This window comes from Brevundimonas sp. (assembly GCF_041919755.1).
Classification (GTDB): Bacteria; Pseudomonadota; Alphaproteobacteria; order Caulobacterales; family Caulobacteraceae; genus Brevundimonas.
On sequence record NZ_JAYRTD010000012.1, the window covers coordinates 1 to 83,882 of the forward strand.

At 65.5% G+C, this 83,882-nt stretch carries 94 protein-coding genes and 2 tRNA genes; 48 read left to right on the plus strand and 48 right to left on the minus strand.

The window, feature by feature from the left end; genetic code table 11:
• Positions 1-466: 466 nt before the first annotated feature.
• The 3 genes from ACE3TH_RS12855 to ACE3TH_RS12865 all read right to left on the minus strand — a co-directional run bounded on the left by ACE3TH_RS12855 (position 467) and on the right by ACE3TH_RS12865 (position 2,222).
• Positions 467-967 carry a DUF488 family protein gene (locus ACE3TH_RS12855; protein ID WP_374600228.1) on the minus strand — a complete coding sequence of 167 codons (501 nt, stop codon included), beginning with the start codon at positions 965-967 and terminating at the stop codon, positions 467-469.
• Between the two features lie 110 nt (positions 968-1,077).
• Positions 1,078-1,866 carry a hypothetical protein gene (locus tag ACE3TH_RS12860; RefSeq protein ID WP_374600230.1) on the minus strand — a complete coding sequence of 263 codons (789 nt, stop codon included), beginning with the start codon at positions 1,864-1,866 and terminating at the stop codon, positions 1,078-1,080.
• Complete coding sequence (locus ACE3TH_RS12865; protein ID WP_374600232.1) at positions 1,863-2,222, minus strand: hypothetical protein; 360 nt, start codon at positions 2,220-2,222, stop codon at positions 1,863-1,865. Before ACE3TH_RS12865 ends, ACE3TH_RS12860 begins: the two co-directional genes overlap by 4 nt.
• A gap of 74 nt (positions 2,223-2,296) precedes the next feature.
• On the opposite strand from ACE3TH_RS12865, the gene ACE3TH_RS12870 reads away from it, so the two are divergent.
• Complete coding sequence (locus ACE3TH_RS12870; protein ID WP_374600234.1) at positions 2,297-2,905, plus strand: hypothetical protein; 609 nt, start codon at positions 2,297-2,299, stop codon at positions 2,903-2,905.
• A gap of 11 nt (positions 2,906-2,916) precedes the next feature.
• On the plus strand, positions 2,917-3,582 hold the full coding sequence (locus ACE3TH_RS12875; protein WP_374600236.1) for an SOS response-associated peptidase family protein: 666 nt from the start codon (positions 2,917-2,919) through the stop codon (positions 3,580-3,582).
• Between the two features lie 307 nt (positions 3,583-3,889).
• Here the strand turns inward: ACE3TH_RS12875 and prfA are convergent, their stop codons facing one another.
• Positions 3,890-4,957, minus strand: coding sequence for a peptide chain release factor 1 (gene prfA / locus ACE3TH_RS12880; protein ID WP_374600238.1), 1,068 nt, complete (start codon positions 4,955-4,957; stop codon positions 3,890-3,892).
• Between the two features lie 171 nt (positions 4,958-5,128).
• On the opposite strand from prfA, the gene ACE3TH_RS12885 reads away from it, so the two are divergent.
• Complete coding sequence (locus tag ACE3TH_RS12885) at positions 5,129-5,908, plus strand: sulfite exporter TauE/SafE family protein (protein WP_374600240.1); 780 nt, start codon at positions 5,129-5,131, stop codon at positions 5,906-5,908.
• Between the two features lie 58 nt (positions 5,909-5,966).
• Here ACE3TH_RS12885 and ACE3TH_RS12890 read toward each other — a convergent pair whose 3' ends face one another.
• From ACE3TH_RS12890 to ACE3TH_RS12910, 5 genes are all read right to left on the minus strand, one after another.
• The gene (locus ACE3TH_RS12890; RefSeq protein WP_374600242.1) at positions 5,967-6,449 is read right to left on the minus strand and encodes a PEGA domain-containing protein; all 483 of its coding nucleotides are present in this window, start codon (positions 6,447-6,449) and stop codon (positions 5,967-5,969) included.
• Positions 6,450-6,546: 97 nt separating this feature from the next.
• Positions 6,547-7,704: a flavodoxin-dependent (E)-4-hydroxy-3-methylbut-2-enyl-diphosphate synthase gene (ispG, locus tag ACE3TH_RS12895; RefSeq protein WP_374600244.1), complete on the minus strand. Its 1,158-nt coding sequence runs from the start codon at positions 7,702-7,704 to the stop codon at positions 6,547-6,549.
• Positions 7,705-7,761: 57 nt separating this feature from the next.
• Entirely contained in the window at positions 7,762-8,859 is a 1,098-nt protein-coding gene (locus ACE3TH_RS12900; protein WP_374600246.1) for a helix-turn-helix domain-containing protein, read from the minus strand.
• Positions 8,860-8,952: 93 nt separating this feature from the next.
• On the minus strand, positions 8,953-11,220 hold the full coding sequence (ptsP, locus tag ACE3TH_RS12905; RefSeq protein ID WP_374600248.1) for a phosphoenolpyruvate--protein phosphotransferase: 2,268 nt from the start codon (positions 11,218-11,220) through the stop codon (positions 8,953-8,955).
• Positions 11,221-11,272: 52 nt separating this feature from the next.
• A complete protein-coding gene (locus tag ACE3TH_RS12910; protein WP_374600250.1) occupies positions 11,273-12,532 on the minus strand; it encodes an aspartate kinase in 1,260 nt (419 codons plus the stop codon).
• A gap of 127 nt (positions 12,533-12,659) precedes the next feature.
• On the opposite strand from ACE3TH_RS12910, the gene ubiG reads away from it, so the two are divergent.
• The gene (ubiG, locus tag ACE3TH_RS12915; RefSeq protein ID WP_374600252.1) at positions 12,660-13,415 is read left to right on the plus strand and encodes a bifunctional 2-polyprenyl-6-hydroxyphenol methylase/3-demethylubiquinol 3-O-methyltransferase UbiG; all 756 of its coding nucleotides are present in this window, start codon (positions 12,660-12,662) and stop codon (positions 13,413-13,415) included.
• A 3-nt stretch (positions 13,416-13,418) separates the two neighbouring features.
• On the opposite strand, the gene ACE3TH_RS12920 is transcribed toward ubiG, so the two are convergent.
• The 5 genes from ACE3TH_RS12920 to ACE3TH_RS12940 form a co-directional block, all read right to left on the minus strand.
• Positions 13,419-13,925 carry a GNAT family N-acetyltransferase gene (locus tag ACE3TH_RS12920; RefSeq protein ID WP_374600254.1) on the minus strand — a complete coding sequence of 169 codons (507 nt, stop codon included), beginning with the start codon at positions 13,923-13,925 and terminating at the stop codon, positions 13,419-13,421.
• On the minus strand, positions 13,925-14,353 hold the full coding sequence (locus tag ACE3TH_RS12925) for a DUF1178 family protein (RefSeq protein ID WP_374600256.1): 429 nt from the start codon (positions 14,351-14,353) through the stop codon (positions 13,925-13,927). The genes ACE3TH_RS12920 and ACE3TH_RS12925 overlap by 1 nt, the downstream gene beginning before the upstream one ends.
• Positions 14,350-15,189, minus strand: a complete 840-nt coding sequence (locus tag ACE3TH_RS12930; protein WP_374600258.1) for a carbon-nitrogen hydrolase family protein — start codon at positions 15,187-15,189, stop codon at positions 14,350-14,352. The genes ACE3TH_RS12925 and ACE3TH_RS12930 overlap by 4 nt, the downstream gene beginning before the upstream one ends.
• A gap of 9 nt (positions 15,190-15,198) precedes the next feature.
• On the minus strand, positions 15,199-15,456 hold the full coding sequence (gene grxC, locus ACE3TH_RS12935; protein WP_374600259.1) for a glutaredoxin 3: 258 nt from the start codon (positions 15,454-15,456) through the stop codon (positions 15,199-15,201).
• 61 nt (positions 15,457-15,517) lie between these two features.
• Positions 15,518-16,321 carry a phosphoribosyltransferase family protein gene (locus ACE3TH_RS12940; RefSeq protein WP_374600261.1) on the minus strand — a complete coding sequence of 268 codons (804 nt, stop codon included), beginning with the start codon at positions 16,319-16,321 and terminating at the stop codon, positions 15,518-15,520.
• Here ACE3TH_RS12940 and ACE3TH_RS12945 point away from each other — a divergent pair.
• Positions 16,320-17,207, plus strand: coding sequence for a methyltransferase domain-containing protein (locus ACE3TH_RS12945; RefSeq protein ID WP_374600263.1), 888 nt, complete (start codon positions 16,320-16,322; stop codon positions 17,205-17,207). The genes ACE3TH_RS12940 and ACE3TH_RS12945 overlap by 2 nt on opposite strands.
• Positions 17,208-17,213: 6 nt before the next feature.
• Here ACE3TH_RS12945 and ACE3TH_RS12950 read toward each other — a convergent pair whose 3' ends face one another.
• Genes ACE3TH_RS12950 through ACE3TH_RS12965 form a run of 4 tightly spaced genes read right to left on the minus strand, consistent with a single transcriptional unit; the run spans position 17,214 to position 20,101 of the window.
• Positions 17,214-17,393, minus strand: a complete 180-nt coding sequence (locus ACE3TH_RS12950) for a Flp family type IVb pilin (protein ID WP_374600265.1) — start codon at positions 17,391-17,393, stop codon at positions 17,214-17,216.
• Between the two features lie 25 nt (positions 17,394-17,418).
• Positions 17,419-17,829 carry a (deoxy)nucleoside triphosphate pyrophosphohydrolase gene (locus ACE3TH_RS12955; RefSeq protein WP_374600267.1) on the minus strand — a complete coding sequence of 137 codons (411 nt, stop codon included), beginning with the start codon at positions 17,827-17,829 and terminating at the stop codon, positions 17,419-17,421.
• Positions 17,826-19,208 (minus strand): bifunctional glutamate N-acetyltransferase/amino-acid acetyltransferase ArgJ, encoded by a 1,383-nt coding sequence (gene argJ, locus ACE3TH_RS12960; protein ID WP_374600269.1) that lies wholly within the window; start codon positions 19,206-19,208, stop codon positions 17,826-17,828. Before argJ ends, ACE3TH_RS12955 begins: the two co-directional genes overlap by 4 nt.
• A complete protein-coding gene (locus tag ACE3TH_RS12965; protein WP_374600270.1) occupies positions 19,205-20,101 on the minus strand; it encodes a peptidyl-prolyl cis-trans isomerase in 897 nt (298 codons plus the stop codon). Before ACE3TH_RS12965 ends, argJ begins: the two co-directional genes overlap by 4 nt.
• Positions 20,102-20,346: 245 nt before the next feature.
• Between ACE3TH_RS12965 and secA the strand changes: the two genes are divergently transcribed.
• Positions 20,347-23,244 carry a preprotein translocase subunit SecA gene (secA, locus tag ACE3TH_RS12970; protein WP_374600272.1) on the plus strand — a complete coding sequence of 966 codons (2,898 nt, stop codon included), beginning with the start codon at positions 20,347-20,349 and terminating at the stop codon, positions 23,242-23,244.
• A gap of 89 nt (positions 23,245-23,333) precedes the next feature.
• Complete coding sequence (locus ACE3TH_RS12975; protein WP_374600274.1) at positions 23,334-24,503, plus strand: aminotransferase class V-fold PLP-dependent enzyme; 1,170 nt, start codon at positions 23,334-23,336, stop codon at positions 24,501-24,503.
• 7 nt (positions 24,504-24,510) lie between these two features.
• Here ACE3TH_RS12975 and ACE3TH_RS12980 read toward each other — a convergent pair whose 3' ends face one another.
• From ACE3TH_RS12980 to ACE3TH_RS12995, 4 genes are all read right to left on the minus strand, one after another.
• Positions 24,511-25,449: a hypothetical protein gene (locus tag ACE3TH_RS12980; RefSeq protein ID WP_374600276.1), complete on the minus strand. Its 939-nt coding sequence runs from the start codon at positions 25,447-25,449 to the stop codon at positions 24,511-24,513.
• Between the two features lie 84 nt (positions 25,450-25,533).
• Positions 25,534-27,036 carry a CoA-acylating methylmalonate-semialdehyde dehydrogenase gene (locus tag ACE3TH_RS12985; protein WP_374600278.1) on the minus strand — a complete coding sequence of 501 codons (1,503 nt, stop codon included), beginning with the start codon at positions 27,034-27,036 and terminating at the stop codon, positions 25,534-25,536.
• Between the two features lie 93 nt (positions 27,037-27,129).
• A complete protein-coding gene (locus ACE3TH_RS12990; protein ID WP_374600280.1) occupies positions 27,130-28,038 on the minus strand; it encodes an alpha/beta fold hydrolase in 909 nt (302 codons plus the stop codon).
• A 26-nt stretch (positions 28,039-28,064) separates the two neighbouring features.
• Entirely contained in the window at positions 28,065-28,541 is a 477-nt protein-coding gene (locus ACE3TH_RS12995; RefSeq protein WP_374600282.1) for a Fur family transcriptional regulator, read from the minus strand.
• A 138-nt stretch (positions 28,542-28,679) separates the two neighbouring features.
• Here ACE3TH_RS12995 and ACE3TH_RS13000 point away from each other — a divergent pair, with 138 nt between their 5' ends.
• Complete coding sequence (locus ACE3TH_RS13000) at positions 28,680-29,471, plus strand: SapC family protein (RefSeq protein ID WP_374600284.1); 792 nt, start codon at positions 28,680-28,682, stop codon at positions 29,469-29,471.
• A gap of 63 nt (positions 29,472-29,534) precedes the next feature.
• Here ACE3TH_RS13000 and ACE3TH_RS13005 read toward each other — a convergent pair whose 3' ends face one another.
• Both ACE3TH_RS13005 and ACE3TH_RS13010 read right to left on the minus strand, forming a co-directional pair.
• The gene (locus ACE3TH_RS13005) at positions 29,535-29,942 is read right to left on the minus strand and encodes an acyl dehydratase (RefSeq protein ID WP_292172774.1); all 408 of its coding nucleotides are present in this window, start codon (positions 29,940-29,942) and stop codon (positions 29,535-29,537) included.
• 10 nt (positions 29,943-29,952) lie between these two features.
• On the minus strand, positions 29,953-30,975 hold the full coding sequence (locus ACE3TH_RS13010) for an NADP-dependent oxidoreductase (RefSeq protein WP_374600286.1): 1,023 nt from the start codon (positions 30,973-30,975) through the stop codon (positions 29,953-29,955).
• Between the two features lie 343 nt (positions 30,976-31,318).
• Here ACE3TH_RS13010 and ACE3TH_RS13015 point away from each other — a divergent pair, with 343 nt between their 5' ends.
• A complete protein-coding gene (locus tag ACE3TH_RS13015; protein ID WP_374600288.1) occupies positions 31,319-31,678 on the plus strand; it encodes a hypothetical protein in 360 nt (119 codons plus the stop codon).
• Between the two features lie 72 nt (positions 31,679-31,750).
• Here ACE3TH_RS13015 and ACE3TH_RS13020 read toward each other — a convergent pair whose 3' ends face one another.
• Positions 31,751-32,542 carry a response regulator gene (locus ACE3TH_RS13020; RefSeq protein WP_374600290.1) on the minus strand — a complete coding sequence of 264 codons (792 nt, stop codon included), beginning with the start codon at positions 32,540-32,542 and terminating at the stop codon, positions 31,751-31,753.
• A 189-nt stretch (positions 32,543-32,731) separates the two neighbouring features.
• On the opposite strand from ACE3TH_RS13020, the gene ACE3TH_RS13025 reads away from it, so the two are divergent.
• The 7 genes from ACE3TH_RS13025 to ACE3TH_RS13055 all read left to right on the plus strand — a co-directional run bounded on the left by ACE3TH_RS13025 (position 32,732) and on the right by ACE3TH_RS13055 (position 39,086).
• Positions 32,732-32,923: a NepR family anti-sigma factor gene (locus ACE3TH_RS13025; protein ID WP_374600292.1), complete on the plus strand. Its 192-nt coding sequence runs from the start codon at positions 32,732-32,734 to the stop codon at positions 32,921-32,923.
• Complete coding sequence (locus ACE3TH_RS13030) at positions 32,920-33,531, plus strand: sigma-70 family RNA polymerase sigma factor (protein WP_374600294.1); 612 nt, start codon at positions 32,920-32,922, stop codon at positions 33,529-33,531. Before ACE3TH_RS13025 ends, ACE3TH_RS13030 begins: the two co-directional genes overlap by 4 nt.
• Before the next feature lies 1 nt (position 33,532).
• Positions 33,533-35,305: a sensor histidine kinase gene (locus ACE3TH_RS13035; RefSeq protein WP_374600296.1), complete on the plus strand. Its 1,773-nt coding sequence runs from the start codon at positions 33,533-33,535 to the stop codon at positions 35,303-35,305.
• Positions 35,306-35,341: 36 nt separating this feature from the next.
• Entirely contained in the window at positions 35,342-35,479 is a 138-nt protein-coding gene (locus ACE3TH_RS13040) for an entericidin EcnA/B family protein (RefSeq protein WP_292172788.1), read from the plus strand.
• Between the two features lie 177 nt (positions 35,480-35,656).
• Positions 35,657-37,333 carry an MFS transporter gene (locus ACE3TH_RS13045; RefSeq protein ID WP_374600298.1) on the plus strand — a complete coding sequence of 559 codons (1,677 nt, stop codon included), beginning with the start codon at positions 35,657-35,659 and terminating at the stop codon, positions 37,331-37,333.
• A gap of 59 nt (positions 37,334-37,392) precedes the next feature.
• Positions 37,393-38,847 carry an NAD-dependent succinate-semialdehyde dehydrogenase gene (locus ACE3TH_RS13050; RefSeq protein ID WP_374600300.1) on the plus strand — a complete coding sequence of 485 codons (1,455 nt, stop codon included), beginning with the start codon at positions 37,393-37,395 and terminating at the stop codon, positions 38,845-38,847.
• 11 nt (positions 38,848-38,858) lie between these two features.
• Positions 38,859-39,086 carry a hypothetical protein gene (locus tag ACE3TH_RS13055; RefSeq protein WP_374600302.1) on the plus strand — a complete coding sequence of 76 codons (228 nt, stop codon included), beginning with the start codon at positions 38,859-38,861 and terminating at the stop codon, positions 39,084-39,086.
• On the opposite strand, the gene ACE3TH_RS13060 is transcribed toward ACE3TH_RS13055, so the two are convergent.
• The gene (locus tag ACE3TH_RS13060; RefSeq protein ID WP_374600393.1) at positions 39,061-39,528 is read right to left on the minus strand and encodes an Lrp/AsnC family transcriptional regulator; all 468 of its coding nucleotides are present in this window, start codon (positions 39,526-39,528) and stop codon (positions 39,061-39,063) included. The genes ACE3TH_RS13055 and ACE3TH_RS13060 overlap by 26 nt on opposite strands.
• A gap of 146 nt (positions 39,529-39,674) precedes the next feature.
• Here ACE3TH_RS13060 and ald point away from each other — a divergent pair, with 146 nt between their 5' ends.
• From ald to ACE3TH_RS13085, 5 genes are all read left to right on the plus strand, one after another.
• Positions 39,675-40,793, plus strand: a complete 1,119-nt coding sequence (ald, locus tag ACE3TH_RS13065) for an alanine dehydrogenase (protein ID WP_374600304.1) — start codon at positions 39,675-39,677, stop codon at positions 40,791-40,793.
• Positions 40,794-41,072: 279 nt separating this feature from the next.
• Positions 41,073-42,131, plus strand: coding sequence for a GTPase ObgE (gene obgE, locus ACE3TH_RS13070; protein ID WP_374600306.1), 1,059 nt, complete (start codon positions 41,073-41,075; stop codon positions 42,129-42,131).
• On the plus strand, positions 42,131-43,255 hold the full coding sequence (proB, locus tag ACE3TH_RS13075) for a glutamate 5-kinase (RefSeq protein ID WP_374600308.1): 1,125 nt from the start codon (positions 42,131-42,133) through the stop codon (positions 43,253-43,255). The genes obgE and proB overlap by 1 nt, the downstream gene beginning before the upstream one ends.
• A 103-nt stretch (positions 43,256-43,358) precedes the next feature.
• On the plus strand, positions 43,359-45,233 hold the full coding sequence (gene cobT, locus ACE3TH_RS13080; RefSeq protein WP_374600310.1) for a cobaltochelatase subunit CobT: 1,875 nt from the start codon (positions 43,359-43,361) through the stop codon (positions 45,231-45,233).
• Between the two features lie 4 nt (positions 45,234-45,237).
• Entirely contained in the window at positions 45,238-46,224 is a 987-nt protein-coding gene (locus ACE3TH_RS13085; protein ID WP_374600312.1) for an esterase-like activity of phytase family protein, read from the plus strand.
• A 368-nt stretch (positions 46,225-46,592) separates the two neighbouring features.
• Here the strand turns inward: ACE3TH_RS13085 and ACE3TH_RS13090 are convergent, their stop codons facing one another.
• From ACE3TH_RS13090 to ACE3TH_RS13100, 3 genes are read right to left on the minus strand one after another with little or no spacing between them, the layout of a single operon-like run.
• Entirely contained in the window at positions 46,593-47,192 is a 600-nt protein-coding gene (locus ACE3TH_RS13090; protein WP_374600314.1) for a demethoxyubiquinone hydroxylase family protein, read from the minus strand.
• Positions 47,170-47,700 carry a disulfide bond formation protein B gene (locus ACE3TH_RS13095; RefSeq protein WP_374600316.1) on the minus strand — a complete coding sequence of 177 codons (531 nt, stop codon included), beginning with the start codon at positions 47,698-47,700 and terminating at the stop codon, positions 47,170-47,172. Before ACE3TH_RS13095 ends, ACE3TH_RS13090 begins: the two co-directional genes overlap by 23 nt.
• Positions 47,701-47,745: 45 nt before the next feature.
• Positions 47,746-48,387: an exopolysaccharide biosynthesis protein gene (locus ACE3TH_RS13100; RefSeq protein ID WP_374600318.1), complete on the minus strand. Its 642-nt coding sequence runs from the start codon at positions 48,385-48,387 to the stop codon at positions 47,746-47,748.
• A gap of 156 nt (positions 48,388-48,543) precedes the next feature.
• Here ACE3TH_RS13100 and gloA point away from each other — a divergent pair, with 156 nt between their 5' ends.
• The 3 genes from gloA (at position 48,544) to ACE3TH_RS13115 (ending at position 50,041) form a co-directional block, all read left to right on the plus strand.
• Complete coding sequence (gene gloA / locus ACE3TH_RS13105; protein WP_374600320.1) at positions 48,544-48,984, plus strand: lactoylglutathione lyase; 441 nt, start codon at positions 48,544-48,546, stop codon at positions 48,982-48,984.
• Between the two features lie 3 nt (positions 48,985-48,987).
• Complete coding sequence (locus ACE3TH_RS13110; protein WP_374600322.1) at positions 48,988-49,614, plus strand: DUF6655 family protein; 627 nt, start codon at positions 48,988-48,990, stop codon at positions 49,612-49,614.
• A gap of 94 nt (positions 49,615-49,708) precedes the next feature.
• Positions 49,709-50,041 (plus strand): zf-TFIIB domain-containing protein, encoded by a 333-nt coding sequence (locus ACE3TH_RS13115; RefSeq protein WP_374600324.1) that lies wholly within the window; start codon positions 49,709-49,711, stop codon positions 50,039-50,041.
• Here the strand turns inward: ACE3TH_RS13115 and ACE3TH_RS13120 are convergent, their stop codons facing one another.
• Positions 50,042-51,760: a hypothetical protein gene (locus ACE3TH_RS13120; protein WP_374600326.1), complete on the minus strand. Its 1,719-nt coding sequence runs from the start codon at positions 51,758-51,760 to the stop codon at positions 50,042-50,044.
• Positions 51,761-51,951: 191 nt separating this feature from the next.
• On the opposite strand from ACE3TH_RS13120, the gene ACE3TH_RS13125 reads away from it, so the two are divergent.
• The 5 genes from ACE3TH_RS13125 to ACE3TH_RS13145 all read left to right on the plus strand — a co-directional run bounded on the left by ACE3TH_RS13125 (position 51,952) and on the right by ACE3TH_RS13145 (position 55,458).
• Positions 51,952-52,659, plus strand: a complete 708-nt coding sequence (locus ACE3TH_RS13125) for a response regulator transcription factor (protein ID WP_292173636.1) — start codon at positions 51,952-51,954, stop codon at positions 52,657-52,659.
• Entirely contained in the window at positions 52,628-54,259 is a 1,632-nt protein-coding gene (locus ACE3TH_RS13130; protein ID WP_374600328.1) for an ATP-binding protein, read from the plus strand. The genes ACE3TH_RS13125 and ACE3TH_RS13130 overlap by 32 nt, the downstream gene beginning before the upstream one ends.
• Positions 54,256-54,684: an HPr kinase/phosphorylase gene (locus ACE3TH_RS13135; protein WP_374600330.1), complete on the plus strand. Its 429-nt coding sequence runs from the start codon at positions 54,256-54,258 to the stop codon at positions 54,682-54,684. Before ACE3TH_RS13130 ends, ACE3TH_RS13135 begins: the two co-directional genes overlap by 4 nt.
• An 85-nt stretch (positions 54,685-54,769) precedes the next feature.
• A complete protein-coding gene (locus ACE3TH_RS13140; RefSeq protein ID WP_292173642.1) occupies positions 54,770-55,174 on the plus strand; it encodes a PTS sugar transporter subunit IIA in 405 nt (134 codons plus the stop codon).
• Positions 55,171-55,458 (plus strand): HPr family phosphocarrier protein, encoded by a 288-nt coding sequence (locus tag ACE3TH_RS13145; protein ID WP_374600332.1) that lies wholly within the window; start codon positions 55,171-55,173, stop codon positions 55,456-55,458. Before ACE3TH_RS13140 ends, ACE3TH_RS13145 begins: the two co-directional genes overlap by 4 nt.
• Before the next feature lie 55 nt (positions 55,459-55,513).
• Here the strand turns inward: ACE3TH_RS13145 and ACE3TH_RS13150 are convergent, their stop codons facing one another.
• Positions 55,514-55,984, minus strand: a complete 471-nt coding sequence (locus ACE3TH_RS13150; protein ID WP_374600334.1) for a peptidase S1 — start codon at positions 55,982-55,984, stop codon at positions 55,514-55,516.
• A gap of 243 nt (positions 55,985-56,227) precedes the next feature.
• Positions 56,228-56,851, minus strand: a complete 624-nt coding sequence (locus ACE3TH_RS13155; RefSeq protein ID WP_374600336.1) for a recombinase family protein — start codon at positions 56,849-56,851, stop codon at positions 56,228-56,230.
• 69 nt (positions 56,852-56,920) lie between these two features.
• Here ACE3TH_RS13155 and ACE3TH_RS13160 point away from each other — a divergent pair, with 69 nt between their 5' ends.
• A complete protein-coding gene (locus ACE3TH_RS13160; RefSeq protein ID WP_374600338.1) occupies positions 56,921-57,355 on the plus strand; it encodes a hypothetical protein in 435 nt (144 codons plus the stop codon).
• A 750-nt stretch (positions 57,356-58,105) separates the two neighbouring features.
• The gene (locus ACE3TH_RS13165) at positions 58,106-58,312 is read left to right on the plus strand and encodes a hypothetical protein (protein WP_374600340.1); all 207 of its coding nucleotides are present in this window, start codon (positions 58,106-58,108) and stop codon (positions 58,310-58,312) included.
• Here the strand turns inward: ACE3TH_RS13165 and ACE3TH_RS13170 are convergent.
• Positions 58,309-58,467 (minus strand): hypothetical protein, encoded by a 159-nt coding sequence (locus ACE3TH_RS13170; RefSeq protein ID WP_374600342.1) that lies wholly within the window; start codon positions 58,465-58,467, stop codon positions 58,309-58,311. The genes ACE3TH_RS13165 and ACE3TH_RS13170 overlap by 4 nt on opposite strands.
• A 404-nt stretch (positions 58,468-58,871) precedes the next feature.
• Here ACE3TH_RS13170 and ACE3TH_RS13175 point away from each other — a divergent pair, with 404 nt between their 5' ends.
• From ACE3TH_RS13175 to ACE3TH_RS13185, 3 genes are read left to right on the plus strand one after another with little or no spacing between them, the layout of a single operon-like run.
• Positions 58,872-59,423, plus strand: a complete 552-nt coding sequence (locus tag ACE3TH_RS13175; RefSeq protein WP_374600344.1) for a TIGR02594 family protein — start codon at positions 58,872-58,874, stop codon at positions 59,421-59,423.
• A 10-nt stretch (positions 59,424-59,433) separates the two neighbouring features.
• Positions 59,434-59,742 (plus strand): hypothetical protein, encoded by a 309-nt coding sequence (locus ACE3TH_RS13180; RefSeq protein ID WP_374600346.1) that lies wholly within the window; start codon positions 59,434-59,436, stop codon positions 59,740-59,742.
• Complete coding sequence (locus ACE3TH_RS13185) at positions 59,727-60,047, plus strand: hypothetical protein (RefSeq protein WP_374600347.1); 321 nt, start codon at positions 59,727-59,729, stop codon at positions 60,045-60,047. Before ACE3TH_RS13180 ends, ACE3TH_RS13185 begins: the two co-directional genes overlap by 16 nt.
• A 228-nt stretch (positions 60,048-60,275) precedes the next feature.
• On the opposite strand, the gene ACE3TH_RS13190 is transcribed toward ACE3TH_RS13185, so the two are convergent.
• The 4 genes from ACE3TH_RS13190 to ACE3TH_RS13205 form a co-directional block, all read right to left on the minus strand.
• Complete coding sequence (locus ACE3TH_RS13190; RefSeq protein ID WP_374600349.1) at positions 60,276-60,809, minus strand: hypothetical protein; 534 nt, start codon at positions 60,807-60,809, stop codon at positions 60,276-60,278.
• Positions 60,806-61,237, minus strand: coding sequence for a type II toxin-antitoxin system HicB family antitoxin (locus ACE3TH_RS13195; RefSeq protein ID WP_374600351.1), 432 nt, complete (start codon positions 61,235-61,237; stop codon positions 60,806-60,808). Before ACE3TH_RS13195 ends, ACE3TH_RS13190 begins: the two co-directional genes overlap by 4 nt.
• Before the next feature lie 45 nt (positions 61,238-61,282).
• Positions 61,283-61,531, minus strand: coding sequence for a type II toxin-antitoxin system HicA family toxin (locus tag ACE3TH_RS13200; protein ID WP_374600353.1), 249 nt, complete (start codon positions 61,529-61,531; stop codon positions 61,283-61,285).
• Between the two features lie 120 nt (positions 61,532-61,651).
• Positions 61,652-61,727: transfer RNA gene (locus ACE3TH_RS13205), tRNA-Ala, on the minus strand.
• Positions 61,728-61,883: 156 nt separating this feature from the next.
• Here ACE3TH_RS13205 and ACE3TH_RS13210 point away from each other — a divergent pair.
• The 4 genes from ACE3TH_RS13210 to ACE3TH_RS13225 all read left to right on the plus strand — a co-directional run bounded on the left by ACE3TH_RS13210 (position 61,884) and on the right by ACE3TH_RS13225 (position 65,104).
• Positions 61,884-62,204, plus strand: a complete 321-nt coding sequence (locus ACE3TH_RS13210; protein ID WP_374600355.1) for a YggT family protein — start codon at positions 61,884-61,886, stop codon at positions 62,202-62,204.
• Between the two features lie 130 nt (positions 62,205-62,334).
• Entirely contained in the window at positions 62,335-63,213 is an 879-nt protein-coding gene (locus tag ACE3TH_RS13215) for a 3-hydroxybutyryl-CoA dehydrogenase (protein ID WP_374600356.1), read from the plus strand.
• Between the two features lie 9 nt (positions 63,214-63,222).
• Positions 63,223-63,792 carry a phthalate transporter gene (locus tag ACE3TH_RS13220; protein ID WP_374600357.1) on the plus strand — a complete coding sequence of 190 codons (570 nt, stop codon included), beginning with the start codon at positions 63,223-63,225 and terminating at the stop codon, positions 63,790-63,792.
• 85 nt (positions 63,793-63,877) lie between these two features.
• The gene (locus ACE3TH_RS13225; protein ID WP_374600359.1) at positions 63,878-65,104 is read left to right on the plus strand and encodes a DUF418 domain-containing protein; all 1,227 of its coding nucleotides are present in this window, start codon (positions 63,878-63,880) and stop codon (positions 65,102-65,104) included.
• 15 nt (positions 65,105-65,119) lie between these two features.
• Here the strand turns inward: ACE3TH_RS13225 and ACE3TH_RS13230 are convergent, their stop codons facing one another.
• From ACE3TH_RS13230 to ACE3TH_RS13250, 5 genes are all read right to left on the minus strand, one after another.
• Positions 65,120-66,202, minus strand: a complete 1,083-nt coding sequence (locus ACE3TH_RS13230; RefSeq protein WP_374600361.1) for a murein hydrolase activator EnvC — start codon at positions 66,200-66,202, stop codon at positions 65,120-65,122.
• Positions 66,202-66,666 (minus strand): 23S rRNA (pseudouridine(1915)-N(3))-methyltransferase RlmH, encoded by a 465-nt coding sequence (gene rlmH, locus ACE3TH_RS13235; protein WP_374600363.1) that lies wholly within the window; start codon positions 66,664-66,666, stop codon positions 66,202-66,204. Before rlmH ends, ACE3TH_RS13230 begins: the two co-directional genes overlap by 1 nt.
• Positions 66,667-66,682: 16 nt before the next feature.
• Positions 66,683-67,102, minus strand: coding sequence for a ribosome silencing factor (rsfS, locus tag ACE3TH_RS13240; RefSeq protein ID WP_296168479.1), 420 nt, complete (start codon positions 67,100-67,102; stop codon positions 66,683-66,685).
• A 97-nt stretch (positions 67,103-67,199) separates the two neighbouring features.
• Positions 67,200-67,886 carry a nicotinate-nucleotide adenylyltransferase gene (locus ACE3TH_RS13245; RefSeq protein ID WP_374600365.1) on the minus strand — a complete coding sequence of 229 codons (687 nt, stop codon included), beginning with the start codon at positions 67,884-67,886 and terminating at the stop codon, positions 67,200-67,202.
• A gap of 95 nt (positions 67,887-67,981) precedes the next feature.
• Positions 67,982-69,259, minus strand: a complete 1,278-nt coding sequence (locus tag ACE3TH_RS13250; RefSeq protein ID WP_374600367.1) for a glutamate-5-semialdehyde dehydrogenase — start codon at positions 69,257-69,259, stop codon at positions 67,982-67,984.
• A gap of 173 nt (positions 69,260-69,432) precedes the next feature.
• Here ACE3TH_RS13250 and ACE3TH_RS13255 point away from each other — a divergent pair, with 173 nt between their 5' ends.
• Positions 69,433-70,176: a cyclopropane-fatty-acyl-phospholipid synthase family protein gene (locus ACE3TH_RS13255; RefSeq protein WP_374600369.1), complete on the plus strand. Its 744-nt coding sequence runs from the start codon at positions 69,433-69,435 to the stop codon at positions 70,174-70,176.
• Between the two features lie 4 nt (positions 70,177-70,180).
• On the opposite strand, the gene ACE3TH_RS13260 is transcribed toward ACE3TH_RS13255, so the two are convergent.
• From ACE3TH_RS13260 to tsaD, 3 genes are read right to left on the minus strand one after another with little or no spacing between them, the layout of a single operon-like run.
• Positions 70,181-70,564, minus strand: coding sequence for a Rieske (2Fe-2S) protein (locus ACE3TH_RS13260; protein WP_374600370.1), 384 nt, complete (start codon positions 70,562-70,564; stop codon positions 70,181-70,183).
• The gene (locus ACE3TH_RS13265; RefSeq protein WP_374600371.1) at positions 70,561-71,559 is read right to left on the minus strand and encodes an NAD(P)H-dependent glycerol-3-phosphate dehydrogenase; all 999 of its coding nucleotides are present in this window, start codon (positions 71,557-71,559) and stop codon (positions 70,561-70,563) included. The genes ACE3TH_RS13260 and ACE3TH_RS13265 overlap by 4 nt, the downstream gene beginning before the upstream one ends.
• Before the next feature lie 9 nt (positions 71,560-71,568).
• Positions 71,569-72,735 (minus strand): tRNA (adenosine(37)-N6)-threonylcarbamoyltransferase complex transferase subunit TsaD, encoded by a 1,167-nt coding sequence (gene tsaD, locus ACE3TH_RS13270; protein ID WP_374600373.1) that lies wholly within the window; start codon positions 72,733-72,735, stop codon positions 71,569-71,571.
• 55 nt (positions 72,736-72,790) lie between these two features.
• Here tsaD and hemC point away from each other — a divergent pair, with 55 nt between their 5' ends.
• The 3 genes from hemC to ACE3TH_RS13285 all read left to right on the plus strand — a co-directional run bounded on the left by hemC (position 72,791) and on the right by ACE3TH_RS13285 (position 74,664).
• Positions 72,791-73,741: a hydroxymethylbilane synthase gene (hemC, locus tag ACE3TH_RS13275; RefSeq protein WP_374600374.1), complete on the plus strand. Its 951-nt coding sequence runs from the start codon at positions 72,791-72,793 to the stop codon at positions 73,739-73,741.
• Positions 73,738-74,424: a uroporphyrinogen-III synthase gene (locus tag ACE3TH_RS13280; RefSeq protein ID WP_374600395.1), complete on the plus strand. Its 687-nt coding sequence runs from the start codon at positions 73,738-73,740 to the stop codon at positions 74,422-74,424. Before hemC ends, ACE3TH_RS13280 begins: the two co-directional genes overlap by 4 nt.
• 164 nt (positions 74,425-74,588) lie before the next feature.
• Positions 74,589-74,664, plus strand: a tRNA-Thr gene (locus ACE3TH_RS13285).
• A gap of 339 nt (positions 74,665-75,003) precedes the next feature.
• On the opposite strand, the gene ACE3TH_RS13290 is transcribed toward ACE3TH_RS13285, so the two are convergent.
• Entirely contained in the window at positions 75,004-76,305 is a 1,302-nt protein-coding gene (locus ACE3TH_RS13290) for a mechanosensitive ion channel (RefSeq protein WP_374600376.1), read from the minus strand.
• Positions 76,306-77,272: 967 nt separating this feature from the next.
• Positions 77,273-77,962 carry an alternative oxidase gene (locus ACE3TH_RS13295; RefSeq protein ID WP_374600378.1) on the minus strand — a complete coding sequence of 230 codons (690 nt, stop codon included), beginning with the start codon at positions 77,960-77,962 and terminating at the stop codon, positions 77,273-77,275.
• Between the two features lie 230 nt (positions 77,963-78,192).
• Here ACE3TH_RS13295 and ACE3TH_RS13300 point away from each other — a divergent pair, with 230 nt between their 5' ends.
• From ACE3TH_RS13300 to ACE3TH_RS13325, 6 genes are all read left to right on the plus strand, one after another.
• On the plus strand, positions 78,193-79,602 hold the full coding sequence (locus ACE3TH_RS13300; protein WP_374600380.1) for a PAS domain S-box protein: 1,410 nt from the start codon (positions 78,193-78,195) through the stop codon (positions 79,600-79,602).
• Complete coding sequence (gene fixJ, locus ACE3TH_RS13305; RefSeq protein ID WP_374600382.1) at positions 79,580-80,194, plus strand: response regulator FixJ; 615 nt, start codon at positions 79,580-79,582, stop codon at positions 80,192-80,194. The genes ACE3TH_RS13300 and fixJ overlap by 23 nt, the downstream gene beginning before the upstream one ends.
• A gap of 173 nt (positions 80,195-80,367) precedes the next feature.
• On the plus strand, positions 80,368-80,817 hold the full coding sequence (locus tag ACE3TH_RS13310) for a BLUF domain-containing protein (protein ID WP_374600384.1): 450 nt from the start codon (positions 80,368-80,370) through the stop codon (positions 80,815-80,817).
• 561 nt (positions 80,818-81,378) lie between these two features.
• On the plus strand, positions 81,379-81,615 hold the full coding sequence (locus ACE3TH_RS13315; RefSeq protein ID WP_374600386.1) for a hypothetical protein: 237 nt from the start codon (positions 81,379-81,381) through the stop codon (positions 81,613-81,615).
• An 84-nt stretch (positions 81,616-81,699) separates the two neighbouring features.
• On the plus strand, positions 81,700-81,861 hold the full coding sequence (locus tag ACE3TH_RS13320) for a hypothetical protein (protein ID WP_374600388.1): 162 nt from the start codon (positions 81,700-81,702) through the stop codon (positions 81,859-81,861).
• Between the two features lie 693 nt (positions 81,862-82,554).
• Positions 82,555-82,782: a hypothetical protein gene (locus ACE3TH_RS13325; protein ID WP_374600389.1), complete on the plus strand. Its 228-nt coding sequence runs from the start codon at positions 82,555-82,557 to the stop codon at positions 82,780-82,782.
• A 27-nt stretch (positions 82,783-82,809) separates the two neighbouring features.
• On the opposite strand, the gene ACE3TH_RS13330 is transcribed toward ACE3TH_RS13325, so the two are convergent.
• Positions 82,810-83,013 (minus strand): hypothetical protein, encoded by a 204-nt coding sequence (locus ACE3TH_RS13330; RefSeq protein WP_374600391.1) that lies wholly within the window; start codon positions 83,011-83,013, stop codon positions 82,810-82,812.
• Positions 83,014-83,882: the final 869 nt, after the last annotated feature.

Here is an 83,882-nt window from a genome sequence, read left to right on the forward strand (position 1 = left end):
CAACAGGCCGACCCGCTGCGCAGGATGAAAGCTGCGCGGCCCGGCCTGTTGCTCACCCCACGCTGCGAGGCGTAACTAACCCAAGGACTCTGGTCGCCGCTGGATGAAAACTCAGGGGCACGTCAACTTCTTTTTCCACGAAAAGCGGACGTCCGACGGTTTCAGCAGAGTAAGGCTCTCACCCTTGGCCTCGGCTTCATCAGTCGTTTCACGAGTAAGGTGACGAGCTATTCGAGAGCGTTCCGATTGCTTCATTTTCCTAGAAAGCGCGATGCTCTCGTGCACCACTTTCTGGCTTTCACGGCGAGTGTCATGTTCGGGGGTTGTGAACTGATAGGTTACCCAGTCCCAGCGCTTAAACTTCTGTGCGCCCTCGAGAATTCGGAACGCTACGGGGTAGAGACGGCGCCATTTCAGATCCCGCCCGACGCCGGCACAGCAGACGGTCTCGAAGTAGTTGCTGCTCCTATGCGGAAGCGCCTTCACCAGCATGACGCACTCGTCCGAGCTGCTTGCTAATCGCGACATGGGTTTGCACTCCTAGGTGGCGAACCTTAGAGCCAACAACCGATTCGAGACGATCGGCAACGATCTTTCGATGACACTCGTGGTGGTCACGCTCATAACAGAGCAGGCAAACGTTCAGCCGCTTGGCTAAATCAGCGATCTTTTCGAGGGCATCGACTGCCTGTTGGGTTTCTAGAACGCCAGCGTAGACCTTTCGGAACTTGGCTAGATCGCCAGCACGCGCGGCATCTCGGCCCTCCTTTGGATCACCCAGCTCTTTCAGATGGATATATCCAATGCCCCCACCTTCGAGGGCGTCGCGAAGCGCAGACTTCGAAAAGCCCGGTCTCCGCGACTGCGCACGGTCCCGGATGTCCACGACCATCTGAATATCCACGAGCTGCAGCGTGCCTAAAAAGTCATCAGGACGAGCGCCCTCGTATCCGATCGTAGCTAGCATCGAGTCGTCTCCGTTAACTCTGTCTGCCTACGTAGCGATTAAGACATTCCCAAGATTCCGAAGGCAGCGTGCTTTCGACGGCGTTGACTGGAAGGCCTGCGGACCGGCCTTTAGATCGTGCTAGCAGCCGCCCTTATATCCTGCGTGACATCCCTCGCGCCTGGCATGTCCCAACAGCTGTCCTCAAGCCGAAACAACCACCCATTCGCGTGCTTGCTATAGCGGCAGCGCGACTCAAGCCCTTCGTGCGGAAGGATGATCGCCCGCTGCACCTCACAGGCTCCGTCGAACAATACCGCCGCCAGAAAGTCGAACTTCTTCTCCGGCAGTCTGCGCAGGAAACTCAGTTGGCGCGACCCGTTGGCCTTGGTCAGCCGACGGCTCTTGATCTGATATCGCAGGCCATCCTTGTCGGTGGCGTCATGCCCTGCCGCCGAGGAACTCTCCAACTCCCAGCCGAATGCAGTTGCGAAAAGCAGCTCCGCGTAGTCGCCCACTGGGCTGTTGGACGTCCGCACCACCTCACGGCTCCGAAGCTCGTCCAGAACCGCGCCGTGCAGTTTTAGCAAATCTCGTACGCTCGCCGTAGCAAACTGATCGGGAACGTCATCAGGCTCGCCTTCACTGACCAAAGCGACCGCGTTCGCCTCGGCCCCATAGTCTGACAGAGGCACGGCCTTCCTAAGCATATTGCCTAGGTTCATCCTCACCTGACCGGGATTTAAATGCGCATACTGCGTGCGGCGATCTATGCCGTAGTGGAGCGCGACTGCGTGTAGCGCTTCAAGATCGAGCGTGCCATCCGCTGCGGTAACCTGGGGCCGGAGCCACTGGTTGAACGCATCGTTCTTGGTCAAGCGCTCCCAGCGCTCGCGTCGCTCTCGATCGATTTCCATCATTGGTCCCCCAGCACCGGCATCACCTCCACCCCGTCACAGACGAAGATCGACATGTGCGGGTGCCCGTCGAACAGGCGGACGGCGGCCTCGTGCGAGGGGGCCTTTACCACCATGAAGACGGTCAGCAGATTGACGATGTCGGTCACCGCGCCCGCATCGGATAGCCGCTTGGTCGGCCCCAGCGGCCCGCCGACGTACAGGATGTGGTCGCTGTGCGCCGCTTCCCACGCCTTGACGGCGGCGACACCGCGGGCGGCGGTCTGATCCTGTTCTTCCTTCGTCATCGCGCGCCAGGCCGCCCATTTCGGCCCGGCCTTGTCGGAGGTGAAGACGGCCAGATAGCGGGCGTCGGGCATGGGTGTCTCCGGGACTTTGCATCCCCTGTGTATCATGGGACGTTGAAGGGCGAACCGACACGAAAGGCTCCGCCATGATCCGCTCCGCCCTGTCCGTTTCCCTCGCACCCGTTCTGGCCCTCGCGCTGACCGCCTGTGGCCAGGCCGATACGCCCGAGCCCGCGCCCCCGGTGGCCCAGCCGGCGACCACCGCCGCCACCACGCCGCCCGCCACGCCCCCAGCCGCCCCACAGGCTGCGCCCGCCGGGCTGGAGACCGCCCTGCGCGGCCTGCACGCCGACGACGGAGCCCTGACCTATGCCCATGCGTCCGTCGATCTGAACGGCGATGGCTCCGACGAGGTCCTGGCCTATGTCATGGGGCCGATGGTCTGCGGCTCGGGCGGGTGCAACCTCTATGTGCTGGCGCCAGAGGGCGAGGATGGGGGCGAGGGCTGGCGCGTCGTGACCCGCACCAGCGTGACCCAGACGCCCGTCGGCGTCCTGACCACCTCCACCAATGGCTGGCGCGACCTGGCCGTCTCCATCGGCGGCGGCGGGGCCCAGGCGGGCTGGGTGCGCCTGACCTATGACGGCCGGACCTATCCGACCAATCCTACCGCGCCACCGGCCACGCCCCTGGAGGGCCAGCCCGACGTCACCACCCTGATCGCGTCCGAACCCGACGCCCGCCCGCTGCCCTAGGCTGCGGGCCGATGTGCGCCTCCTATGAATCCCGCTTCTCGGTGCGCCAGCTGGTCGATGCCTTCGCCCATGCGGGCATAGAGGTCGGGATGGACGGCGGCGGTCTGCCCAATCTGGAGCCGCGCGAGGAGGTGCGTCCGACCGATACCGACCGGATCGTCCGGGCCGCACCCGACGACCCGGATCGCACCCTGCTGGCCCCCGCCCGGTTCGGCCTGAAGGCCTCTGCCCCCAAACGCCCGCCCGTGATCAATCTTCGGTCCGAGGGGCGCGGCGTCTCCAATGCGGCCACGTCCGGCCGGGCCCTTCTGCCGGTCTCGGGCTTCTATGAGTTTACGGGCGACACCTATCCCAAGACCCGCTGGCGGCTGTCGGACGCCGGTGGCGCGATGCTGATGCTGGCCTGTGTCTGGCGTGCGGGGGTCGGGGCAGGTGGCGAAGGGGATGCCGACGGTTTCGCCCTTCTGACGGGCGAGCCCGGGCCCGACATCGCCCCCTATCATTCGCGCGGCGTCATACCCCTGCCGCCCGCCGCCTGGGCCGACTGGCTGTTCGACCGGGTGCCCGCCGCCGACCTGCTGATCCCGCCGCCGGCCGGAACCCTGATCGCCACCGCCGCGCCCCGACCTTCCGCGGCCCGGGACGCCACCCAGGCCCCGACCCTTTTCGATCTCTGAGAGGTCCGGGAGCGGTCATTCCGGGGACAGATCATCCGGTCCTTCTGGACCCTCGCCCGGCGGTCATGCGGCCGTTTTCATCAGCACGCCTCCGGCCCGTGGTAGAATGCCCGGCGGTCCCCCTTCGGGCCCACGCCTGCGGTCTTTGACAGTTCCCATCCCGCCCCGCCGACCCCTGGCCGCAGGCGAACTCCCACACATCGCCGCATCATGACGCGCGCGGCGGTTCCGTTTTCCGGCTCATGGAGACACTGGACCCCAGGGTGAACCGAGTGGACTGAGTGGACTCTGTTTTTCGTCCGCCCAGTCAGTCCATCTCGGCTTCGAGGTCAGCCAGACGCGCGGCCTGATCCTCGGCGATCAGGGCGTTCAGCAGGGGGTCAATATCCCCTTCCAGAATCTGCGGCAGGCTGTGCAGGGTCAGGTTGATCCGGTGGTCGCTGACCCGCCCCTGCGGAAAGTTGTAGGTGCGGATGCGCTCGGACCGGTCGCCGGACCCGACCTGGCTCTTGCGCGTGTCGGAGCGCGCCAGATCCTTGGCCTGACGCTGCATGTCGTACAGCCGAACCCGCAGGTTCTTCATCGCCTTGTCGCGGTTCACATGCTGGGACTTCTCGGACGAGGTCACCATGATGCCGGTCGGCAGGTGGGTGATCCGCACGGCAGAGTCGGTCGTATTGACGTGCTGGCCGCCGCTGCCCGACGAGCGATAGGTATCGATGCGGATGTCCTTTTCGAGGATCTCGATCTCGACGTCCTCGACCTCGGGCAGCACCGCCACCGTCGCCGCCGAGGTGTGGATGCGCCCCTGCGATTCCGTCGCGGGCACGCGCTGCACCCGGTGCACGCCGCTCTCGAACTTCAGCCGGCCAAAGACGCCCTCGCCCGTGACCGTGGCGATGACCTCCTTGTAGCCGCCGGCGTCGCCCTCGGTCAGGCTGTCGATCTCGACCCGCCAGCCGCGGCTCGAGGCATAGCGGCTGTACATACGGAACAGGTCGCCCGCGAACAGCGCCGCCTCATCGCCGCCTGTCCCGGCCCGCACTTCCAGCACGGCCGACGCGTTCTCGTCGGCGTCGCGTGGAGCCAGCAGCAGTGCCACCTCCCGCTCCATCTCCGGCAGGCGTTCGCGCAGGGCTTCCAGCTCCTCCGCCGCCATTTCCGCCATCTCGGGGTCCGACGCCATGGCCTCCAGATCGGCCATCTCGGCCCGGGTCTTCGCCAGAGCCATGACCGCATCGGCCACCGGCTTCATCTCGGCGTGCTCCTTAGACAGGCGCACGATCTCCTGGCCGTCCGTGGCCGCACCCATCCGCGCCTCCACCTGGTGGAAGCGGTCGAGAACCTGATCGAGCCGGGCCTGAGGCAGTCGCAAGGTCGCTAAATCCTGGGTCTGGAAAAGGGGCGGAGCCTTACCCCGTCAGCCTGCGCCTGTCGATGCGCCGGACGGGCCACGGAAATCTGCTTCGCCCCGGTAACGCTTTGCGCCATGGCGCATTACATCGAAACGGGAGCGCCGCGCTGGGGTGTCTCCGTCGGGGGCTGAATGGACACCTTCCTGCTGTTTCTGATGGTCGGCCTCTTGGCCCAGGCGATCGACGGAGCCCTGGGCATGGCCTATGGCGTGATCTCCTCGTCGGTCCTGCTGGCGCTGGGCGTGCCGCCCGCGACCGCCAGCGCCAGCGTCCATGCCGCCGAGGTCTTCACCACCGGCGCCTCGGCTGGAAGCCACGTCTGGCACCGCAATGTGGAATGGCGACTGTTCGTCCCGCTGGCCCTCGCCGGGGTAATCGGCGGCGTCCTCGGGGCCTATGTCCTAGCGGGCATCGAGGGCGACGTCATCAAGCCGTTCGTGATCGCCTATCTGGCCGGTGTGGGCCTGTGGATCCTGTGGCGTGCAGGCCATGACGCCAGCCCGCGTCGTCTGCCGTCCTGGCTGATGGCCCCCGTCGGCGTCGTCGGCGGCTTTCTGGATGCCATCGGCGGCGGTGGCTGGGGCCCGACGGTCTCCTCGGCCATGGTCGGTGCCGGCCAGGAACCGCGCCGCGCCATCGGCACGGTCAACACCGCCGAGTTCTTTCTGACCATGGCGATCAGCGCCACCTTCGTCTGGGCCCTGGTCACCGGTCACTGGGAAGAAGCGGGCGCGCTGGAGAACCATTTCGCCGCCGTGGCGGGCCTGGTCGTCGGCGGCCTGATCGCCGCCCCCTTCGCCGGCCTGATCGTCAAGAAGGTCCCGCGCAAGGCCCTGACCTATGCGGTGGGCGGCCTGCTGCTAATCCTGTCGATCTTCCAGGGCCTGCAATTGGCGGGGGTCATCGCCTGATACGAAAAAGGCGGGACCAGCCTGAGCCGGTCCCGCCCATTCTTCAACGCTGAAAAGCTTACTGTGACGCGGCAGGTGCCGCCGCAGCCGCCGCAGCGGCGCGAGCACGTTCGGCATCGGCCGCCCGTTGCTCGGCTGGGGTCAAAAGAACGACCACCAGCGGGTTCGGCGACAGGTCCTTCATAGCTCCCGACGTGCCATCGACGACCGCCCCGATAACGCCGCCGAAGACCACATTGCCGGCCATACCTGCGGCCCCGCCGCCCGACACGCCGCTGGTCACTTCGACTTCCTGGCTCACATAGCCCTCACGCGAAACAGTGACGCGGAAACCGTTCTTGCGGGGCATACGGAAGGTGCAGGGCGTCGACTCGCATTGGAACCCGTTGGAGGTCGAAACCCGTGCGCCGGGAGGCGTGCTCTCGACCGTAAAATCCTGATTGGAGCCACGCGTGATCGTGGCGCAGGCCGGCAGAGCGACGGCGACAGCCGCAAGCGCGACCGCACGCACGCCGAAGCGCGCGAAAGTTCTGGAAGTCATGAAAGCCCCGAAGACTGTAATAGCCTGCCCCCCTGGCAGGCCTGAATCCCATGTCGCATCCGAAGGTTGCGCCGTCAATCGCCGGTTTTCGACAGAACTATTCCGCCGCCGCCAGCGCCGCCTGCGCCGCCCGGACTTTATCCAGTTCCGCCGCCTTGGCTTCAACCTGGGCGACGATTTCCTCGATCATGCCGTCGTTGTGCTGTTTGTGGGCGATCTTTCCGTCCAGATAGACCATGCCGGACCCGGCACCGCCGCCGGTGAAGCCGACGTCAGTGTAGAGAGCCTCGCCGGGGCCGTTCACGACGCAACCGATGATCGACAGCGACATGGGCGTGGTGATGTGGGCCAGTCGTTCCTCCAGCACCCCCACCGTCTCGATGACATTGAAGCCCTGACGCGCACACGACGGGCAGGCGATGATGTTGACCCCCCGGTGGCGCAGACCCAGCGACTTGAGGATATCAAAGCCGACCTTGATTTCCTCGACCGGATCGGCGGCCAGGGACACCCGGATCGTGTCGCCAATCCCGGCCCACAGCATGGAGCCCAAGCCGATGGCCGACTTGATCGTGCCGGTGCGCAAGGGCCCGGCCTCGGTCACGCCCAGATGCAAGGGGCAGTCGATGGCCTCGGCCAGTTGCTGATAGGCGGCCACCGTCAGGAACGGGTCGGACGCCTTCACCGAAATCTTGAATTCGTGGAAGTCGTGGTCCTGCAGGATGCGGGCATGGTTCAGGGCGCTCTCGACCATGGCGTCGGGGCAGGGCTCGCCATACTTCTCCAGCAGTTCGCGCTCCAGCGAGCCGGCGTTGACGCCGATGCGCATGGAGCAGCCGTGATCCTTGGCCGCCTGGATGACGTCGCGGACGCGGTCGGGACTGCCGATATTGCCGGGGTTGATGCGCAGGCAGGCGGCACCCGCCTCCGCCGCCTCAATGCCGCGCTTGTAGTGAAAATGGATGTCGGCGACGAGCGGCACCCGGGCCTCGCGCGCGATCGTCTTGAAAGCGGCGGTGGATTCCACGTCGGGGCAGGAGACGCGGACGATGTCGGCCCCGGCCTCTTCCAGCTGACGGATTTGCTCCAGCGTCGCCGCCGCGTCCGAGGTCAGGGTGTTGGTCATCGACTGGACGGTGATCGGCGCGCCCCCGCCGACGGGGACATTGCCGACCATGATCTGACGGCTCTTGCGCCGCTCGATGTGCCGCCACGGACGGACGTGACCCAGTTCGGAGGAGTGATCAGCGCTCATGATGCGTCGAATATAGGGTATGGCTCACGACAAGGCCACGACGGCGGCGACGCAGGCCTATTGAGTGGTCGGAGCCGGGACAGGGGCCGTGACTGGGACCGCTGCGGGGCGAGGCTGTGCCGCCGCACGGGCCTGGGCGGCCGCCTGCGCCTGCTGAGAGCGAGCGGCAGTCTCGGCGGCCGCCTGTCGCAGCTGCGCCTCGGCGCGGGCGTTGAACTGGCCGAGCGGTACCTGCAACGCCGGCATGGCCCCGGCAAACTCGCCATTGATGTAGACGTCGAAGGCCGCAGGCTCGGAAACGTCCAGCGTCGCCGACAGACCGATGGGCGCGCGCCAGGCGTCCCCCGCGTTCAGCTGTCGCGCGAACAGGATGCGCCCGTCAGGCAGGCGCACCACGATATTGGCCGACCGGGTGGCCTGGATCACGACCTGAGACGCGGTGGCGGGTGCGCCATACAGGGCCCCTCGCGGATTGAAGGCCTTACGCACAGGCTGGGCCGAGGCGGCGTCAGCGGCAAGCTGTTCGGGCGTCGGCGCGGCGATCCCCGTCATCTGCATTTCCAGACCCGGGGTTACATAGAGCTGGGGCACCGTCTGGTCGGCGGGCGCGGGCTCGGGCGGAGCAAGACGCAGGCCCGTCTTGTCCAGCGCCTTTTCGGTGGTCCAGTTCGGCGGGACCTGGGCGATGTCGGACGGGCGCGGAGCCTGGACCAGATTGACGCGCTGAAAGATGTTCCAGCCAACGACGGCGACCAGCAATAGGCCGCCGACCACTGCCAGACGCCCGGAGTTCCGCTTCACGTCCTCGTATGCGATGCCGGACGGGGCCTGAAGCGGCACGGTCGGATCCGGGCTCTCGCGCTTGAACCGCTCGACCGCCGTCTGCTCGTCAAGTCCCAAGGCCGCCGCGTAGGAGCGGACATAGCCGATGGAGAACACCCGGTTGGGCAGGATGGAGAAGTCGTTCTGCTCGATCGCGGTCAGATAGCGGGTGTGGACGCGGGTCTGGGTCGACAACTCGGCCAGGGAGCGACCGCTGGCCTCACGCGCCGCACGCAGGGCGTCGCCCAGCGTCAGGGCATCCTCGACCGAGGCGTCGGTGGGATCGGCGCGAGGGCCGACATCCGTGGAGACCGCCCCCTTTTTCTTCGCCATCAGGCCGTCCTCGTCAGCAATGCCTTGGTCGCACGACGCCGCCGCAGACCTGTCCGTGCATAGAACACGGCACAGACCGCTTCAACGCCGGGCCTACAGAATGACGTTCAGCTTGCGTGCCAGGGATTCCAGCTCGCCCCGGATCGACCCGGCCGAGGAACCCAGAAGTCCGGTCATGGCACGGCGAGCGGCACCCAGATCGGCGGTCAGGATCATCCGCTTGACCGGCCCCACCCCGCCCGCCGGGGCCGACAGTCGTGTGAAGCCCAGGGTCAGCAGGGCAAAAGCCTCCAAGGGGCGTCCCGCCAATTCGCCACACACGGACACCGGCGTGCCCGTATCGGCGCATTTGCGCTGGATCTCGGCGAGGGCCCGCAATGCCGGCGGCGACAGCGGATCGTAGCGGTCGGACACCAGCGGATTGGTCCGGTCGGCGGCGAACATATACTGGAACAGGTCGTTGGTGCCCACCGAGACGAAGTCCGTGAGTGGCAGCAGGGCATCCAGATGCCACAGCAGACTGGGGCATTCGATCATGGCTCCGACCCGAAGCAAAGCCGGCAGTTCACGCCCTCGCCTGCGGGCCCATTCGCATTCGACATCGACCAGTTCGCGCGCGGCCCGGAACTCGTCCACCGTGGCGATCATGGGGAACATGACCCGCAGTTCGCGCCCCGCGCCCGCCGCGAGCAGGGCGCGCAGCTGCAATCTCAGAAGGCCGGGGCGATCCAGACCCAGACGAATGGCGCGGCGGCCCAGAGCCGGGTTTTCCTCACGCTCGGTCTCCAGGTAGGGCAGTACCTTGTCGCCGCCGATGTCTAGCGTGCGGAAGGTGACGGGCCGGTCTCCGGCCGTATCCAGCACCAGCTTGTAAAGCGCCGTCTGGCTGTCCAGACGCGGCAGTTCCTCGGACACCATGAACTGAAATTCGGTGCGGAACAGGCCGATGCCCTCGGCCCCCGTCGCGTCCAGATTCTCCAGATCGACGGCCAGACCGGCATTGGTCAGGACGGTGATCCGCTGGCCGTCGCGCGTGACGGCATCCACGTCGCGCAGCTTGGCGAACTCGGCCTGCCGCTGGCTGCGGACCTCCATACGCGACTGGACGGCGGACAGCATATCGGGCCGGGGCCGCAGATAGGCCTCGCCCGTCTCGCCATCGACGATGACCAGATCGCCTTCGGACAGGCGATCGCGCAGGCCCATAAGGCGGCCAACGCAGGGGATTTGCAGGGCCCGTGCCACGATGGCGGCATGGCTGGCGGCCGACCCCTCCTCCAGCAACAGGCCCCTCAGCTTGTGCCGGGGGTATTCCAGCAGGTCCGCCGGCCCAAGGTTGCGGGCCACCAGAATGGCGTCGTCGGGCAAGTCACGCTCGCCCGGTTTGTCCCCGGCCAGGAACCGCAGCAGGCGATTGGCCAGATCCTCGAAGTCGTGGAGCCGTTCCTTGATGTAGGGGTCGCGGGCTTGGGCGAAGCGGGCGCGGTGTTCGTTGCGCACGCGATCCACCGCCGCCTCGGCCGTCAGGCCGGTGCGCACCGCCTCCTCCAACGACCGGTTCCAGCTGCGGTCGTCGGCGAACATCCGGTAGGTTTCCAGCACCTCGAACGACTGGCCCGCCAGCTTGACTCGTCCGCCCTCCAACATGGCGTCGATGTGGGCCTTCAACCCGATCAGGGCCTCGCGCAAGCGGATTTCCTCGACCTGCTGGTTCTCGGCCAGAAGGTTCTCCGGCGGTACGGGCGCTTCGTGCAGGACCACCTGACCGTAGGCGAGGCCCTCGGCAAACCGCTGACCCTTCAGCCGCTCCGGACGGTGCGGGGCGACCTCGATATCGCGAAGTTCGTCCTGGGCCAGCAGCTCGCCACTGGCCACAGTCTCGGCCAGGACCATGGCGATGGTCTGGATGTCCTCGACCTCTTCCTCGTCGTATCGGCGCTCGGAGCGGTTCTGCACGACCAGCACGCCGATGGCCCGGCCACCGCGCAGCAGGGGGGCGCCGAGGAAGGCATGATAGGGGTCTTCACCCGTTTCCGGACGGTAGGAGAAGCTGGGGTGGGACGGGGCGTCAGACAGGCTGATCGGCTGGGCGGTGCGGGCGACCTCGCCGACCAGGCCCTCGCCGGGGCGCAGGCGGGTATTGTGAACGGCCTCGGGCTTCAGGCCCTGGGTCGCGAACAGTTCCAGCTCACCCGAGGACCGGCGTAGATAGATGGAGCAGACCTCGGCCACCATCGACTGGGCGATGGTGCGAACCACATGGTCCAGGCGCTCCTGGGCCGGAGCCGCACCGGCCATCGCCTCGCGGATCTGGCGAAGCAGGCTGCGCGGCCCCCTCGTCGTCAATCCGCCAGCCGCCAATCCGCCCTCCCGTAAAGCTCACGCCGCAGATGGGCGTTCGATGTGTCGTTTCCTAGACCGCTTCCAGACCGTATGCGGAATGAAGCGCGCGGACGGCCAGTTCCGCATAGGCGGCGTCGATCAGGACGCTGATCTTGATCTCGGAGGTCGAGATGGCCTGGAACTTGATGCCCTTGTCGGCCAAAGCGCGGAACATGGTCTGGGCGACACCTGCGTGACTGCGCATACCGACGCCGACGACCGAGACCTTGGCCACGTCCTCGTCGACGCGGAGCTCCTCGAAGCCGATCTGAGCCTGCTCGGCTCGCATCAGCTCGGCGGCACGCTGGGCATCCCTGCGGCCGGTGGTGAAGGTCAGATTGACCGCCCCTTCGGTCCGGGCCTGCGACTGGACGATCATGTCCACGTTCACATTGGCCTCGGCCAGGCGGGTGAAGACATCGGCGGGCGCGTCGGTGCGATCCGCCAGCCCCAGCAGGGTGATGCGGGCCTCGTCACGGCTCATGGTCACGCCGGACACGATACGTTTTTCCACGATTTCCTCCTCGTCGCAGATCAGGGTGCCGGCATTGGCGGGCAGCGCGCCGTTTTCGTCAGGTTCGATGAAGCTGGACAGGACCCGCACGGGCACCTGTTTGGCCATGGCCAGTTCGACGGATCGGGTCTGGAGTACCTTTGCTCCAAGGGATGCCATCTCCAGCATCTCTTCGAAGGAAACCCGCTCCAGTCGTCGAGCCCGGCTCTCGATCCGGGGGTCGGTCGTATAGACGCCATCCACGTCGGTATAGATGTCGCACGGGCAGGACAACGCCGCCGCCACGGCGACCGCCGAGGTGTCGGAGCCGCCGCGGCCCAGGGTGGTGATCCGCCCGTCGCGGGTGACGCCCTGAAAGCCGGGCACGATGGCAATCTCGCCCGCATCCATGGCGGCCCCCAGAACCTCGCCCGGCACGTCCTCGATACGGGCGCGGCCGTGAGCGTCATCGGTCAGGATCGGAATCTGCCAGCCCATCCAGCTGCGGGCATTCAGCCCCATGTTGCGCAGGGTCAGGGCCAGCAGGCCTGCCGTCACCTGCTCGCCCGAGGCGACGACCACGTCATATTCGTCGTCCGAAAGGGCCACGCCCGGCCCCGGCGGGCCCGCGCCGTCGGTCCAGGCCACCAGCTCGTTTGTCTTGCCCGCCATGGCCGAGACGACGACGGCGACCTGCTTGCCCGTCGCGGCCTCGGCAGCGACGATGCGGGCGGCACGGCGGATGCGCTCGAGGTCGCCCATCGAGGTGCCGCCGAATTTCATCACCAGCCGCGTCATTTCAGCGTGTCGTTCCCTGTGCCATGAGGCTGTATGGTATCAAATGGCGCGAAACCCCGTCTCGATCGCCACGGTTGCTTCTAGCGACCGGCGGACGACGCGCAAACCCCAAAGGCAACAGGGTCTTATGGACACCACCGACGCCCGGGCTTCCGGCCCCTCCATCGATCCGGCCGATGTGGCGCGGTTTTCGGCCCAGGCGGAGCTGTGGTGGGACGCGCGCGGACCGTTTGCACCGCTGCACAAGTTCAATCCGGCGCGGCTGGCCTTCGTGCGCGATCGGGTCGCCGAGCGGTTCGAGCGTGACATCCGGCAACGCGAGGCCTTTGCGGGACTGAGCCTGCTGGACGTCGGATGCGGCGGCGGGCTGATCGCGGAGCCCATGCGGCGTCTGGGATTCGAGGTCACCGCCATCGACGCCTCGTCCGAGAACATCGGCACGGCGCGAGCTCATGCCGAGATGACCGGTCTCGACATCGGCTATCGCGCCGCCACGGTCGAGCAGCTGGAGGCCGAAGGTGTCGGGCCGTTCAATGTCGTCCTGACCATGGAGGTCATCGAGCACGTCGCCGATCCAGAGGCCTTCGTGCGGGCCTGTTCGCGGCTGGTGAAGCCGGGCGGCCTGATGATCGTGGCCACTCTGAACCGCACGCTGAAGGGCCTGCTGCTGGGCAAGGTCGCGGCGGAATACGTCCTGCGCTGGGTGCCCGCCGGCACACACAACTGGGGACAGTTCCTCAAGCCTGACGAGATCCGCGCCATGCTGGCCGCCGAGCCGGTCACGGTCACCGGCCCCTATGGTCTGGAATACGACGTGCTGAACGATCGCTGGAGCGAGGGTGAGGCCGACATCAACTATATGATGATCGCCACCCGGGACTGAGCGTCAGATCGCGCGGACCATATAGCGGGCGTCATCGCCATAACTCGCCAGTTTTGCGGCCAGCGCCGGAGACGTGGCCGGATGGAAGCCCATCCGTTGCCAGAAGGCCGTCGCGTCATTGACCGCGACCAGTGCCATCGTTGTCCAGCCGTCCATCCGCGCCTGATCGATCAATCGCTCGACGATGGCACGCGTGTGACCGCCCCCGCGCACAGCTGGATCGAGCGCTAGGTCGTGCAGATAGATGCGGTCGGCATCCGCCGGGATGGCCTCGATCAGGGTGTTCAGCGGCGGGGCGGTCTCGCCCTTCCAGGGATAGGCGAACAGATAGCCACGCACGGCGTCGTCCGCGTCCGCCAGCACGAACGACATGGCCGGGCAGATCGCCAGCCGGTTCTCGAAACAGGCCCGGCTTTCGAAGTGATCGGGAAACGACTGACGCGCCACGGTGACGACGCCATGGATGTCGGCTTCGGTCATCGAACGCCAGAGCAGAGGCGCGCCGGCCATCAGTGCGCCTTGGACGGATCGGGCGGCAGGACAGGCAAAGGCGCACAGGGCACGCCGTCGTCCCGCAGCTTCTTCACCTCGGCGGGCGTTGCCTCGCCATAGATTTCGCGCTTCTCGGAACGCCCCTCGTGGATGTCGCGCGCCTCGCGCGCGAAGGCGTCGCCGACATAGTCGAAATTTCGTTCGACATGGGAGCGGACCTCCCGGGCTGCCTGCATCATCATGGTCTGGAGCGCGGCGGGGTCGGGTGCCGCGGTCTTGCGCGTGCCCGCAACGGCAGGGGCCATGATCTGTTTGCCGATATTGCGCGAGCCGCAGTACGGGCATTCGATCAGAGCGCGCGCCGCCTGATCGTCATAGTCGGCGGAGGCGCTGAACCAGGCTTCGAAGCCATGGTCGTGCTCGCATTTCAGGGCGTAGCGGATCATACGTGGGGCGGGGCGAAGTCGCGATCGTGGGTCAGTTGCGCAATGGCCTCGCGCGCCCGAGTGACCGCGTCGAGGTCCACGGTGGCGAACAGCACACCTGGTTCGTCGTGGTCAAGTTTGGCGACCACCTCTCCCCAAGGAGCCACGACCGTGGAACGACCCCAGGTGCGACGACCGTCTTCGTGCTGACCAGCCTGGGCCGGAGCCAGGACATAGGCCCCGCTCTCGATGGCCCGCGCTCGCAGCAGGGTCTCCCAGTGCGCCTCCCCCGTCGGGACGGTGAAGGCGGCCGGTACGGCGATTATCAAGGCCCCTGCCTTGCCGAGCGCCCGGTGCAAATGCGGGAACCGCACATCGTAGCAAATGGTCAGCCCCAGCCGGCCCCACGGCGTATCGGCCACCACGGCGGCGTCGCCAGGCCGGATCGAGGCACTTTCGCGCCAGCTTTCACCTGTCGGCAGATCGACATCGTAGACGTGCAGCTTGTCGTACGTGCTGACGACCGCGCCCGAGTCGTCGATCAGTATCGAGCGGTTGGCCGCACGGTCGTCACCGTCATGGCCCGACTTCACGATGGCCGAGCCGATCAGCAGCCAGACCCCCAGTTCGCGCGCCAGATCGCGCAGGCCCTGTACCACCAGATCGGTATCGGCATCGGCCAACACCGCGTCCCGTGCGGCGCGATCCTTGATCAGGAAATTGGTCGCCTCTGGCGTCAGGATCAGCTGAGCGCCGCCCGCCGCAGCCTTCCGGATCAAGGGCGCGACGTGATCCAAGGCCGCCTGCGGCGTCGCAGGCGTCCGGGTCTGGATCAGGGCGACCTTCAGGCTGGCCATGGGCTAACGTCAGGCGGCCAGCAGCGGGTCGAGACCGCCCCGCGCGTCGAGCGCATGCAGGTCGTCGGAGCCGCCGATGTGCTTTTCGCCCACGAACACCTGCGGGAAGGTCATGCGTCCGCCGGACTTCTGGATCATTTCCTGCTTCTTTTCGGGATCGCTCGAGGCGACGATCTCGGTGAAGTCCACGCCCTTCTTGTCCAGCAAGGCCTTGGCCGACGTGCAGTAGGGGCAGCCGGGTTTGGTGTAGATGACGACGTCGGCCAAGGCGGTTCTCCGTGGGTTCAAGATCACCCTCTAACCGAGCGGCGAGGGATGGGGTTGCGCCCTATGTAGGCAATTCCCGCGCGGTTCGCACCCTGGCGATCACCGCCAGATCGACGGCCCGCGCTCCGCCGTCCAGCAGCGCACGCGCGCAGGCCTCGGCCGTCGCGCCGGTGGTCAGCACATCGTCGATCAGCAGGATGCGCCGCCCCCTGATCTGACGCCGACCTGCCTCGGTGACGGTAAAAGCCTTTTTCACGTTCATCCTGCGCCCACGCAGGGACTTGCCGCCCTGGCTGGTCGTATGGGTCTGGCGCACTAGGGCGTCGGGCAGGAAGGCCAGTCCGCTGGAGGCCGCCAGGGGTCGCGCGATCTCGGCGGCCTGATTGAAGCGGCGCGACATGAGCCGGAGGGGATGCAGTGGCACCGGCACCACGGCATCGGCCTGTTCCAGCAAAGGCGCGGCAGAGCGGCTGATCCAGCGCGCGAAGAGCGGAGCGAACGGCTGGTGATCGCCATGTTTGAACTTCAGCACCAGCCCCCGCGACGCCTCGTCATACACGCAGGCCGCCCGCGCGCGATTGAAGGCATAGGGCTGGGCCAGGCAGGCGGCACATCGGCTGGCGGCAAAGACCCCGCTGTCCGCTTCGAACGCCGCACCGCAGCCGTCGCACACCGGGTCTTCCAGAAAGATCACCCGGCTCCAGGCGTCCGGTGTCAGGCCCGCCGAGGCCGTGGCCTCCGGACTGTCGTGCGCCAGCGACGGCAGCAGCAGATCGGCCAGACCGCGCCCCATACGCCGACCGAACAGAACGATGGGACCCACGTCTTTCAATCGCGCCCGCCAGCCCCCATCCTGCACACCCATGAAAACCTCCCCCGGTCCTCCAGTCATCTTCGACGCCCGCCGTCGCGCTGCCCGCCTGGCCCGGAGCGAACGCCTGTTCTCGGGGGCCGACTTCCTGCACGACCGCGCTGCCGAGAATGCGGTGAACAGTCTGGAGGTCATCCTGCGCGACTTTCCCGACGTCGTCGACCTGTCGGCGCATGCTGGCCCGTTCGGGAGACGGCTGGCAGACAGTGTCGCGGCGTCAAGGGTCGGAGCGGTCAAGACGTTTGCTGACCCCGGCACGCGCGCGGCTCCGGGCGCTCAGCCCCTGCCGCTGCCCGATCAGTCGCAGGACCTGATCGTTTCGCTGATGAGCCTGCACTGGGCCAACGACCTGCCCGGTGCCCTGGCTCAAATCCGGCGCGCACTGAAGCCGGACGGCTTGTTCATGGGCACATTGCTGGGTGCCGGGACCCTGAAGGAGTTGCGCGGCGCGCTGACCCAGGCTGAGCTGGACGTGCGAGGCGGGGCACAGGCGCGCGTGTCACCTTTTGCGGACGGCTTCGACGGAGCCGCCCTGTTGCAACGCGCCGGCTTTGCCCTGCCGGTCAGCGACGTCGACCGGGTGGTGGTGCGTTATACGGATATGCTGGCCTTGGTTCGCGATCTCAGAGCGATGGGAGAAACCAATGTGCTGGCCGGTGGATGTCTGCCGTTGACCCGCGCTATCGTTAGCCGGGCTGCGGCCCTCTATGCAGCGGCGCATGCCGAACCTGACGGTCGCGTGCCCGCGACGTTCGAGATTATCCACCTGGCGGGATGGGCCCCGCACGAAAGTCAGCAGAAGCCGCTCAAACCGGGCTCTGCCCAGATGCGATTGGCTGACGCGCTAGGAGTTCAAGAACGCAACGGCGAGCGGCCTTGAGTGCGCTTACGCACTCATCGCATCAGCTACAGCAGTCATTGCATCACTGATCACGCCGCTTCCCGCGGCTCCGAAGAGACTTAATGCCCCCAAAACGGCGACGACCATCAGCGCCACAATGAGCCCGTATTCGATTGCTGTAGCCCCGGCCTCATCGACCAGAAAACGCGAAATCAAACGTCGCATCAGCCCCCCTTTCGTGGTGGCGGGATCAGAGCAGATCGCGCAGCCATGCGACCAGGGGCTCGTCAGCCGGAGGCATGGGATAGTCCGAAAGCTGGTTCGGCTTCACCCATTTCAATGCCGCATGCTCGCGCCGCTGCACCGTGCCCGACCAGCGTCGGAGCAGATACAATGGCATCAACAGGTGAAAAGATTCGTAAGCGTGACTGGTAAACACAAAGGGGGCCAGGCAGGCGGCATTGACGTCGATGCCCAGCTCCTCGCGCAGTTCTCGGATCAGCGCCTGTTCCGGTCGCTCGCCCGGTTCGATCTTGCCGCCCGGAAACTCCCACAGCCCTGCCAGCGCCTTGCCCTCGGGCCTTTGCGCAATCAGCACCCTCCCGTCGGTGTCGATCAGGGCAGCGGCGACAACGAGAACGGTGGGGAGGCTGTCGGTCACGAGCGATAGTCGCCGTTGATCTCGATGTAGCGTTTGGTCAGATCGCAGGTCCAGACTGTAGCCGACGCCCGACCGGATCCGACATCGACGGTGATGTCGATCTCGGGCCGTTTCATGTAGGCGCTCATCTTGGCCTCGTCGTAGGTGGGGGCCGGTGCCCCATCGCTGGCCGCCTGATGCGGACCGAAACGGATCGCCAAGCTGTCGCGGTCGACCGGCTCCTCAGTCTTGCCGACCGCCATCACGACCCGACCCCAGTTGGCATCCTCACCCGCCAGCGCGGTCTTGACCAGTGGGCTGTCGGCGATCGACTTGGCCAGTTTGCGGGCGGAGGCCGGGCTGGCGGCCCCATCAACCGTCACCTTGACGAATTTGGTCGCACCCTCGCCGTCGCGGACCAGCTGGTGCGCGAGGTCCAGCATGACCTTGTCCAGCGCCGCAGAAAACGCCTTCAGCCGCCGGTCACCCACTCGGCCGATACGTGGAGCGCCCGATGCGCCGGTGGCGAACAGCAGGCAGGTGTCGTTGGTCGAGGTATCGCCGTCCACCGTCACGGAGTTGAAGGTCGTGCGCACATGCAGGCCCAGCAGGGCGCGCAGCACACTGGGGTGGATGTCGGCATCGGTGACGATGAAGGCCAGCATTGTGGCCATGTCGGGCGCGATCATGCCCGATCCCTTGGCGATTCCGGCGATGCGGACCGTATGGCCCTCGATCTGGCATTCGGCGAACGACCCCTTGGGGAAGGTGTCGGTGGTCATGATGCCGAGGCCCGCTTTGGCCCAGCCGTCGGGATCCAGTCCCGCCTCGATATCGGGCATCCTGGCGGCGATCTTGCGGTCGTCCAGCACCACCCCGATCACCCCCGTGGAGGCCAGCATCACGTCGCGCTGGCGGCACCCGAACCGCTTGGCGACCTCGGAGGCTGTGCGCCGGGCCGCATCGGCCCCCGCCTTGCCGGTGAAGGCGTTGGCGCAACCGGCGTTGACGACCAGGGCCCGAACGTCCTTGCCGCCGTCGCTGGCATCCAGATGCCGGCGGCACCAGTCGACGGGGGCTGATCCGACCTTATGCCGCGTGAAGACGCCCGCACACGTCGTGCCGCGCGCAAAGGAAAAGACGACCAGATCGTCGCGTTCGTGCTTGTAGAAGCCCGCTCGCGCGGTGGCGATCTCCACGCCCGCGATAGGCGGGATAGTCGGGAAGGGCACGGCCAGAGGCGATACCTGAAGACCCGGCTTGCCCGGCGCGGAAGCCACAGGCGCGTGCACAGGCTTGGTCGCGCGCTTCAGAGCGGTGGCCAGGGGGTCCAGTGCCTTTTCGATGGCGTGTTCGATCTTCTGGCCTGTCGAACGGCCGGGCGTCGGGGTCTTGCTCATTGGGCCGGGCCTGCGGGAGCGGATGAGGATGCCGCTTCAGGCTCGCCGATCAGGCGCTCGATCCTCGCCCGACCCCGAAGCTGCTCCAGCTGCTGGCGGATCCCTTCATAGGTCAGGAAGCGGACGATCTGGGGCCGGGCCTGCTCCAGCGTCGGCGGCGTCTCGCGGCGGCGATCCTCGACCCGCAGTACGGCCCATCCGGCCTCCGTCTGGACGGGGCCCACGGTGGAGCCGGCCGGCTGGTCGCGCAGGGCATCGGCATAGGCCTGCGGTAGGACATCCAGAGTGCGATAGCCGAGATCGCCCCCCGAGAAGCGCGTCGCATCGTCGATGGAGCTTTGCGCCGCCACGGCTTCGAACGCCGCGCCCTGGGCCAGGACGCCGATGACGGCGGCGGCTTCCTCGCGCGTGCGGCTGAGGATCAGGCGGACCCGGACCTCGTCGGTCGTCTGGGCCTGGCGGACCTGGTCGCGATACAGTTCCTGGATGCGGGCCTCGCTGACCTGGCCCGAGACTTGCTCCTCGATCAGGACGTCACCGAGGATACGTTCGCGCGTCGCCTCCAGACGGCGCTGGACCAGGGCGTCGTCGTCCAGCCCGCGCCGTTCGGCCTCTGCGGCCAGCAGCTTGCGGTCGATGACCTCGTCCAGCACGCGGCGGAACAGGTCGGCATTGACGTCCAGCGGTTCGGTTTCGCCGATCAGGCCTTGGGCCACAGCCTCTCGCTTGACGTCGGAGGCCCAGATCGTTTGATCCTGCACCCGCGCCACGGCCCGGTCGTTAGCCTCCGGCGGACGATCGTCGCCTCCGGCACGACCACACGCCGACAAGGCCAGAAGGGCGGCGAACAGGACCGGCGCGACGGTCATCACGGAGGGCCGAAAAAGCCGCATGGGGCAAGCTCCGTCACAGGGCGGCAAAGGCCCTCGCGTTGACAGGGATAAGGTCGGTGCTTAAGTCCCGCCTGCGCCCAAGTCGAGGGGTTTCATCGTCCGCGCGGCCCCATGCAGCGCGCCCTGTTTCAGGTGCGACGGGCCGCCGCCGAAGAGGCCGCCGGTTCGGCGCGAAATCCTCGCCGCTCCTTCGGGACCGTTTTTCGTACCAGAGCCCCACCCGCTCGCCCGCCTTCGGATCATTCATGCTCGGCATCGCCAAGAAGATTTTCGGCTCCTCCAACGACCGCAAGGTCAAGGAATTCATGGGGCGGGTCCAGAAGATCAACGCCCTGGAAGACAAGTTCGCCGCCCTGTCGGACGACGAGCTGCGCATGATGACCGACGCCTTCCGGGATCGTCTGGCCAATGGCGAGACGCTGGACAAGATCATGAACGAGGCCTTCGCCGTCGCGCGCGAGGCCTCCAAGCGGGTGCTGGGCCAGCGTCAGTATGACGTTCAGCTGACCGGCGGCATGATCCTGCACGATGGTGGCATCGCCGAAATGCGGACCGGGGAGGGCAAGACCCTGGTAGCTATAGCGCCGGCCTATCTGAACGCCCTGACCGGCAAGGGCGTGCACGTCATCACCGTCAACGACTATCTGGCCCGCCGCGACGCCGAATGGATGGGCCGGGTCTATCGCTTCCTGGGTATGGACGTCGGCGTGATCGTCAACGGCCTGTCGTCGGGCCAGCGCCAGGCCGCCTATGCCGCCGACATCACCTATGGCACCAACAACGAGTTCGGCTTCGACTATCTGCGCGACAACCTGGTCTACGACCGGGCCGAGATGGTGCAGCGCCCGCACCATTTCGCCATCGTCGACGAGGTCGACTCCATCCTGATCGACGAGGCGCGCACGCCGCTGATCATCTCTGGCCCGACCGAGGATCGTTCGGACCTGTATCTGATCGTCGACGGCATCGTGAAGGAGCTGATCCAGGACACGTCAGTCTATGATCTCGACGAGAAGCAGCGCCAGGTCCTGCTGACGGAAGAGGGCTCCGAAAAGATCGAACAGGTCATGGAGGAGCGCGGTCTGTTCGCCGAGGACACGACCGGCCTGTATGATGCCGCCAATGTCAGCCTGGTCCACCACGTCAATCAGGCGCTGCGGGCCAATACACTTTATCAGCGCGACAAGGACTACATCATCAAGGCCGGCGAGATCGTCCTGATCGACGAATTCACGGGTCGGATGATGAGCGGCCGCCGACTGTCGGAAGGCCTGCACCAGGCCATCGAGGCCAAGGAGGGCGTGAAGATCATGCCCGAAAACCAGACCCTGGCCTCGGTCACGATCCAGAACTATTTCCGCCTCTACGAGAAGCTGGCGGGCATGACCGGCACGGCCGCCACCGAGGCGCAGGAGTTCCTCGACATCTACAAGATGGACGTGCTGGAGGTGCCGACCAACCGGCCCATCAAGCGGATCGACCACGACGACGAAATCTTCCGCACCGAGACCGAGAAGAACCAGGCCATCGCCAATCTGATCGCCGAATGCCACGTCAAGGGTCAGCCGATCCTGGTCGGCACCGTGTCGATCGAGAAGTCCGAGACGTTGTCGGAGCTGCTGAAGACCCACAGCTACGAAGTCCAGATCAAGACGCTGAAGCCGCAGCACCAGCACCTGCTGGCTCAGGTCATCAGCGACGATCCCAAAGAGCGGGCCGCAGCCAAGAAGGCCTATCAGGCGCTGAAGGACGAAGACTTCGATATCGAGGTCAAAACCGGCAGGGGCATCCCGCACAGCGTGCTGAACGCGCGCCAGCATGAACAGGAAGCCTTCATCGTCGCCGACGCAGGCCTGCCCGGCGTGGTGACCATCGCCACCAACATGGCCGGGCGCGGCACCGACATCCAGCTGGGTGGCAATCTGGAAATGAAGCTGCAGAAGTGGCGTCAGGACCAGCGTAATCTGGCCATCGAGGTCACGCCCGAGGATGAGGCGGCCATGGAGGCCCAGTTCAAGGCCGAGATCGCGGTTCAGAAGGAGAGGTCTCTGGCCGCCGGCGGCCTGTTCGTTCTGGGGACCGAGCGTCACGAAAGCCGCCGTATCGACAATCAGCTGCGCGGTCGGACCGGCCGTCAGGGCGACCCCGGCGTGTCGAAATTCTTCCTGTCCTGCGAGGACGACCTGCTGCGCATCTTCGCCGGCGATCGTCTGGACGCGATCATGCGCAGCTTTGGCGTGGCCGAGGGCGAGGCGATTTCGCACCCCTGGCTGAACCGCGCCGTTGAGACGGCCCAGAAGCGCGTCGAGACCCGCAACTACGACATCCGCAAGAACCTGCTGAAATACGACGACGTCGTGAATGACCAGCGCAAGGCGGTGTTCGAGCAGCGTCAGGAGTTCATGGATTCCACCGACCTGTCCGAACTGGTCAACGAGTTCCGCGCCGACGTGATCTCCGATCTGGTCGAACGGCACATGCCACCCAAGGCCTATGCCGAGCAGTGGGACATCGATGGGCTGGACGAGAAGGTGAAGTCCACCCTGGGTCTGGACCTTCCGCTGCACGACTGGGCGGCCGAAGAGGGCGTGTCCAATGAGGAGATCGAGGAGCGTATCGTCGCGGCCGCCGATGCTCGTGCCAACGAGCGTCTGGAACTGCTTGGCGCCGACCAGACCCGCGGGCTGGAGCGTCAGTTCCTGCTGCAGCAGATCGACATGGCCTGGCGCGAACATCTTGTCCATCTGGACCACCTGCGTGGCGTCATCGGCCTGCGCGGCTATGGCCAGCGCGATCCGCTGAACGAATACAAGACCGAAGCCTTCAACCTGTTCGAGACGCTGCTGTACGAGCTGCGCCACAACGTCACCCGCTGGCTGATGACGGTCGAGTTCCGCTTCCAGGAGGCCCCGCCGCCCATGGACATGCCAGAGTTCCAGGAAATCCACCTGAACCCCGGCACGGGCGAGAACGAGATGCACCATCCCTCGGCTCAGAACCCGGAAGGTCAGCTGACCGGCGACGACCGGTCGCGTTTGCCTGTCGATCTGCTGCCGGCCGGTTGGGAGCGCACGCCACGCAATGCCGACTGCCCGTGTGGATCGGGACGCAAGTTCAAGCATTGCCACGGTAGCTTGATCTAGGACGCTAACGCTCGCCGCGCGGCGGCTTGCTGCTCGCGCGTTGAGGCTGGTCCTGTGGTCCGGCGAATGTGCTGACGACGGAGAGACTGATGCCCGGTGCGCGTAAAGACCTGTTCTCCCGTGCCCTGTCGCTGGATCCCGATCGCCTGCATTTCGCGGCGCACAGCCACCACCTGTGGCCGGACTCCAGCTTCGACGGTCAGGTGCGCGCCTGGGTCGAGGCCAATCAGTTCGCGGACCGCAAGTGGGATCTGATCTTCGGCGACGTGGTGCCAGAGGCGCAGTCGCATGTGGCCAAGGAGCTGAACCTGCCCTCACCGGACACGGTGGTGTTCGCGTCCAACACCCATGACTTCCTGCTGCGGATCATCTCGGGCATCGAGCACAAGCCGATCCGCATCCTGTCCACCGACGGCGAATTCCACGCCTTCCGCCGTCAGGCCGAACGCTGGGAAGAGGCGGGTCAGGCCGTGGTCACGCGGGTGCCACTGGAGCCGTTCGAAACGTTCGACGAGCGGTTTGTTGTGGCCGCGCGCGGCGGGGGGTTTGACCTGATCGTGATCAGCCAGATCTTCTTCAAGACCGGCCAGGGCTTCAACCGGCTGGAAGACCTTGCGGCGCTGGCGGATCCGGCGGGGCCTTGGGTGGTCGTCGACGGCTATCACGGTTTCATGGCCACACCGACCGATCTGTCGGCAGTGGCGGACAAGGTCTTTTACGTCACCGGCGGCTACAAATACGCCATGTCGGGTGAAGGTGCTGGCATTCTGCATGCGCCCGACGGCTATTGCATGCGGCCCGTCGCTACCGGCTGGTTCGCCGAGTTCGGCAATCTGACGGGCCCGCCGGACGGCGTGCAGTACCGCGCCGACGCCGGTCGGTTCTGGGGTGCCACGATGGATTCCACGCCCCTGTACCGCTTCAACGGCGTGCGCCGGATGCTGGACGAGGCAGGACTAACTACCGGCGACATCGCCACCCACGCTCACGGCCTGATGCGAACCTTTCAGCAGGCGATCGAGGGCGGTCAGGTCGGGCGGCTGGCCGATGCCGAAATCCTTAACCCGATGACAGATGACGCCAATCGGGCGCGGTTCCTGGCCCTGCGCCACCCCAAGGCCCAGGCCTGGCGGGCGCGGCTGCTGGAGGCCAATGTGGTCACCGATGTGCGCGATGACACCATCCGCTTCGGCTTTGGTCTTTATCAGGACGAGACCGATCTGACGCGGATGATCGAGACCTGCGAGCGGGTACTCTGACGCACGCCTAGAAGAAGGTCGTATCTTCTTCCTGTTTCGGCTGAGGCGTCGTGCGCGGTCGCGGCGTCTGTGTCGGACGCTGAGCAGGTTGAGCCTTGCCTGAAGCCGACGCGCCCGACCCGGCCCTCTGACCGTTCTGGGGCAGAGGCTGGCCCTCGACCCGGTCAGGTGCCGCGACCGGCGGGACCGTCAGATCGGGATAAGGCAGTGCCTGCGCTCCCGCAGATGGCGGGACAGCGGGTCCGCCTTCGTCATAGGGCACGGCCTCGGTCGCCTGCGCTCCGTCCGTGGCCACCCGATCCGGTGCGCCCAGATCGTCGCGGATATAGGCCCATGATCGGGCGTCGGTGCAGGCGCAGGCCTTCAGGAACCCCTGGCGGTCGCGCCACAGAATGACGGGGTAACCCTCCCGCACGCCACTCGGCTCCAAGAGGTCGCCTAGGCGACGGGCGAAGTCGCGTCCGCCGGCGACGATAGCCGTGCGGGTCAGATCGCCGTCCGCAGGGGTCAGCCCCGGTGCCGTCCAGTTGGCGGCGGGCGTGTCGGTCCAGCGGCGATACAGCGTCCAGTCGCGCGTCAGCCACAGCTCGGCCACCGTGGCCCGCTCTGCGGCCGTGGACTGGGCCAGTCCCTCCACGTCGGGGCGGGCGAACATCACCACGCGCAGGTCGGCTCCCGCCGCGCGCAGCTTGGGCCCCTCCTCGCGCTGGAACTGCATCAGAGCGTCGCTGTCGCGATAGCCGACGACATAAACCGGCGAGCCCGTCACATCCCCCGGCGAGACCCAGGGGGCATCGTCCAGCAGCCTCTGAATCTCGGCCTGGTTCTGGCTGACCGTCACCGGCTGGAATCGCGCGAAATAGTTCCACCAGCCCCAGTAGCCGGCACCGGCCAAGGCCAGGCCGACGATGATCAGCAGAGTGGTCCAGACCAGAAAACGACGCATGCGAGGGCTCTACAGCTTTACGGTATCGCCCAGTCTAACGCCCGTCCGTTGAAAGTGCTGCACCGAACGCGGACCAGGCGAAAATCACCCCATGGTCGGGATAACAAAGCTGGAATCCGCATGCTCCAGATCGCTGTCGGGCCAGCGGGCCGTGACGGTCTTGACCTTGGTCCAGAATTTCACGCCTTCCATGCCGTGCTGGTTGGTGTCGCCAAAGGCCGAACGCTTCCAGCCGCCGAAGGTGTGATAGGCGACCGGCACCGGGATGGGGACGTTGATCCCGACCATGCCGACATTGACCCGGGCGGCGAAGTCCCGCGCCGCGCGACCGTTCTGGGTGAAGATGGCGACGCCGTTGCCGTACTGGTGCCTCGACGGCAGGCTCAGCGCCTCTTCGAAGCTGGCGGCGCGGACGATCTGGAGCACGGGGCCGAAGATCTCTTCCTTGTAGCTCTCCATCTCGGGCGTGACGTGGTCGAACAGCGATGGGCCGATGAAATAGCCCTTCTCGTGGCCCTGCAGGCTGAAGCCGCGGCCATCGACGACGAGTTCGGCCCCGTCCTGCACACCCTGGTCGATCCAGCCCTCGACGCGGGCCTTGTGCTGGGCCGTGACGACCGGGCCGTAATGAGCACCGGCGTCGGTCGAGACACCGACCCGCATCGACGGGATCTCGGCGACCATCCGCTCACGCAGTTCATCCGCCGTCTTCTTTCCGACGGGCACCACGACCGGCAGGGCCATGCAGCGTTCGCCGGCCGAGCCGTAGGCCGCACCCGACAGGTCCTTGATCACTTGGTCCATGTCGGCGTCGGGCAGCACGATGCCATGGTTCTTGGCCCCGCCCATGGCTTGGACCCGCTTATTGTTGGCCGCGCCGGTCTGATAGACATAGTGGGCGATGTCGGACGAGCCGACGAAGCTGACGGCATGGATCAAGGGGTGGGTCAGGATGGCGTCGACAGCCGCCTTGTCGCCGTGCACGACGTTCAACACCCCAGCAGGAGCGCCCGCCTCCATCATCAGCTGTGCCAGACGCACGGGCACCGACGGATCGCGCTCCGATGGCTTCAGGATGAAGGTGTTGCCCACCGCAATGGCCACGCCGAACATCCACATCGGGATCATGGCCGGGAAGTTGAATGGAGTGATGCCAGCGACAACGCCCAGCGGCTGGCGCATCGAGTAGACGTCGATGCCCGGCCCCGCGCCCCATGTGTATTCGCCCTTCAGCGCATGCGGGATGCCGCAGGCGAACTCGATGACCTCCAGCCCCCGCTGTATGTCGCCCTTGGAGTCAGCGACGACCTTGCCGTGCTCGCTAGACAGCAACTCGGCCAATTCGGTCATATTGGCCTCGACCAGCCGCTTGAACTCGAACATCACGCGAGCCCGACGCTGGGGATTGGTCGAGGACCAGCCTTCGAAGGCCCCCTGTGCCGCCTGAACCGCGCGGTCCATCTCCTCGACGCTGGCCAGTTGCACCCTCGCCTGAACTTCTCCGGTGTTCGGATTGAACACATCGGAGAACCGTCCCGATGCGCCCGTGAAGCTGGCACCGTCGATGAAATGGTTGATTTCGCGCATTGTCGGACGTTTCCCTGAAAGAGCCGCTTGTTCTTGTTGGCGGCGGTTTAGCGGGTCGGTCGAGCCGACGCCAGCGCGACCGTAGGCGACGGGTCAGACCGCGGCCTCAAACAGGGAATCGCGGGCCACGTCGGCCTGAAGCATGGGAAAGAAATGGGTGCCGCCCTCGACGGTCTGGACCGTCACGTTCGGCAGGCCGCGCGGATGCTCCGGCACATGACAGGTCGATCCGGCCTGAGCCTTCAGGATACGGACCGGACCGCCATAGCGTTTCAGCGCGCGCCAGGGGTCGTGGCTCTGGGCCGCATAGTTGGACGCCTCCCATTCGGGTGGGCAGGCCAGAACGAAGCCCTCATCGGTCTGGACCAGACCGTCGCCCAGATAGTCGGCGATCATCATCTCGGGCCAGCCGCGAAAGGCCCCGCGCCCGACATAGGCGGTCATGGCCTGCTCCCGGCTCTCGAAGACGGCGCGGCGCTTGAGCGCATTTTTCACCAGCGGAATACGGCTCGCCAGCCGATCCAGCAGCGGCAGGTGAAAGGCGGCGACGGCCAGGCGGCTCCAGATCACCGGATCGAACAGCACCAGCTGCGAGACCCGCTCAGGCCGTTCGGCAGCGGCCAGGATGGAGGAGGTCGCTCCCATCGAATGGCCGGCTAGAACGACCGGAGGCCCGTCCAGGGCATCCAGCAGAGCCACCAGATCGTCGCGATGATCGGCCCAGTTTCGTCGTCCCCGTGTCGGTGTCGGCAGGGTCGAATGTCCGTGCCCCCTCAGATCGGGCGACCACAGGCGGAGCGAGCCGGACAGGGGGGCCAGCAGGCTGCGATAGGTCATGGCGTTGAAGCCGTTGGCGTGGACGAAGACAACGTCCACCGGTCGATCGGGGTCGCCATAGTCCAGCACGGCCATGTCGCCCGTGCCCCATCGATTGTCGACGGGCAGGCTGAAGCGGCGGGGCGGGGAGAGCCGGATCGCATCCATGGATGGCAGATAGGCCATAGCCCCGCGGGTTACCAGCGATCAGGTCAGGCGCAGGCCGCACATCGACCGTGGGCCTCGATCGTGGTGCGCTCGATGACATAGCCCTTCGACGCCGCCGCCGTGTCGAGACCGTCGGCCAGTGACGCCGACACCTCCTGCGTCGCGCCGCAGCAATCGCAAATCAGGAAGGCCGCGGCATGGGCGTCCGTGCCTGAGGTGCAGGCAACATAGGCACTGATCGAGGCGATGCGATGAACCAGTCCCTGTTTCTCCAGGAACTCTAGAGAACGATAGACGGTCGGTGGCTTGGCCGGAGCCCCGTCGGCACCGAACCTCGCAATGAGGTCATAGGCCTTCACCGGCTCGCCTGCACTCAGCAGCAGCTCCAGCACGCGCGTGCGGGCGGCGGTCATCCGCTCGCCCTGACCGGACAGGCGCCGATCCACGTCGGCGAGAGCCAGACGCACCGCTTCTGCGTCGGGCGGACCTTCCTGGTGCGTGTGATGACAGTTGTCGCCCATGGCCTAAAGCTAGGGCGTCGAACGGATCGTCGCAACCGAGGGATTGCCCCAACACGGCGTGGCCAGTGCCGTTTGCCGCCGCCGCCGGTCTGGGCTAGACACCGCCCTTCCCTTCATTCCAGAGCTCGCATCGCGTCCATGACCGACACAACCTCGACCGCTTCCCTGACCGGCAACGTCCTGTTCTACAGCCAGCCCGAACCCATCTCGATAGAGGCGCACGGGACCCTTGGTGTTGACCCCGTCGATCGTCCCTACGACTTTGTGGCTCAGACGAATATTGTCCCGCTAACCGTCACCGAATTCGCGCCTGCTGCGCTGTCCTATCCGGTGATCTTTGTCGGCGACAACAAGCAGCCTGTAGCGGTCATGGGTCTGCGCGACGGAGAAAATCTGTTCATTGATGATCAAGGTCTCTTCCGCGGCGACGCCTACATTCCGGCCTACGTACGGCGCTACCCCTTCGTCTTTGCCAATGACGACGTTCAAAAGCGCTTGGTTCTCTGCCTTGATCGGAAGGCTCCCTTCATCAAGGAAGGGGGATCGCAACCCTTGTTCGTCGACGGCCAGCCCAGCCCCTATGTCCAGCAGGCCTTGGAGTTCTGCAATAACTTCGAGACCGAGCGGCAGCGTACCGACAGTTTTGTGAAGATGCTGGTCGATCTTGATCTGTTTGAAACGCGGGAGGCCAACTTTACTCCCAAGAATCCTGATGGCACGACTGCATCGGTTCAGAAAATCGCCGAATACTTCGCTATCTCGGAAGACAAGATCAAAGCCTTGCCTGTCGAAAAGCTCGTCGAGCTTCGCGATAATGGCGCATTGGGCCAGATCTATGCGCATCTCATATCGTTGTTGGGCTGGGATCGCCTAATCGTCATCGCCTTTGATAAGATGGCGCAACAGCAGAAGGCGGCGGGTAACGCCTAACGTAGACATCTCGGTGAACAAAATCAGCCCCGTCCGGTTCGCCGGGCGGGGCTTTTTTCTGGCTCAGCGCCTGACGAAGACCGCCCGCGTCAGGCACGAAAACACCAGACGACCGGCCTCGTCCAGCAGATCGTGCGAGGCGATGACGATGCCCTTGTCGTCACCCACAGGGTCCTTGCCCATCACCGTCATACGGCCGCGCATCAGCTCGCCCGCCGGCGGGTTGCGCATGAAGCGAAGCCCGTCCACGGCCAGCACCTTGGACTGGGCCCAACTGCCCGACTTGTCCGCGAACAAGCGGCTCCACAGGGCATAGGTCATGGCGTCCGGCGCGCCATAGCTGGCGTCCCAGCCTGGTGCGAACCGCTCAACGAACAACGCCAGCGCCGCCTCATCGACCGTACAGGCCCCCAGGGGGATGACCTCGCCGACGCCGAGGTCTTCGAAGTGGGTGTGCAGCGGCTCGCTCATGCGATCGGCCTCAGCCCGCCGGTTCTTCGGACACACGAACCAGCAGCTTGCCGTCGTGATCGCCGGTGAACAGACGGTTCAGGGAATCGAGCGCGCCTTCCAGCCCGTCATCGACGTGGACCTTCCATTTGATGGTGCCGTCGGCTAGCCAGGGTCCCATCTCCGCGATCATCTCCCGGGCACGCGGGGCATAGTCCATCACCAGAAAGCCCTGAACGGTCAGGCGGTGGGTGATGATGCGCGAGAAGTTCGGCGACGGCGGCATCTTCGTCGCATTATAGGCCGAGATCAGGCCGCAGACGGCCATGCGCGCATGCACCTTCAGCCGGTTGAAGACGGCGATCATGATGTCGCCGCCGACATTTTCGAAGTTCAGGTCGATGCCGTCCGGGGCCAGCCGATCCAAAGCCTCGCCGACGTCTTCGTTCTTGTAGTCTATGGCCGCGTCGAAGCCGAGTTCCTCGGTCAGCCAGCGGCATTTCTCGGCCCCACCCGCGATGCCGATGACACGCGCGCCCCGTGCTTTGGCCACCTGTCCCGCGATGGAGCCCACGGCCCCGGCGGCGGCCGAGATGACGAGCGTTTCGCCCGGCTTGGCCTTCAGCACATCGGTCACGCCGAAATAGGCCGTCATGCCCGTCATACCGAGCACGGACATGTTGGCGGTCAGCGGCAGACCGGGCGCGCGATGGACGCGCGATACGGCACTGTCCGGGATGGCGGCATAGTTGGACCAGCCCCCCGCGGCGGTCGAGACGATGTCCCCGATCTTGTGCCGTTCGGACCGGCTTTCCTCGACGACGCCCAGCGTCAGGCCGCGCATGACCCCGCCCAGCGGCACGGCGGGCAGATAGCCCTCGGCATCATTCATCCAGGTGCGGTTGGTGGGATCCAGAGACAGATAGATGGTGCGGACCAGAACCCCGCCGTCCTGAAGCGCCGGGACTTCGGCCTCGACCAGTTCCAGATCGCCGGGCTGGATCAGGCCCTTGGGGCGCTGGCGCAGGACCCATTGACGATTGATGCGAGCCATCGCGACCTCCTTCAGGTTTTCATTCGAGACGCGCATAGTGGCCATCGAGGCGGGCCTGTCCAGTCAGACCGACTGGCGTGACAGAAAAACGGCGGTCCCGTCATCGGAACCGCCGCGAAGTGGCATCATCGAGAATGAGGCGCGGAGGCGACAGACTGGCTCTCACCAGTCTCAAGTCGGGGGGCGTCGCCGCCTCCGCACGAGCCTAACGGACTTCATCGACTCAGGTTCCGTGGAAACTCGATTTTCTATCGCGCGACGAGGCTGGGGTGCTGACAGGGAACGGCGGGTCACAGCGGGCGTTGAGACGACACCATTATGCTCAAGCTGCAGGAAACGCGACATGACCGACCCCTCCCCACACGACAAGGCCGCCGATGCCGTCCATGAAGGTCGGCCGGTCGAGGCGCAATATGTTCGCGGTGGCCGCCCCGGCGTTCGTATCCTGACCCTTCTGCTGATCTCCACCGCCGCTGTGGCCATTCTGCTTCTGGGAATGTGGTTTGTCAGCCAGGGCGGATTTGCGCGCACCAATTCAAACGTCGGCGGACAGGCCGTCGATGCTCAGGCCTTTGAAGGCGACGCCACGACGCCTCCCACCGCCGACGCGCCGACCACCAGCACGGGTCAGCCGACCGCCACGCCGACGGGCGAGGCTCCCAACGTCAATGCGCCGACGACTTCTGCGCAACCCGCCCAGTAAGATCGGCGCTCGTGGCAATAAAAAAGGCCCGGTCGGCGACCGGGCCTTTTCGCATGGACTGACTTGGGTTTTTTAGGCGGCCTGCTTCTGGCGCGAAGGGTGGAAGAACAGGGCCTGGCTAATCGCCGCCTTAACTGTCTCCGGCTGGAAGGGCTTGGTGATCAGGAAGGTCGGCTCCGGACGTTCGCCGGTCAGCAGCCGCTCGGGGAAGGCGGTAATGAAGATGACCGGCACATCGAATTTGCGCAGGATATCCTTGACCGCATCGATGCCCGAAGAGCCGTCGGCCAGCTGGATATCGGCCAGGACCAGGCCCGGACGATGGCGGGCGACCGCATCGACGGCTTCGTCATGCGTGGTGGCTGTGCCGGTGACGCGGTGACCTAGTTCTGTGACCAGGCTTTCGATGTCGGCGGAGATGATCGCCTCGTCCTCGATGATCAGGACGTCGGTAGCCAGTTCGGCGTCGATGTCGGACTGGGCCTCGGCGATCAGGCGCTCCACCTGATGGGCGTCGGCATCCAGGATCTGGGCGGCTTCCGAAGGCGTGAAGCCCTCCAACGCCGTCAGCAGAAAGGCCTGACGCGAGCGCGGGGAAATCCGCATCAGGCGGGTCGAGGCGTCGCCTTCATCCATCCCGCTGCGATCTTCGAGCTGGGCGCCCGTGGTCGTCCAGATGGTGTGGAAGACATGATACAAGGCCACACGCGGGGTCATGTCGGCGGACAGCTGGCGCTCTCCGGCCGCAAGGGCTTCCAGGGCGACGCGGACGTAGTTGTCGCCGGTGGTCTGATCGCCGGTCAGGGCGCGGGCATAACGACGGACGTAGGGCAGGTGTGGCGCAAGGCGGGCCAGAAGGCTCATATAGTGTAGTCCCCGACAGGAAATTGGCCTTCGACAATGAGGCCGTTGCAAGCCGCGTCAACGTACCAGAAACGCTACGGTTCCCGGCAGCCGAGGCAAGCTTGGGCATTAAACCTTTGTCATGCCGGAACCGGCCCGCCTGTGCCGCGTTCCCGGCCCACAACAAGTCCAGGGCGCGACCATAATTTAATGACAGATCACAAAGAACCCGCGGGTCAACCCGCCGCGAAAGGACCCGGATTGGAAGAAGCCCGTCTGCGCCAGCAAGCCATCGGCGTCAAACTCCGCCACCTCTTCGACAATGTGGTGAACGAGCCGGTGCCGGACGAGTTTCTGGACATCCTGCGCCGCGCCGACGAGCGCGGGAGTGACAAGGCGTGAGCACCCATACCTCTGCGCCGCCCAAGCCCGATTCCGCTGACGATGGTGCCTTCAAACGCGAACTGGTGACGCTGATCCCGCATCTGCGGGCCTTCGCGCGCACCCTGACGGGCGATCCGACGGCGGCCGACGACCTGGCCCAGGATGCCATGATGAAGGCGTGGGACGCCCGGGCCAGCTATCAGCTGGGTACGAACATGAAGGCCTGGACCTTCATGATCCTGCGCAACCAGTTCTATTCCGAAAAGCGTCGCTCATGGCGTCAGTCGCAACTCGATCAGGAAGCGGCCGAGCGCACCCTCGTTGCCGTCGACGACCCGGAATCGCCGCTCGCGCTTGACGAACTCCGTCAGGCCCTGAACACCCTGCCCGAGGAACAGCGCGAGGCCCTGATCCTGGTCGGTGCCGGTGGCTTTGCCTATGAGGAAGCTGCCGAAATCTGTCAGTGCGCCGTCGGCACGGTGAAGAGCCGGGTTTCGCGCGCCCGTAAGGCCCTGCTGGCCACACTGGAAGCCGGAGCCTACGGACGGGATGGCCGCGCGGCTGGCGATGCCATGCGCTCCATCCTGGCGGCCGCCGATCGCTTGAGCGGCACTCCGGATCGATAAGGTGGCACGGCTGGTCAAGGCGTTCGGACGGCGGCGCGGTTCGCGCCTGCACGGAATTCGCTTTCGCCTGGGCCTGGCGATGGCAGTGGCGCTTCTGCCTATCCTGATCCTCGGAGCTTTCCAGGCCAATCGCGCCTTCGAAGCCCAAGATATGGACCAGCGTGCCGACCTGCAGCTGGCTGTCGAGCGGACATCGGCCGCCGCGAAGTCAAGATTGGATAGCACCAGCGTCCTGCTTCAGGCCCTGCGGCCCGAAGCGCTGGAGCTTTTTTGCCGGCCGCGACTCACCTCTCTGGTCCAACGCCTAGACGACATCGACGGTCTGGCGCGGCTGAGCGTGACGGGCCAGACGACCTGTGCGTCGGACAATCTCACGGACGCACCGCCCGTGTGGTTGTCACAGGCCACCCGCAGCGCATGGTTCCAGCGCCTGCGAGCAGGTGAGGAAACGGTTCTCGCTCGTGCCCCCGATTCCCCCGGCGCGCCACCCAGCCTCATCGTCGCGATCCGCCTCGAACGACCGATGGGGGCGTTCAACGGCGTGATGCTTGCGACAGTGCCTTTGTCGCGGCTCCAGCCCGACATCAACGACCCAGCCTTGCCCGAGGGGTCACAGGCGGCCCTGACCGACGCCGCAGGTCGGCTTCTGACGGTCACAGAGCGCGACGCCTTCCTGCTGCGTAACGGCTCTGAGCTCGACGGCTGGGTCGATCACAAACAGGCTCGCGGATCGACCATCTTCGAAGGCCGAGACGCGCGAGGACGACCCCGTGTCTATGCCGGAACCGCCGTCGCCGAAGGCAACGTCTACGCACTCCTGTCTGCACCGGCTCCCGACCTGCTGTCGTGGGCCCGGCTCAATCCGCTGGGGGCCTTCTTTGCGCCCGTGCTGGCCTGGCTTCTGGCCCTGATGTGCGTGACCTGGGTCAGCGAGCGGATCGTGGTGCGCTGGCTGGTCTATTTGGAGCGGGTCGCGGCCCTGTATGCCAAGGGCAAGTTCAGCGTGCGGCCGACCCAGGCTGTGCATGCTCCCGCCGAGATCCGCAATCTGGCCAGCACACTGAATGATCTGGCCGACACCATCTCGGCCCGCAACAAGAGCCTCACCGCTTCGCTGGAGGAAAAAGACGCGCTGATGCGCGAGATCCACCACCGGGTGAAAAACAATCTGCAGATCATCTCGTCCCTGCTTTCGATGCAGCAGCGGGCACTTACTGACGCACCCGCCAAGGCGGCCGTCGGCGAAACGCGTCAGCGGATCGCAGCTCTCGCCCTGATCTACCGTACCCTCTATCAAAGCGACGACCTTCGCTATGCGGATGCGCGGGTGTTCCTGACCGATCTCGTCGGCCAGCTCGTGGCGGGTGAGGCTGGACGTGGGCCGGTCGTGACGTCTTCGGTCGAGGCAGACTCGCTTGTCGTTGATCCTGACAAACTGGCTCCTTTGGCACTGTGGTTGGTGGAAGCAGTCAGCAATGCCCAGAAACACGCCTTCGCCGGTCGTGGCGGAGACCTGAAAGTCCGCTTCAAGGTCGATGGCGACACCAGCATTCTGGAGGTAGAGGACGATGGGCCGGGCGTCAGCGAGACCGAACGCGCCGGTGTCGGGCGCACCCTTATGGGAGCCTTCGCCAAACAGCTGCGCGGCACGGCCGAAATGGTACCCTCGCCATCTGGCGGCACCTTGGCTCGGATGACATTTGCGACGCCGGAAGCTGTCACTCCGATTGATCCTTCGGATCTGGGAACCTCTGCCGCGCAACGGCATTCATAGCCCCAAGACAGCTTTTTCTGTTCTGAGGAGCCTAACATGCGCAAGATTTTCATCCTGGTCGCCGCCGCAGCCGCCCTGACCACCGCCGCCTGCAACACCGTGTCGGGTGTCGGCCAGGACGCAGCTGCCGCCGGCAACGCCGTGACCAGCGCCGCTGAAGAAGCCAAAAACTAGGCTTCAAGACGTACGAGTTCCCGACCGCGTTTCCCCCCGACGCGCGGCTCGGTTGAAGAAGGCCCGCCGGTCCCCCCACCGGCGGGCCTTTGCTATTTCCGCTCGCGATTTCCAGCGCTAAGCATGGGCTAAGGGCCGCTAAGACGACCCGCAGGTTCAGGCGCGGGGAGGCGTTTCATGGCCAATAGAGCGACAGCCGACACAGATCACTCCGATGATGCGGGGCCGGGCCTGCGCACCGTCGTGGGGGCCTCCGCCGCCGGGACCGCATTCGAGTGGTACGACTTCTTCATCTTCGGCTCGCTGACGACCATCATCGCCAGGCATTTCTACGCCGATGTGGGCGAGGCGACGTCCTACATTCTGGCCCTGCTGACCTTCGGCGTCGGCTTCGTCGTGCGGCCGCTCGGGGCCCTGGTGTTCGGCTGGTTCGGCGACAAGACGGGGCGCAAGACCACTTTCCTGGTCACCATCACCATGATGGGCGTCGCCACCGTCGCGATCGGTCTTCTGCCTGACTTTGGCCAGATCGGCATCGCGGCACCGATCCTTTTGATCCTGCTCAGAATTGCACAGGGGTTTGCCCTGGGCGGAGAATACGGCGGGGCCGCCATCTATGTGGCCGAACATGCGCCAGCAAAAAAGCGCGGGTTCCTGACCGGCTGGATCCAGACGACGGCCGCGATCGGCCTGATCATGGCGCTGAGCGTCATCCTGATCACCCGCGCCATTATGGGGGCCGAGGCGTTCGATGAATGGGGCTGGCGTATCCCGTTCCTGCTGTCCTTCTTCCTGCTGGTCGTGTCGCTGTGGATCCGGCTCAAGCTGCACGAAAGTCCGGCCTTCAAGCGCATGGTGGCTGAAAGCACCGAACGTCAGGCTCCCTTTAAGGAGAGTTTCGCCACCTGGAAGGTCGGCAAGTTCGTGCTGATCGCCCTGGTCGGCATCATGTTTGCGCAAGGTGCCGTCTGGTACGCGGGCTATTTCTACACCCGCTTCTTCATGGAGAGGGTGCTGAAGATCGAGGTCTCGACCGTCGATGGGCTGATCCTGGCCATCACCGTGGCCTCGGCGGTGCTGTATGTCTTCTTCGGCTGGCTGTCGGATCGCGTGGGGCGAAAGCCGGTCATGGTCGGCGGCATGGTGCTGTTCCTGATCGCGGTCTTCCCCGGCTTCCACGCCCTGACCCGCGCCGCCAACCCGGCCCTGGCCGAAGCCCAGGCGACATCCCCCGTGACGGTCGTGGCCGACCCCGCCACCTGCGCTGTCCAGTTCGACCCCGTCGGCAAGGCCGCTTTCGCTTCCTCCTGCGACCTGGCCAAGAACGTCCTATCGAATGCAGGCGTCAGCTACGACAATGTCGCCGCTCCCACCGGAACGCCTGCGGTCGTACGCGTCGGCTCGGTCGAGGTCGCCTCGGTCGAGGGAACGGGTCTGGATACTGCGGCGCTGAAGGCCGCGCGGACCGATGTCGAGACGCGGGTCAAGGCCGCCTTGTCGCAGGCCGGCTATCCGACGCAGGCAGACCCTGCCCGCGTCAACCTGCTGGCTGTCTTTGGCATCCTGATGATCTTCATGATCGCCGCCACCGCCGTCTATGGGCCGCAGGCGGCCGCCCTGGTCGAGCTGTTCCCGACACGGGTCCGCTATACGGCGATGAGCCTGCCTTACAACGTCGGCACCGGCTGGGTCGGAGGGCTGCTGCCCGCCGCCAGCTTTGCGCTCGTGGCCTGGTCGGGGAATATCTACTTTGGCCTTTGGTATTCGGTAGGCTTCACGGCAGTGGCCGCCGTCGTCGCCCTGCTGTTCCTGCCGGAGACACGCGGACGGGATCTGAACACCATCGGCGAGTGAGCGTTGAAAGCGGCTGGCATCATACTCACCTCATGATGCACCAGCTCGAAGGATCAGACATGAACACCGCCGCCCGTGACGCCGGACTGAAGCTGCTGCGCCAGCATGCCCTGATCGCGGGAAGGGCGATTGCGGCGAACGGTAAGGGCATCTCCGTTGATGATCCCGCGACAGGCGAAATCATCGGTCACATCCCGGACCTTGGCGTCACAGAGACCGAACAGGCCATCGACGCGGCGCACGACGCCTTCGCCGACTGGTCCCGCTCCGATCCGCACAAGCGCGCAGCCTTCCTGCGTGAGTGGGCGCGGCTGATCGACGAGAATACGGAAGGGCTCGGAGCCTTGATGGCGCTCGAAAACGGCAAGCCGTTCGAGGAGGCCAAGGGCGAGGTCGCCTATGCTAACGGCTTCATCAAATGGTTCGCAGGCGAGGCCGAACGCCTGCTGGGCGAGACCCAGGACAGCCCGTTGGGCCACGTCATCCTCACCTTCCGCGAGGCGGTCGGTCCGTGCGCTCTGATCACGCCGTGGAACTTCCCCGCCGCCATGCTGACACGCAAGCTGGGGCCGGCGTTTGCGGCCGGCTGTACCGCCGTGGTCAAGCCGGCCAGCCAGACCCCCTTCACCGCCATCGCCCTGGCCGAACTGGCCTATCAGGCGGGGCTGCCTAAAGGCGCCCTCAGCGTCGTCACCGGCGATGCGGCGACCATCGGCGGGGTCCTGACCGCCTCGCCCCTGATCCGCAAGCTCAGTTTCACCGGCTCCACGCCCGTCGGGCGCAGACTCGCCGAGCAGTGCGCGCCGACACTGAAACGGGTGTCGATGGAGCTGGGTGGGGCCGCGCCCCTGATCGTCTTCGTCGACGCCGACATCGATCTGGCCGTGACCGAAACCATAAAGGGCAAGTTCCGCAACTCCGGCCAGACCTGCGTTTGTCCCAACCGGGTCTATGTCGAGGCCTCGGTCGCCGAGACCTATGCGAACAAGCTGGCCGAGGCCGTGGCCAAGATCGCGGTCGGTCCGGCCTTCGAGGACGGGGTCAAGGTTGGCCCCCTGATCGAGGACAAGGCCATCGCCAAGGTCGAGGATCATCTGAAGAAGGTTCAGGCCTCGGGGGGTAGGGTCCTGACCGGCGGCGAACGCCATGCCCTGGGTGGGCGCTTCTTCCAGCCGACGGTGACCCTGGGCGGAGACGACAAGCTTTTCCGCGAGGAAGAGACCTTCGGACCTCTCATCCCTGTCTTCCCGTTCGATAGCGAGGACGAGGTTCTGGCCAAGGCGAACGATAGCGAGTTCGGCCTGGCCTCCTATCTGTTCACCCGCGATCTGGACCGCGCCTTGCGCATCGGTCGCCGGATCGAGGCGGGCATGTGTGGCATCAACACCGGCCTGATGTCCACCGCCGTCGCCCCCTTCGGCGGTGTGAAATCCTCCGGCTACGGCCGCGAGGGCTCGACCCATGGCATCGACGAATACACCGACATCAAGGCCCTGACCCTGGCCTTGAAGTGAAGCGAACGCACATGAAACCGCTCGTCTGGCCCGTGGCCGTTCTTATAGCCTCGGGTTTCACAGCCCTCGTCGCAGAGGCGACGGTGCGGTCGGTCGAGACGGTGACGCTCTACGGCCTGATCAAAATGACCAGCGACCTGCTGCTGGTGATTGGCCTGATCTGGCTCATTCCAGCTTTGGTTCAGGTTGCGCGTAGGGCCGGCCAGCGCTTCGTCAGACAGGTAAGGCCCCGCGTTTGACCACGGTGCGCATCGCCACGCTGGACGAGACCCGCGTCACGCCAGGGATGCGGGTCAGCTCGCGCGAGTGCACCCGCTCCAGGTCGTCGACGTCGCGCACCACCAGCCGCAGCAGATAGTCCGAGCCGCCCGTCATCAGATAGCATTCCACCACCTGAGGCACGGTGGCGATGGCGGTCTCGAAGGCGGTCAGGGCGGTCTCGGCCTGGGATGACAGGGTCACGGTCACGAAAACGCTGATCGGCAGGCCCACGGCGCGCTCATTGATGATGGCGGCATAGCGGCTGATGACGCCCTCGGCCTCCAGCGCGCGCAGACGTCGCAGGCAGGCGCTTTCGGACAGGTTCACGGCCCGCGACAGGTCGCTGTTGGTCATTCGCCCGTCCGACTGCAGGGCGCGGATCATCTTGCGGTCGGTATCATCCAGGGTGACGGCAGAAATCGTCTTCAAGGCGCTTCTCACTCGCAGTTTCTGCGACTTTACGCCGATCAGTCGCTGAAAAGAACAGGAACCTGCGCCTGCTCCCTCGCTAGATTGCGGGCGAAACGCGGTCGGCCCTACCGACGCCTCAACACAGGAAACGTCCCATGCGCGTCGGTGTCCCCAAGGAAATCAAGAAGAACGAACACCGTATCGGCCTGACGCCGACGGCGGTGCGCGAATACGTCTCTCACGGCCACACCGTCTCGATCGAGACGGGCGCCGGCCTGGGCGCGGGCTTCACCGACGAGGACTACAAGAAGGCCGGGGCCGCCATCGTCGCCGATGCGCAGACGATCTTTGCCAACAACGACATGATCGTGAAGGTCAAGGAACCCCAGAAGGTCGAGTGGGAAATGCTCCGCGAGGACCAGATCCTGTTCACCTATCTGCACCTGGCCCCCGATCCCGAACAGACCAAGGGGCTGATGGCGTCCGGATGCGCCGCCGTGGCTTATGAGACGGTGACCGACGCCAAGGGCGGCCTGCCGCTGCTGGCCCCCATGTCCGAAGTGGCCGGCCGGATCGCCGTCTTCTCGGCCGCCGAGACCCTGCTGAAGCACAACGGCGGCATGGGCCTGCTGTTCTGCGGCGTTCCGGGCGTGGCCCCGGCGCGGGTGCTGGTGCTGGGCGGCGGCGTCGTCGGCCTGAACGCGGCGCGGATGGCCATGGGCTTGGGTGCCGAGGTGGTGGTGCTGGAACGCTCTATCCCGCGCATGGCCTATATCGACGAAGTGACCAATGGCCGGGTCATTACCCGCTACTCCTCCATCGGCGCGGTGGAAGAAGAAATGGTCAAGGCCGACGTCATCATCGGCGCGGTTCTGGTCCCGGGTGCCGAGGCTCCGAAGCTGATCAAGCGCGAACACCTGAAACAGATGAAGCCCGGCAGCGTGCTGGTCGACGTCGCCATCGACCAGGGCGGCTGTTTCGAGACGTCCAGGGCCACGACCCACGAAGACCCGACCTATGTCATCGACAACGTCGTCCACTATTGCGTGGCCAACATGCCCGGTGCCGCCCCGCGCACCTCGTCAGAGGCCCTGAACAACGCCACCCTGCCGTTCGGCCTGGCGCTTGCAAACAAGGGTCTGGACGCGCTGAAGGACAATCCGCACCTGGCGCGCGGCCTGAACGTGCTGAAGGGCGAACTGACCTATCCCGCCGTGGCCGAGGCCTTGGGCATGGGCTGGAGCGATCCGTACGGGGTTTGGGCCAAGGCGTAAGCTCACTGATTTCCCTCCCCCTCGGGGGAGGGTGGTCGCGTCAGCGACCGGGTGGGGAGAGCTAAGGCAACGCATCTAAGGTGCTTGTGTCGCCGAGCCCCTCCCACCCTGTCGTCGCTTCGCGCCGACATCCCTCCCTCGTGGAGGGAGGGAGAAGGTGGGTGCGGCCTGTAAATCGCCGCTCTCTTGAGGCATAAGCCACGCTCAAGCCGAGCGCGACGACCGCGCTCAAGCAGCGTGCGACCGCGTCGCGCGCGTTAGCGCCCAAAAGAATGCCCGATGAAGTTTCTCGACCAGGCCAAGATCTATATCCGCTCCGGCAATGGCGGGGCGGGGGCCGTCTCGTTTCGGCGGGAGAAGTTCATCCCGAACGGCGGGCCGGACGGGGGTGACGGCGGCAATGGCGGCAATGTCTGGATCACGGCGGCCGAGGGGCTGAACACCCTGATCGACTTTCGCTATCAGCAGCATTTCAAGGCCGCGACCGGCACCCACGGCATGGGCCGCCAGATGCACGGGGCCAAGGGCGAGGACGTCATCCTGAAGGTCCCGGTCGGCACCCAGGTGCTGGACGACGACAAGGAGACGGTGCTGCTGGACATGGACGTCGCCGGCAAGACCGAGATGCTGCTGAAGGGCGGCAACGGCGGCTGGGGCAATGTCCGCTTCAAGGGTCCGCAGAACCAGGCCCCGAAGTACGCCAACCCGGGTCAGGAAGGCCAGGAACGCTGGATCTGGCTGCGGCTGAAACTGATCGCCGATGTCGGCCTGGCCGGCCTGCCCAATGCGGGCAAGTCGACCTTTCTGGCGGCGGCCAGCGCGGCCAAGCCCAAGATCGCGGACTATCCCTTCACCACCCTGGTGCCGAACCTGGGCATGGTGGACCTGTCGCCCACCGAGCGGTTCGTCATCGCCGACATTCCCGGCCTGATCGAGGGGGCCAATGAAGGGGCCGGTCTGGGCACGCGGTTCCTGGGCCACGTCGAACGCTCGGCCAGCCTGATCCACCTGATCGACGGAACGCAGGAGGATGTAGCCGAGGCCTACCGCATCATCCGCCACGAACTGGATGCCTATGGCGCGGGCCTGGCCGACAAGACCGAAATCCTGGCTCTGAACAAGATCGACGCCCTGACGCCCGAAGCGCGCGAGGAGAAGTCAGCGGCGCTGGAGGCCGTGGCCGGTCGCCGTCCCATGCTGGTCTCCGGCGTATCGGGCGAGGGGGTCACCGACCTGCTGCGGGCTGCCTGGAACGAGGTGCGCAAGACGCGCGGCGACATCGTCATGGTCGATGACGAGGAAACGGTCGCCGACACCCCCGGCGGCTGGCAGCCCTGATGGATGGGCCCGACCGGTCGGCCCAGGCCGTGGCCGGCGCACGTCGCATCGTCGTCAAGATCGGCTCGTCGCTGCTGGTCGATGGCAACACGGGCGCGGTCGATCACGCCCGGCTGGCGGCACTGACGGCGACGATTTCGGGCTGGCTGGCCGGGGGCAAGCAGGTGCTGGTGGTGTCGTCCGGTGCCGTCGCCCTGGGCGCGCGCCGGCTGGGCACGACGACCTCGGCCCAGGGGCTGGAGCGCAAACAGGCCGCCGCCGCCGTGGGCCAGTCCCTGCTGATGCGGGCCTGGGGCGAGGCCTTCGCGCCGCACGACCGGGTGACCGCCCAGATACTGCTGACGCTGGACGACACCGAGACGCGCCGCCGCTGGCTGAACGCGCGGGCCACGGTGGCAACCCTGCTGGACCTCGGTGTCGTGCCGGTGGTCAACGAGAACGACACCGTCGCCACCGACGAAATCCGCTATGGCGATAACGACCGGCTGGCGGCGCGGGTGGCCCAGATGATCGGGGCGGATCTGCTGATCCTGCTGTCCGATGTCGATGGCCTCTACACCGCCGATCCGCGCCGCGATCCCTCTGCACGCCACATCCTCTTCGTCGAGGCGCTGACGCCCGAGATCGAGGCCATGGCGACCGGGGCCAATGCTGAGGCGGCCGTCGGCACCGGCGGCATGGCGACCAAGCTGATGGCTGCGCGCATCGCCGCCGACGCGGGCTGCGCCACCCTGATTGCGGATGGACGACAGGGACTGGCAGGCGGGGGACGCAGCACCCTGATTGCCGCCTCCACCACCGCAAAGGCGGCATGGAAACAGTGGATCGGCGGCTCGCTGGCCACACGCGGGACGCTGGTCGTGGATGCGGGCTGTGCCCACGCCCTTGCGGCAGGCAAGTCCCTGTTGGCGGTCGGGCTGGTCTCGATCGAGGGCGACTTCGGCAAGGGCGACGCGGTGCAGGTCGTGACCGCCGATGGTCAGCCAGTGGCGCGCGGGCTCATCCGCTACGACGCCGCCGATGCGGCCCGGATCGTGGGCGTGGCCTCGGCGGGGCTGAAGGCGGCGCTGGGCTATGAGGGCGGCCCGGTCGTCATTCATGCGGACGACCTGACCCTGCGCTAGGAGCCGCTTGGTGTGGGTAATGGTTTGATCCGGCGCTAGACTACGCTACGAGCGCCATCTGTTGCTGCCTTCTCACGGCCGTTCCGACAGGCTAATCGACCGCATGGCCTCCGCCGAAACCCCTGCCGACATCTTCAAGCGCTCGCTGGCCCATACGGCGAGGGCTTTGGCCGAGCAGTCGGAGCTGGAAGTGGCGTTTGGGTCGGACGGGCCGCGGCTGTCGAACGGTGTCCTGACCCTGCCGCACCCGCCGCGCGATCCGTCGGCGGGCGACAGCGCCACCCTGCGGGGTCAGGCGGACCGACTGGCGCTGCGACTGGCCAATCACGACGAGGCGCTGAATGCCCGGCTGCGTCCCGTCGATACCCTTGCCGCCGATGTCTTCGAGGCCGTCGAACAGGCCCGGGTCGAGGCCGTGGGTTCGAAGTCGCTGGCCGGCGTCCGCGCCAATCTGAATGCGGCCCTGCTGACCCGGCTAGAGAAAACCGGCGCCCTGCGTGTCAATGAGGCCGAGCGGGTGCCGGTCGCCGAGGCCGTGGCCCTACTGGTTCGCGAGCGCCTGACAGGCCAGCGCGCGCCGGACGGAGCGGGCACCCTGCTCGATCTGGTCCGGTCGGATCTGGAGGCGAAGGCCGGGCGCAAGCTGGACGCCCTGGCCGAGGTGGCCGACGACCAGACCGCCTTTGCCGATCGGCTGAAGGACGTGCTGCGCGCACTCGACATGGACCCCGGCGACGGGCGCGGCGACGACCGCTCGGACAATGACGGCGAGGACGAACCCGATCCGCAGGAGCCCGATCCGTCCGAGGATCAAACCCAGGACGAAGAGGACGAATCCGGGGCTGGCGACCAGTCGATGGAAGGCACGGCCGACGATCAGGAGGCCAGCGACGAGCGCGACAGCCGCCCCGACGGCAGGCCCGCCGATCCCGACGGCGAGGCCTCCGACGACGGTCCGGAGATGAACGAGGGGGCCCTGCCCAACCTTCAGCAAAACCAGGACGACGGTCGCGCCATCGATGCCTATCGGGTCTTCACCACCGCCTTCGACGAGGTGGTGGACGCCGCCGAGCTGTGCGATCCGATGGAGTTGGAGCGGCTGAGGTCCCTGCTGGACCAGCAGCTGACCGCCCTGTCCAGCGTGGTGTCGCGCCTGGCCAACAAGCTGCAGCGCCGTCTGATGGCCCAACAGAACCGCAGCTGGCATTTCGACCTGGAAGAGGGTGTGCTGGACACCGCCCGCCTGACCCGCGTCATCACCGATCCGACCAGCCCGCTGTCGTTCAAGGCCGAGAGCGAAAGCCCGTTCCGCGACACCGTGGTGACCCTGCTGCTGGACAATTCCGGCTCCATGCGCGGGCGACCGATCATGGTGGCGGCGGTCTGTGCCGACATCCTGGCACGCACGCTGGAGCGGTGCGGCGTCAAGGTCGAGATCCTGGGCTTTACCACCCGCGCCTGGAAGGGCGGCCAGGCGCGCGAGGCCTGGATCACGGCGGGCAAGCCGGCCAGTCCGGGGCGACTGAACGACCTGCGCCACATCATCTACAAGGCGGCGGACGCGCCCTGGCGGCGGGCCAAGAAGAACCTCGGCCTGATGATGCGCGAAGGCCTGCTGAAGGAGAACATCGACGGCGAGGCCCTGACCTGGGCGCACGACCGGCTGAAGGCCCGCCCCGAAAGCCGCCAGATTCTGATGGTCATTTCCGACGGCTCGCCGGTCGACGACTCGACCCAGTCGGCCAATGCGGCCCTGTATCTGGACAAGCACCTGCGCCAGGTCATCGAGCGGATCGAGACCCAGTCGCCGGTCGAGCTGATCGCCATCGGCATCGGCCATGACGTGACCCGATGGTACCGCCGCGCCGTCACAATCGTGGATGTCGAGCAGCTGGGCGGCGTCATGGTCGAGAAGCTGGCCGAACTGTTCGAGGCGGATGACCGGGTCGTCCCGGCGCGGCGGCGTAGAGCGGCCTGAGCGAATGACGACCCCGCCCATGCGCGCCTTGTCGCGGCTTGCGCCCGCATTTGCGGCCTTGGCCATCGCGGCCTGCGCCGGAGCCTGGCCGGTCGTGTCCCCGCCGATTCCGCCCGGCTGGACGCCGGCCGCGCCCGGCATCCGCCCCGTCGGTCTGGGCCTGCCTGGCGGCGCGCAACTCGCTGAGGGCGTCCGGTTCGCGGGCGGTGTCGAACTGGTTCTGGAGGCGGGCTCGCCGCTGCACAGCCTGTCGGACCTGAAGCTGACCGGCGAGGATGGCTTCGTCAGTGTCAGCGATGCGGGCGATCTGGTGCGCGGGCATCTGGTGCTGAACCGCAGCGGCCGACTGGTCGGCGTCACTGGCCTGGCCTGGCGGCGGCTGACCCTGGCCGACGGCACCCCCATCGTGGACAAGGCCGACGGTGACGCCGAAGGATTGGCCATCACCGACAGCGGCGATCTGCTGGTCAGTTTCGAGCGCGACCACCGCATCTGGAACTATGGGCCGGCGGCGACGCCCGCGAACCGTCCGAAGTCTGTCAGGCACCCCGACGTCGCCTTCACCCCCAACGACGGCATGGAAGGCCTATCAGCACTTGGCTCAGGCTGGCGCGTGGCGGGTGAATCCGGCGGCGTCTGGGACTGCACGCTCGCCAACTGCGCTGTCGTCACGCCCATGCCCCAGGACGCTTTGGATGACGGGGCCTACCGCATCACTGGCATGGACCGGGATCCGTTCGGCCAAGGCGTCTTCATCGTCCAGCGATCCTATCGCCCGCCACTGGATGCCCGGGCGCAGGTCCGGCGCATGGCGACTGGCGGCACGCTGGGACCGGTGCTGATCGAACTGAAACTGCCCGGCACCACAGACAATTTTGAAGGTATCGCCGCTGTGGCCAGAGAGGGCGGAACGCGCCTCTACATCCTGTCCGACGACAACGAGAATCCGGCCCAGCGGACGTTGTTGCTGGCGTTCGACGTCGAACGTTAAACTAGTTCGAATTGCTACGGCGATGGTTTTCCTGGGCGCGTCGCAAGGCCTCCTGTCCCGCAGCAGCCTCGGCCTGCATTTGCGCACGGCTGCGACAGACCCGTCTGGGGACGCGTCGGCCAGTCGCTATTTCGTTGCGGCAAACCATCTCCTCGGCGGCAGCGGGCACGGGGGTCGGCGCGGCTGGGGCTTCGGTAGCGGGCGGTGTCGCCACTACAGGGGTTTGGACGACCGCTGGCGATGCTGTCTGCGGGACCTGCCAAAGCAGGCTGTGTGCCAAAAAAAGTGAAGCCAGCACCATGGTCGAACCTCCACAAAACGCCAGTCGCCGACTATGCCTTCTCCACCACGCATCGCAAGCTGGCGGGCTAGACGCGCTCGCTGACCTTGATCGCCGCGCGACACCCCGCCTTGATCACCGCGCTCAGCAGCCGATAGGCCGGGGCCTCGCGACTGCCGTGCTCGATGGCGTGGTCGTGGTGGGCCAGTTCCTCGTCGCGGAAGACGGTCAGTTCGGCAGCCAGTTCCGGATCGCTGTCCGACAGCTCGGCGATCTGGTCGGCATAGTGTTTCTCGATCACGTCCTCGACCGCCTCGGTGCAGGCGTGAGCCGCCTTCTCGCCCATCAGGGCCGTGCCTGTGCCCAAGGCGATGGCGGCCAGTCGCCAGATCGGGATCAGCGCCGTCGGCCGCACCCGTTCGGCGTTCAGCAGGGCGTCGAACCGCGCCAGATGCACGGCTTCCTGGGCCTGCATCTCGGCCATGTCGGCGGCGATGGCGGCCTTGCCCTGCCGCCCCTCGAATACGGCTCGCTGGGCGCGATAGATGTGAACCGCGCCATATTCACCCGCATGATCGACCCGCAGGATTTCGGCCCGGCGACGGCGGCTCGCGCCGAGGCCAGGTCGCGGCAAAGGTCCGCGAGGGGCGTCAGCGTCTGGAAACCTAGCTTCTGGGGGCACGGGCATCCTTGGGCCTCTTGGCGGCGAGCAGGCTGAACCCGGCCAAGGCGACCGAGATCATGGCATTCCATCCTGCCATGCTGATGCCGGCGAAGCGCCACGCCACGTCGCCGCAGCTGACGATGGGCTCGACCGTGCCGGTGCCCAGCATGAAGTCCACTGCCGAACTGGCATCGACCGTGCCGCCCATGCAGGTCGCGGGCAGGGTCCACCACTTCATCTCGCCACCCATGTGGAAGATCGCCGTGATCGCGCCGGTCGTGAAAACGAGCGCCAACAGGAAGGCGGCAACGCGGGGCGTTCCCCGACTGCCGCGACTGATCAGATGCCAGCCCGTGGCCAGGGCCGCGACCACGACCGCACCCCAATAGACCTCGCGCTGCTTGAGGCACAGATTGCAGGGGTCCAATCCGCCGAGCCGCTCAAACGCATGCGCCGCGCCCAGCAGGGCCAGCGACGCGGCCAGTGCGAAGGCGGTCCACCACCGCGTCAGGAGACGATAGGTTGCTCTCATCGGACCCCGTTCATAGCGGGGCCTTGGGTCGCCGTCGATGCGTGATCAGCCGCCGAACCGCGCCATCAGCGAGACCGCCCAGCCCGCGCCGACGAAGAAGCCGATGCCGACCACGATCAGCGCCGTCGCCCAGGCCGTCGCCACCGCCGCGCCCGCCGCCACGAACAGCCCGTCGCGCTGTATCAGGCCGACGGAAAGCAAACTGAGCGCGACCGACGGCACCGTATTGGTCATGGGCAGGACGATGGTGAGCGTGGCAAGGATCATGAAGAAGGCCGCCGCCCGCTCGGCCCAGCCTTCGGCGAAAATCTTCAAGCGGGGACGCGACAGGCGCTCCAGCCAGCCCATCCGCTTGGTCGCGAAGTCGGCCATCCGCTCCAGCCAGGCCTTGGTCACGCGGCGCTTCAGGATGCCCTCGGGCAGCCACGGCTCGACGCGCCCCACCAGCATCTGGCCGGCCAGCAGCAGAATCGGAATGCCGACGATCTGCGGTACGCCATACAGCGCCGGGACAAGACAAGGGATGGCCAGGATCAGGATCATCAGGCCAAATGCCCGCTCGTCCAGCCGGTCGCGGATTTCGCGCAGCGTCAGCCCGTCCGGTCCACTGACGGCGGCCAGATCGGCGACCAAGGCGATGAAGCCCTGGTCCGGGTTGTCGGCATGCTGGTCGTTCAGATCGGTCATGAGGCCTGCGTTTCGAACTGCGGGCGCGTGGTTAGCCGGAAATCTGTGGCGAGGCGAGGGCAGGCGGCCCTGACGTAACGGGCCGTGAGTCGCCCCCCTGACATTCTGACGCTATACAGCCTCACTTCCGCCCCTCCCCCAAGGAATACGGACGCCATGCGCTATCTTCACACCATGATCCGGGTCACCGATCTGGACGCCTCGCTGCACTTCTATTGCGACCTGCTGGGTCTGTCGGAGGTCCGGCGGATGGAGAATGAGGAGGGGCGCTATACCCTGGTGTTCCTGGCGGCCCCCAAGGACGCGGACCGGTCGGCGATGGAGCGATCGCCCGAGGTCGAGCTGACGTTCAACTGGGACCCTGAGGAGTACAGCGGCGGGCGCAACTTCGGCCATCTGGCCTATAAGGTCGACGACATCTATGCGGCCTGTGCGCGGCTTCAGGCGGGAGGCGTGACGATCAACCGCCCGCCGCGCGACGGTCGCATGGCCTTTGTGCGTTCGCCGGACGGCATTTCCATCGAACTGCTGCAGGAAGGCGAACCGCTCGCTCCCGCCGAGCCCTGGGTGTCCATGACCAATACCGGGAGCTGGTAGGGCATGACGATGTCGGCCCGTGCCGTATCTGTCCTGGCTCTGGCGGCAGCCGTCGCTGTGTCGGCCTGCGCCTCGACCTCCGAGACCTATCCGTCCCGGACGGCAACGGAGCAACTGCTGGTCGCCCGTGCGGCGGACAGGGCAGTGGACGGCCTGACCCTGCCAATCCCCGTGGGCTCCAAGGTCTTTGTCGACGATCTGTATTTCCGGGCCGAGAGCGCGCCCTATGCCGTCAGCGCGATCCGCGCGGCCCTGTCGGAAGCCGGCTATTTCATCGCCCCATCCAAGACCGAGGCGGATGCCGTGTTCGAGATCCGGGCCGGGACCCTGTCGCTGGAGCAGATGCGTCGCGTCTTCGGCCTGCCGCAGATGCAGGTGCCGATCAACGACAGCTTCAATGTCGTCTCCATCCCCGAACTGTCGGTCTACAGCCGCCGCGACCGGGTCGGCGTGGCCGAGTTCTCGGGTTTTCTGTATGAGCCGAAAAGCGGCGCGCCGCTGGGGGCCGTCGTGCCGATGAAGGGCGAGTTCAACCTGCGCAGCCACAAGCTGTTCATGATCATCGCCTGGGGCCAGCAGCGCCTGTCACCCGGCGACCGCGACCCCGGCGACAGCTGGTTGCAGTTCTAGGCACAGCCGAGTGTGGGTGCGCGGCGCAACGCCGCTATGGCGGAACGATCGGTTGCGCCCTAGCTTGAACGCTTAACGACAACGGAGACGCCGGATGCCGCTGCTGATGTGCCCCAACGACAATAGCGCGATGCAGACGCTGGATCGCAATGGCGTCCAGTTCGACATGTGCCCGTCCTGTCGAGGCGTCTGGCTGGATCGGGGCGAACTGGAGAAGCTGATGGACTCGGCCACGGCTGAGGGTCGCGCCTCGGCTCCGCAGGCCCCGCCACCACAGTCTTATGCGCCGCCGCCGCAGCAACCGCCGTCGCAGCCATGGGGCCACCAAGGTCACCCGCAGGGCTATCGCGAGCAGCGCCGCTATCGCGACGACGACTACCGCTACAAAAAGAAGAAGCGCGACAGCATCTTCGATATCTTCGACTGATCAGGCCGCCAGCCCAGCCGCCTGCATCAGGCTCTTGATCGGTGCCAGGGCCTGCGGCGACCGTGACAGGGTTTCGCGGGTTTCCGGCTGACGCAGCAGTTTGAGCGCCTCGGCCTTGGCCCTGTCGGCGACGGGCCCAAGCGGAGCCGTCTCTCCGGCCGCCATCTTCAGCAGGGCGGTCAGCTTCTGATGCGGGGTCGCCTTGGCGCGGGTCAGCATGGCGATCAGCCGCGCCTCCGTCTCGACCCCGCTGCCAACCAGGCCGATGGCGGTGACGATTTCCTGCTCCTCGCGCTCGGCCAGGCTGCAGGTCAGGACCGTCCGCTGAAGACCCGCCAGGATCGCCAGCGACTGCGCCGGAGAGCGGCCGCCGGCACCCGACCGCATCTCGCTCTCGAAGCGCAGGGAGTTGATGCAGGCCGCCAGCCACCGCGCCGCCGACCGCTTGTTGGCCGTGCCGGTGACATTCTCGCACAGCCGCGTCAGAGATTCCGCCTCGCACAGCACCGTTTCGCAGGGCGCGACGAAGGCGGCGACGAAATCGGCGGTGATGATACTCTTGGACCGTTCCGAGAAGGCGGATTGCACCTCCTCCAGCGTCAGCAGACGACCGGCCGTGGCCGTCAGGATCATGGCCAGGGTGCGCATGATGTCGATTTCGCCGACGGCATCGCCGGGCCGCAGCCGCCGCGGGCTCATCAGCTCGCGCAGGACCATCCGCGCCAGGGTCGAGGCCAGCAGCGGGAACTGACCGTCCTGCAAGCGCTCGCCCAGCCGGGCAGCCGGACCGGTCACGGCCGGGATCTGGAGGCCCAGCTTTTCGTCCTGGGCGATCAGGGCCGCTACTTCGTCAGGGGCCACCATCCGAACGACAGCGGCCAATGACGCGCCCTGATCCAGCGACGGACCCAGCACATCGGCCAGACTGGTGCGCGTCGCCATGATCTCGCACAGGATCTGTTCGATCGGCACCATGACCAGGGCATGGGGCGGCCCGTCCATCGGTGCCCCGGCCGCCAGATCCATCAGCTTGTCGACGCGGGCCCGACCGCCGCGAAGGCCCTTCAGCGCGCCGGCGACGATGCCGCCCATGATGGAGCCACGTTCTGACTTTCCCGACAGCCGATGCGCCAGATCGGCGATGGACCGGTTCTCCAGGCCAGGGAATAGTTCGCGTCGTCCGGCCGCCACGACGCGTTCGAGCGTCCGCTCGGCCAGTTTCTGATAGTGGCGGACCAGGTCGTGGACCGGCTGGCCCACCGCCTGGCTTTCGGGGATGGCGACCTTCTGGATGGCATGCTGGAGTTCCAGCCCGGACGCCTCCAGCCGCTCGGCCAGGTCCGGGCGGTGCAACAGCTCGAACGTCGTCACGCCCTGCCGCTTCAGCCAGTCCTCCAGAACCCGTCCGATCGTCTCCCTGGCCAGCGGCTCGTAAAGATCGGTCGGGGCCAGGCAGCGCGGCCCGGTCTGCTCTTCGGACACCAGCCGCTTGCGCTTGATCTCCGGAGCCCCCTTGGTCATCAGGGTCAGGCTCTGGAACTCCATGGTCTCGGGATCCAGTGTCTCTTTGGTCACCCGCACGGCGGCCGCGCGGTCGTCGCGCAGCAGTTCCTCCGCGGTCTCTATGGCTACGGACCGCTCCTCGGTCGCCATCTGGAGGGCCCAGGGTGCCGGAGCGGTCTTGCGGATATAGACCTCGTAATGGATCGAACCGGCCATCAGATACTCGACGCTGTTTGCGGCGCGAGCCTATCGGCAAAGGCTTTAAGGCGGCGTTTCATTGCGCATCGCGGCGCGCCGGCCCATGTTTGTGCCGCATTCTTGCGGATGTTCCGCATCGAACGGTTACGCTTGTCGCGCGTTCATGCGACCAGTGTATCCATCTGACGACTGCTCAAGGAGACCGCCCTTTGGCCAATATCACCCTGGTCGACGACGACGAGAACATCGTGGCCTCCGTGTCGCTGGCGTTGGAAAGCCACGGCCACAAGGTCACGGCCCATCACGACGGGGCGGCGGGACTGGAGGCACTGGAGACCTCGCCGCCGGACCTGGCCATCCTGGACGTCAAGATGCCCCGTATGGACGGGATGGAGGTTCTGCGTCGCCTCCGCCAGACCAGCCAGATCCCGGTCATCATGCTGACCTCCAAGGACGAGGAGATCGACGAAATCCTGGGCTTCAACCTGGGGGCCGACGACTATATCCATAAACCCTTCAGCCAGCGGCTGCTGATCGAACGGGTCAAGGCCCTGCTGCGGCGGACCGGCGCGGACGGCGGCGAGCCCGAACCCGCAGCGGGTGAAGGCGGCTCGAAGGCGATCAAGCGCGGCAAGCTGTCGATGGACCCGGCCCGCCACGAGAGCACCTGGGACGGCAAGCCCGTCAAGCTGACGGTCACGGAGTTCCTGCTGCTTCAGGCCCTGGCCCAGCGCCCCGGCTTCGTGAAGAGCCGCGACAATCTGATGGACGCCGCCTACGATGATCAGGTCTATGTCGACGACCGCACCATCGACAGCCACGTCAAGCGGATGCGAAAGAAGTTCCGGGTGGTCGATCCCGAGTTCGACGCGATCGAGACCCTGTATGGCGTCGGATACCGCTACCGCGAAAGCTGATTCGTCCGACAAGGACGCATCTCCAGGTCGCCGACGGCTGGGCCGCTTCGGCGGCTCGCGCTTGGGCGGATTCATCCTTGCCCTCAATCTGTTCAGCCTGCTGATCCTGCTGGGCGGAGCCCTGGCGCTGAACGAATGGCAGCGCGGGCTGATCGAGGCGCGTCAGGAATCGCTGACGGCGCAGGCCGAGCTTCTGGCCAATGTCCTGGCCGACGAAGACTATACGGTGGGCGAGCCGACGCCCGCGTTCAACGTCCAGAACGTGCCCGGACTGTTCAGGGACATCTTCATTCCGGAAGGTCAGCGCGCCAGACTGTTCGACATCGACGGACTCATCGTGCTGGACAGCTATGCCGTGACGGAGGCCATTCCCGGCAACACCCTGCCCGACGCCAGACCTGCCGGGACGCCCTCCGTTGAACCGCCCGAGGCCGCCGAACGCACCACCCGCCAGGTCGAGCAGGCACGCCGCCAGCTGGCCGCAGAGGTCGAGGGCGCGCTAGGCGGGCAGAACCAGGCCAGCGTGCGGATCAATGAATCGGGCGATCGTGTCGTCTCGGTCTCCATCCCGGTACGCCACGTGCGTCAGGTTCTGGGCGTGCTGACGCTTGAGGCCGGCGATGTCGAGGCGACGCTGAACGCTCAGCGCCTGGCCCTGATGCCGTTCGCCCTGGTCGCCCTGACGGTCAATATCCTGGGGTCTCTGGTGCTGTATCTTTTCGTGGCGCGGCCGATCATGCGTCTGTCGGCGGCGGCCGACGCGGTGCGACTGCAGCAGGCCCGCGCCATCTCCCTGCCCGACCTGGAAGGCCGCAAGGACGAGATCGGCGACCTGGCCCGCTCGCTGGAGACCATGACCGAGACCCTGTCGGACCGGATGGACGCCATCGAGGCCTTCGCCGCCGACGTCAGCCACGAGATCAAGAACCCCCTGACATCTATCCGTTCTGCGCTGGAAACCCTGCCGCTGGTCAAGACCGATGCCCAACGCGAGAAGCTGACGGGCCTGCTGCAGCAGGATGTTCGACGGCTCGATCGGTTGATCACCGACATTTCCAACGCCTCGCGTCTGGATGCAGAGCTGAATCGCGATCGTCCCCGCGCCGTGGACCTGAACCTGCTTTTGTCCGAAATTACGGGCGTCTATGCCGCCGGGTATAGGCCGGGCGAGGCCAGGGTCGTCTTCACGCCGCCGTCCGATCCGATCCGCATCACGGGCCGCGACGGGCCGCTGGGTCAGGTGTTCCGCAATCTGATCGACAACGCCCGCTCCTTCAGTCCAGCGGGCGGTGAGGTCCGGCTGGTCCTGCGCCGCGATCCGGCGGACCATGACTTGCCCATCCGCGTGATCGTGGATGATGACGGTCCGGGCATCCCGCCCGAAAATCTGGAGACCGTCTTCGAACGGTTCTACACCTCGCGGCCGCGCGGCACGGCGTTCGGGGCCAACTCCGGACTTGGCCTGTCGATCGTGCGTCAGATCGTCGAGGCGCATGGTGGCCAGGTGCAGGCATCCAACCGCACGGCCGCCGACGGCACGGTCGAAGGCGCACGCTTCGAGGTCGTCCTGCCCGCCATTGCCCAGTCGCGACGCGGATGACCGACCAGCCTATTCACGCGACGACCGTGGCCCTATTCCGGCCCGGTCGCGGCTGGATCGGGGTCATGCTGACCGGCCCGTCCGGCGCAGGGAAAAGCGACCTGGCGCTTCGACTGATTGCGAGGGGTTGGCGGCTGGTCGCCGACGACTACACCCATGTGTTCGCCAGCGGCGGGCATCTGTATGGCACAGCTCCGGCGACCATCGCCGGGCGTATCGAGGCGCGAGGCTTGGGCATCCTGCATCAGCCGGCACTCGCCCAGGCCCGTCTGGGACTGGTCGTGAGTCTGACAGCAGATGCCGTCGAACGGCTGCCCGAAGCGGATTTCCAGACCCTTCGCACGATCGATCTGCCGCGCGTGATGCTGCGCGGCTTCGAGGCTTCTGCGGTCGAAAAGGTCACAGTCCTGTCACGACGGCTTTAACCCCGCGCGGACTTGGGCTATTCCGCGCGGCTTGCGGCCCGCCACAGGCGGTCGGAATACGGGGCGTCAGCTTGGTAGACCTGTCATGATCGGGCTGGTGATCGTCACCCACGGGGGACTGGCCTCGGAGTTTCTGTCGGCCATGGAGCATGTCGTTGGCCCGCAGCGTGGCGTCGCCGCCATCTGCATCGGGCCTGAGGACGACATGGAGCGCCGCCGTCGCGATATCGTCGATGCGGCTCGGGCCGTGGACGACGGCGACGGCGTCATCCTGCTGACCGACATGTTCGGCGGAACGCCCTCAAACCTTGCGATCTCCGTCATGGAAGAGACCCATGCCGAGGTCATCGCCGGCCTGAACCTGCCCATGCTGATCAAGCTGGCGGGCGTCCGGGGGCGCGAGCCGCTGGAGGCCTGCGTGGCCCACGCCCAGGACGCCGGCCGCAAATACATCTCCGTCGCCTCCTGGGTTCTGCAGGGCGAGAAATGACCGATACGACGACCCGGGCCTCGGCCACCGCCAACATCTGCAACACCCGCGGGCTGCATGCGCGGGCCAGCGCCAAGTTCGTCAAGACGGCCTCGGCGTTCGAAGCCGACATCCGCGTCACCCGCGACGGCGTCACCGTCAACGCCCTGTCGATCATGGGTCTGCTGATGCTGGGGGCCGGCAACGGCTGCACCATCGACATCGTGGCCGAGGGCGAGGACGCTCAGGACGCTATCGATGCACTGATGGACCTGGTCGCCCGCCGCTTCGACGAAGACCAATAGAAAGCCCCGACAGCGAACCGTCGGGGCCGTTCAGTCCCATACGATTTGTGTCGGTTCAGGGCGTCTCGGTGATTAACAGGGTCGCTGCCGCCGTCGAACCGCCAAACGTGCCGACCCAGACGTCATAGGTTCCGCTCTGCGGACGGTTGAACCGTACCTCGGCGTCCAGATCGCCGTAGCTGTCGTCGTCGCAGTACCAACTGCCGTCCGGACCATTGATGATCAGGGTCGTATCCACAGACGACAGGGTGCGGAACACCAGCGGCAGGCTGTCAGCGCTATAGGTTACCTCATAATCGGGCGCGTCGCTGATCATGCCGATGCAAGCTTGCGGCAAGGGCGTGTCCTCATAGGCATCGATCGATCCACCGGCCGTTATCGACACCCGGTGCGGGTCGGGGGTGAAGCCGCTGCTCAGTCTGACCGACCCGAAGTTGGCGTTCAGACTGGCGTCCTGCGCCAGAGCAAAATGTGGCGTGACGACGATCGTCATGGCCAGAGCGCATGCGCCCAGAATCTTGTTCATTGTAATCCCCTCAAACCCCGATAGACGAGCCCCCAGAGCCGTCATCAACCCGACAAGCGTTGCCGTCAAGTCTGCATAGCAGTGTGATGGAGACTAACGCCTGGTGGAGCCGAGGGGATCGCATTGGGGTCGGATTCGTCGGTCATGAGGATGCTCTGCGACTCGTAGGGTCGAGGCGGCAGCAGAGTCCGATGTCAGGCAGGGGTCAACGTCTTCCACAGCCCTCTATGACCGTCTCTGGCGTCAGGAGGCAACGCTCTCCAGACGGTCTTCCTCGACCGCGAGCATGGAGCGTTTGATGCGCTGGACCGAGGCCGTGGAGGTGCCGGTCGCTTTGGCTACCGCGCGGATGCTCTGACCGTCCTTCAGGGCCTTCTCGACCCTCTCCACACGGTCGGGCGACAAGCTGGGCCGACCGAACTGGACGCCTTTGGCACGAGCACGCGCCAATCCCGCCCGGACCCTGCCCCTGACGAGTTCACGCTCAAACTCGGAGAAGACGGCCAGCATCTGGAAGAGCATGCGCCCGGAGGGCGTGCTGGTATCGACCGACTGCTGATGGAGGTAGAGGTCGCAGCCCCGAGCTTGGATGTCGCCGAGGAAAGCCACCAGATCGGTCAGGGAGCGTCCCAGACGGTCAACGGCGTATGCGGCCACGATGTCCACCTCTCGGCGATGGACGGCCTTCAGGAGGGCGTCGTAGCCCGGTCGCTGATCCCTGCCCTTGGCGCCGCTGATCGCCTGATCTTCGAACACTCGGACGATGGTCCAGCCGGATCGCTGGGCAACCTCGGTCAGGATTCGAACTTGGTTCTCGACCGTCTGCTGATCGGTCGAACATCTGACGTAGAGACCGGCTCGCTTCATCGACCAGAAGGTCTCATGGATCGGCGGGCCGTCAACCGAATGCTCATGGCGGATTGGCTACGAGGGGGAATGGCTGAAGCGGATCACCCCGAACTCGTCTTCTCGGACCTGATGGCCGCCGTAGGAGAAGTCCTGCTGCGTTGGGGCTATCTCGAACTGGAGATGCTGAAGAAGCTGGAGGCGAACGGGGAAGGCTCCATGCCGCGTGCGGCTCCGCTTCAGCGGTGGCGCGTCGCCGGTATGCGATCCTCGTCGGACGTTTCTGCTTGGACCGAGGAGATCGAGCGTGCGGCCCAGATCAGGAACCTGCTGGCTCACGGACTGATTGGCGGTCATGCCCAACCCGAGGCCGGTGCCCCTCACGTCGTCTGTCGGGACTTGGACGGGGCACGCCACGAGATCAAACACGCGGACCTTATCGCCACGGCGCAGCACCTCGATGTCCTCCGGCTACGTCTATGCCGCGAACCCGACGATCTGCTCCGGGCGCCTCCGGTGACCTGATCCCGCTCCGATGTGGTTTTCAGAGGTGTCTTTCAGCACGGCTGACACGGGTTCTGGGAGGCCCGGATTTGCTGCGGATTTGCTGGGGTCTGGAGGGTGCATTTCGGAGGGGTTTTTGTCACGGTGCCATTGGCGCCAATAGCGTCGATAGCTCGCCCCGGAATCCGTCGCCTGCGTGCTTGACTGGCCTGCGGCCCGCGCTCCTGAATCCTTGGCTCTCGACCGAGATGAACTTTCTTCAGGTCAGCAGGTCGATGAACGACCCGACGTCAGTCGGGTCGAGCACGGCCATGCTGAACGTCGGGGCCGGAGCGGAACGCGAAGGGCGCGGCCGATCAGTCTGATCATGTGACCTATCGCCGGGACGGCCAACCGCCGATAGGGGCGGTCGTCCGCTCCTGACGATGATGGCCATGGATCGCGTCAGCCGCCGTGAACGGTCGGCCTCCTCGATCCACGCCAGTCATTCGTCCGTCGTGGCAGATCAATCAAGCTCACCTTCGTCGGAGAGCCAAGGCCCGGAAATGTCGCCCATGTCTTCTAAGAGAACACGCAGGCGACATTTTCTTCAGACCTTCCCCGCCACAGCTTCACCGACGATCCAGCCACACTGCGCGAAACCCTATCGACGCTATTGGCGCCAATGACAGACGGAGTGACGGGACGTGGCTATGACGAAGGAAGACTGGGTTAAACAACTTCGTCGGGCGGCAGCAGACTTTGAGTCGGAATACCAGACGGCAACGTCGAATGGCCACTGGCACTCCGCTTATCCAGCGCGATTGGCCGACCTGGCGGCAGATCAACGCCGCTCTCGGGATCTACGGCGTCACCGGACACTTGGCTTGTCAGAAGTTCATCGAAGGCGTCAGGTCCGAGACTGACCGTCTCTACGCAAAGATCGACGCTGCCGATGCGAAGGGTCTGGACGCTCTCAACCTGAACCCATGGGGCTAGCCCTCCACGGCGCTCACCGGAAACCAGCTGGTAGCGCAGATGCCCAGGATGATCAGGGCCACGAAGACAATGGCGACCCGGGACAGGACTGCATTCAGCCACTGACGCTTCGTCATAGGCGGCGGGAGCGGGTCTGGCAGGTCTGACCAGGGCATCGCAGCCTCCAGATAGAAGAGCGGCCCGGCGCGCATCTATGGGGGAGTCACCGGGCCGCCTGACTGTCTCGCGTAAGACGGTCGCCATAAGAGAAGCCGCGAACGGCGTTCGCGTCAAGGCTCAGCTTGAGGGGACCGGGCCTCCCGGCAAGCCTTGAGAAGATCCTGCCGTAATGAGCGAAACCCGAGTGTAGCAATCTCGGCGTGGGTGTAGCCTTCGCGCTTGATCGCTTGGTCGATCTCTTTGCCGGTCGAGAACTTTCCCGATCGCGCTAGCTCGAATGCTCTTTCGATCACCGAAGATCGCATCCGCTCCCCTCCTGAACTGCCTAACGCGTTGTCGGCGGCCGCCATAGTCGAAGCTTCGCCGCTTGACTGCCAAAACTCAACATTGGAGAGAGACCATGGCCGAACCGGCATGGCTGAAACTCGCGCGCGCCCAAATAGGCGTTCGCGAGATCGTAGGAACAAAGCACAGCCCCGTCATAATGCGCTGGATCCAGGAGCTTGGAGCGAAAGCCCTGGGCATGAAGATCAACGACGACGAAACGCCATGGTGCGGGACGTTCATGGCATGGCTGATGAAGCAGTCCGGCCTGACCATGCCGTTGATCCCGGTACGCGCGGCCTCATGGGGGCGGGCGGGGAAATACGGTCGAGAACTGCTGGGCCCCCGCCTTGGCTGCATCATGGTCTTCACCCGGCATGGCGGCGGACATGTCGGCCTCTACATCGGCGAGGACGAGGGCGACCCGAGGGGCAGGACGGCCGCCGCTCGCGCACCGTCATTTCACATCCTGGGCGGCAACCAGTCCAACAGCGTGAGCATCATGCGCATCGCCAAGGAGCGCCTCGCGCCTGGGGGCATGCGCTGGCCGCATGGACCAGCCCTACCGCCTGCCCAGATCGTGCGCCTGAGGCCGTCAGGCGCACCTGCATCCACGAATGAAGCCTAAGGAGGGCGCTATGCTGACCACGAAAGGATGGGTCGCGCTCGGCATTGCCGGCGCGATCCTGGGCCAGACCGGGGGCCTGATCGTCCAAGGCGGGCAGCTTCGAAAGGAGCAAGCCGAAGTCCGCAGGCTAGAGACTGACCTCGCCGCCGCTCGCAAGCGGGCGACGGATGCTGAAGCCGCGACCCGGCGAGCGGAGAGCGTCGGTGCGGTCCAGGCCCAAGAGTCGGCCATCGTCTGCCAAGGCGAAGGGGCCGAACTGTTCGCGCGAGGCCGTCAGGTCGGTGTCGCAATCGGGAGGTCGCAATGTCCCGTGTCCTGATCCTATGTGCGGCCTTGGCCGTGGGAGCATGTCAGACGGTGCCGGGCTATGTCCCGCCCCCTCCGGTGGTCGATGCCTGCCCGCCGTCCGCCACGGCGGCGCTGGAGCCTCGCCCGCCGCAAGTCCCGATCACCGAGGCCGAACAGGGCGCCTTGGACCTATCAGGCATCCAGACCCTTGGTGTCGATCGGTTTGCGGATCACTCCCTGTCTGAAGCCCAGCAGGACGCTCGCACCGTGCGGCTGGAAAGTCGCATCGAACAAACCCGAACGTGGTGCGTCAGTCGCCAACCACGGCCCGGCTAGGGCTGGACCTGTGAAATAGCCATACCCAGCGCCCCATTGAGGCGTCGAGCCCCGCTCGCTCCTTTTGGAGCGGGCGGGGCTTTTCTGCGTCAGGTCAGTCCCTCATTCTCCGCGCATCGCGCGCAATAGAACCGCCCGTTTAACTCAACCCACGTCTGGGACCGCGCCTGGTCAGCCTCGCGGCCGCAGTCAGTGCAATCGGCGCTTGGTTTCTCTCTGGCCAGTTGTTCACCCGATATCCGTCTCATCGTCATCCTCCTGCTTCATCGCCTGCTGTTGTTCCCATGTCGGATGTGCATCTGGAACCTGTCGGAAGGGCATTTCGAGTTCCCGCCTGTCGGCCGCCTCGCCTGATGCTTTCAACTCTTCAAGCCAGTTGGATGTGTCATCATCCTTGTAGCCATTGTCCTTGCTCCACTGACGCATCCAGCGGACGCGGCGCAGGTAAGCTGCTGCATTCAGATAAGCGCCGTCAGGCAAAGGCGTGTATCGCCCGGCATGCACGGCGAGCGCTACACCGAACGCAGTGATCAAATCCTCGGTATCCACCCAGGTGTGTGACGATCCGATGTGGCGAAGGCGCTCGGCCATCGGATCGTCAGACCCGTCTGTCAGGTGACCCAGAGCATCGGCCTCCACATCGTAGTCATGATCGACGATGGTCTCCAAGCCATGCGAGGTGACGCACCACTGGCTCCCGACCCAATAAACCGTCCGCTCTTCTCGGCGCTCCTGATAGTCGTCCTCGTACTCGTCGGTCATCGTTCGGCTCCGGCGTTGGCGCTGATCCACTGCCGGGCGGCGAGGGCCAGCAGACCGGAACGGGTCAGACCGCGAGCTTCGGCGGCGGCGTCGACCTTGCGCAACAGACGCGGGTTCATGGTGACGTTCGCCCGCACAGCCACCTCCTTGGTCTCGGTTGCAGCCTCGACCGGGAACATCACGATCTTCACCACGTCGGAGCCAGGATAGTCGTCAGGATCGAAGGCCGTGACGGGGCTGGGGTCGGGGATGGGCAGGCCGTCCTCACGCATCACCTCCAGATGAAGCTCCAGCGCCTCCTGGCCGCCGGTCACGGTTTCCTCAAAGCTCTCGCCGGCGGAAACGCAGCCGGGCAGATCGGGGAAGTAAACGCCGAACGAGCCGTTCATGCCCCGCTCGATCACTCCCATGTAAAAAACTCTGGCCATCGTCCTGTCCTTTCGTCTCCGGGCCTCACCCCGGCATCGTCTGCCTCACCGGAAGGTGAGGCCGCTTCGTTTCTCCAGAGATCGGAGCGTCCCGAGGGGGAGGTCCTTCTTCGGATGCGGGACCGTCACCACGTTCGGGTTGCCCGCTTTACGGAAGGAGACGTGCGAGCCCTTCTGGCTCCGGCGTTCCCATCCGTTGGCTTCCAGAAACTTGATCACGTCCGCGCTCTTCATATGCGCATTAATACGCATCCGCGCCAGAGGGTCAACAACATAATGCGCACGGATGCGCATTGCCGACATAATCTGGCAAAGGGTGGGGACCGAGAAAAAATCTTGTTTAGGGTATCTTTTAGGGTAACAGCACCGCCTGAGGGCCACCGCCTTGAATACTAACCAGTATTCACAGGCCGGTGGTGGAGCCGAGGGGAGTCGAACCCCTGACCTCGTCATTGCGAACGACGCGCTCTACCAACTGAGCTACGGCCCCCTTGCAGGGATGCAGGCGAGGTCGGGACATAGGGGGGCGACGGCGGGGGTGTCAACGGGCGTTGCACGGTGCCGGGCCTTGCGTCACCGGAACCGTTGGCGTCGGGGCCTCGCTGACGCTAGAAGCGCGGTTCATCTTGCATGGAGCCCTGGCGGCATGGAATTCGTAATCAGGTTCGTTTTCTTTCTCCTGGAGAATCTGCTGTGGCTTCTGCTGCTCGCAATCATTGCTAACGCCATTCTCAGTTGGCTGTTTGCATTCGATGTCATCAACTATCGCAACCGCTTCGTGGCTCGACTGGCTGACTTCCTGGAGCGCGTGACAGCGCCAGTGCTAGCCCCATTTCGACGCATCATTCCACCGTTGGGCGGCATCGACATTTCTCCCATCCTAGTCATTCTGATTATTCAAGGCATTCGTTCGATATTGCTGCCCGCATCCGAGGCTGCGCTGCTTGGCCTTGTGAGAGGCTACTGAACCGGCGCGGCGTTAGGGCCACGCCCCGGGTCGATCGTGCTGCGGCGCGATATCCGGTCTTGCGCGGTCCGGCCACCGTCCTAAGGTGCCGGTCCGACGGGGCCCAGGGCCTGCCAGACCACCGGACTAGATGACCACGATCAGAACAGTCGCCATCATCGGCGCGGGCCAGATGGGATCGGGGATCGCCCAGGCGATCGCGACCGGAGGCTATTCGGTCGCGCTCTACGATGCCGTGGCCGAGCGGGTGCCCCAGGCCCAGGCCGCCATCGCCGCCAGCCTGGCGCGTCAGGTCGGACGCGGCCTGCTGGACACCGCCGCTGCCGACGCGGCCCAGTCGCGGATCACCGCAGCGGGCTCTCTGGCCGAGGCGGGCAAGGCCGATCTGGTGATCGAGGCCGCGGTCGAGGACGAGGCGGTCAAGAAGGCGCTGCTGGCCGAACTGGTCCCGCATCTGGCCCCGCAGACGCTGCTGGCGTCCAACACCTCGTCCATATCGATAACCCGCCTGGCCTCGGCGACCGACCGGCCCGAGCGGTTCATCGGCCTGCATTTCATGAAGCCTGCTCCGGTCATGAAGCTGGTGGAGATCATCCGCGGCATCGCGACCTCGGCCGCCACCTATGAGACCGCTGTCGCCTTCGCCGAGAGTCTGGGCAAGACCACCACCCACGCCGAGGACTTTCCCGCCTTCATCGTCAATCGCATCTTGGTGCCGATGATTAATGAGGCGATCTATGTGCTTTACGAGGGCGTCGGAAATGTCGCCTCGATCGACAAGGCGCTGACTCTGGGGGCTAACCATCCGATGGGGCCGCTGGAGCTGGCAGACTTCATGGGGCTGGACGTCGTGCTGGCGATCATGAACGTGCTGTACGACGGCCTGGCCGACAGCAAGTATCGGCCCTGTCCGCTGCTGGTGAAGTATGTCGAGGCCGGCTGGCTGGGGCGCAAGTCCGGGCGCGGCTTCTACGACTATTCGGGCGATGCGCCCGTGCCGACCCGCTAGGGCGAGCGGATGAGCGACGCCGCGACACCGCTGAACCTGCCCGGCCGGGAACGCGTGACCTGGCGCAAGGAGCCGCACCGCATCGTCCTGGCCGCCCTGGCCGGGGCCTGCTGGCCGCCGCTGATCCTGACCCTGCCGATCTGGAGACCCGCCGCCGACAACTGGTTGCCGGGGCCAGAGATGGACTGGCGGCTGCTGGTGCTGCTGATCGGTTTGGTCGCCGTGCCCGGCTTCATGCGGTTGATGGAGCGCGAGCGTCAGCGCGACGGGCGTCCGGCGACACGTCTGGCCGTCATCTGGCGGTTCCTGCTGTACGGTGGCCTGCTGGCGGCGGCAGTGGCGGCGGTGGCCGCGCTGATCATGTCGGTGACGGGATCACTGGAGGCGGGCACGCCGGGACGAGCAGCGGGTGCGACCGAGACGACGCTGCTGATCTATGGCGTCGGCGGCCTGCCCATCGCGGTGCTGGTCGGCGTCAGCTATGCCCTGTGGGCCGGGTTCTGCGTGGCCTTTCTGGCCTTCCGACCGCAGCCCGAGGTGCGCGACCGCCTGGGCGTCATGGATCGTCGCAAGCCATAGGCTGCCTCACATTACGCGGAATTCAGTTTCGTCGGACCTGATCTGATGTAAAACGTCCTTGTCTTCATACTCGGGGGAGCAGGACATGACCGACGCTACCATGACGGCCGCGCCATCGGCGACGACGGAGCGCATCTTCAATCTGGACATGCTGCGCGGTCTGGCCGTGCTGGGCATTCTGGCGGTCAACTGTCTGGCGTTTGCATGGCCGGGCGAGATCATTTCGATGCGCGAGGCCATGCCGTTCGCCGTCGACGGAGCCAATGAGACGGCGCTGTGGGTCGAGCGGGTCTTCTTCGAGGGCAAGTGGCGGACGCTGTTTTCCATGCTGTTCGGGGTGTCGATCTTTCTGGTCGGGGGCGAGCGGTCGGATGCTGTGCGCGGACCGCTGCTGCAACGCCGCCTTCTGTGGCTGCTGGCGTTCGGGCTGGCGCACGGGGTGCTGCTGTGGTCCGGCGACATCCTGCTGCACTATGCCTACTGCGGCTTCATCATGATGATGTTCCGGTCTTGGTCGGCCGGACGGCTGATCAAGGTCGGGGGCGGCATCATCCTGGCGCTGTCGCTGCTGGGCGGCCTGACGCTGTGGGGCTGGGGCGCGATGCCGGCCGAGATGGCGACCGAAATCCGCGCCAGCATGGCCGACACCCTGTCGCCCGCCGGTACCCTGGCCAAAATCGAACAGGTCCGTGGCGGCGGCTACTTCCTCTATAATCTGACGGCCTGGATCCAGTACCAGACGAGCAGCGCCATACTGATCCCGGTCACCGTCTCGCTGATGATGCTGGGACTGGGTCTGTACAAGTCCGGCTTCCTGTCGGGGCGGGCCCCGATGTGGACCTATATTCTGGCCATCGGTCTGGGGGCGGCCAATCTGATCGGTCTGGCGATCCTGATGGGTCAGAACCTGGCCGCGCCGGTCGAGGCGGACACCACGCGGGGCTTGGCGGGCCTGTTTTCGGCCTTCGCAGTGGTGATCACATTGGGCTATGTCGCCGCGTTGGTGCTGCTGGCCAGAACGCCGGTCAAGGCCGTGCTGGCAATCTTTGCGCCGGTGGGGCGGATGGCCTTCACCAACTATCTGATGACCAGCGTGATTTTCGTCGCCCTGGCTGTCGTGCCGGGCGGACCGATGCTGTTCGGGCGCGCCGAGCCGGGGACGCTGTGGATGTGGGTGGTCGGGGTGTGGGCCATACTGATCGTCTGGTCGCCGCTGTGGCTGTCGCAGTTTCGGATGGGCCCGTTCGAATGGGTCTGGCGCTGCCTGACCCAGGGACGGCGGCTGCCGCTTCAAAAAAGCGCTGAAGGTTGATCATCGCCTAGAGCCTCACTCAAGCCATGGCCCCGGATCGATAGGCCGTTCGTCGCGGCGGAGTTCGAAATACAATTCGCCGTCGGTGCCCGTGCGGCCCAGCGCCTGGCCGTCGGAGACGGTGTCGCCGGTCTGGACGGACAGGCTGTCCATGCCCGAGACGATGGCGCGCCAGCCGGGGCCGAGATCAAGGATCACCACCTCGCCCCAGCCGCTGAGGGGACCTGCGTGGACGACGCGGGCATTCGCGGGGGCGCGCGCCTCGGCCTCATCAGCCCGCCAGCGCCAGCCGGGCGAGCCGCGTCCATAGCGTTGGGTGGGCGACGCGACGATCGGAGCGGTCAGGCGGCTGCGCCCGGCGGGCAGGCGCGCGACGGCAGTTGGGGTGGCAACATCGGCGGCGGGGACGCTGGCCCCCAGCGCGCGCAGCCGGGCCTCCAGGACATTGGCGGCCCGTTCCGCGGCCTGAGCCTCGGCTCTCAGGACGGTGCCCAGCGCGGCCTTTCGGGCCGTCAGGCTCTCGATCTCCGCCCGACGGTTGCCCTGGGCGCTTTCGGCGGTGAACAGGGCCTCGCTGTTCAGGGCGACCAGACGGCGGACGCGACCGACCTCTTCGCGCCGGGCGGTGATGGCCTTGGCCTCCCGGCGCAGGTCGGGCGCGATGGCCCGCATCAGGATAGAGGCGCGGACCGTATCGACCGCGCGGTCGGCGGGCACCAGCAGGGGCGGCGGCGGACGTCGGCTCATCATCTGCAGGGCCGACAGCAGGCGTCCCTCCCGCACCCGCGTGCGCGACAATTCGGCGATCAGGCTGGCCTCCTGCGCCTGCAGCGTCCGCAGGCGATGGCGCTGGGCCACGATGCGGGCATCCTCGGAGCCCAGGACTTCGCGCAGGCGGGCCAGCTCCCGCTCAAGCTCGACGCTTTCGGCGGCCGCCTCGGTGGCCTGGGTCCGCAGACGACGGGCGCGGACCTGCTCGTCACGGTATTCGGCCTGGAGGCGGGCGACCTCACCCGACCGCGGCTCCTGAATAGCCCAGGCTCCGACAGGGATGGCCACGGCGGCCAAGGCACAGAGGGGCAGGATCAGGCGACGCATCAGTCGCGATGATAGGGCGAACCGGCCAGAATGGTCACGGCGCGATACAGCTGTTCAGCCAGCATGGCGCGAGCGAGGGCGTGGGGCCAGGTCTGGGGCCCAAACGCCAGCGTCGAGGACGCCGCCTGACGCACGCTGTCGTCCAGCCCGTCCGCCCCGCCGATGGCAAAGACCAGCCGCCGCTCGCCCCGGTCCCGCAGTAGGGCGATATGGTCGGCAAAGGCGCGGCTGGAATAGGTGCGGCCCCGCTCATCGCAGGCGATCAGATGCGCGCCTTCGGCCGCCTTCAGGATCAGCTCGCCCTCCGGCAACTTGCCGGGCTTGCGCGGTTCCAGATCGATGAGCTCAAGCGGGCCCAGGCCCAGCGCGCGTCCGGCCAGGCCGGCGCGCTCGGCATAGTCGGCGGCCAGGGTGGCTTCGGGCCCGCGCCCCGGCTTGCCGATGGCGATGACGCCCAGCTTCATCGCCTGAAGGGCCGGTCTAGCCGCGCGTGTCGACGCGGTGGCCGCTGTCGACCGACCAGATCTTCTCGATGTTGTAGAAGGTGCGCACTTCGGGCCGGAACAGGTGGACGATGACGTCGCCCGCATCCAGCAGGACCCAGTCGCAGTGCGGCAGGCCCGACACCTTGACCTTGCCCAGACCCTCTTCCTTCAGCGTGCGCTGCAGGTGGTCGGCCAGGGCGCCGACGTGACGGTGCGAGCGCCCCGACGCGATGATCATGGTGTCGGCCATGGGCGACTTGCCCTTCAGGTCGATCAGGATGATGTCCTGGGCCTTGTCATCGTCCAGCCGGGCCAGGATGGCCTGCTCCAGAGGGGTCGAACCGACGGGAAGGGGAGTCTCGGAGCCGCTCTCGTAGGGGCCGTCTTCGGAATGGATCGGATCGATCGGGTCCATTTCGTGCGCCGTGTTGGAAACGGCCTGGTCATGCGCATCGTGCGCGGTCGAGGGGGTCAGCGGACGGCTCCGGGGGAATGACTAAAGAGACAGCCTATCACGAATGGCCGGCGGCGTCACCCACGCCGCGCGACGCCCTGATCGCTGTCGAGGATCGCGGGTTCAGCGGGGCCGTCAGATAGGTCCAGGCCGGAGCTTCCATATAGGGCAGCAGGCCCGCCCGCGCGGCGGTGACCCGCGCCCCGGCGAACCGGGCGGCGGCCGGGGCCGTGCGGCTGTCCAGCAGGCTGCCGGGTCGGGCGATGACCGCCACGGGCATCAGGCGCATGATGTCGGTCCATCCACGCCAACGATGAAAGCTGGCCAGATTGTCAGAGCCCATCAGCCAGACGAAACGCACGCCGGGATGCCGCGCGACCAGGACGCGCAGGGTGTCGATGGTCCATTGTGTGCCCATCCGCGTCTCGACGTCCGAGACGACCATGACCGGGCCTCTCGCCGCCGCAGCCGCCGCTTGCCTCGCCGAGGCCATGCGCTGGGCCAAGGGCGCGCTGTCGCGGGCATCCTTCAGCGGGTTCTGGGGCGAGACCAGCCAGACGACGCGGTCCAGACCCAGGCGGCGCATCGCCGTCTCGGCGACATGGGCGTGGCCGTCATGGGCGGGATTGAACGAGCCGCCGAACAGCCCGACTGTCATGCCCGGGCTCAGGGTCAGGCCGTCGCGCAGGGCCCCCTTGCGGGGTCCGGACGTACGGGGCGCGGGGCCGGCGTGAAAGAAGGACAAGGCGGCAGGGCTCGCGCGGACTTATGCTCACTCGCGCCCTAACACGGCGGCGACGCCCTGTCGCGCCTGAACGTCCGGACCTGACAGCTCGGACGTCAGGGCCGCGTCTGACCGCGACCCCGGATCACATATTTGAAGCTGGTCAGCTGTTCGGCTCCAACGGGTCCGCGGGCGTGCAGGCGGTCGGTGGAGATGCCGATCTCGCCGCCGAAGCCGAACTCCCCGCCGTCGGCGAACTGGGTCGACGCATTGGCCAGCACGATTCCGGCATCCACCTCGGCCAGGAAACGTTCGATGGCCGCTTCGTCGGTCGCCACAATCGCCTCGGTGTGGCCGGAGCCATAGTTGGCGATGTGATCGAGCGCCTGTTCCATACCCCCGACGATGCGGACCGACAGGATGGCAGCCAGATATTCAGTGCTCCAGTCGGCCTCCGTTGCTGGGATGGCCTGGGGCACCCGCGCCAGGGTCGCGACGTCGCCTCTGATCTCGCATCCTGCGGCGATTAGGTCGGCGGCAATGGCGGGCAGAAGCGCTTCCGCCACGGCGGCATCGACCAGCAGGGTCTCCGCCGCTCCGCAGACCGAGACACGCCGCATCTTGGCGTTCAGCACGACGGCGCGGGCGGTCTGGGGATCGGCACTGGCATGGACATAGACGTGGTTGACGCCTTCCAGATGGCCCAGCACTGCGACGCGAGCCTCAGCCTTCACCCGCTCGACCAGCGACCGGCCGCCGCGCGGAATCAGCAGATCGATGGTGCCCTCCAGCCCGGTCAGGATGTGGCCCACAGCGGCGCGGTCGCGGGTGCTGACGATCTGGACAGTGTCGGGTGTAAGCCCGGCGCTTTCCAATCCCTCGACGAGTGCACCGTGGATTGCCAGATTAGACTGCAAGCATTCTGAACCGCCTCGGAGGATAACGGCATTCCCTGCCCGCACGGCAAGGGCAGCGGCGTCGGCAGTGACGTTCGGGCGGCTTTCGTAAATGATGGCCAACACGCCGATGGGCGTACGGACGCGCGAGATGTCCAGCCCGTTGTCGGGCGTCCAGCGGGCGATCTCGACCCCGACCGGATCAGGTATAGCCGCTATGGTGCGCAAGGCGCTGACGATTCCGTCAAGCCGGGTCCTGTCCAGCGACAGCCGATCCAGCATAGCCGTGCCCAAAGCCGACGCCCTCGCCAGGTCCAGGTCAACGCGATTCGCGGCCAGCACCGCGTCGGACCGCCGCTCTAATGCCTGGGCCATGCCAAGGATTGCCTGGCTACGGGTGTCAGCACTGGCAAAAGCAAGGCTACGCGCAGCTGCCCGCGCCCGCTCGCCCAGAACAACCATCTGCGAGGCCAGCGGGCAAGGATTTGCAATGGTCATGCGTGCGCGGTCCCGTTCAAGTCTTCACCTCGACCATGGCTGCCTTCTCCAATAATGGCGACCTCGACAAAGGCAGTCCCCATGCAAGACTCGCCCTTGAGAACAGCGCGCATATCATGACACCCAGCACAATGGTGTCTTGAAGGCTGAGCTGTCCCACGCGACAAGCCCTTATGATCACGACATTCAGCCGGCTAGCCTATGAAACTCTCGACGTCTGTAACGGCGTGGAAATGGCGACGATCAAGGCAGTCGTATCGCGGGCAGGTTTGGCGCAAGGGGCGCGGGCCGTCGATGTCGGGACAGGCAACGCAAGTGTGGCAGTCCAGCTGAGCCAGACGTTCGGGTTTGAAGTGACGGCGATTGAGTTCGATCCGGTGATGGCCGAGCTGGCAGCGGCACGGATCGCGAAGGCGGGGGACAACGTCAATCTTGTCCTGGGGTCTGCGGCCAAGGTGCTGGAACAGCGCTCCCCGTTCGATCTGATCGTGGCCTTGGGGACAACCAATCTGACGGGGGAGGGGCGGCCCAGTCCCGAGGCGGGGTTTGCCTTTCTGAGGCGGCATGTCGGACCAGGTGGCTGGCTTCTGTGGGGCGACCTGGTCTGGATGGGCGAGCCCCCGTTGCCGCTCAAACAGGTCGTGGAAGCAACCAATCTGTATACGGATGATAAGGGCTGGATCGCAGCGGCACAGGGCGCGGGCTTTGCGCTGGAGTGGCGGGAACTCTCGTCGCAAGCTGTGTTCGACGCCTATGCCCGCGATGCGGTCGGTGCGGCGCGGTCCTGGCTGACGGGGCATCCCGACGCACCAGAGGCGGACACGGTGCGCTTTCATGCCGACCGGATGCAGGCGGTGTTCGAGTTCGGCCATGGCCTGATCGGCTTTGGCCTGTATCTGTTTCGCGCGCCGGATTGAGGGTTCAGGCTGTCCGCAGGATGCCGTTCACTACTTGAACCGGCCAAGGCGTCAGGCGACCGCCGGCACAGGGTCCGCCGGTGCACAGGCCGCTGAGCGGCTCGAACACCGCGCCATGCCAGCCGCAGAGGATCAGCCCGCCGTCCGGCGTCAGATAGCGATCCAGCTCGAGGGCCAGCGGGAAACCGGCATGGGGGCAGCGGTCGACATAACCCGCGGCCTGTCCCGCCTTGCGCACGACAAAGCCGTGAAAGAAGGCCTCGCCGATCTGGAGGACGAAACCGCGCGAGCCGGGGTCGGCGATGTCGTCCTCGGCGCACAGGGCGACATTGGGTGGGGTCGTCCAGACGCGGGCGCGTGCGGGTGCGGGCGCAGGAGCGTCGCTCAATCGCGTTCGACCTTGAGCGGGCGAGAAAGCAAATCCTCGATGACGCGATCCACGGTGGTTTCGCCGTTCAGCAGGGCCGCGACGGCCAGCGAGATGGGCATGTCGACACCCATCTTGGCCGCCAGTTCGCGCACGGCCGGTGCACTCTCATAGCCTTCGGCCACCGAGCGCTTGCCGGCCAGGGCCTGCTCCACCGTCTGGCCCTGACCGAGGGCGAGACCCAGGCTCATGTTGCGCGACTGGGGGCTGGAGCATGTCAGGACCAGGTCGCCCAGGCCGCACAGGCCCGCCACCGTCTCGGCCTGACCACCCAGGGCGACGCCTAGCCGGGACATCTCTGCAAAACCGCGCGTGATCAGGGCGGCATGGGCGCTACGCCCCAGACCGCGCCCCTCGACGATGCCACAGGCGATGGCCAGGACGTTCTTGATCGCTCCACCGACCTCCGCCCCGATCAGGTCGGTGGCCAAATAGGGGCGGAAGGCCGGGGCTGACAGCGTCTCCATCAACTGCTCGCCCAAGGCTTCGTCTGCGCAGGCCAGGGTCACGGCGCTGGGCAGGCCGCGCGCGACTTCGCCCGCGAAACTGGGGCCGGACAGGACGGCGGCGGGGGCGTCCGGCAGGGTTTCGGCCAGCACGTCGGTCATCAGCTTCAGCGAGCCACGCTCGATGCCTTTGGAGCACAGGACGACGGGCACGCCAGTGCGGTGGAATGGCGCAAAGGCGGTCAGCGTCGAACGCATATGCTGGGCTGGCGGTACGGCCAAGATCAGGTCGCAGTGCGCCAGGTCCGACAGTTCGGTGGTCACCGCCACGTGGTCGTCCAGGGTGATGCCGGGCAGGAAGGCTTCGTTGACGCGCCGCTCGCGGATGCTGTCGACCACATCCGTCTCACGCGCCTGAAGCAGCACGTCCAGACCGGCCGAACCGGCAACCTGGGCCAGGGCGGTACCCCAGGCCCCTGCGCCGATCACCCCTGCGGTGCGAAATTCCATGCCCATCCTCTAAGCCTTTGCGCCCTTGCGCCCCGGCGCGTGTGTCGGGGCGGTCAGGGCGCTGTGTTCGTCCAGCGGCCAGCGTGGCCGGGCGGCGGTGTCGATGTCGGAAACCAGCCCCAGCCGCAGCCGCTCTGCTCCCGCCAGCGCGATCATCGCCGCATTGTCGGTGCAATAGGCCATGGGCGGGGCCAGAAAGGCAAAGCCGTTCTTTGCCGCCGTGGCTTCGAGCGTCGCACGGATCGTCTTGTTGGCGGCCACACCGCCTGCGACCACGAACAGGGGAAGGGTCTCGTCCGCTGGACGGTCTGCCGCATACTCCTTCATCGCCCGGTCGGCGCGTTCGCTGAGCTGGCGGGCGATGGCGGTCTGGACGGCGGCTGCGAGGTCGGCCTTGTCCTGCTCGGTCTCGCAGGTCTGGGCCAGGCGCGAGGCGGCGGTCTTGAGGCCTGAGAAAGAAAAGTCGCAGTCCTTGCGCCCCAGCAGGGCGCGCGGCAGGTCGAAGCGGGAGCCGTCACCGGAGGCCGCCAGCTTTTCGAGCGCCGGACCGCCGGGATAGCCAAGCCCCAGGGCCTTGGCGATCTTGTCGAAGGCCTCGCCCGCTGCATCGTCAATGGTGGTGCCCAATCGGGTCATGTCGCCAATGCCGCGCACCTCAAGCAACTGGCAGTGCCCTCCCGAAACCAGCAGCAGCAGGAAAGGATAATCGACCGGCTGGCCGAGGCGGGCGGAGACGGCGTGTCCCTCCAGATGGTTGACCGCGATTAGCGGCAGGTCGCGGGCCAGGGCGACCGCCTTGCCGAAGCCCAGCCCCACCATGACACCGCCGACCAGGCCAGGGCCGGCGGTCGCGGCGACTCCGTCGAGGGCGTCATAGCCGGTGCCGGCTTCGCTCATCGCGAGGCGAACGACGCCGTCGATCATCTCCACATGGCTACGGGCCGCGATCTCGGGCACGACGCCGCCGAACGCCGCATGGTCATCGACCTGGCTGTGGACCACAGAGGAGAGGACTGTTGCGCTGCCGTCGGGGTCCAGGCGCACGACCGAGGCAGCGGTTTCGTCGCAGCTGGTTTCAAGACCCAGAACGGTGAGCGGCGGGTGCGAGGCTAGGGACAGCGACGTCGCGTCGGTTGCCCGGCCTTCCTCGCTGCTATAGTCCGCGCCGATACTCATGGGGTCGAGGTAACGACCTCGCCCCGGTTCCGCAACGGCTCGCGTCTTTAACAGCATGACCCCACTCGTCCGCATCGGCACGCGCCGCTCCAAACTGGCCCTGACCCAGTCGGGCATGATGCAGCGTGCCATCGGCCGGGCGCTGGGTGTGGCCGAGGGGGACATGCAGGCCGCCGTGCCGTTGGTCGAGATCGTCACGACTGGCGACCGCGTGCAGGACCGCCGCCTGATGGACATCGGCGGCAAGGCCCTGTTCACCAAGGAAATCGAGGAGGCGTTGCTGGACGGGCGCGTCGATGTGGCCGTCCATTCCATGAAGGACATGCCGGCCGATCAGCCGCCGGGCCTGTGCATCGCTGCCGTCCCGGTGCGCGAGGATGCGCGCGACGCCTTCATCAGCGATGTGGTTCCCAGTTTTGCCGAACTGCCGATGGGTGCCCGCCTGGGGACGGCCTCGTTGCGGCGGCAGGCTCAGGCGCTTGCGCTTCGGCCCGATCTGCAAATCGAGATGCTGCGCGGCAATGTGGATACGCGGCTGAGGCGGCTGGCCGATGGCGAGTTCGACGCCATCCTTCTGGCCACGGCGGGGCTGAACCGGCTGGGATTCGAAGGCGTGATCCGCGAGCGGCTGTCGCTGGATAGCTTCCTGCCCGCGCCGGGTCAGGGCGCGTTGGCCCTGCAGACGCGGGTCGAGGATCTGGACGCGGCCTGGGTGTCGGTTCTGAACGATCCGATGACCGCCCTGGCCATCGAGGCCGAGCGGGGGGCCATGACCGCGCTGGAAGGGTCCTGTCGCACGGCGGTCGGGGCTCATGCAGAGATCGGCGAGGGGCGGCTGCTGCTGACCACCGAAATGCTGGCCCCCGACGGCTCTGCCCGCTGGCGGCGGGGCGGAGAGATGGTGGAGATCGAGGCGGCGGACGCCGGCGAACAGGCGCGGGCGCTCGGCCTGAGGCTCGGGGCCGAGGTGCACGCGCTCGCGGGCGATCAGCGGGTGTCGTCCTGAGCGATCGGCGGCGCGTCTGGGTCACCCGCGCCGAGCCCGGGGCATCGCGCACCGCCGGGCGATTGAGGGCGATGGGATGGGAACCGGTGATACAGCCCCTGCTGGCGATCCATCCGCTGTCGCCCGACCTGCCCGATCTGGAGGGCTTCGACGCCCTGGCCTTCACCAGCCGCAATGGCGTCAGCGCCTTTGCCGCCCTGACGCCCCGGCGCGACCTGCGGGTGTTCGCGGTAGGCGAGGCGACGGCGCAGGCCGCGCGTGAGGCTGGCTTTGCCGACGTGCAATCGGCGGATGGCGCAGTGGACGATCTGGTCGCCCTGATTGCGCGTGAGATGCAACCCGGTGAGCGGCTGTTGGCCCCCGTGGCGCGAGAGCCGGTGGCCGATCTGGCAGGCCTGTTGACTGGTCGCGTCCAGGTCGAAACTCTGGCTGTATACGAGGCGGCGGAAACCGCGGCCGTTGCGCCGGACGGTGTCGCCGACATCCTGATCCATTCGCCCCGCGCCGCCAAAGCCCTGGCTGCACTGGGGGCAGAGGCCGTAGATCGGCACCGGATTGTCGCCATCTCAGCGCAGGCGGCGGCTCCCCTGAACGGCCTGCCCGTCGCCGATTTGCGCATCGCCACCCATCCAAGCGAGACGGGGATGCTGGAGGCGCTTGGCAAGCCCGCGCGCGGCGTATAAAGAGCGCCTCTCTCGCGCGAGCCGGTTCCCGTCCGCGCCGGGCCGCTTTAGCTCAGCTGGTAGAGCACATCATTCGTAAGTAGCGGGTCAGCCGTTATTTGTGGTGCGTATCCAGTGGTTTGGGCTAATGGGTGTGTGATTAGTAGTGGGATAGTAGGGTTTAGGCCGCTTTAGCTCAGCTGGTAGAGCACATCATTCGTAATGATGGGGTCAGGTGTTCGAGTCACCTAAGCGGCACCACCACTCCAAACCCACTCTGACTAGGTATTGTCAAGCGGGTAAGGCTGGTAGACCCCCGCTCGGACTTTCACTGGGTACCTAGTGGGTGAGGCGTCACAAGCTGATGACCGCCGGTGATACAATTCCTTCCGCTTTTCCAACAACTGAAGGTGCATGTCACCCTGCAGAAGAACTATTGCGGAGGAGCGGGTCGATTGCCATCAGATTGCGAGTGACGAATATGTCTCGCATGGCTTCACGACAAGCATAGGACTGCAAACGCTTAAATGCCCGCTCCCGATTGCTCAAAAAAAGGGCAGCTCCGAAGAGCCGCCCCTCTGATCCTACGGGTAGACCGCGTTATTGTTCGCCTACGCGAGGAGCTTTTGTTCTCGTATCCTTCGTAATGCCTGGAGCCTTCGTGACCTTGTCAGCCCAGGTGTTGGCGACCCGACCGGCGGCCTCGCGACCGCCCAAGCCAAAGGCGAGGGCCGAAGCGACTGCGGCAGCGCCCAAGATCAGGCCAAAGGCCAGCAGAACGATGTCGTCGGCAATCCCCATGAAGCGCAGCCCCATGGCGGTGGCCAGGGCGATCGTGGCCCATCGCACCAGGGTGGAGGCGAACCCGTCCCGGCCCTCGGTGCCGCGATCGATCGCATTGGCGAGCAGATCGGCGATGATCACGCCGGCGGTGATGATCACCCCACCGACTATGACCTGGATGGCCAGGCTGAGGACGTTCTCGACCAGTTCGGCCATGGTGGCGAACTGCAGAAGATGGGCGGCCTCGACGGCGGTGAAGGCGACAATGGCGATCATCACAACCTTGCCCACGATCGCCGACGGCGTCATCCGGGTGGGCGCAGGCGTGTCGTCCATAACTGCGGCGGTCGCCGGTGTCACGTCACCAGCATACGGTGCCGTGGCGGGCGTTGCAGCCTCGGCCCGGCTGACCGACGACAGGCCGGTCAGGCTGGAGACGCTGCGGTCGAAACCGGTCGCCGGCAGCACACGCTCGATGATCTGGGCAACCCAGCGACCGATGAACCAGCCGATGGCCAGGACCACGGCGGCGGCCAGGACACGGGGAATGGCGTCGAACACGGTCGACAGGACTGCCACGGCGGGGGTGGTGATGGTCTCGATGTTTAGCTGCTCGAGCGCGGCGATCGTGATCGGGATCAGGATCAGCACGAACACCAGGGTCGAAAGCGCCTTCGAGACACCCGTCGAGCCCGTCGCGCGCGACATGCCAGCCTTGTCCAGCCAGGCGTCGGCATTGGCGGCTTTGAGCGCAGCCTCGGTCACGCGGCTGGCCAGGGTGGCCACCACGAAGCCGATGAAGAAGATCAGGCCCGCGCCCAAGATGTTGGGCAGGAAGCCGGCGATCTGGTTCAGCAAAGTGTTCAGGGGTGCCACGACCTGGCCCAGGTTCAGCACGCCTAGGGCGGCGACCACGCCGAACAGAACAATCAACCAGAAAGCGACGTCGCCCACGCTGGTGCCGATCGTATGCTTCGGATCGTCCGACAGGCCCTTTTGCGCCCCCGGCAGACGGTTCACCGCCTTGGCGATAACCCACTTCACGGCCTTGCCGATGAACCAGGCCGCGATGAGAATGAGGATGGCGCCGCCCACCTTGGGCAGCCAGACCTGGAGCAAGGGCTCCCAGCCTATGAATTGGTATCCGGTGGTGTTGTACAACTGACAGCCCTCTAGGCGTCTGCGGTATGCGGACGCACGTTGCCGGAAGAACGAGGCGATCACTCAAGAGTTCCTACGCACAGGCAACAGTTTCTAATGCGCCTATGGAGCCGTCATGTGCGGCTCAATGCTGCACATTCAATACTTCCGGCAATCTGCTGCCTTTAGTTTGTGCCGATGCGCTTCGCCGCGCCGTCTCGGCCTCGGCACCATCTGTTTTACGTTCGGCACGCGATAGGCATGCCTGACTATGATTACGCGTTGGGAACTGCCCTTGAACGGGTGTGAGCCTACACTCGGAACGAGCAGGCTGAGGGACGCCTTAAACCTTCCGGGAGATTTTTTAACACCCACGGCATGGCGGCCGATCCGCCAGGTCTTGCCTCAGAGCCGCGATTTGCGGTCAGGCTCCTGCCTACGCCCGTCAAGGTGAACCCAGCCAATAGGCTGCTTTTGCTGATGCCATACGACAGGCGACCACTCCTCGCCGCAAGCCGTCACATCAAAGACGACCTCCATGCCGCTAAGACGAGATTGCGCTTGGCCCCGGGCCATCTCTTTTTCGCTGAATATGACGCCGTTCTCTAGGCAATCCAGAACGACCAGTGAGGCGCCGGGTGACAGCTTAATGATGATCGGTCTCAACACGTCAGCCTCGCTTGCCCGCTGTCGGTCCGTCTCACCCTTACCACAACGCCAGCTAACGCGGGCATTCTGATCCCCGAGCACAAGCGGGGAGGAGAGTCGCGATGGATGTTGGCGGGAGCTAGGCTTTGTACGTCTGAGCGAATGGCATAGTGCCGCTGCATGATCGCTTACGGCCCGGAAACCAGATCACGCGTTGAGATGAGTGTTCATTTACGCCCAGCACGACAAGCCTCCCGTGATCGCTACCACAGGAGGCTCGGGCTTATCTGGAGCAAAATCAGGCAGCGGCCTTCCAAGTCGGCTCCAATGCTACGTGCGGTGGGCAAGGCGCGACAGCCTGGATGGGCAGACCGCCAAGTTCGTTGGCGTAGCCGTGGTTGACGTCACGATGGTGGGCTTCGTCGGCACGAACCACCAGCACCACATCCCGCAGGGTCGCGTCTTCGGGCAGGCCCCAGTAGCGCTTGGCGATCTCGGGTGCTGGCACGTTCGGGCTGCGGCCCTCGTCGATCTCGGCGAGATAGTGGGTGTAGCTTAGCACCGCCTCCTCTTCGAAATAGCCGACCACGCGGTGAGCTGTCTTGGAGTGGACTAGGTAGAGGGCGAAGAAGAACAGGTAGAAAACCCATTGCACCGACACTATGACGAAGCGCTCGAACAGGGTCGGCTTCGAAATCTCGATGAAGGTCATCAGGTGCATGCGCTCGTTTTCGGCCTCGTCCATCAGGGTTTTGATCCACCCCTTGTCGTCACACATGCGGCGCAGGCAGCTCAGGTGATTGATGGTAGCGCCAACCATGCCCGGCACGGCCGCAACAGTTTCCAAAACCACGGCCCGGTGGCCGTAACGCTTTGCGAAGAAAGTGTCGGCGCAGAGGCGCAGCAACTTGGTAAAGCCGAACGCGACGCGGTCCGAAAGGCCTTTAGGCTGGTGATGAATCGACAGGTCGACGAGGGGGGCGGCCATGGCTTTTGCTCCTGATGATCCGGAAAGGCTCCGGGCCGCTGCGGCGGCGTCTTGAAGATGCAACCTGTGTAGAAGCGTGTGCCCGAGGGCGGTATTTGGGTCTTCGCCCTAAGGAGAGTCCCGGAGACGCGGAGGCGGTCCAACCTGGGCAAGGAGCATTGATGCGAGCCTTTCATTCCCCGGAGACAGCGCCCTCTGTCCTAATCCGCCCCGCGTCGCGGTGGATAGCGGTGGCGGCAGCGATCGTCGTCGCCTCGTTCGGTGCCGGCCTACGCGCAGCCTTCGGCGAGCAGATGGGCGACCACGGCGCGTTTCTGGTCTTTGTCCCTGCCGTGGTGGTGGGTGCCGCGATGGGAGGCTGGATTCCGGGAGCGGCGGCAGGGGTAATTTGCCTCGGCGCTGCATTGCTGCTTTCGCCCCTCCGTCCCGCTCTGTGGATCGAAGCCGCCTTGTTTGTTGGAGTGGCGACGGCGGTGACGGTCGGCGGCGAGTGGTTCCAGCGCGCCCACCGCGAGCTGTCGGCCCGCGAGACCCACCTCCGGCTTATCCTGAACACGATACCCGATGCTATGATCCTGATCGACGATGGCGGTCTGATCCGGGCCTTCAGCCCGACGGCTGAGCGCCTGTTCGGCTGGTCCGTAGATGAAGCGATTGGAAAAAACGTCAGCGTGCTGATGCCGTCGCCCCATCGCGAGGCGCACGACGGCTACCTCCGGCGCTACTACCGGACGGGGGAGCGCCGCATCATCGGCCTTGGCCGGGTGGTGGTCGGCCAGCGCCAAGACGGCTCGACCTTTCCAATGGAGCTCGCTGTAGGCGAAATGCGCACCGCCGAGGGCCGGTTCTTCACCGGCTTCGTCCGCGACCTGACCGAACGTCAGCTGGCAGAGGCTCGGATGCAGGAATTGCAGAGCGATCTCGTGCGAGTCTCTCGGCTCACTGCGCTCGGCGAGATGGCTTCGGCCCTGGCGCACGAGCTGAACCAACCGCTCACCGCCATCTCCAACTATCTGAAGGGCTCAAAAAGGCTTCTGGTTTCGAACGGGATGGGCAAGGACCAAATCGCCACTGCGCTCGATCATGCTGCGGATCAGGCTCTACGTGCTGGCGTCATCATCCGGCGACTGCGCGAGTTCGTGTCTCGGGGTGAGACGGAACGGCGGATCGAGGACCTCTCGAAACTTATCGAAGAGGCCAGCGCTCTCGCGTTGGTCGGGGCCCGCGAACACGGAGTGCGGGTGCGGTTTGAGATGGACCCGGCCGCCAACCAGGTCTTGGCAGACAAAGTGCAGATCCAGCAGGTGCTGCTCAACCTTATCCGCAACGGCATGGACGCTATGGAAGACTCGCCGACGCGGGAACTGGTCATCGCGGTCGTCGCCATCGATGACGACATGCTGCGGGTTTCGGTCTCGGACACCGGCGCGGGCGTCAGGGACGACTTCGCGGATCAACTGTTCCAACCCTTCGTGACTAGCAAGCGATCCGGCATGGGCGTGGGGCTTTCCATCTCGCGGACGATCATCGAGACTCATGGCGGCCGCATCTGGTTCGACCCGAACCCGGGTGGCGGCACAGTCTTTCATTTCACGCTCCAGCGCGCTCGACTCCAGGATGAAACTGCCGATGACGACTGAAACTATCATCCACGTCATCGACGACGACGCGGCTGTACGCGATTCCATCGCCTTCCTGCTAGAGACTGCCGGCTTGACAACCCGTACGTACGAGTCCGCGCTCGCCTTCCTCGCCGAGAAGAATCGTGCGGCGGGCTGTATCGTAACCGACGTCCGAATGCCTGACATGACCGGTCTGGAGCTTGCCCGCAGGCTGCGGGACAGCGGTTCGGTTGAGCCCGTGATCGTTGTCACAGGCCATGCCGACGTGTCGCTCGCCATTGAGGCGATGCGTGCGGGAGTCGTTGATTTTATTGAAAAGCCGTTCGACGACGAGATTCTTCTCACCTCGATCCAACGCGTCCTAGATCAAGCCAGCAAGGCGTCTTCGGCTGACTTTGAAAAGCGGACTTTCGTCGCGCGCCTCGGTTCCCTCTCGCCGCGCGAGCGCGACGTCGTGGAAGGCCTTGTCAAAGGACACGCTAACAAAGTTATCGCCTTCGACCTCGGCATCAGCCCGCGCACGGTCGAGGTGTACCGGGCCAATGTCATGACGAAGATGCAGGCTGGTAGCCTCTCGGAATTAGTCAGAATGGTAATGACGGCGGGCTAGCTTCAGCGGGACATTCACCGGCACCCAGAAAACGGGCGATTATGTGTGGATCCGCAATAGTCCGCTCTCAACCTAAAGCTAAACCGACCGTTGCCGACCCATCGCAAATTAATGGGAGCTGTGACGACGGTCAAAACAAACGCCAGAGCAGACTGGAACCCTCCTGCCTCCGTATGCTTAGTTTAGTGGGAGGAAAGATCGTGCGCTGGCAGAGAACTATTTACTGTAGCGAGGCAGCCGTTCCGATGGACCGGCTACTCAACGTGGCCGACATCCTGGCTGTGTCCAGTCGCAACAATGAACGTGACCACATAACTGGCCTTCTGGCCTATGCGGATGGAACGTTCATTCAAGTCATTGAAGGACCGCCCCAAGCTGTAAAGTCGTTGATGTCTCGATTGGCGGACGATGGCAGACACCGCAATATGCGCGTTCTTGGAACCGATTTATCAACCGACCGGGCCTTCACCTTCTGGATCATGGAAACGCCGAAGGTGCGTCCGGCACATGCAGCGCTGTTGAAGCGATTAGTTGAAGGTTGTGAATCCCCTTACGGTCTCTCCCTAAGAATGAGGTTGGATATGGCCCGCGTAAGTCGAGACGCAGAGATGATCACTGGCTGAGAGTTCCATAAACCGGTGTTTCAGTATCGCGGTTACCGCTGAGTCCATCATTCGCATCACGCCCGCCGTTCCGCAGGTATTTACGCGTGGACCTATGGCGTTCGGATAATGCGGCGAGTCACCCATATTATGGCAGAAGACGCGAGAGCCCATACCCCTACATTCAGCAGGAACGGTTCCCAGGAAAAGCGATCCGCTGCAAACCAGACCTCCGTAATATCTGCGCTGTTGACCACCGACATACCGAGATAGTCGCTCACAAATGTGAAGGGCCATCCTGTCGCTACAACGTTGCATCCTTTCTCACAGCCCAAAATTTCCGGGTACGCTACCAAGGCGGAGCGGGAGGCAACGAACGTCGACAAGAGAGCAATCGCCACTCCAATAAGGCAGTGAAATAGAGCTTGGCGGGCAACCTTCATATGTCCGGGCTATGATCGCTGAATGGTCCAGTCAATGTCCGCCCTAACTTGTGGTCGGCACTCCGCACTCTCGCTCTAGGGCGCCCGATTCGACAACTGAACCACCTTGTGATGATATTTTGCCCGAGGAGGTATCGTTATGGCTTCATTTAAAAAGCTGCTGCGTGAAGAGGCGGGGGTGAGACTTTTCGAGGTTGGTGAGCCCAAGTCCTTCGGACGGGCCGGTGGCTGCCACTATCGTTTATCGACCATAAGACAGAACCAACCGCGTGTGCTGGCGGACTTAACCGAGGCTGAAAACGCATTCGACCTAGAAGTGGTCGCCTCGCTGATGGACCCTGTCGTCCAGAAGATGATGAGTGGCCCCCGGCATTGACCCAGGCCTGATAATGACCAGCACTTGTCTCGCGAGTAGCAGGATTTGGCCGCAAGTGCCGCAATGGCGATAAGGAGGCCAACAGTGTCGAAGAATGATTTCAAAAGGTGGATGCCATTGGCCGCGGGGATAGGTGCCGGGATCGCTATTGGAGCCGCAACCGACAACATCGGCGTTTGGCTCGCGATCGGCGTGGCCGTCGGCATGGGGATGACGTCCGCCTTCTGGAAACGCGACGCGGGCTAAGGGCTCCTGGTGCGAGCAACGCCGCTCAGCTAGCGTTGCCGTCAAAGGTACTGGAAACCCTGATTGACGTCGCCAGAGATTATGGATGGGCCCTGCGTGGAAGTAGGAGCAAAGCCATTTTCGCGCCATGGTCGGCCTACCAAAATGGCATGATGCAAAGCCCGCTCACGAAGGAAGATCAGGAACTCGACCGACAGTGGAGAGCGACGTTTGGCGAGCCGATGCCCATCCTCGGCGGTGGAGATATCGTTCGTCAGATACTCGCTGAGGCTAAGCAGCGGCAGTTGAGCGCCGCTGGCAAGTTGCCTACCCCTGTCAAAACGGTGAAGCCACGGTAATGATGCTATCGCGGCTCTCACGCGTTCTTGCCCCTAAGGGAGCACAAAATGCCAGACCGATTGAAAGATGCGGAGCACAACCGATGGAATGGGCTACTTATCTTGGCCGGGCTTGTGGCTTTGGCAGCGTTGGTGTTGGCGCTTGCGATTGTGAAGCCCCGTCTTCAAAGCCCCCACGTTGATCAGGAGACTGACACCAGTCAGCAAGCTGATGCCGATAGGGGTGATGGCGAAACTGGTCGAGCATCGGAGATCGCGCGCACGTCGGCTCCTTAGTTGGTAGTCGACCGAGCGAACAGGCGTCGAAGCTTGTCGGTTCAGTGGAACCGGGTAATCCACGCCGGATTAAGGCACTATGCCCCGTTATTTCTTTGACACCCTCGACGGTGAACACGTGATCGACCACGACGGGGAGGTGTTAGAGGATCGCGACGCGGCCCGACAGGCGGCTATCCGGGTCGTTTCGGAGTTGACCCCTAGTCGAGCGCTTCATCTATGGGACGGCGAGATTCTTGAGATTGTTGTCCGCGATGAAGAAAAGACGATTGGCATTCTGACGGTCCAGGCGAAGGTGGCTGGCTGAAGACACGAGCGCATCAGCACCGTACGGCTAACCGCGTTCGCGCTCCATGGCAGCAATCAAGTTCTCGAGATGCTCAATCCGCTGATCGGCCGCTGCTCGCTCCGCTTCAGTGATGTCGATGCCACCTACAGTCAGACGAAAATCGTTGTCGAGCCAGAAATCCTGCGTCTCGCGGCACTGAGTTAGTGTCCGCTTTAACAGGCGCAGCAGCTCAGCTCGGGGTTCAACCATGCGCGTTTGTATGGCAGAGGTTATGCAGAATTCAACGCTTCGAATCTGCGGTTCCAGCCTAGGGGAGAGCGAACAGTGCGAGTGCGATGGAACGCGCGTTCGAACTGGCACGCTCAGGCCGGTTCAAAGTCAGCAAAGACATTGACCGGGCTTTGAAGAATGAGGGCTACAGCAATGTGGAGATTGCATACCTGACCCTTGGCAGCGTGCGCAAAGACCTACTAAGAGTGTGCCGAGAAGCTCAAGCTCGCCCTGCGACCTGTTAAACTGGGTATTCAGCCAGTGTATGTGCTTGCGGGCTTGCCGTTCGGATAGATTGCCCGTTGCCGCAAAAGCTATTTTCATGTGCCATAGTGCGCGAGTGACGGGAGACTAGAGCGCAGACGCCGGCGCTTGGGGGGCGTCAAGGGTGGTTGAGGACGGTGCGGGGCGGTATTTCCCGTGTCCTAATAGCGTGGCAAGTTATTGACGGTGTGAAGGGAAGACATTTCCTTAGTCGGTGCACCAGCGGCTTCAGAAGTTGCTGCGAGACCTCGGGCCAGCCGATCAGAGGCTCCTGCTGTCCATAACACGACGTCTCCATTCAGGTGACGAGCAGCCCGAGGAATTGGATCGGCGAGGGCGCGATTGGCTCGTGCGAATCCTTTTCGCAGGTATGGCGCAGGTCGGGATTTTGGAGTTTCCCACGTGAAAGCGCGCAAACTTCAGAACGCCCCGATCACCGGATCAGCTCAGACTGGGAAGTGACGTGCCCCTGAGTTTTCATCCAGCGGCGACCAGAGTCCTTGGGTTAGTTACGCCTCGCAGCGTGGGGTGAGCAACAGGCCGGGCCGCGCAGCTTTCATCCTGCGCAGCGGGTCGGCCTGTTG

Bases quoted from the DNA above. Each gene is read 5' to 3' on its own strand.
- ACE3TH_RS12930 (WP_374600258.1), bottom strand. From the start codon at position 15,189: ATGGCCAGCCTGAAGGTCGCCCTGATCCAGACCCGGACGCCTGCGACG.
- ACE3TH_RS13225 (WP_374600359.1), top strand. From the start codon at position 63,878: ATGACCGACGCTACCATGACGGCCGCGCCATCGGCGACGACGGAGCGC.
- ACE3TH_RS13095 (WP_374600316.1), bottom strand. From the start codon at position 47,700: ATGAGAGCAACCTATCGTCTCCTGACGCGGTGGTGGACCGCCTTCGCA.
- ACE3TH_RS12980 (WP_374600276.1), bottom strand. From the start codon at position 25,449: ATGCGTCGTTTTCTGGTCTGGACCACTCTGCTGATCATCGTCGGCCTG.
- ACE3TH_RS12870 (WP_374600234.1), top strand. From the start codon at position 2,297: ATGATCCGCTCCGCCCTGTCCGTTTCCCTCGCACCCGTTCTGGCCCTC.
- ACE3TH_RS13135 (WP_374600330.1), top strand. From the start codon at position 54,256: ATGACCGACCAGCCTATTCACGCGACGACCGTGGCCCTATTCCGGCCC.
- ACE3TH_RS12900 (WP_374600246.1), bottom strand. From the start codon at position 8,859: ATGGCGAAGAAAAAGGGGGCGGTCTCCACGGATGTCGGCCCTCGCGCC.
- ACE3TH_RS13160 (WP_374600338.1), top strand. From the start codon at position 56,921: ATGGCTGAAGCGGATCACCCCGAACTCGTCTTCTCGGACCTGATGGCC.
- ACE3TH_RS12860 (WP_374600230.1), bottom strand. From the start codon at position 1,866: ATGATGGAAATCGATCGAGAGCGACGCGAGCGCTGGGAGCGCTTGACC.
- ACE3TH_RS13110 (WP_374600322.1), top strand. From the start codon at position 48,988: ATGACGATGTCGGCCCGTGCCGTATCTGTCCTGGCTCTGGCGGCAGCC.
- ACE3TH_RS13155 (WP_374600336.1), bottom strand. From the start codon at position 56,851: ATGAAGCGAGCCGGTCTCTACGTCAGATGTTCGACCGATCAGCAGACG.
- ACE3TH_RS13055 (WP_374600302.1), top strand. From the start codon at position 38,859: ATGAAACCGCTCGTCTGGCCCGTGGCCGTTCTTATAGCCTCGGGTTTC.
- cobT (WP_374600310.1), top strand. From the start codon at position 43,359: ATGGCCTCCGCCGAAACCCCTGCCGACATCTTCAAGCGCTCGCTGGCC.
- ACE3TH_RS13230 (WP_374600361.1), bottom strand. From the start codon at position 66,202: ATGCGTCGCCTGATCCTGCCCCTCTGTGCCTTGGCCGCCGTGGCCATC.
- ACE3TH_RS13025 (WP_374600292.1), top strand. From the start codon at position 32,732: ATGACAGATCACAAAGAACCCGCGGGTCAACCCGCCGCGAAAGGACCC.
- ACE3TH_RS12975 (WP_374600274.1), top strand. From the start codon at position 23,334: ATGCCCGGTGCGCGTAAAGACCTGTTCTCCCGTGCCCTGTCGCTGGAT.
- ACE3TH_RS13185 (WP_374600347.1), top strand. From the start codon at position 59,727: ATGTCCCGTGTCCTGATCCTATGTGCGGCCTTGGCCGTGGGAGCATGT.
- ACE3TH_RS13090 (WP_374600314.1), bottom strand. From the start codon at position 47,192: ATGCCCGTGCCCCCAGAAGCTAGGTTTCCAGACGCTGACGCCCCTCGC.
- argJ (WP_374600269.1), bottom strand. From the start codon at position 19,208: ATGAGCAAGACCCCGACGCCCGGCCGTTCGACAGGCCAGAAGATCGAA.
- ACE3TH_RS13175 (WP_374600344.1), top strand. From the start codon at position 58,872: ATGGCCGAACCGGCATGGCTGAAACTCGCGCGCGCCCAAATAGGCGTT.
- ACE3TH_RS12925 (WP_374600256.1), bottom strand. From the start codon at position 14,353: ATGATCCGCTACGCCCTGAAATGCGAGCACGACCATGGCTTCGAAGCC.
- ACE3TH_RS13265 (WP_374600371.1), bottom strand. From the start codon at position 71,559: ATGGAATTTCGCACCGCAGGGGTGATCGGCGCAGGGGCCTGGGGTACC.
- ACE3TH_RS13050 (WP_374600300.1), top strand. From the start codon at position 37,393: ATGAACACCGCCGCCCGTGACGCCGGACTGAAGCTGCTGCGCCAGCAT.
- ACE3TH_RS13295 (WP_374600378.1), bottom strand. From the start codon at position 77,962: ATGGCCGCCCCCCTCGTCGACCTGTCGATTCATCACCAGCCTAAAGGC.
- tsaD (WP_374600373.1), bottom strand. From the start codon at position 72,735: ATGAGTATCGGCGCGGACTATAGCAGCGAGGAAGGCCGGGCAACCGAC.
- ACE3TH_RS12875 (WP_374600236.1), top strand. From the start codon at position 2,917: ATGTGCGCCTCCTATGAATCCCGCTTCTCGGTGCGCCAGCTGGTCGAT.
- fixJ (WP_374600382.1), top strand. From the start codon at position 79,580: ATGAAACTGCCGATGACGACTGAAACTATCATCCACGTCATCGACGAC.
- ACE3TH_RS13015 (WP_374600288.1), top strand. From the start codon at position 31,319: ATGACCGACCCCTCCCCACACGACAAGGCCGCCGATGCCGTCCATGAA.
- ACE3TH_RS13330 (WP_374600391.1), bottom strand. From the start codon at position 83,013: ATGGTTGAACCCCGAGCTGAGCTGCTGCGCCTGTTAAAGCGGACACTA.
- ACE3TH_RS13020 (WP_374600290.1), bottom strand. From the start codon at position 32,542: ATGAGCCTTCTGGCCCGCCTTGCGCCACACCTGCCCTACGTCCGTCGT.
- rsfS (WP_296168479.1), bottom strand. From the start codon at position 67,102: ATGGACCCGATCGATCCGATCCATTCCGAAGACGGCCCCTACGAGAGC.
- ACE3TH_RS12890 (WP_374600242.1), bottom strand. From the start codon at position 6,449: ATGACTTCCAGAACTTTCGCGCGCTTCGGCGTGCGTGCGGTCGCGCTT.
- ACE3TH_RS13130 (WP_374600328.1), top strand. From the start codon at position 52,628: ATGGCGTCGGATACCGCTACCGCGAAAGCTGATTCGTCCGACAAGGAC.
- ACE3TH_RS13190 (WP_374600349.1), bottom strand. From the start codon at position 60,809: ATGACCGACGAGTACGAGGACGACTATCAGGAGCGCCGAGAAGAGCGG.
- ACE3TH_RS13085 (WP_374600312.1), top strand. From the start codon at position 45,238: ATGACGACCCCGCCCATGCGCGCCTTGTCGCGGCTTGCGCCCGCATTT.
- ACE3TH_RS13165 (WP_374600340.1), top strand. From the start codon at position 58,106: ATGGCCACTGGCACTCCGCTTATCCAGCGCGATTGGCCGACCTGGCGG.
- rlmH (WP_374600363.1), bottom strand. From the start codon at position 66,666: ATGAAGCTGGGCGTCATCGCCATCGGCAAGCCGGGGCGCGGGCCCGAA.
- ACE3TH_RS13250 (WP_374600367.1), bottom strand. From the start codon at position 69,259: ATGACCATTGCAAATCCTTGCCCGCTGGCCTCGCAGATGGTTGTTCTG.
- ACE3TH_RS13140 (WP_292173642.1), top strand. From the start codon at position 54,770: ATGATCGGGCTGGTGATCGTCACCCACGGGGGACTGGCCTCGGAGTTT.
- ACE3TH_RS12945 (WP_374600263.1), top strand. From the start codon at position 16,320: ATGAAAACCTCCCCCGGTCCTCCAGTCATCTTCGACGCCCGCCGTCGC.
- ACE3TH_RS13145 (WP_374600332.1), top strand. From the start codon at position 55,171: ATGACCGATACGACGACCCGGGCCTCGGCCACCGCCAACATCTGCAAC.
- hemC (WP_374600374.1), top strand. From the start codon at position 72,791: ATGACCCCACTCGTCCGCATCGGCACGCGCCGCTCCAAACTGGCCCTG.
- proB (WP_374600308.1), top strand. From the start codon at position 42,131: ATGGATGGGCCCGACCGGTCGGCCCAGGCCGTGGCCGGCGCACGTCGC.
- ispG (WP_374600244.1), bottom strand. From the start codon at position 7,704: ATGAGCGCTGATCACTCCTCCGAACTGGGTCACGTCCGTCCGTGGCGG.
- ACE3TH_RS12940 (WP_374600261.1), bottom strand. From the start codon at position 16,321: ATGGGTGTGCAGGATGGGGGCTGGCGGGCGCGATTGAAAGACGTGGGT.
- secA (WP_374600272.1), top strand. From the start codon at position 20,347: ATGCTCGGCATCGCCAAGAAGATTTTCGGCTCCTCCAACGACCGCAAG.
- ACE3TH_RS13180 (WP_374600346.1), top strand. From the start codon at position 59,434: ATGCTGACCACGAAAGGATGGGTCGCGCTCGGCATTGCCGGCGCGATC.
- obgE (WP_374600306.1), top strand. From the start codon at position 41,073: ATGAAGTTTCTCGACCAGGCCAAGATCTATATCCGCTCCGGCAATGGC.
- ACE3TH_RS13005 (WP_292172774.1), bottom strand. From the start codon at position 29,942: ATGAGCGAGCCGCTGCACACCCACTTCGAAGACCTCGGCGTCGGCGAG.
- ald (WP_374600304.1), top strand. From the start codon at position 39,675: ATGCGCGTCGGTGTCCCCAAGGAAATCAAGAAGAACGAACACCGTATC.
- ACE3TH_RS13215 (WP_374600356.1), top strand. From the start codon at position 62,335: ATGACCACGATCAGAACAGTCGCCATCATCGGCGCGGGCCAGATGGGA.
- ACE3TH_RS13010 (WP_374600286.1), bottom strand. From the start codon at position 30,975: ATGGCTCGCATCAATCGTCAATGGGTCCTGCGCCAGCGCCCCAAGGGC.
- ACE3TH_RS12995 (WP_374600282.1), bottom strand. From the start codon at position 28,541: ATGGGCGACAACTGTCATCACACGCACCAGGAAGGTCCGCCCGACGCA.
- ACE3TH_RS13200 (WP_374600353.1), bottom strand. From the start codon at position 61,531: ATGCGCATCCGTGCGCATTATGTTGTTGACCCTCTGGCGCGGATGCGT.
- ACE3TH_RS13100 (WP_374600318.1), bottom strand. From the start codon at position 48,387: ATGACCGATCTGAACGACCAGCATGCCGACAACCCGGACCAGGGCTTC.
- ACE3TH_RS13000 (WP_374600284.1), top strand. From the start codon at position 28,680: ATGACCGACACAACCTCGACCGCTTCCCTGACCGGCAACGTCCTGTTC.
- ACE3TH_RS13150 (WP_374600334.1), bottom strand. From the start codon at position 55,984: ATGAACAAGATTCTGGGCGCATGCGCTCTGGCCATGACGATCGTCGTC.
- ACE3TH_RS13195 (WP_374600351.1), bottom strand. From the start codon at position 61,237: ATGGCCAGAGTTTTTTACATGGGAGTGATCGAGCGGGGCATGAACGGC.
- ACE3TH_RS13255 (WP_374600369.1), top strand. From the start codon at position 69,433: ATGATCACGACATTCAGCCGGCTAGCCTATGAAACTCTCGACGTCTGT.
- ACE3TH_RS13325 (WP_374600389.1), top strand. From the start codon at position 82,555: ATGCCCCGTTATTTCTTTGACACCCTCGACGGTGAACACGTGATCGAC.
- ACE3TH_RS13170 (WP_374600342.1), bottom strand. From the start codon at position 58,467: ATGCCCTGGTCAGACCTGCCAGACCCGCTCCCGCCGCCTATGACGAAG.
- ACE3TH_RS12865 (WP_374600232.1), bottom strand. From the start codon at position 2,222: ATGCCCGACGCCCGCTATCTGGCCGTCTTCACCTCCGACAAGGCCGGG.
- ACE3TH_RS12855 (WP_374600228.1), bottom strand. From the start codon at position 967: ATGCTAGCTACGATCGGATACGAGGGCGCTCGTCCTGATGACTTTTTA.
- ACE3TH_RS12990 (WP_374600280.1), bottom strand. From the start codon at position 28,038: ATGGCCTATCTGCCATCCATGGATGCGATCCGGCTCTCCCCGCCCCGC.
- ubiG (WP_374600252.1), top strand. From the start codon at position 12,660: ATGGACACCACCGACGCCCGGGCTTCCGGCCCCTCCATCGATCCGGCC.
- ACE3TH_RS12965 (WP_374600270.1), bottom strand. From the start codon at position 20,101: ATGCGGCTTTTTCGGCCCTCCGTGATGACCGTCGCGCCGGTCCTGTTC.
- ACE3TH_RS13310 (WP_374600384.1), top strand. From the start codon at position 80,368: ATGCTTAGTTTAGTGGGAGGAAAGATCGTGCGCTGGCAGAGAACTATT.
- ACE3TH_RS12910 (WP_374600250.1), bottom strand. From the start codon at position 12,532: ATGACGCGGCTGGTGATGAAATTCGGCGGCACCTCGATGGGCGACCTC.
- ACE3TH_RS12920 (WP_374600254.1), bottom strand. From the start codon at position 13,925: ATGGCCGGCGCGCCTCTGCTCTGGCGTTCGATGACCGAAGCCGACATC.
- ACE3TH_RS12885 (WP_374600240.1), top strand. From the start codon at position 5,129: ATGGACACCTTCCTGCTGTTTCTGATGGTCGGCCTCTTGGCCCAGGCG.
- ACE3TH_RS13045 (WP_374600298.1), top strand. From the start codon at position 35,657: ATGGCCAATAGAGCGACAGCCGACACAGATCACTCCGATGATGCGGGG.
- ACE3TH_RS13120 (WP_374600326.1), bottom strand. From the start codon at position 51,760: ATGGCCGGTTCGATCCATTACGAGGTCTATATCCGCAAGACCGCTCCG.
- ACE3TH_RS13220 (WP_374600357.1), top strand. From the start codon at position 63,223: ATGAGCGACGCCGCGACACCGCTGAACCTGCCCGGCCGGGAACGCGTG.
- ACE3TH_RS13040 (WP_292172788.1), top strand. From the start codon at position 35,342: ATGCGCAAGATTTTCATCCTGGTCGCCGCCGCAGCCGCCCTGACCACC.
- ACE3TH_RS12985 (WP_374600278.1), bottom strand. From the start codon at position 27,036: ATGCGCGAAATCAACCATTTCATCGACGGTGCCAGCTTCACGGGCGCA.
- ACE3TH_RS13210 (WP_374600355.1), top strand. From the start codon at position 61,884: ATGGAATTCGTAATCAGGTTCGTTTTCTTTCTCCTGGAGAATCTGCTG.
- gloA (WP_374600320.1), top strand. From the start codon at position 48,544: ATGCGCTATCTTCACACCATGATCCGGGTCACCGATCTGGACGCCTCG.
- ACE3TH_RS13115 (WP_374600324.1), top strand. From the start codon at position 49,709: ATGCCGCTGCTGATGTGCCCCAACGACAATAGCGCGATGCAGACGCTG.
- ACE3TH_RS13315 (WP_374600386.1), top strand. From the start codon at position 81,379: ATGGCTTCATTTAAAAAGCTGCTGCGTGAAGAGGCGGGGGTGAGACTT.
- ACE3TH_RS12950 (WP_374600265.1), bottom strand. From the start codon at position 17,393: ATGCGACGTTTGATTTCGCGTTTTCTGGTCGATGAGGCCGGGGCTACA.